This is a genomic window from Rhodococcus sp. RD6.2 (genome assembly GCF_001040705.1).
GTDB lineage: Bacteria > Actinomycetota > Actinomycetes > Mycobacteriales > Mycobacteriaceae > Rhodococcus_G.
The window spans coordinates 1-114191 of the sequence record NZ_CVQP01000009.1 but is presented as its reverse complement, the minus strand read 5'-3'; the positions used below and the strand labels follow the sequence as shown (position 1 = coordinate 114191).

The following is a 114191-nucleotide window of genomic DNA, read 5'->3' as shown; positions in this document are numbered from 1 at the left end:
GTCCGGTCATCGTGTGCTTCTCGTGAAGCACAACGGAGTTGGCTTCGTCCGGCCGAAACGCCCAGTCGACCGTCGTCGTCGCCTCGGCGCTCCCACCGGCATCGGTGGTGACGTCGAGCCAGACCTCGTTCTCGGGATTCGCGTAGGCCGGGTCCGACGACGGCGCCTCGTCGGACGCTGCCGGGTCCATCATGTTTTGGTAGTGCGGCCCGGAGTCGGCCGGATCCGACCCACAGCGTCGCGTATGGACGTGGACACCGAAGTCTCGATTCGGCGCGAGTCCCCGGGCGCTGAACGTCACCGTCGTGCGCTCGCCCTCCTCGTCCGCTGCAACGTTGACGGTGGCCCCCACCGGTACCGCCGTCTCGTCGTAGGTGAAGGCGTCGTCCTCCCCTGCCGCATCCGAGGGAGATCGGAACACATATCCGCTGGCTCCGGGAATCTCCGGAGGCAGCAGCGTCGTCGTCCCGTCGAGAATCGACGTCGGCGGCGCCTCCACAGTTTCCGGGCCGTCGGTCGATCCGTCGTCACTGCACCCGGCGGCAACGAGAACCAACAGGGACGCGCCCGCGATCAGATGTACGCGTCGTGAGTTCATGATCCGTCGGGTGCCCACGGGCCGGCGAGCCGAAACCCACCGGTCCGGGACACGGCGACGGACGCCTCAGGACGGGTTGACGGCGTCGACGAGCTGGTGCATGTGCTCGACGTCGCGGCAGGTGACTAGGAGCATCGTCACGCCTGCCGCCTCCCATTCCTTCACCTGATCGCGGACCTCGTCGCGGGTACCGATGATCATGGTGTCGGTGACCATCTGGTCCGGCACCATCGCTACGGCTTCCTCCTTGCGGCCCGACAGGAACAGCTTCTGGATCTCCTTGACCTCCTCGCCGTAGCCCATGCGGGTGTAGACCTGGGCGTGGAAGTTCAGTTCCGCGGCACCCATGCCACCGACGTAGAGCGCGGTGATGGGCTTGAGCCGGGCGATCTCCGCGGCGCGATCGTCGGTGATGACGACCTGGCAGGTGGCGGCGATCTCGAAGTCCTCGCGACTGCGGCGGGCACCGGGACGGGCGAAGCCCTCGTCGAGCCACTCGTTGTACATGTCGGCCAGGCGCGGCGTGTAGTAGATGGCGAGCCAGCCGTCGGCGATCTCGGCGGTCAGAGCCACGTTCTTCGGGCCTTCGGCGCCGAGCCAGATCGGCAGGTCAGCGCGCAGCGGGTGGGTGATCGGCTTGAGCGGCTTGCCCAGGCCCATCCCGTCCTCACCGCGGTAGGGCAGCGGATAGTGCGGGCCGTCGTTGGTCACGGCCCCCTCGCGGGCGAGCACCTTGCGGATGACCGACACATATTCGCGGGTGCGAGCGAGCGGCTTCGGGAACGGCTGGCCGTACCAGCCCTCGACGACCTGTGGCCCGGAGACACCGAGACCCAGGATCGCGCGGCCACCGGACAGGTGGTCGAGGGTCAGCGCATGCATCGCGGCATTGGTCGGCGTGCGGCCGGACAGCTGCGCGACGGAAGTGCCGAGTCGCACCCGCTCGGTGCTCGACCCCCACCAGGCGAGCGGGGTGAACGCGTCGTTGCCCCAGGATTCGGCGGAGAACACGGCATCGAAGCCACTGCGGTCGGCTTCTGTAACAAGTTCCTGCGCATTGGCCGGAGGCTGTGCGCCCCAGTATCCAAGTTGCAACCCCAGCTTCATTTGCGTGCCTCCGTGTTTTCCCATTTCCACCGCGCTGCAGCAGTGACTCTTGCCACAGTAATAAGAACCTGTTCTACTCGATTCCGTGACCCCTGAAAAGACCCAAGTGGCCGAGCAGCCCCTGAGGGCACCACTTAATCTCAAATTCGACTACACGCGGTCCGTGGGACCGACCATCGGCGCCTTCGTCACCGGCCTCCGCGACCGCAAGGTCGTAGGCGCCCGAGGCTCCGACGGTCGCGTCCACGTGCCGCCGCCGGAGTTCGATCCCACCACCCACGAGCCGATGACCGACTTCGTCGACGTCTCGGACACCGGCACGGTCGTCAGCTGGACGTGGATGCCCGACCCGATCGAGGGTCAGCCGCTGAGTCACCCGTTCGCGTGGGCGCTGGTCAAGTTGGACGGCGCCGACACGTCGATCCTGCACGCCGTCGACGCCGGATCGGCGGACGCGATGAGCACCGGTATGCGCGTGCGGGTCCGCTGGGCCGACGAGCGCACCGGGCACATCCGCGACATCGCGTGCTTCGAACCCGGCGAGAGCGAGTCGACCCCGGCGCCGGTCGCCGGCGAGCCCGTCACCGACATCATCACCCCGATCGACCTGCACTACACGCACACCGCCTCGTTCGAGGAGACCTACTACCTGCGTGGCCTCATGGAGGGCAAGATCATCGGCGGCCGCACCGACGCCAACGGCAAGGTGTACGTGCCTCCGCGCGGCGCGAACCCCACCGACGGCATACCGACGAAGGAGCAGGTCGAGGTGTCCGACAAGGGCACCATCACCACGTTCTGCATCGTGAACGTGCCCTTCATGGGCCAGCAGATCAAGCCGCCGTACGTCGCGGCCTACGTCCTGCTCGACGGCGCCGACATCCCGTTCCTGCACCTGATCCTCGAAGTCGACCCCGCCGAGGTGCGGATGGGTCTGCGGGTCGAGGCCGTCTGGCGGCCGAAGGAGGAGTGGGTGTACTCACTCCGGAACGTCTCCCACTTCCGCCCGAGCGGTGAGCCGGACGCGGACTACGACACCTACAAGCACCACCTCTAGGAGCCGAAAAGACCATGACAGACATTGCAGTCGTCGGCTTCGCACAGGCCCCCCATGTGCGCGAGACAACCGGCACCACCAACGGTGTCGAAATGCTCGTCCCCTGCTTCCAACAGTTGTACGCAGAGCTCGGAATCACGAAGTCCGACATCGGTTTCTGGTGCTCGGGTTCCTCCGACTACCTGGCCGGCCGCTCGTTCTCGTTCATCTCCGCGATCGACTCGATCGGGGCCGTGCCGCCGATCAACGAGTCGCACGTCGAGATGGACGCCGCCTGGGCGCTGTACGAGGCCTGGGTCAAGATCATGACCGGCGAGGTCGACACTGCCCTCGTGTACGGATTCGGCAAGTCGTCCGCGGGCAACCTCCGGCAGATCCTCGCGATGCAGACCGACCCGTACCTGGTTGCCCCGCTGTGGCCGGACTCCGTCTCGATGGCAGGCCTGCAGGCCCGGCTCGGACTCGACGCCGGCAAGTGGACCGCCGAGGACATGGCGAAGATCGCGCAGCGCAGCCGCGCCGCCGCGAAGGACAACCCGAACGCGCAGCTCTCCGGCGACGTCGACATCGACGCACTGCTGGCATCGGACTACATCGCCGACCCGCTGCGCGCGCACGACTGCGCGCCGATCACCGACGGTGCTGCCGCGATCATCCTGGCCCGCGGCGATCGTGCCCGCGAGTTGTGCGAGCGACCGGCGTGGATCACCGGGATCGAGCACCGGATCGACTCCCCCACCCTCGGGTCGCGCGACCTGACGGTGTCCCCGTCCACCGCCGCCGCCGCTCGCGCCGCGACCGGTGGTGACGTTTCGAACATCGACGTCGCCGAGCTGCATGCGCCGTTCACGCACCAGGAGATCATTCTCCGAGAGGCGATCGGCCTGACCGACGCCACCACCATCAACCCGTCGGGCGGCCCGCTCACCGGCAACCCGATGTTCTCCGGCGGTCTCGAGCGCATCGGTTACGCCGCACAGAAGATCATGAGCGGTGACGCACAGCGCGTTCTCGCCCACGCCACCAGTGGCCCTGTGCTGCAGCAGAACCTGGTCGCCGTCATGGAAGGACGCAACTGATATGGCCCCGCAACTCGCCGCGGTCCTCGGCACCGGCCAGACGTACTACGTCGCCAAGCGTCACGACGTGACGATGGCGGGCATGATCCGCGAGGCGGTCGACCGCGCGATGGCCGACGCCCGCGTCGGCTGGGACGACATCGACGCCATCGTCATCGGCAAGGCCCCCGACCTGTTCGAAGGGTCGATGATGCCGGAGCTCGCGATGTCGGATGCATTGGGCGCCAACGGCAAGCCGCTGCTGCGCGTCCACACCGCCGGCTCGGTCGGTGCCTCGACCGGCAACGTCGCGGCCAGCCTGGTGAAGTCCGGCGTGCACAAGCGGGTGCTCGCGGTCTCGTGGGAGAAGCAGTCCGAGTCGAACGCCATGTGGGCGCTGTCCACGCCGGTGCCGTTCACGATGCCGGTCGGCGCGGGTGCAGGCGGGTTCTTCGCCCCGCACGTGCGCTCGTACATCCGCCGCTCGGGCGCACCCGATCACATCGGCGCGATGGTGGCCGTCAAGGATCGCCGCAACGGTGCATTGAACCCGTACGCACACCTCAAGCAGGCCGACATCACCGTCGAGTCCGTGATGGAGTCCCAGATGCTGTGGGACCCCATCCGTTTCGACGAGACCTGCCCGTCCTCGGACGGCGCCTGCGCCATCGTGATCGGCAACGAGGACGCGGCGAAGGCTGTCGAGGCCGACGGCCGCAAGGTGGCGTGGATCCATGCGACCGCGATGCGCACCGAACCGCTGGCGTACGCCGGCCGCAACGTCGCAAACCCGCAGGCAGGCCGCGATGCCGCGGCCGCACTGTGGAAGGCCGCAGGCATCACCGATCCGCTCACCGAGATCGACGAGGCCGAGATCTACGTGCCGTTCTCGTGGTTCGAGCCGATGTGGCTGGAGAACCTCGGATTCGTGGCCGAGGGCGAGGGCTGGAAGTTCACCGAGGCAGGCGAGACCGCGATCGGCGGGCGGATGCCGGTCAACGCGTCGGGCGGTGTGCTCTCGTCGAATCCGATCGGTGCATCCGGCATGATCCGGTACGCCGAGTCGGCGATGCAGGTGATGGAACGCGCCGGTGACCATCAGGTCGACGGCGCGCGGAAGGCCTTCGGCCACGCGTACGGCGGTGGCTCGCAGTACTTCGCGATGTGGGTGGTCGGCTCCGACCGCCCGACCAACTAGGAGGCGCGCCGTGAAGTTCACCGTCGGAATCGCGATGAGTCCGCTCGAGCAGCTGGTGCCGCTCGCGCAGACCGCAGAGGAATGCGGATTCGCGAACATCGCCCTGCCGGACTCCCTGTTCTTCATGGAGACTGCGGCAGCTGACTACCCGTACACGCCGGACGGATCCCGGATGTGGAACGCCGAGACCCCGTGGGTGGACCCGCTGATCGCCGCCACGGCGATGGGCACGGCCACCTCGACGATCGGCTTCTACACCAACGTCCTCAAGCTGGGTTCCCGTAATCCGCTGCTGCTCGCCCGCCAGGTCGGGTCGGTTGCGAACCTGACGCAGGGCCGCTTCGGGTTCGGTGTCGGGATCGGCTGGGCACCCGAGGAATTCGAGTGGTGCGGCGTCCCCTTCAAGAAGCGGGGCGCCCGCGTCGACGAGATGATCGAGGTCATCAAGCTCGTTCTCGACGGCGGGATGGTCGAGTACCACGGCGATTTCTACGATTTCGACCGGCTTCAGATGAGCCCGGCACCGAAGTCTCCGGTGCCGTTCTACGTCGGTGGGCACACGGAGGTCGCGCTCAAGCGTGCGGCCCGGGTCGGCGACGGCTGGACGTCGGCGATGATGAAGTTCAAGGATCTGGCGGCGACGAAGCTCCGCCTGGACGAGCTCCGCGCCGAATACGGCAGGGAGAACGAGCCGTTCGAGATCCAGGCCGTGTGCATCGACCGGTTCGGCAAGGACGGCTACGCCGAACTCGCCGACGCGGGTGTCACCGACACCATCGTGGTGCCGTGGTTGTTCGACGGTGTCGCCTTCGACGGACCGCTCGAAGCCAAGCAGGACTCGCTGCGCAAGTTCGCCGCCGAGAACATCGGATAGGAGCGTCATGACCGAGACCACGACCAGCCAGACCGACCACCCGGCCCTAATCGCCTCGCGCGCATCACAGTCCGCGGCGAGCGGCAAGCGCAAGGAAGAGTGGCTGAACCTATTCGCCGAGGACGGCTGGGTCGAGGACCCGGTCGGCCCTTCGGGTTTCGATCCCGAGGGCAAGGGCCACCACGGCCGCGAGGCGATCTCGAAGTTCTACGACATGACGATCGCCAACACGGACTCGCTCGAGTTCATCATCGACGACCAGCTCCAGTGCGGGCAGGAGGTCGTGAACATCGGCCGGATCCGCACCGTGATGGCGGGTGCGCAGATCGACGCCGAGGGCGTGTTCGTGTACCGCGTCAACGACGAGGGCAAGCTGCAGTCGCTGCGCGCCTTCTGGGAGGTCGAACGGGCCATGAAGACACTCGTCAAGCTCTGACCCTGACAGCGAGAAGGGCCGCACCGAGAAATCGGTGCGGCCCTTCTCGTTTCGACTGTCTCAGTCGCCGTCGCGTACCCGGCTCGCATTCGGTGGAGATATCCGACAGCGCCGGCGGGAACCCTCACGATCCCGCCGGCGCCGCCTCGCGCACCGTGACGAACTCTCCCTCAGTGAGTCGTCAGTGCGCGACGGGGCAACCCCCACCGGTGCCCTGGGTCTGGTAGTCCACCTGGTACTCCTTGAGGCCGTTGAGCCATCCGGAACGCAGGCGGCGAGGGGAAGCAACCTCGACGAGGTTGGGGAGGTAGTCGGCGATCGCGTTGAAGATCAGTTCGATCTCCATGCGGGCCAGGTTCGCGCCGAGGCAGTAGTGCGCACCGGTGCCACCGAACGAGAGGTGCGGGTTCGGGTCGCGCAGGATGTCGAACTTGTGCGGCTCGTCGAACACCTCCTCGTCGAAGTTCGCCGACACGTAGTTCATCACCACGCGCTGGCCCTTCTTGATCGCGACGCCACCGATCTCGGTGTCCTCGAGCGCGGTGCGCTGGAACGCGGCGACCGGGGTGGCCCAGCGGATGATCTCGTCGGCGGTGGTCTTCGGGCGCTCCTTCTTGAACAACTCCCACTGTTCGGGATTGTCCATGAACGCCTTCATGCCGTGCGTGGTTGCATTGCGCGTGGTTTCGTTGCCCGCCACCGCGAGAACGATGACGAAGAAACCGAACTCCTCGGCGCTGAGCTCGTCGCCGTCGACGTCGGCCTCGATCAGCGTGGTGACGAGGTCGTCGCCCGGGTTCTGCTTGCGCTCCTCGGCGAGCTGGTATGCGTAGCCGAGGATTTCCATCGACGCGGCGGCCGGATCGATGTCGGCGAACTCGGGGTCGTCGTAGGAGGTCATCTGGTTGGACCACTCGAAGACCTTGCCGCGGTCCTCCTGCGGCACACCGATCAGCTCGGCGATGGCCTGCAGCGGCAGCTCGGCGGCAACCTGGGTGACGAAGTCGCCACTACCCTCTGCAGCGGCGGCCTTGACGATCGACTCGGCGCGCTCGCGCAGCTCGTCCTTCAGGCCGTTGATCGCGCGAGGGGTGAAGCCGCGGGAAACCAGCTTGCGGAGCTTCGTGTGCTCGGGGGCGTCCTTGTTCAGCAGGACGAAGCGCTGCAGTTCGATCTGCTCGCGCTGCATGTCGTCGGCGAAGCGCGGGATCGCGGTGTTCTCCCAGGTGGAGAACACGTCGCTGCGCATCGACACGTCACGGATGTCCTCGTGCCGGGTGACCAACCAGTAGCCACCGTCGTTGAAGCCGCCGACACCGTCGGGCTGCTCGACCCAGAGCACGGGCTGAGTCTTGCGAACCTCGGCCAACTCTTCGACCGGGAGTCGGTGTGCATAGATGTCCGGGTCCGTAAAGTCGAATCCCGCGGGAATGTTGGGCTGTGCCACTACTGTCTCCTGCCCTCGCGACGATGCCGCCAAGTGATCTGTAACACGTTCTATCGATATTGAATCACAACCCCTCCGTCTAGGAAAGATCTGAGTACAGAGTCCTTGCCGACCGGCGGAACCTGTTCTACTTTTTTGAGAGAATCGTGAAAGGAGCCCACTGTGGGCACACCAGTAATCGTCGAAGCCGTCCGCACCCCGATCGGCAAGCGCGGCGGATGGCTGTCCGGCCTGCACGCGGCAGAAACCCTCGGCGCCGTCCAGGTCGGCCTGCTCGANCGCGCCGGAGTCGATCCGGCCCTCGTCGAGCAGGTCATCGGCGGCTGCGTCACCCAGGCCGGCGCGCAATCCAACAACGTCACCCGCACCGCCTGGCTGGCAGCAGGCCTGCCCTGGCAGGTCGGCGCGACCACGATCGACTGCCAGTGCGGCTCCGCACAACAGGCCAACCACCTCATCGCGGGCCTCATCGCCACCGGCGCCATCGACATGGGCATCGCATGNGGCGTCGAACAGATGAGCCAGGTCCCGCTCGGCGCGAACGTCGGCACCGAAGCCGGACCCCGACGCCCCGCATCGTGGGACATCGACATGCCCGCACAGTTCGAAGCGGCCGAGCGCATCGCCAAGCGCCGCGGCATCACCCGCGAGGACATCGAAGCACTCGGCGTCCGCTCGCAGGCACTGGCCAAGCAGGCCTGGGAGGAAGGCCGCTTCGACCGCGAGGTACTGCCCGTNACCGCGCCCATCATCGGCGAGGACAAGCTCCCCACCGACGACAAGCACATCGTCTCCCGCGACCAGGGNCTGCGCGACACCACCGCCGAGTCCCTCGCCAAGCTCAAGCCCGTCATCGAGGGCGGCATCCACACNGCAGGCACCTCGTCGCAGATCTCCGACGGCGCCGCCGCCGTGCTGCTGATGGACTCCGACCGCGCCCTCGCACTCGGCCTCAAGCCCCGCGCGCGCATCGTCTCCCAGGTCCTCGTCGGCGCCGAGCCCGAGTTCCACCTCGACGGACCCGTCCAGGCCACCGCGAAGGTNCTCGAGAAGGCCGGCATGAAGATCGGCGACCTNGACCTGTTCGAGGTCAACGAGGCCTTCGCGTCCGTCGCACTGTCCTGGGCGCAGGTGCACGGCCCCGACATGGACAAGGTCAACGTCAACGGCGGCGCACTCGCNCTCGGCCACCCNGTCGGCAGCACCGGCTCACGCCTGATCACCACGGCCCTGCACGAACTCGAGCGCCGCGACGGCTCCACCGCGCTGATCTCGATGTGCGCGGGCGGCGCGCTCGCCACCGGCACCATCATCGAAAGGCTCTGACACCACGCAGCGCCGGCCACCGACCCGCCCCTCCTGCGATCGACACACCGCAGGACGGGGCGGTACACGTCGCTTCGCACCCCACGCGGGACGCCACCCCTGTCGTCCCGAAAGACACCTACACGGAAGAAGATTCATGCCGATCGCCACCCTCAACGGGATCCGACTGAACTACGACGTCACCGGCGAGGGTCCACTGGTGCTGCTGATCATGGGAACTGGCAGCCCCGGACGAGTGTGGCGCACCTATCAGGTGCCGGCCCTGGTCAAGGCCGGGTTCCGGGTCGCCACGGTCGACAATCGCGGGATCGCACCGTCGGACGAGTGCGCCGGCGGGATGAGCATCGACGACCTCGTCGCCGACACAGTGGCGCTCATCGAGCACCTCGGCGGCACCCCCACCCACGTGGTCGGCACATCGATGGGTTCCCGTGTGGTCGCCGAATTGGCCCTGGCGCGCCCGGACCTGGTTGCCAAGGCCGTCATGCTCGCCGCCACCGGTCGCCCTCACCCGATGGCCCACACCCTCAACCTCGGCGAACAGGCGCTTCACGACCAGGGCATGAAGCTGCCGGCGCCGTATGCCGCCGCGATCAAGGCGACGCTCAACCTCTCACCCCACACTCTCGAGGACCCGGACCGGGCGCAGGAGTGGCTCGACATCTTCGAGTTCTCTGCCGCGGCCACGCCGTCGGCGGGTGTCCGCGCACAACTCGGCATGGACCGCTCTCACGATCGGCTCGCCGACTATGCCCGCATCACCGTCCCGAGTCTGGTCATCGGATTCGCGGACGATCGGATGACTCCGGCCGTGTTCGGACGGGAGGTTGCTGACGCCATCCCGGGCGCCCGCTACGAGGAGATCGAACACTGTGGACACTTCGGCTACCTGGAGCGGCCCGACGAAGTCAACAGCGTGCTCATCGACTTCCTGACCGGGCGTACCACGGCGCCACGCTGATCCGTGCCCGCCCTCGGACGATGCCGACCGGACCGGTAGCCGGTCGGCATTTTCCATCAGGGACTGGAATATCCTGATCCGGTGGACCAGACCCTGCCTCCCTGCCCTGAATGCTCCAGCGAGTACACCTACGAGATGGGGTCGCTTCTCGTCTGCCCGGAGTGCGCGCACGAGTGGGCGCCGGCGTCCGCGGATGCTGCGGACGAGTCCGAGGTGATCACGGATGCAGTGGGTAACGTCCTCGCCGACGGCGACACCGTCACTGTGATCAAGACCCTCAAGGTGAAGGGCAGCCCCACCGGCATCAAGGCCGGCACCAAGGTGCGCAACATCCGCCTTGTCAACGGAGTCGGCGACCACGACATCGACTGCAAGATCGACGGAATCGGACCCATGCAACTCAAGTCGAGCGTCGTCAAGAAGGTCTGACCCGGCCCGCACCGAACCTCACTTCCAGTTCACTCTTCTCTCTCGTCTCTCCACGCCGCCTCAAGAGACCCGAGCTCACCGCGCAACGTGACGCTGCCATCGGCGGCTCGCATGACGAACACGAGTGCGGCCTACGCGGACGAATCAGCTGTCGGCGTCCCCGCTCGCTCCCCAGAGATGCGCTGCGTAGCGCGGGCATGTCTCTTCGTCGTCGAGGTCGTCGATCACTGCCGAGAGTTCCGAGTGGCCATTGAGCGCGGCGAGGGTCATGAGCACGTAGCGGAGGTCGCGCTCGTCCCGGTGTGGAAGCGCGGCAGTCTCGGCAGTGATCCTTCGCGCCTCGGCGAGCGCCTCTGCATGAGGATCAGGCCCCACGTCCCGAGACGAAACGGCGGCGATCGTCTCCTGCCACATGCTGGGCGTGGAGTCGCTCACGATGAGCCCGAGGACGGTGACGTACTCGAGTCGCTGCTCGACGCTCACGCGCCGAGCGATGCTGACCAGGTACGGAAAAGCAGCGACGGCGGCCGGCCAGGTGGTGCCTTCCGAAACGAGTGCGGGCCACTGCTCGGTGAAGCGCTCGCCGTCCACGGGATCCGCATTCATCGCGCGCAACCAGTCGGGCACCCACGTAGCATCGCCGTCCCTGGTCGACAGATCCTTCCAACGCGGGTCGTCCAGGGGAAGCGCCCTTGTCGTGGAGGCCTCCGGACGCCAGAGGGATTCGCTACTCGGCTGCATCACGAGTCCATCGTCGACGAAGACAGCGAGGATGTCGAAATCGATGGGGACTGGGTTGGTTTCGGTGAATCTGCGCATCTCGTGTCCCGAGTACTCGACGAACCGCGGCACAACGGCCGCGGACTCGGGACCGCTCGAGAGCACTGCGGCCGGGCGGCCGGTCCCCCGTCGAGAATCGTCGACTTCTCGTGAGCGCTCCGGAGCCACCGGAGACCCTCCCGCCGTCAGGCCTCCTGACCCGCGCCCGCGGCGACCCACGCTGTGATCTGCGCGCGTGTCGTGAAGCCCAGCTTGGTGAGGATGTTCTCCACGTGCCCCTCCGCGGTGCGCTGTGAGATCACCAGCTGCTGCGCAATGGCCTTGTTGGTCATCCCCTGTGCGACGAGTTCGGCGATCTCTCGCTGCCGTCGGGTGAGACGCATCGTCGGCGCGCTCGCACTCGGCTCGGCGGGCGTCTGGTCACCGAGTGCGTAGGCGATTGCCGCGTCCACGGAGAGGTCGCGCCCGCGCGCGAAGGCGGCCTCGAACGCTTTCTGGCCGATTGCATCCGTCGACTCGCGAACGACTCGATCGTGATGGCCGAACAGGTCGCGGACCACGATCGTGGGGCTGCCGGCCGCCTCCCCCACCCACGCTGATGCACCCATCAGTACCGCGGCCCGCTCGGGACGGTCCGCAGCGAGCCAGGCCAGGATCTCGAGACACATCGCGAGGCCGAGAGGATCGTCGACGAGACGGGTGAGCCGCACCCCCTCTTCGATCAGCTGTGCCGCGCGCTTGGTGTCGCCCTGCTCCCAGACCGCCAGTCCCAGCATGCCCAGCGAATAGGACCGGTACATGGACTCGCCGTACGACGCGGTGAGGGCGACCACCTCCTCGTGGCAGGCGATCGCGCGTCGAGAGTCCCCCGACAGCCCGCATGCCATGGCGAGTCCGACGAGGGTCCCGACGCGGGCCAGCGGGGCGCCCTCGGCGCGGAGTGTCGGCAGTGATTCCTCGAAACACTCTATTGCGCGGGCGAAGTCACCGGAGAAGGTCGCGAGGTAGCCGGTCGCGGAAACCGCGAACGCGAACACCGCGGGATCGTCTTCGGGGTGTGTCAGGGCGCACGCCGCATCGGTCCACTCCTGGGCCGCCGGAATATCCCCCTGCATCAACGCCAGCATGCTGCCGAGGCACAGCGCCGTCACCCGCGACCCGGCCGGAGCGCCGTCGGCACGTGCCAGCGCCCGATCGATCCAGTACCGCCCCTCGCTGTACAGACCGCGGGAAACCCAGTAGGGATAGATCGCGACGACCATGTGCAGCGCGGCGTCCGGTTCCGCCGCGGCAGTGACGCTGAATTCCAGCGCCGCGCGAAGATCGTCGCGTGTCCGGTCGAATCGAGCGAGCCACTCGAGTTGCCGGTTCCCGATCCACTCGGCCTCTGCCTGCAGCGTCAGCCGCTCACACCAGTCCTGGTGACGCTGCCGCAGGAGCGCCGACTCGCCGGCCTCCGCCAGCCTCTCCAGCCCGTACTCGCGAATCGTCTCGAGCATCCGGTACTGGGCGACCTCGCCCGTCTCCTCCCGGATCAGAATCGACTTGTCGACCAGCGAGCCGAGCACGTCGACCAGCTCGCTGTCGGCGAAGCCGCTGACCTCGGCTGCGGCGTCGAGCTCGAAGCCGCCGGCGAACACCGCCAGCTGGCGCCACAGCGTCCGCTCCCGGTCGCTCAGCAGGTCGTGACTCCAGTCGATGCACAGCTGCAACGTCTGCTGCCGCGACGGGGCGACGCGAGTGCCGGTGGTCAGCAACCGGTATCGGTCGGTGAGCCGAAGGAGGATCTGCTTCAGCGACAGCGCGCGCAGCCGGGCCGCGGCCAGTTCGATCGCCAACGGCAGGCCTTCGAGCCGCTGGCATATCTCCGCGACCATGCACTGGTTGTCCACGGTCAGACTGAACCCGGGAACCGCGGAGCGAGCCCGAGCTTCGAACATGACGACGCCCTCGTACCGGCCCAGACCCCGCAGCGACGCCGCTGTATCCGGATCCGGAACTGTCAGTGGCGGAACCCGCAGCACCGCCTCCTCCCCGGCGGCCAGCGCCTCCCTACTGGTCGCCAGGATCCGCACCTCGGGGCATGCGCTCAGTACGGCCTTCGTGAGCTCGGCGACCTCCGTCACCAGGTGCTCGCAGTTGTCGAGAACGATCAACGCGCGCCGGTCCGCGAGGAAGTCGATGAGAAGTGGAAGTGGCGAGCGGGCCACTCGTTCCCGGAGCCCGAGCGCGGCGACCACCGTGTCCGCGAGCAGGTGCGGTTCGGCGAGTGCCCCGAGCTCGACGAGCCAGACCCCGTCCTCGAAGTCTTCCTGAAGGTTCGCCGCGACCCGCAGCGCGAGCCGGGTCTTACCGACACCACCCATCCCGGTCAGTGTCACCAGGTGCGACTCGGACAACAGCCGACGAACCTCCGCCAGCTCACGGCGACGGCCGACGAAATTGGTGAGTTCGTGCGGGAGGTTGCCCACCCGCACCCGCACTGCCGACTGCATAGGGACATCCCTTCGGTGTCGCGGCGCCACTACCCTGCGCAGCTGAGGGAGCAAGGGTATCTCTACCCGGATCCGAGTGGGCGGAACGCACCCTGATCGAAACTCGAACGGGCGAAAAACGTTCTGCCGGGAGTGATCCCATACGACACGACCGAGGACTCGGTCGGCGTATCATTCGCATGGTTGCCGAAGGGCGGCAACGGTCTCGACGGGTGGGGAAGCACGATGGTCGAACGTCCTGAACAGCTTGGCGGCCGGTGGTCCGGCAACCGTGCACCCAAGCTTCTCGCAGCCTGCGTCCTCGTCACCGGGATCGCGCTGGGCAACATGGGAATGGGAGTCGCCGGGGCCGAAATCGATTCCGGTTCCTCGTCCCCCTCCGCGGTCGACCTGGAATGGGAGGCCTCATGGGCGGCCTATCGGCTCGAGTCGAGCCAGGCCGACTGGGCACTGACGACCGTGACCGTCGACCTGCCCGTCACCATTGACGCGCCCGCCGATCGGGTGTTCCCGGCGTACTCGAACCTCTACAACAGCCTCGGACGCCACCCGTTCCTGAAGGGCATCCTCGACCGCCGCAGCTACACCGACGGCGACGCCGACGTCTGGGAGTTCATCGCCCTCGAGGACATCCCGGCCGGCTCGGCGTCGATCCCCGGACGCACCGTCGGGCAGCAACGGATACACGCCGCGGATCGCTGGTACACCACCGATACCTGGGACGCGCCCGGCGTGATCACCAACCAGAAGGTCACCTTCACCGAGAACGGCGGCGCGACCACGGTCGTCGAGCACCTGACGTTCAGGGCACCCGCGGTGCTGATCGACTACACCGTGCAGAACGGCGTGTCCTCTCACATCGAGAACCAGCAGGCCATGAAACGCGACATCGAGAACGGCACGCTCTAGTGCTCCCGGCCATCAGGTTGTTGCCGGGCGGCTGACCGCGGATTGCGGTGTCGGGTGGACCAGGTGTCAGCGGGGGACGTCTATCCGCAATTCAACTGGTCACGCTGCGCAGCCGCCGTCCTGTGCATCTTGCACGATGGCTGCGGTCGGCGGGTGCGGAGCTGCACAAAGACCGTCCGAGTCACTGACGGGTCAGCCACTCCGACAACTGTGTCTGTGCGAGGTGCGCGCCCGCGCCGGGCAGTAGCTCGCGGTCCGGCGCCGCCCCGAAGTACCGCGCCTGCGGATCGGTGATCACCTCGCGCGGATCGTGACGTGCGGCCAGCACGGTGCGGACCCACTGGTCGAGGCCGAACGCCTCCGGGCCCGCCACCTCGACGGTGCCGTTCAGCGGGTCGCCCACCGCGGTGTCTCCGACGGCGGCCGCCACTTCTTCGGCCGCGATCGGCTGGACACCGGCACCGGGCAGCCGCACCTTGCCGTCGGCAGTCGCGGAATCAGCGATGCTCCCCGCAAATTCGAAGAACTGGGTGGCGTGCACGATCGAGTACGGCAGGCCCGACCCCTTGATCAGCTCCTCCTGCGCAACCTTCGCCCGGAGGTATCCGGACTCCGGTAGCCGGTCGGTGCCCACCACCGACAGCGCCACATAGTGGCCGACGCTTGCCTCGCGGGCGGCATCGAGCAGATTCGCGGTGGAGGTCCGGAAGAACGTCATGACGTCGTCGTCGGCGAACGACGGTGAATTGGAGACGTCGACCACGACATTCGCATCATGAAGCACCTCCTTCACGCCCTCACCGGTGAGCGTGTTCACGCCCGTACTGGGCGCAGCCGGAACCGCTTCATGGCCGCGCTCACCAAGCCGAGCGACGAGCGTCGAGCCGATCAGCCCGGTGCCGCCGATAACGACGATCTTCATGCCTTTCCTTCCATTCGATTCGATCCGGAGTCAACAGGATTCCCCGCCTTCGTTGAAAAATTCAGCGAGGCTTGCTATTTGACTGGAGCTACCGAGCACGGTGGCAGGCCGCAGATGGTGTTCGAGCCGCACAAGGCACGGACACCGACACGTCAGTTCACTCTTCTCGCGTCTGCGTGTTCTTTCCGGTCGCGCCGCCGTTGCGAGCTTCGATGGCCTCGACGGACTTCTTGAACTGCTTTCCCAGAACTCGGGTGCCGAAAAGTCCGAGCACCCCCGCGAGCAATCGTCCCCTGAGGTTCTTGCCATCGCGGACCACGACGGCATCCACGTCTGTCACACCCGAGGACTGCTGCGTAAGTGTGTAGGTGTGGCCTGAAGCACCGCCCCACAAATTGGAGTCGGTGGTCGTCATCACCACACGATGGGGGTCGGTCCAGTCGTAGTGCAGGGTTTCCCAGATGCCGCTCGAACCCTCCGTGACATCAGCGTCGTGGGGGCCTTCGTGATGCACCTTGAGGTAGCTGTCAGCACTGTTGCCGAAGAGTTCCTTGCGACCAGGCCCGAAATCGGTGAGACCGGCCAGGAACTGCTCGGGCGTCGCGGTGGTCGTCTGGTGAAGATGAATCGTGGTCATGGCGCCTTCCTTGCCACATGGATGTTCCGCTCGGCCCTGAGGACCGACGTCGGTGCCCATCCAGAACACCACTCACACGAGCGTCGCGGAAGGGGTCCGGCGCATGCTCCCTGAGTCCGCAGGACGGATCTTCGGTACGGCGCATCCACAGAGTGGTATGGCGCGAGCTCAGGAGATGGTGAACAGTGGCCCGGTGATGGTCAGCCCAAGATCGCCGGTGTGAGCGAAAAAGGCGAACAGCATCAATGCCGCGCCAGCCAACGCGATGTCCTTGTTGAACTGGACCATCTCCGTCTGTCTGGCCTGCGCATCGGATTCGGACCAGAAGTTGTGCATCAGCGCCGCGGTCGGGACAAGGAAGGCGACCAGCAGCAGAGCACCGAGGTCGGCCCAGACGCCGAGCAGCACGCTCAATGCACCGACAGCCAGGACCACACCCGAGACGACAACGGAGAGCTGCGGGACGGGCACGCCCTTGCTCGCGGCGTACTGGGCCATGGCCTCGGATTGCGTCAGGTGGCCGACAGCCGATGTCAGGAACAGGACCGAGAACAGGATTCGGCCGATGAGAACGAGGATGTCCATCGTCTACCTCCGCTGTGAACTCTCTTGGTATTCACCTTGCCGAGCTGAACTGCCGTGACCTGCTGGTCACCATGGATTGACACTCACTCAACAACATTCTCCTGCATCTGGACCAGTCGCGGATGCGTTGGGACTGACCCGCCAGGGAGTTCGGCCAGTCACCGCCACTCCGCCAAGATTGACAGTGGAGCTGACCAGCCGGAATCGACACCGGCTGCTCATTGTCCAACGACCAGCAGCTGAGTTGGGAATGAGAAGCGATATATCGGAGAAGCAGATCGCAGGGCAAATTGCCAGGAAACGGCAACCTGGCATTCATCGCTCGATGGTCGAATGCCGGTATGGGCAAGAAGAAGGACAACGCCGGCTCGAAAGAGACCGCGGCATTGAACGACATCGCGGCGGCGATCAAGAACGACTTTCCGCACTTGACCGACAATGACGTCGCCGCGATGATCGACCGCGCCCGAGAGGACTTCTACAACCGGCCCATCCGCGAATTCGTCCCACTGTTCGTTGAACGCCGGATCCGGTCTCAGCTCACCAACCAGAAGGAACAGAAGCCGTCCTGAGGGAGACTTCCTCATGTTGCCGAAGGAAGAACAGCACCTGATCGACCTCGATCCGGCGCCTCGCCACCACCTACCCGAAGAAATCCCTCGCCGAAGTCAGCGACGCCGTCACTCGCGCCCGAATCCACCTCGACGGCAAACCCATCCGCGATTTCGTTCCTCTGCTCGTCGCAGCGTCACGCAGACAAAGAACTGTGCATCACCCGGCCGACAATCTGACCGAACACCCCACTCCTCGCTGAAGGTCAACAACTTCGTTGTCGGATGCCCTGCAAGGACCGCGTGCCAGCCGCAACGGTCGCGATGCGATCCGGCCTTGGTAGCGCGTGCGATCATGTTGATGTGAGTGCTGGGGCTACTGCCGCGGCCTGGGCCGAGCAGCAGATCGCTTCTGTGCGCGACGATCCGGCAGGCCGGATCGCGCTCATGCAACGCTGCTACTACGGCCCGTACGGCAAGGCCCCGCGGCATCTCCCGTTCCAGCGGGCGGCGATGTCGTTCATGCGATGGCAACTCCGGCGAGGACTGCTCCAACCACTGTCCAGCGACCATCCCGGGAGCCCATGGTGGCGTGCGGTGAACGAGCGCATCCTTCGCGACGGGTGCGAGGCGGTGGCCCTGAGCGGGTACTTCACCGGGCCGACCTCCTCGCAGACGGTCGACTTCTGGATGTCCTTCGCCGACTACCCGACCGCCCGGTCCTGGTATCGGGCGCACAACGGGAGCGTGGTCGCCGCCTACCTCGAGCGCCGCGACGAGGCGGCGGCCGAGAACGAGGCCGAGCGCTTCTTCATGAACGTCGTACTCTGCCGTGTCCTGTTCAGCCACGCCCTCGTCGCGGCCCCCCGAATCTCGCTGGGATGGCTACGCCCTCTCGCCCCGTTCCTCGGCGACCCGAGACTGGGCATGACCGGGATCTTCCTACAGCTGTCTCGCGTGCTTCCGGACCAGTATCCGCTCGACGAGGGGGTTCGGTCCTACCTCGATGCCGAGCTCGGATTCGGCCGACTCCTGGACTACGGGGTGATCATCCCAAGGGTGCAGCAGCTCTACGAGTGGTCATCTCACGAGCTCGCCGCGCCAGGTCTGCTCGACTGCATCCGCGACGGAGCCCTGACCTACGCATGGCCATTCGAAGACCGCGACGTCTGGCGGCCCCCGAGTTCGTTCATCGTCCGGATGGCGCATGGGGCGCTCCGACCGGACCGACGCGACTGAGCGACCGCGGCATCGGCGCCCGCTCGGACGGGCCATCACCGACCTCCGGAACCCGGCCTCGGCGGTGAAATTTGTACGCCGATGCGAGCAGCTCCGATGGAAGTCTCGACGTCCACTTGGGGCGAGTTGCTGCGGATTCCCACGAAAGACTGCGCCACGGTGTCGACGCTCGGGTAGTTCAGCACCTCCACTGCAGCCGATATCTCACCTTCAGGGGATATCCGCAACGGGGAATTGCGGATATCCCGAGCGTCGCTCGATTCCACCCCAGTCAGGTCTTTCTGAAGTATGCACGTCCCTGAGATTGGAACAGTTGTGTCGATGCCTCGTTGAAGGGGAACTTGGACGAACCGCACAGTCCACCCAAGTGATCCGTTGCCACCGAGGTCGAAGACCACGGTGTCCCCACCCGCGCTTCTCGCTATCGAGACCGAATCCAGCGTAGGTCGAACCAATTCCGGTAGTTCTTGTCCAGGCGGGACAGGTATCAGAGCGGTTGCTACAGGTTGCGGATTGCCGACAACAACCTGCCCAGAGGACGACTCAAACTGTTGGCACGACATCGGGCGCGCAGCGTCGGCAGCAGGGTGGCCGGTGCTCGCTGGATGATCCTCACGGACTCCACATGCGGCTAGCAGTGCAGCGGCTGAAAGGAAGAGCGCCATGTCGCTGACCCAATTCCGGATCACGCGCACCGTGCAGCCTTTCGAGGTTGGCCCTGATCGGCTCTCTTCCACTGTCTTGCCATGTAGAAGACCTTCGACGGTCTGACATGGCCAGCGTGGTCTTTGGTAAGTCCCTCCGGGGCGGTGCGATTTAGGCGAGAGGCATGAACACTCTGCCCTCAGGCCCGAACTCGACACTCAAGGCGCCGGCGTTGGTGCCCGCGTTCGCCGAACTGATCCGCGAGGGGCGTCCATGAGTCCAGCCATTGCCGATCTGCAATCCACCGCGCCGACAGTTGTGGGGCCAGATTCCTCCGTCAGGTGGGGCCACTGACTGTTGACAGAGCCACATTGACTGACCTCAAAGCCACCATTTCGGTTGCAGTCCAGGTTGATCGGACACACGCCAATTCTCTTCCCTGCCCCGGTTGCGAACGACGCGACGGCCCGCCTGACGAATCCTGCCGACACATCGAACACAACAACCGCGAACGGAAGGTCCCACTCGGCCTGGACCACAACGGAACTCATCCGGATCTGTGCGATCAGGAGCCCCGTCAAGTGTGATCATCAATGGGTCAATTCTATTGCAGCCCAGAACTATCCGCCAGCGAAAACCCTTGGCACACATTCCATTCGATCCGTCAGCGACGGATCGAGCTGACGGCGCCACGCCCTGCGCAGCCCCACGTTTCTGTGGGCCTGCGCAGGGCGCTTCGTCGTAGATGACTTCGACTGGCACTACAGATTGACTACTCGCCGGCGCTCAGGGAGTCGGCGCTCGACCAGCCTGCCCCCTGACTCGAGGCTGTGTCCAACCCGAAGAGCGTCATCGTGGTCAGACCCGACGCGAGATTGACAAGACCTGTCCAGAAGTTTCCCCACACAGTTGATTCCTCCTACCTCTGTTGTCAGGAAAGCGCGATGAGGAACGTGGTGAAGTAGTTCCCCATCCCGAGCCAGCTGGTCCACGCCTGGTGGGCGAGGTCCGCAGAGAATGCCTGCATTTTTGTGTATCCCTTCTCTTCTAGATGACCTTGATTCCGAACACCAGCTGTGCCGGCACTACGATCAGCGCAATGAACAGCTGGGGCAGCATCTGCGTGGTTGTTTCCCCCAGCGAGCCGGTGGTTTCGGCAACATCAGATCCCATTTGCTCATCCCTCACTCGAGTAGGTCGACGACATGGTGTTCAAGCCGTCAATGGATCCGCCCAACGGGCCGGCGATGCCCATCACCAGGGGAAACATCGCCTTGAGTAGCTCTTGGAGCATTCCCGCTTCCTTTCTTCCTGTTCGCCGGATACTGGATCGTTGACATCGGTATGTCAGTCCTCCGGCGCGGTCCTCTGTTCGTCGAGAATCGGCTCCCGTATGTGGCGACGATGCCGACCACGAATGTCTCGTGCGAGTCGGGATCGGACATTGACAGGCGAGTGTCCGATCCCGACACAGTTCCCCCCGGGGACCTGAGCGACACAACAAGGGCTGCGCCGCACAGGTCCTTCGACTTCCGCTTTTCGAGCCGTCTCCCCGACGGCTGTCGAGATCCCGCCGTCAACTGCGAGATCATCCGGCCCACTGGTATCGCAGCCGACTACTGGCTAGTCACACTCGCCATCTTTGATCGAACCCTCAAGGAGCAGAACGCTTCACGGTCATTCCTGTCGTGCGGGTCGGGCTCAGCCCTTTTGCACCCCCGGTTCACCTGTTCGAATCGGGCGATGTCTGCAAACGCCTGACGAACGCACCGAACATAGACCAGGAGATTGGAAACGTCGCGCTTATACAGAAAGTTCTTGGCACCTCACGAGCCCAACCGAAAAAATACCGTCCAGTCGCCTTTTATTATTTCTGTTGCAGCAGAATGGATTTCATCACATTGAGCGATCTAAACGCCCATGTCCGATCTCCAAAAAAATACCGGCCAGATGGTTTCAGTCTCGGCCGATCCGTGCGATGGCCGCCTTGCAGGGGCCCTGGCCCTGACGGGGCGAGAAAGCACCTGCGTGTCCTCTCCGCTTTGGGTGCGGCAGGTGACAGCCTGGCGCCCACGGCGTGGGGCGGCCTAATCCCGACCGTCATGTCAGCGGGTGCACCCATGCCAGCGGGGGACAGCCTTGCGGCACCGTCGCCCGACTCGGCCTCCCAGTCGGGCGACGATGTCCCGGATACGTGGCAGGGAGCATGCGGCCGCAAGCGCCGCGAATGCACAACCCGGATGACACTCGCTCGACGCCACGCCACGTAGGGTGGCAGAACCGATGAAACCGTCGCCCTGAGTAACCGATGCGCGGGACGCCGGTGGGAGATGGCGTGCCGTCATCACGGTCGCTCGTGTGGGGGCCGGTCGGAACGTTCGTGAAGATGTCGGTTTCCTTGAACTGAGAGGGCTTGAGTCGGTGGCTAGGCAAGAGCGGGCGATCGCGACACGGCAGCAGATCATCCGTGCTGCCGCCGAGTGCTTCGATATCACGGGGTACGAACGCACAACCCTGGCCGACATTGTCGATCAGTCTGGCGTCACCAAAGGCGCCGTGTACTTCCACTTCAGATCCAAGGACGATCTCGGAACCGTCGTCATCGACGAGCAGCATGCAATCTCGATGGCCGCGGTTGCCCAGATCCGCACCACCGGCGCGCCAGCACTCGAGCAATTGGTCATGCAGGCGTACGAGATGGGGCGTCAGATGATCGACGATCCCGTGGTGCGAGCGGGCATCCGACTTACCCTTGAGCTCAGCGCCTCGGATGGCCCCCCGAAGCCGTACCTCGACTGGATCTCCGGCCTCGATCGCATCTTCCGTGATGCGGCCGCCGAAGGTGACCTCGCCGACACCATGGACCCTGCGCATCTCGCGCGGTACTTCGTGGCGGCGTTCACAGGGGTGCAGTTGGTCTCGAACGTCCTCACCCAGCGCCACGACCTCGAACTGCGAATCGCGCAGATGCTCGAGGTTTTTCTCCCTTCGATCATGGCCCCGCGGCGTCGGCGGCGGGCCGAGAGCTACTTGCGTGCGAGGTGGACTCCCCCGCAGACGTGATCCGAACATGCCCCCTTGGAGGGCGCCGCGACCACCTCGCGCGCGAGGCGATCGGGCCGCGAGCACGGCGCTGAGCTGGTACGCACCCCGAATCGGGTGGCAGTATGGGATTCCAGAACCTGCCGTGAGGTGAGTGCCGTGCCGTATCCACGAGGACGTCCTACGCGCGACGGATCGGCCTGACCGATGGCCGGGAGCGATCCGTTCGCGACTCAGCGTGGGGTGAACCCGTCTGTGGTGTCGGAGCTCGATGCCGCCGGGTTCACCGATGCGAGCGAGATCGGACGCGGCGGATTCGGCGTCGTGTACCGCTGCACGCAGGCGCCGCTGGACCGCACCGTGGCGGTGAAGGTGCTCACCGCCGATCTCGACGAGGAGAACCTGACCCGATTCCTCCGAGAGCAGCGGGCGATGGGTCGACTGACCGGGCACCCCAACATCGTCAACGTCCTACAGGTCGGTTCCACGGAGAGCGGCCGGCCCTACATCGTGATGCCCTACTACGCGCAGCGTTCGCTGGACGTGCGCATCCGAGACGACGGACCGCTGCCGCTCGAGCAGGCACTGCAGTTCGGGGTGAAACTCTCCGGTGCGGTGGAGTCCGCGCACCGGCTCGGCATCCTGCATCGCGACGTCAAACCAGCGAACGTGCTGCTCACCGACTACGGCGAACCTGCACTGACCGACTTCGGCATCGCACACATCTCCGGCGGGTTCGAGACCGCCATCGGCACGTTCACCGCAACCCCGGCCTTCACCGCACCCGAAGTTCTCGATGGCGGATCACCCAGTCCCGCCGCGGACGTGTACGGACTCGGCTCCACGCTGTTCTGCGCGCTCACCGGCCACGCGGCGTTCGAGCGTCGCAGTGGAGAGCAGGTCGTTGCGCAGTTCCTGCGCATCACCACCCAACCCGTCCCGGACCTTCGCGAACTGAACATTCCCGACGACGTCGCGGCCACCATAGAGCGCGCCATGTCCACCGACCCGGACGCCCGCCACACCGCCGCACAGCTCGGTGACGCACTGCGTGAAATCCAGTTCCGCCATGGTCTTCCCGTCGACGAGATGGCCCTGACGTCCACGCCGTCCCTGAGGCGGAGCGATCGTCGACCGCCGACCGGTGGTGGACGATCGCCGACGGTCACCTCCACGCGCAACAAGAAGGGGAACCTGCCCGCGGAGCTGACGAGTTTCGTCAACCGTCGCAACGAACTGGCGGAGGCCAAGGAGCTGATGTCGAGTTCCCGGCTGGTGACGCTCACCGGAATCGGTGGCGTCGGCAAGACCCGCCTTGCGCTGCGGATCGCGTCGAGCACCCAGCGCGCCTTCACCGACGGGGCGTGGCTGGTCGAGCTGGGCGACCTCCACGACGGGTCACTGCTTGTGAGCCTGGTGGCCTCGGCCCTCGAGCTCAAGTCGTTCTCGACCCAGCCGCTGCAGACGGTCCTCGCGGAGTTTCTCGAGTCGCGCCAGACCCTGCTGGTGCTCGACAACTGCGAGCAGGTGATCGACGCGGTGGCGGACCTGACCGGGACCCTCCTGCAACGGTGTCCCGACCTGCGGATTCTCGCCACCAGCCGGGAGTCCCTCGGCATCAGCGGGGAGAAGACGCTTCGCGTCCCGCCGATGACCGCACCGGAGCCCGACGGCACACTCGATCTCGGGGGCCTGCCCAGCTACGACGCGGTGACACTGTTCGCCGAACGCGCTGCCGCGGCACTGCCGGGATTCGAGCTCACCGAGGACAACATGGCCGCCGTAGTCGGGATCTGCCACCGGCTCGAGGGCCTGCCGCTGCCGATCGAACTGGCAGCGGGACGACTGCAGGCACTGTCGCCCGAGCAGATCCTGCAGCGTCTCACCGACCGATACACCCTGCTGAGCCGAGGCAAACGCGCCGCCCCGTCGCGGCAGCAGACGTTGCGACTGTGTATCGACTGGAGTCACGACCTGTGCACGCCCGAAGAGCAGAAGCTGTGGGCTCGACTGTCGGTCTTCGCGGGCAGCTTCGAACTCACGGCGGTCGAGCAGGTGTGCGGTGCCGACCTGACGCCGGACGCCCTGCTCGACCTGATTGCGTCGCTGGTGGAGAAGTCGATCCTGCTTCGCGAGGAATCGGCGACCGCGGGGAGGTACCGCCTCCTCGAGACCCTCCGCGAGTACGGCCTCGAGAAGCTCGAGGAGTCCGGCGAGCACGCGCGGATCCGGCGACGCCACCGGGACTGGTACGAACACCTGGCGCTGCAGGCCCAGGCCGACTGGATCGGACCGCGCCAGCTGGACTGGATCGCCCGCCTGAAACTGGACCAGCAGAACATCCGCGAGGCGTTGGACGCCAGCGTCGCGGAACCGGACGACGTGGCGGTCGGCCTGCGCATCACGGCGGCCCTGTACCCCTTCTGGCTCGCCACCGGACAGCTCAACGAGGGCGCCCGCTGGACCGAACGGATGCTGGCGGTCGAGAGTGTTCCGCGGGACGCGGATTGGGTGCGAGCCGCGAGCCTCGGCGGGGTGCTCAACGGTTTTCAGGGTGATGTCGAGGCCGGCACCCAGCGGGTCGAACGGGCACGCGCCGCAGCAGCGGACACCGACGACCCGGACGCCGACGCGACCGTGCTGTACGCGGCCGGAAACCTCGCCTTGATGACCAACGACCTACCCACCGCGGCAACGCATTTCGAAGCGGCGCTGGAGTTGTTTCCGCCCGAGGACCTCCTGCTCCGGGTCGTCACGCTGACCGGTGTCGAGGTCGCCCACGGGCTGCTCGGACACACGGCGAAGGCCGCCGACTGTCTCGAGCAGGTACTGACCATCACCGAACCGCGCGGCGAGCTCGTGTTCCGAGCCTGGGCGCTGCGGACACTCGGATTGACGGTGTGGTCGACCGAGCCGGCGCGAGCGGTCGCTCTGATCGAACAGGCCGTGCAACTATTCCGGTCCGTCGACGACTCGTTCGGCTCCGCGCCGTGCCTCGAATGCCTGGCCTGGATCGCCGCGGCCGGCGACGCCTACCCGCGGGCGGCGGTGTTGCTGGGCTCCGCGGAGGCCATGCGGCGGACGGGGGGTGTACCGAACATCGCGCTCCCGACGCTGCGCGAGTTCCACGACGAATGCGAGCAGCGGACGCGGCGCGCGCTCGGCCCGAAGTCCTTCGACGCGAACTACCGCAAGGGAGCATCCGCGAGCTTCGGCGAGGCCGTGGCGTACGTGCTGGCCGAGACCGCCGAGCCGGCCCGGCCGGCCGCCAAGGACAAGACCAAACCGACGTTGACCCGACGCGAGCAACAGGTCGCGGACCTCGTCGCCGAGGGCCTGACCAACAGCGCCATCGCCGCCCGACTGGTGATCTCGCAACGAACCGCCGAGGGACACGTCGAGCACATTCTCGCCAAGCTGGGATTCACCTCCCGAACACAGATCGCCGCGTGGGTCGTCGAACACCATCGAGGCTGACCGCTGCACGACCCACTCGGGCGGGTCCTGGCGGACCGAACAGACGCCGCGAGGCCGGTTCCCGCAGCGGAACCGGCCTCGCGGCGCTGACGAGCCGGATCAGGACTGGAAGAGGGACCCGAGCGATCCGAGATCCACCGAGCCGGCACCCGGATCGACGGGGTCGACCGGATCCACCGGGTCGACCGGTCCACCCGCGCCGATGGTGATGGTCGCCAGTGCCTGGCCGCCCGCGTTCACCGGCACATCGTTGGCCGGCCGCTTGCCGTCCTTCGGGGTGCAGAAGGTCGGTGCGTTCTGCTGGGAGCCGAGCGCGAACGCCCGTGCCAGGAAGGTGTCGTAGTTCGTCTCGCTGTTGTAGTTTGCGGCGTCGCCCGACACGCGCACCTTCGGGGTGACGACGCCCTCGGCAAGGGCCTTGACGGTGACCTCGACGGCGGGCAGCTGGAACTTCGTGGAGCCGTCCGCGGTCGGGTTGCCGTCCATGTCGGTCTTCGTCTTCTCCACCGCGATGCCACCCGGGGTGTTGAGGCTGGACTTCGGGCCGTTGCCGACGGTTTCGTTGTCTCCGGACAGGCGGAGGATGGTGCCGGCCGCGTCGGGCTCGCCCGCTTCGTTGACGCGGATGACCGAGGGTGCGACACCGACCAGGCCCTTGCTCGTGCCCGCCACGACCGTGGCGCCAACGAACTCGGTGTTCTCCGGGATCTCCCAGTCGATCTTGAGTCGCTGGATGTCGGTGGTGGTGGCGATGGACTCCTTGTCGGGCAGCGAACTGACCGTCGGCTGCAGCGTGTAGCTGAACTCTTCGCCGACCTTCGCGGTGTCCGGGGCCGTGATGCTCATGCCCAGCGGCTGCGACATGTGCTGGGTGAGGATCGCGCGGGCCTGGCACGCGCCCTGGAACTCGACAGTGTTACTCGCTGCGGACGCCGGTGATGCCATCAGCAGCGTGCCAGCGGCAACTGTGGCGGCCGCGGCGATGGGGCCTGCGGCACGGCGAACGTGGGTGAAGGACATTGCACTCCTTGGGTGGCGGGTAGCTACTTTACGAAGTAAAGAACTTCTGCGATCTGGACCATAGGCGAGAACTTGTTCGTTAGTGCCGGAAATCGTTGAAGCAACAAAGATCCAGTTCACGCCACAAAAGTGACTTGCCATTAGCTCATCTAATAAAATCTGTTCTATACAGGCTCTTTGCGATTCACTGGCGCAACGTTTACTCGGCGCGCGTGGTCGGCGATGGACTGCGCGCCGCCGGACGAGCACATCGATTGCCACCGCCGGGCGAAGCGTCTTCGTGGAACACGGCAGAGCAGCTAGCACTCGCGGCCTACGCTGGCACTACAGAAGGGTCGGGCGGATCCCACGTTGGAGGCCACGCCATGCGCCGTACAACGATTCATCACCTACTCATCGCCGGCGCCGTTGCGTCGGCAACCACACTGACGCCGTTCCTCGGCTCCCCGGCAGCAGCGGCGAACCCGCCGCCCGACCCAGCAGCGTCGACCACGCCGTTTCAGATCCCGGCCACGTTCCTCTCGGGTTGCGGGGTCGGATTCAGGTGCTATTTGCCGCCGCTGGTGCCCCTGACCCCGACCGCAACGACAGGAGCGCCGGGCGAAGTGACCTTTCAGCTTGCCCGTCCAACCACGTACCAGATCGACACGTACGACTGCATTGGCATGACCATGAACTGGCGAAACCTGACGACCGGCGCCACTGGCACAACCCAGGTCCTACGCGTCCCGATCGACTACAGTCGCACAACGCCGCAGGACTTTTGCGCGTACACCCCTTCGACGGTGGAAACCGGCAGCGGCATCGTCACCGCGACCGCAGACGCGCGGACCGCCGATCACCGCCCCGTCAGCATGGGCGTCGTGGTCCTCCAGGTCCCCTGAACCGCGGGCTCGACAGGCACTTTCGGATGACGTCGAAGTGATCGCGCTCCGTGACATGCAAGCCCCGTAGCGTGACGTCTCATGACGTCGAAATCGGCACCTGCGCGTGAAATGATCGCCAATTTCTCTCGGTGGAACGCTGATGCGCGCTTCTCCGCACTGCATTCGTTGGTTCCCGGCGTTGCCGACGGATCGCTGCTAGCCCCGTTTCTGCTCGCGGTTGCAGCAGATGTGTCGGAGGACGACCTGGTGAGGATCGAGGCGGTGAGGGTCTTCGAGATCCTTCCGCTCGATGACGGCTCGCTCGCCGAAGAATGCCGCGGGGCGCTGATCCACCTGGCCCGAACGGACGACGACTGGGATGTCCGCAACGCGGCCGGCTGCGCGGTGTTCGGCCTACCCGGCGCCGAGCGTGAGCTCGAGACGATGCGCTCCGTAATCGCAACGGAGCAGGAGGAATTCGTCCGCGACAATGTCGGAGCCGCGCTCAGGATGTTCCTCCGACGCCGCGACTCCGGGTAGTTCTGTCCGCCGGGCACCTGAAGGTCATCAACATCGAAGCCCGGACGCTTCCATCCGCGAGCATCGGGAAGGGGCCCCGCGTTGCGGGGCCCTTCCCGATGCCTGTCGAATACGTCTGCCAGTCGACCGGCTAGACGCCGGACAACTCCACATCCGGATCCCGTTCGTGTGTCGGTTGAGGAACCGTCGGCCACAGGGCCTTGTCGCCGAGTAGGCGCATGATCGCCGGGACGAGCAGGGGACGGACGACGAAGGTATCGAGCAGGATTCCGATGGCCATCGCCAACCCGAACTGGAACAGTTCTCGGATCGGTTGAGTGGTCAACACGGCGAAGGTGGCTGCCAGGATGACACCTGCGGACGAAATCACCCCACCGGTCCGGGTGAGTGCAACCCGCAGCGCTGCCCGTGATGGATGCGTCGACAGTTCCTGCCGGTAGCGGCTCATCAAGAAGATGGTGTAGTCGACACCCAGAGCGACCAGGAACACGAACACGTAGACCGCGACTCGATTCCCGATTCCGGCGTCTCCCAGCACGGTTACGGTGATGAAGGTCGTGAGCCCGAGCGTCGCAGTGAACGACAGTACGAGCGTTCCGACAAGATACAGGGGTGCGAGAACCGATCGCAGCAGCAACGCCAGCACTGCGGCAACGATCAAGAGCACCAGCGCGGCGACCACCCAGTTGTCACGATCGAGCGCCGAACGGATGTCGGCAGCGTGAGCGCTCTCGCCACCGACGAGAACCCGCGCATTGTCGATCCCTGCGGTGTCTGCGGCGGACTGCGCCACGGACGCCAGTGTTTCGATGCGGTCCAGTGCAGCAGGACTGTAGGGGTTGTCGGTGAAGGTGACCTCGAATGCTGCCGTCGTCCCGTCCGCGCTGACCGTGGGACTCCCGGTCAACCGGGCGACCCCGTCCACATCCGCCAGGTGACGGGTGATCTCGTTCCAGTCGGGCGATGGTGTCCCGACCGGTGCGGTGACGTAGACGGTCGACGGCGCGATCTCGCCGGCTCCGAATGCATCGGCGATCATGTTCTGGCCGGACTCGGACTGGGTGTCGATCCGGAATCCGCTGATGAAGTCGAAGCTCTCGCGATAGCCTGCCAGTCCCGCGGTCATCACGAGTAGACCGAGCAGTGTGGAGGCCAGCACCGCTTTCGGTGATCGGTCGACGAGGTTCGCGACCCGTTCCCAGACCTTGCCTCCTACGCGACCCGACGCCGCTTGGATTGTGGACGGCCAGAAGAGCTTTCCCCCGAAGAGCAACATGAGCGCAGGGGTGAAGGTGAAGGCGACCAGTCCCATCGAGGCGACGCCCAGCGCGAGATACGGTCCGAACCCGCGCAGTGCCGGCGAGACCGCCACCAGCAGAGCCAGCATGGCCAGAACGATCGTCGTAACACTCGACAGGATCGATTCGGAGACTCCCCGCAGGGCCCGCATCATCGCAGCCGAGCGCTCCGATTCCGCGGCGAGTGCCTCACGGTAGCGGGCGACGACGATCAGCGCGTAGTCGGTGCCGACACCGAACAGAAGTACGGTCATGATCGATGCGGTCTGCGAACTGATGTCGAACCAGCCCGCGTCGGCCATCATCGCGCCCACCGTTTCGGCGAGCCGCATCGCAACGCCGACACCGGCCAGCGCCACGACCACGAGGACGGGCGATCGATAGATCACCATCAGGATGATCGCGACCAGCAGAATCGTTCCGAGGAGCAGAATCTTGTCGCCGCTGCGGAACACCTCCACCGTGTCGGTGGCGATCCCGGCTGGTCCGGTGACAGCTGCATCAGCCGGCCCAGCAGCCTCGCCCACGAGATCGCGAAGGGTGCCGACCGTGTCCTGGAACGACTCGTCGGTCGGGTTGCCTGTCAGCGAGACGACGACCATCTCGCTGGTGCCGTCGGTGGTGCGCAGGCTGCCGCTGCCATCACGGTCGGCGGTCACCACCGCGGCGATCGAGGGGTTGTCGGCTTTCGCGCCGTTGATGCTCGCGGCAATCCGGTCCACTGCCGCCGAGGTCTCGGAACTGTCGGCGCCGCGGACGACGACGATCGCGGGAGTTCCCTCACTTCTCGGGAACTCGCGGGCTGCCAACTCGGCGGCTTGTACGGATTCCGAGGAAGCGGGCGGATCGTTTGCCCCCGCGTTGTTCTCGACCTCCTCCAGGGTGGGCGCAAGACTTGCGAGTGCACCCACGAGGACGATCCACAGCAAGACGAGGATGCCGGCCCGACGTCGGGATCCGAAGAGGGTTTTCATGAAGCGTGATCTCATATTGTTGCGTCCAATCCCGACTGGAATGCGTTCATCGCACCGGCGTCGGATAGCGAGCTGGGAAGTCGGAGTAGCGGTCCGCCCCCGGAACGAAGCGCCCGGTGCGGGCAGCCCACACCTCGAATGCGATCGTGGCGAAGGGTGGCAGCGAGGACACCAACGCGAGCAACAAGGTCCGCTGGCGCCAGCCCAGTCGGACGTACATTGCGATCGAGAGCACAACGAACGTCACGAACATCGCCCCGTGCAGGGGTCCGAAGATGCGGACGCCGAGATCGGTGCTCTTCGCGATCCATTTGAAGTACATGCCGATCAGCAACCCCAGCCAGGTCGCCGCTTCCAGCGACGCAACAACGCGGAAGGCACGCACCAGCATTCGAGCGTTCGACGACTCCCCTCGTCGCATCTGCCGTTCGCTCACGCGATCCCCTCCATGTTCCTTGGGGTGCTTGCCTTTTCGGCAACATCGGCCTTGGTCAGCAGTCGGTGATAAGGGCCTGCCACGGCGTACCCGAATGCGCAATTGACAAGTGTCTTCACGCCTTCCATCCGACCGAAATCCCGGCTCCGGCACATCGGAAGAACGGTCGGACTCATCTACGACTTTGGATAGAGGCGGCGCGCAGAACTGCCTGTCAGAGCCCTCCAGAACCGGCTGAGACGCCCGCCGGTCACCTCCGGCGACGGAGGATCCTCTCCGGCCACCCGCTGGTGGTTGGGCTAGGGCATGTCTGACAAACATCGGGCCCAGGCTATGACCGCGTTGAGGACGGCGGCTGCGCGGTAAACGATCGCGAGTTTGTCGTACCGAGTCGCCAGACCTCGCCACTGCTTCAGGTGACAGAACCGGCGCTCGATGACGTTGCGCCCGCGGTAGTCGACCTCGTCGAACGCTGGCGGTCGCCCGCCACGCGATCCACGTCGGCGTCGGTGCCCTGCCTGATCGGAGGGCTCTGCGATGACCGCACCGATCCCGCGGCGGCGCAGCAATTCCCGGTTCGCGCGAGACGAGTACGCCTTGTCGCCGCGGACCCGATCGGGTCGGGTCCGCGGCCGCCCGCCCCCGATCCTGGGAACGCGCAGGTGCTCAAGCAGGTGGGCGAATGCGGGGCTGTCACCAGATTGGCCGGGTGAGACGAGCACGACAAGCGGCAATCCGTGGCCGTCAACGAGGTGATGGATCTTCGTCGACAGGCCGCCGCGGGAGCGGCCGATCGCATGGTCAGGCGGCTCGATCGAAGGATTCGTGTAATTCGACAGACCCCCCTGTGTGGCGGGTGGTGTTCGTGGCGTGCTGATGCGCGCGGACGATGGTCGAGTCCACCGACACTGCCCAGTCGATGATCCCGGCCGCGTCGGCGCGAGCCAGTAGCCGTTGCAGGATCCGCTCCCAGGTGCCGTCGCCCGCGAGGCGGCGGTGCCAGGTCCAGATCGTCTGCCACGGCCCGAACACCTCCGGCACGTCCCGCCACGCGATTCCGCATCGGTACCGGTAGATGATGCCGCCGATCATCGCCCGCGCATCGGAGAACGGCCGGCCCCGACGACCGGTCCGTACCGGCAGCAAGTCCGAGATCAACTCCCACTGCTCATCTGACAACACTTGAAACCGCGTCACGCGAACAGGCTCACACGCACCGGTTCACATGTAGGTATGAGGGTCCCCGCGGTTCCCAGGCGGGAGTGTCGGTAATGTCCGTTGTGCTAAATCTGTCGACAGGGGGTTGGGCGTGGGGTCATCTGACTTGCTGGGTCTGACGATCTCGCTGACGTCGTCGACGATTGTCATTGCCTTCGTTGCTGGACTTATGCCGCGGATCACCGGTGATGAACCGAATCCCGTTGTGGGCATACGAACGAAGGCGACGATGTCGAGCCCCGCAGCGTGGCAGTTGGCCCATCAGGTTGCTCGGCCACTTCTACACCGGACGGTGTGGACAGCCATTGCTGGGCTATCCATCCAAGTCATGATCGGTGTCGTGGCGGGTTTCGGATCCGTGGCGTCGGCTGTCGCCGCACCCGCCGTGCTTCTGGCGGTGTTCATCGCCCTGATCTACGCGGCGATCAAGGGCAACGCCGCGGCGAAGTCGCTTCGGTGTTGATCAGATCCGGCTCTTCCTCCGAGATTCCTCGCTGAGCTGCGATCAGCCGCATGCCGTCCCACCACCAATTGTCGGACATGCCCTAGTCGACGTCGCCGCCGATAATCCCCCGCGCGCGTGCCTGCGCGACGGCCGCGGTCCGCGATCGCACGCCCAGTTTGCCGAACACGTTCGTCAGATGCGTCTTCACCGTGCCTTCGCTGAGGAACATCCGGCGAGCGATCTCCCGGTTGGAGTATCCGACCGCGACCGCCTCCAACACCTGAATTTCGCGCGGGGTCAGTGCCACCCCGGGATCACGCATCTGCGCCATCAGTTTCGAGGCCACCGCGGGAGACAACGCGCTCGCACCCGCCGCCGCCGCCACGATCGCCGTGAACAGTTCGGCTGGCGCGGTGTCCTTGAGCAGGTAGCCACTGGCACCGGCTTCGATCGCACGCAGAATTTCGGCGTCGGTGTCGTAGTTCGTCACCACCAGGACACGTGGTGCATTCGGCAGCGACCGGATCCGACTGGTCGCCTCCACACCGGTCAACCCGGCCCCGAACCGCAGATCCATGAGGACGAGATCGATCGCCTCATCACGGCACAACGCAACAGCTTCTTCGCCAGTGGCGGCCTCGGCGACGATCGTGATCTCCGCCGAGTGCCGTTCGAGCAATGCCCGCAGCCCAGCACGCACGATTGCGTGGTCGTCGGCAAGTACCAGTCGGATCATCGGTGCTCCTCCTGCTGCACGAGCGGAAAAGTCGCCGATACGGCGGTGTGCCCGGGTTCGGATTCGATGGACCATCGTCCGCTGAGCTGCTCGACACGGGTGCGCATGGCGTTGAGTCCGAAGTTGTGTGCGGCGGGATCGTCCAGAATCGTTGCGTCGAAACCGTGCCCGTCGTCGACCACGTCCAGGTGTACTTCGTCGGTCCCATAGGTGAGGGTGACGACGGCGTGGTGAGCACCGGCGTGGCGCACGACGTTCGACACCGCACCCTGGGCCAAGCGCACGAGAGCTGACGACACCGGCATCGGCAGGGAAACCGCCTGCCCCTCTACGAGAAGGCGAACATCGCAGCTGCCGGCTCCCGCGCGCTCACACACCCGGTTCAGCGCGTCGACAAGCGAGCTTCCCGCCAGGTCCGACGGCGAGAGGGCCGCGATGAGGCGCCGGGCATCCGCCAACCCTGCCGACGCAGTTCGCCGAGCCATCACGACCTTGTCCGCCGCGCTGGGGGGCAAGTCCTCGGCCTCGGCGGCGTGCAGCAGCATCTGAATGCTGCTCAGGCCCTGCGCAACGGTGTCGTGAATCTCTCTGGCCAGCCGCTCCCGTTCGGCCAGTTCGCCCGCGGAGCGCTCCTTCTCTGCCAACTCCGCACGGGTGCGATGCAGTTCCTCGATCAGTTGCTGTCGTCGTTCCGTTTCGTGGAACAAGACCCGGAAGCCGAGCCCGACAACGACACCGACAACGGCGCCGAGCAGCGACCCAACCACCGCCCCACCCCAACTGTCGTCAACGTTGATCCCGATCACCACGTTGACGATCGTGATCGCGATCACCGCTGCCACCGCCGGGATCAACGGCATCTCGGTCATGAACAGCAGAATGAGCCCGAACGACACATACGCTGCGTCGGCACCCAGGAGTGCCATCGCCGCCCAGACCGCACACAACGAGCCCAGCCAAGCGAATCGCGCAAAAGGAGCACGCTGTGAGGCGCCCACGATGTGAACAACAACGAACACGGCCGTCAACGCGCCGATCCACCCGGTATAGGGCTCGGAGAGCAGCACCGCCCGCAACAGCACGATCAACGCCAGAACCAGGACGAGAACGTGCAGGCCTAGACGGAGGCGCGAGTGTCGCATGAACGAGGATTCGTCAACCATCACCACACAAGGTAGCTGCAGCCGCGTCGACTCGTTCGTGATGTTGAGGGTGACGAGGGAAAACAGCGCACTCGGGCCGTCAGCTCAGGGTCATGGATCAGCTGACGAATGCGATGCCGACGCCGGGACCACCGCCCGGGAGCTCGACCAGCGGGCTGCTCAACCACTTCTGCGGAGTCACGTCGTAGGTGAACCGTTGGAAGATCGGGTTCTCGACGGGGCGCATATTGACCACGATGGAGTCACGACCCTGTCCGGGGATGACATAGAAGTGGTCGGGGGCGACCGCACCGACGGTGACGAACTTCGCCGCCGGGGTGTCCAGGGCATCGATCTCGTAGACGCGCCGGTACTCGGTTGCGTAGATCGCGCCCATCTTCGATGCCGAGACGACCACGACCTCACCGGCCTCGTAGATCGGGAATCCCGCATTGCGAGCGGCGATGAGGGCCTCGACGGTCAGCCCCTCCGGGGCGCCGATGCTGCCGTCTGAAGATGCGCTCGAAGTGGCCGCGGTGATCGGCGCAAGCGGATTCGAGTTCGGTGCCGCCGATGCGGGTACCGCCGCGCCTGCGACCACTGCCGCGGAAAGGGCTGTCGCAGCGAACAGTTGCTTCAACTTGCCTGCATTCATGGAGATCCCCCGGATTGTTGTGTGTCAGCTCTGGACCGGATTCAGTACCCAGAGTCGCGGAATGTATGCGTTGAGCGATGTCAGATCGTGCCGGTTGCCGGCGGGATCGAGCTGGTAACAGATGGTGGACTTGTAGGAGGCGCAGTAGATGTCGACTGTGCCGAAGGGGCTGGCGATGATCCACTTCGGTGCCGGTCTCCACGCGTCGGGATCGAGTGGTGTCACAAAGCTCTCGCTGGCCGGCTGAAATCCGGGTAGCGGAACATGAGCTTGCGCAGCCGCGACCGGAGCCAGCGCAACTCCCACGCCTACAGCCAAGGTCGTCGCTGCGAACAGCTGTCTGATCATCGATGAACCCCCGTGCACTGAACGGAAACCTACCGGTATGTCTGTAATGCCTCGCCGATCGTTACAGGGCGGTACGGCCGATGGCCGAACGCAAGCGGATTGTCCTGGTTGAGAATCCGGCGATCGCCGAACGGGAACTTCTTTCGCGAGCCACGAAGCCGTACGCCTCTACAGCCGCACACAGCCCCTAGAGCCCCCTGAGCCCGAGCAGTCGACTCACCAGGCCAGGCGGTCGATTCCCTCGCCCGCTCAGCCGATCCACGAGTTCAGGCGTGTCGGGTGGGAACGAGTCGAGGATCTCGGCGGGCCCGAATGCGATGGATTCGCCTCGTTTCGCGCGATCACGAGCATCCACCCAGCCCGTGACGAGGAGGTACCACCCCGCGACCACTGGCGGGTCCGAGGCCACGACCGCGTCGATCTCCACGACGCCGTCGCTTACCGAGGCGACATCCTCGACCGTCCGAGATACCACGACGATCTTCGTCGATGGGTCGCTGTTCCACACCGTCGCGTTGGCCCACCGCGTGTAGAGCTCGGTCTCCCTGCGTTCTCGAGCATCTCGACGCCACCAGAATGCGAGAAGCCCCGCCACGATCAGCCCGGTGGAGCCCCAGAGAACGACCTCGAACACGACCACATCCTAGGGATCGAGACGCCCGATCAGGCGGTCCGGGCGGCGATGGCTGGATCATCGACTGACCGGCACCGACAATCCGCTACACCACGCTCACGCGTCACGGCACCTGCAGACGCGTCGGATCGATCGGGCGATGGGGGCGATCGGGTTCCATGCGCAGTTCGACGGCGCCCGGGCCCGGATGGATCTCGGCGAACATCACCTGCGTGGCCGCCGACGGGATCATCAGGCCCGCCACCCGACCGTGCTCCACGCCGTTCGCACCGGTGTCCAGATTGCGCCAGTGAACGCTCACCCCGACACTGCAGTGCGCGGTGGTGCCGGAGATCCCGAGGAACCCGCCGGTCACCTGGATCGACGCCGTCCCGGGACCACGGGGCGAGGTCAACAGTGCAACGTGACCGCCGCACAGCGGACCATCCGCGACGGTGTAGAGGGGCCCGGACCACACCGCGGGAGACATCTGTTGCGCGCCCGCGATGGCCGGGAGCGCTGCGGTGAGCAAGCAGCCCAACGCGATCGCCGGTGGGCGGATCGCGCCGAGAAGCCGAGCTCTCGGCGTGCGGGTGGGCGACGTGGGAACCGTCGGAGTCGTCATGACCTCGCCTTTCCGGGGCGTGTCTGCGCCGCATCCATGTGAGCCTGACACCCGTCATATCGCGTCGGGGAGCGTGCCTCGTTACGTGCCGCTCCACCTGAGTCGAACTTGCGATGAGTTTCGCCGTCACTTCCTGTCTATATCGACGCACACCCGATACAACCGCACCGAGGAGAGCACCATGACCGCCACCTACACCTTCGACGTCTTCTCCAGCCTCGACGGCTACGGCGGCGTCAGCGGCGGCGACTGGGGTGGGTACTGGGGCAAGCAAGGTCCCGAATTTCTCGACCACCGCCTCGCCCTGTACGAGGTGGAGCAGCGGATGGTCTTCGGAGCCAACACCTATCGGGCGTTCACGCAGCTGTTGGCCTCGGGCGCCGAGGAGTCCGTGCGCGACCCATGGGTCACCCGGATGAGGAGCCTGCCGGCGACCGTGGTGTCGACCACCCTGCACGAGCCTCTCGACTGGCCGGACGCGACCGTCGCACGTGGTGATGCCGTCGATGTCGTCGCCCGGCTCAAGCGGGAGTCCGACGTGCCGTTGCGCTCCCATGGCAGCCTGTCGATGAACCGGGCGCTGATGGCCGCCGGCCTGATCGACCGCGTCCAGGTGACGCTCTTCCCCGTGATCACCGGTCAGACCGGTGATGACCCGATCTTCCAGGGCGCGGCAGACTTCGACCTCGAGCTGATCGAGAGCCGAACGCTCGACGGCAGCATCCAAGAGCTCATCTACCGGCCCTCCCTGCATGCATGAGTCTGTCGATGCTCTCCCCACCAGTTCGGTGACGGGTCAATGCTTCTGCGGACAATCAGTCGAGGACAGCAGGTCTCCTGATCCAGGATCTCGCTGCGATCACGTCGTCAGTCAAACAGCCACCAACTCGACGAGCGAAATATATGGTCCTCCACGGCGTCGATCGGCGCCGAAGAAGCACTAGCGCAGAGGATCCATCTTGAAGCGATCAATCATCGTTGCATTGGCCGGCGCAACCATCGCCCTCGGCACCGTGACTTCGGCATCTGCCGCACCCACCGGCATCGACGATCCGGCCCTCCCTGTCCCCTGGGCCGGAAGCAGTTCCGGCAGCGCCGACTTCTTCTACCCGCACGACGGCCAGAACGCCGGATCCACCGACCTCGCACAGGCCTCCGGATCCAACGACCTCGGCAACATTGTGTTCCTGGCACCGTTCAGGTTGCTGTGCTGGGCGCTCACCGGCCAGCCGCTACAAGCCTGCATCCCGGACAACCTGTGATCCCGTAGCGGAATCGACCCGAGGCCGTTCACCGGCCTTCTGACCTCGAACAATCACTGCGACACTGCATTACGCCGAGACCCCTGCATCGACAGATGCAGGGGTCTCGAGCGGTACGTGCCGTGCGATCCTCAGGCCACCGAAGCGCTGGCCTGAACGATGAGGTGTTCGACGAGGGTGATCAGCACGGACTTGCACGACTCGCGATCACGCGCGTCGCAGAGCACGACGGGGGTTCCGATGTCGAGATCGAGTGCATCGCGAACCTCGTCGGTTGTGTATCCCTGGGCGTTGTCGAAGCAGTTCACCGCGACCGTGAACAAGACTCCACGCCGTTCGAAGAAGTCGATGGCGGCGAACGAGTTCTCCAGACGACGTGTGTCTGCGAGAACGACTGCACCGAGCGCTCCGCGCACCAGTTCGTCCCAGAGGAACCAGAAGCGGTCCTGTCCGGGTGTGCCGAACAGGTACAGCACGAGACTCTCGTCGAGGGTGATGCGACCGAAGTCCAGGGCCACCGTCGTCGTGGTCTTGCTCTCCACACCCGACAAATCGTCTACGCCTGCGGATAGTTCGGTGATCGTTTCCTCGGTACGCAGCGGTGCGACCTCGCTGACGGAGGACACCATCGTGGTCTTCCCGACCCCGAAGCCGCCGGCTACGAGAATCTTGACCGAAGCAGCCAGGTCGGCTGAGGACGCATTGTCATGCATGGTTGTCTACAGCTTTCGGATTCCATCGAGTACTGCTTGCAGAATGTTAATGTCGCCGATCCCGGAGATGTCGTTGACGGAGTCGCTGTTCAGGGGAGACCGGAAGTTCAGCAGTCCGTCGGCGATGAGGTCACCGACCAGGATCTTGGTCACTGCCAGAGGCAGATTCAGGTGCGCCGAGACCTCCGCAACCGATTGGGCAGTGCGGCACAGCTGAATGATCTCCGCGTACTCGGATTCGACGTGCTGCAGCCGCGGAGCCGGAGACACGGTCACGACGAGCGTGAGCATGTCGAGATCGTGTCCGGCCCCAACCGTGCGGCCCCGTGTAACGGCATACGGACGGATCAAGGGACCGGCAGCATCGTCGAACCACGATTGGCCTATACGTGTCACGGCAACCTACGCTCCATGCTCGGCCGAGCCGTTGCGGGGATCGGTGGACAGGAAACTACCGACACGCTGCACGGTCAGGTTCATCTCGTACGCGACCATACCCAGATTCGCGGTATCAGTGGCGTGCAATGCGATACATGCATTGCTTCCGGCGGCCGTCACGAACAACACCGCCTTGTCGAGTTCGATGACGGCCTGGCGGACACCGCCGCCTTGAAAGCGAAGCCCCGCGCTGCGCGCCAGCCCGTACAGGGTGGCCGACATGGCGGCGAAGTGCTCCGCGTCCTCACGGCTGATGGACGTGGATCGGCTCAGGAGCAGCCCATCAGTGGAAAGCACCACTGCGTAGCGCACTCCGGCCAGACGATTGATCAGATCGTCGAGGAGCCAGTTCAGATCACCTGAGTTGGTGGTCGTCACCTTCACCTTCCTTCACCTTCCGTTTCGTCCGTGTTCGGGTACTCGACCGGGGGTTCCGCGTGCCGAGCTTGCTGGGTACCGTACGCGATGGCAGACATGAGATCTCGCGCTTGCTGCGCTGATCTCGACGGCTGCTGCTCTTCCGCCTCGGGTTGAAGGTCGTGCGCCAGTTCCGGCGCCAGACTGGCCTGCCTGCGACGGCGAGGAAGGCCCGGACGGCCGTCACCACCGTTGTCGGACACCGGCTGCGGGGTGAAGGGCTCCTGTTCGGCAGCCGGGGTCGGCAGCTCGTGCCACGACGTCGTCACAGCATCGTCCGTGTACTCGGTGTGTGGCTCGTCCTCGATGCGCTCGACGATCGCCCAGTCCTGCGACGGGGCCGCAAACTGCGCGGGCTCTTCGGTGGGCGGCGCCGACGTGGGGCGTGCCATTGTCGCGACACCCGACGCGGACGCCGAGTGTTCGGTCGACTCGAGTTCCGGCATGGCCCTGACCGGCCGCCTTTCGGCCTCGCCACCGGCGAACCGATCCGACTGACGGTCAGGCATCGGCGTCGAGTCGGGCGCGACCGCCGAGTTCGGCACCAGCACGATGGCGCGAATGCCGCCGTACACGGATTCGGTCAGCTGAACAGACATTCCGTGCCGCAGGCCCAGTTGCGAAACGATAAACAGGCCGAGGCGCGAGGTCGCCGAAAGGGTGTCGACGCCGAAATCCGGCGGATTGCGCAGCATCTCGTTGACGCGAACGATCTCCTCGCCGGGCATTCCCATGCCCTGGTCGGTGATCTCGATCGCGACGCCCTTGCCGACCACGTTGCCGGTGACTTCGACGCGTGACTGTGGCGGGGAGAACGCCGTCGCGTTGTCGACCAGTTCGGCGAGCAGGTGGATGAGGTCGGCGACGACGTTGCCGACGATGAACACCTGCGGCATGCGGTGGGTGTGCACCCGCTTGTAGTCGAGGCTCTCACCGATCGCGCTGCGCACGAGATCGGCCAGAGGCACCGGGGTCCGCCACTGACGGCCGGGCTCGCCGCCACCGAGAATGATGAGGTTCTCGGCGTTGCGGCGTTCGCGGGTCGCGAGGTGATCGAGGCGGAAGAATGTCTCCAGCATGGCGGGATCCTCCTGTCGTTGTTCGGCCTCGTCCAGGACCTCGAGCTGCCGATGCACCACCATCTGGCTTCGGTGGGCGATGTTGAGGAACACCGCGCGCACACCCTCGCGGGTGCGGGCCTCGGTGACCGCGGCGGAAACGGCGGCTTCGTGTGCGGTGTTGAAGGCCTTTGCCACCGAGCCGATTTCGTCGTCGCCGAAGTCCAGGTGCGCAGCTCCGGTATCGATCTTCTCACCGGCCCCCAGCTTGCGCATGGTCTCGGGCAGTTCGACCTCTGCCAGGTCCAGCGTTTCCTTGCGCAGGCGCTTGAGCCGCCCGATCAGCCGGTTGGCCAGCCACAGCGAGAGCAGGAACGCGAGGAGCGCAACCACGAGCACGGCGGCACCCGCCCACAGCGAGTTCGTCGCGGTCTGGCTGCCCTCGTCGGCCGCGATCTGGTTCGCCTCGTCGTTCACGTCCTTCCAGGCGTCGATCACGCCTTCGGCCATCTGCTGCTGCGCGGCGTTCCACGCGGCGAAGGTCATGGGAGGAGGCGGGACGTCACCGTCCTTGTCCGGCTCCGGCGGCGTGATGAGGTAGTCCTCCATCGCGGCCACCTGCTGCCAGCCGGGAGATGCCAGCGCTCCCTTGATCTTCTCGGCGGCCGGATCGGCGCCCAGGTCGGCGGCGAGTTGCGGCAGTGCGGTCCGGTACGACCCGACGAGGTTTCGATAGTCGTTGCGCAGCGGGCCGTTGCTGAGCAGTCCCTGCATCTCAGCAGCGGTGAGCGCGGCGGACCGCGACATTCCCTCCATCGCGTGTAGGAGGCGCACGCCGTTGACGAGCGCAACGCCGACCTCGGCGCTGGGCGCATTGGTGGTGATCAGGTTGGTACCGAGCGCAACGGCATCGAGAATCGTGTTGAAGAGGGCGTAGGTGTCGTTGATCGACATCCGTCCGGCGTCGATCTGACCGCGAATCTGCGGCAGGCTGGCGCCCAAGGTGTCGAATCCACCCGTGTCGGCTCCCATGGCGCCCTGCGAGGCGGACTGCATCTGCGCACCAAGGGGGGCCAGCTGCGCGAACGCGGTGTCGACCCTGCTCCGCGCTGCGGCGAGCTCGGCCGGATCGCTCCGCTCTCCGGCCAGCTGCCACAGCGACAGCATTCGCTCCTCTTCGACCCCGGCGACCACGTCGCGGGCATAGCCCATGGCGTCTCGGTTCGCGTCGGCCCACTGTTCCGACTGTCGACCCTCACGTATCAGGTAACCCGCTGTTCCTACACCGATTCCGAGCAACGCCAGGCTTGGCACCAAGGCGATGGCCAGGACCCGGGCTCGGATGCCGAGGCGCACTTTGAACATCGGTGGAATATAGCTGGACGAATGTCCGACGTGAACTCGGGTCTCACTATTCGACAGTTGCCGATTCAACTGAGCCACTTGGCGTTTAACTCTACGCCCGGTGACATTGGGATTTGCAGGGCTGACGAAGCGCGTGCTTCATGGTGTTCGAACGGACGATCGGACCCTGACGACGGGATTACGTCGGCGCTGTCCCGTGGCGCCGGAATCGCTCGTTGCGGCGTGTACGACGCCCGTTCCTCAGATCCTTCTGAGGCATGGATCTGCACGGGTCGCCCGCCAGGCCTGCCGGGCGACCCGATGGAAGTTGCCACCGAGCACTGCACGGATGTCGGAGGTGCTCCAACCTCGGCCGGCAAGGTGCTCACCGAGTGTCAGCAGCGTTTCCGGCGGCATCCACTCAATGGTGCCCCAGCGGGTGTAGTTGTCGTCGAACAGGTGAGGGTTGCGGGTGACTTCGTGGATGAAGTCGGCGTAGTCGAACGAATAGTCGGTACTGACTCCGACGTGGTCGATGCCGACGAGGTCGACGGCGTACTCGAGGTGCCGAGTCATCGAATCCAGCGTCGGGGTGTTCGGCCCAAGGAAGATGCCGACACCGGTGATGCCGATGACGCCGCCGGTTGCTGCAGACTCACGAGCCTGGTCGTCGGTGATGTTGCGCGGATGATCCCAGACCGACCGCATGCACGAGTGACTGTAAATGACAGGGCCGGTCGACTTCTCACACATCTGCAGGCCCGTTCTGGTGCTGCAGTGCGAGCCGTCGGGGACGATGCCGACCTGGTTCATCTCGGATACGAGCGACCGCCCCCACGATGTGAGTCCCCCGTCGGCGGTGTCGAGACATCCGCTCCCGGCACGGTTGGCGTGATTGTAGGTGGGTAGCAGTGTGCGCACCCCGAGGCCGGCCAGGATGTCGAGATTGTCGAGATCTCCGTCGAGCGGACGGGAGTCTTCGAGGTCGAACACGACGGCGATGCGACCGGCATCGGTGATCGCTTCGACCTCATCGAGGTCGGCTGCAAGGTCGAGCTCGGAGTGCGCCTCGATCTCGGTCCGGTAGTACTGCAGGAGCGCTACGGTTTCGGCGAATGCGTGCGGGGAGTAGCCGGCATTCACCGACACCAGCGCGCCCCCGGGACGCCGGTAGCGAGTCAACTGGTCGACGTCGGCGGTGATCTGCAACGGCAGGCAGGTGTGCTGGTCCCACAGGAATGAGGTCACGACTCCCGATACTCCCTCACCTATCCACGAGGGGCACCCGCAGAATCGGCACCAGGCCGGCGTTCGCGGGATCGGCGTACGGATCCGGTTGGAGCCAGCGGACACTCCCCTTGGCCCGTGCCTCAAGGTCCACGGGACGTGGTTGGCCGTCCGGGTCCCGCACGACGAGCGCACCGCCCTCCGTCCACTCCCCTCTGCCACCACCGCGTCCCCGGGCGACGGTCGCCGTCACCCGATCGACGGGGGTCCGGTCGTCCACCACCGCCAGACGCCGGTCATCGCCGAGGACGCGCACACGGTGCGCGTCACCCTCCACCCGGATCGGCCCGTACCGGCGGTCGACGCACATCCTCGGACCGGAAGACATCGTGACCGGACGTGATCCATCCGGTGGAGCGAGCGACCGGTCGTCGAATATCGCGCTGACGTGCCTCTATTGCGCCCAGGGCGGCGCGATCTGCTCCCCACCGCCGCGCATCGTCGCCGTCATCCCGACGAGGGTGGTGACCCATGCACTGGCGGGCTCCGCTGTCGCATTGGTGACGCGGAGGACGGCACCGGACGGAACGAGCACCGCATCTCCCGTTTCGGCGGTGCAGCTTTCACCGTCGATCTCGACGTCGAGGGCGCCACCGGTGACGTACAGGACCTCCTCCTGCGTCATCGTGTGGGCCCGCCCCGGGGTGTCGGGCTCGAAGTCGGCGCGCCACGCGGCCAGCGACCGAGCGCCGCTCGCGCTGGACGCGAACGAGGTGAAGGTGACCCCGTGCATGCGGAACACGCGGGCTTGCTCACCGACGAGATGGACCATGACTCCTCCTGACCAAGTAGACAACCACATTGACCATATACCGACAACCTGGTTGTCGGTAGAGTCGGAGGCATGGATCCTGTCGACGACGTGGCGATGCCGTTCCTGCTGATGCGCGCCTTCAGAGGACTCGTCGACTCCGTCCACGAGGACTTGGCCCAGCACGGATTTCCGGGAATCCGCGCCCACCACGGATTCGCATTGCAGGCCATCGGTGACGGCTGCACGAGCGTGACACTCGGCGAACGCCTCGGAGTCTCCAAGCAGGCGGCGGCGAAGACGGTGAAGTCACTCGAGGAGCTGGGCCTGGTCGAACGCCGACTGAACGAGGCCGACCGGAGGGAACGCACCCTGGTGATCACGCGACGCGGACGACGACTTCTGAGTCTGTCGGCGGCCGCCTTCCGACGCGAGGTGGCCACCTGGCGCACGCGGGTCGGGGACGAACGCGTCGACGCCACTCTCACCACGCTGCTGGCCGTGGGGAGCGGAGGCCGAAGCGACACGGACCTGTCTGATTGGCAGTGAACGTTGCCTCCGTCGATCGACGGCATCGTGGTCGGAACGGAGAGTCCGCGGCCGTGGCGTGGCCGGAGGTCGTCGTGCCACGGCCGCGGACGCGGACTCAGATCGCAGCGGTCGCGGTCAGCCGGTTCGCTCGCTGGAATGCCTCGACGTATTCGCGCTCGATCTGGTCGACGATCGCGCTCACCGGCTCGATGGCGCGGATGGAGGCGAGTCCCTGCCCCGCAGCCCAGACGTCCTTCCACCGCTTCATCGATTCGGCGCCCGCGGTGTAGTTCTTCTCCCCTGTGGGCGCTGTCAGGTTGTCGGGATCGAGGCCGCAGGCGGCGAGGCTGGGCTTGAGCCACGACGCCGGAGTGCCGGTGATCGCGGAGCTGACGACGAGGTCGTCGGCGCCGTGATCGACGACCATCTGCTTGTACTCGTCGACGGCCATGCTTTCCGCGGCGGCGAGGAACCGCGTGCCCATGTAGACCAGGTCGGCGCCTGCAGTGATCGCGCCCGCGACACCGTGGCCGTCGCTGATGCCACCGCCGACGATGATCATCCCGTCGAAGTACTCGCGTACGGCGGAGGTGAACGCGAACGGCGACAGGTGGCCGGTGTGTCCACCCGCGCCCGCCGACACGCACGCCATGCCGTCGACACCTGCGTCGGCGGCCTTGCGCGCGAGGCGCAGATTGACGACGTCGGCGATCACGGTGCCGCCGTACCCCTTGACGATGTCCATCACCGGCTTCGGCGATCCGAGGGCGGTGATGACGACCTGCGGCTTGTACTCGCCGATGAGGCGCAGGTCGTCCTCGAGCCGGGCGTTGCTGCTGTGGGTGATGACGTTCGCCGCCCACGGCGCGACCGGACCCGAGGCCGAGCGAAGCTGGTCGGTGATCGTGCCCATCCAGGTGTCGAGATCTGCTGCGGTGCGGCAGTTCTGCGTCGGGAAGGATCCGATGACACCGGAGGTGCAGGCGGCGGTGACGAGTTCGGGTCCGGACACCAGGAACATCGGTGCCGCGACGACGGGCAGCCGCAGAGGGGTCAGGAACGAGTCGGTCATGGTGTCCTCTTTCGAAGTCTGTCGCTGTAAGTGTTTGTGGGAGTTCACGATGCGGCTGCGACAAGGCCGTCGAGCAGCTCGGCGGCCGCGGCTCGATCGACCTTTCCGAGCGCGGTCAACGGGAGCCTGTCGACGCGGTGCACGGCCTTGGGACGCTTGTAGTCGGGCAGGCGCGTTCGGCTGTCCGCCAGCACGGCGGCGTCGGTGACGCCTGCGTCGGCCGAGGTGTACGCGGCGACGATGCGCTGCCCCCACAGCTCGTCGGGCAATCCGACGACGACGACGTCGTCGACACCGGGGATCGCGGAGATCGCCTCCTCCACCTCACGTGGATAGACGTTGTACCCGCCGGTGATGATCATGTCCTTGCTGCGTCCGGTCAGGTGGATGTACCCGCCGGCGTCCCGGTAACCGAGGTCTCCCGAGTAGAGGAACCCGTCGACGTGGCTCTTGCCGAGATCGGTTCGCGTGCCCGCATTGTGGTAGCCGGGACTGACGGCAGCACCCGACACCACCAGTTCGCCGATCTCCCCGTCGGGGCAGCAGACGTCGTCCGCGCGGAACTCGACGGCCGCCTCAGGACAGGCGCGTCCCACGGTGCCGAGCACGTCGGCGTCGTGGAGCACACCGCGACGGTGATCGTCCGCGGTCAGCACGGTCAGCGGCGGGATCGCCTCGACCATGCCGTAGTACTGAACGAGGTTGGGCGTGATGCGGTGGTAGGCCTGTCGAATGTGCTCGACGGGCATCGGCGCCCCCGCGTACGCGAGCATGCGCATGCGCCGCATCACGGACAGCCGGGCGTCATCGAAGTCGAGCAGTCGCGCGACGACGGTGGGCACGAGCGCGGTGTGGGTCACCGAATGCGCCGCAACGGCATCGATCAGACCGGCCGGACCGACGTGGTCGAGAAGGATCTGGCGCCCACCCGCCTCGAGGAACGGCAGCACGAACAGCCCGCTGGTGTGAATGACGGGCCCTGCGTGCAGAAACACCGCCGGGTCACCGCCGTCGAGGGTTCCGGCGAGCACGTGCTCCCGCATCGCCTGCAGCGATGCCAATCGGTTCGCGTGGGTTCGCCTGGCGCCCTTCGGGACTCCGGTGGTACCGGACGAATAGTGCAGTGCACACAGTGAATCCGCATCCGGCGTCGGCATCTTGGCATGCCGCGGGGTCCTGGCCGCCACCTCGTCGAGGGTCGGTCCGTTCGATGACGCCCCGTCGGCGGTGATCACCGTCGGCACGATCGTCCGTGCGGTGAACTCGGCCGCACCGTCGATCCCCGTGTCGACGATCAGTGCGCCCGGTGTGCAGTCGGCGACGATGCGTTCCCAGTCCGCCGGACCCACACGCGGATTGACGGCCACCCGGACGAGCCCACCGATCGCGAGTGCGAGGTCGACCTCCACTGCTGCGACGGAGTTGCCGAGCAGGACCACGACCGTTGTCCCTGCCGTGATGCCGAGGTTGTGCAGGCCTCCCGCCAGCGCGTGCGCCCGATCGGACAATTCCGTGAACGTCCGAGTCGCGTGATCGTCCGCGAGGGCGACCGCGGGCCCGTATCGATCTGCCGCGGTTCGGACGACGTCGGCGATGGACATGAGGCTCCCTTCATTCGCTACAGTTATTGAAGTAGACAACGGCGGGCGATTTTCCGCAAGGACCACGCCCCACCGCACAGGAGGAAGCCCATGTCCCGATCCCTGTCCCCGTCGGACCGACTCACCCCATGGGTGATCGACGCGGTCCGGACTCCGTTCGGCGCCGCCCGCGGTGCCCTCTCCCACGTTCGGGCCGACGACCTGGCCGCACTGCCGATCGCGGACCTGGTCCGCAGACACCCCACCCTCGACCCCGGCCGGATCGACGACGTCGTGTGGGGAAACGCCAACGGTGCAGGTGAGGACAACCGCAACGTGGCCAGGATGGCAGCACTGCTCGCCGGGCTCCCCCACACGATTCCGGGCGTATCGGTCAACCGGCTGTGCGGCTCCGGCGCCGAAGCGATGCTGTCCGCGGCCAGGCGGGTCGCCGTCGGCGACGCCGACATCGCGATCGCGGGCGGCTCGGAGTCGATGAGCCGCGCTCCCTACGTGCTACCGCCGGTGGACTCGGCGTTTCCCCGGTCGATGGAGCTGATCTCCACGACGGTCGGCTGGCGCATGCCGAACCCCCAGTTCCCCGCCGCCTGGACCGAGACCCTCGGCCGGTCGGCGGAACTGGTGGCGCAGCAGGTGGGCGTCGGCCGCGTAGAGCAGGACGAATGGGCGCTGCGGTCGCACGAGCTCGCGGGCCGGGCCTGGGCGTCGGGGGTGCACGACGGGTTCGTCACCGCGCACCCGAACCTCGACCGCGACGAACCGATCCGCGAGACCACCCTCGCGACCCTGTCAGCCCTGCGTCCGGCCTTCTCCCGCGACGGCAGCGTCACCGCGGGGAATGCGTCGCCTATCAGCGACGGAGCGGTTGCGGCGCTGGTCGGTACCGCGTCCGTCGCCGACGAACTGGGTGTCGAACCGCTCGGCCGGATCCTGGCGTCCGCTGTCGTCGGAACCGAGCCCGACAAGTTCGCGCTGGCACCGGTGCCCGCCGTTGCGAAGGCGCTGGACCGTGCGGGTCTCGGGCTCGCGGACGTCCGAGTGCTCGAACTGAACGAGGCATTCGCCGCGGTGGTGCTGTCCTGCCTTCGCGAAATGCCCGGCATCCCGGTCGACCGGGTCAATCCCTTCGGCGGCGCGATCGCCCTGGGTCATCCGCTGGGCGCGTCGGCGGCTCGGATGGTGGTGGACTGCCTGCGCCATCTGCGCCGGCTCGGCGGCGGAATCGGAGTCGCGGCGGCGTGCATCGGCGTCGGCCAGGGCATCGCTATTGTGTTGGAGGCCTGACAAACGATCCGAATGACACGATCGTCGCGGGCAGTGCCGGGAGGTGGGTGACGTGGCCGTAACCGGGGCCGCCGCACCTCAGGGCCCGGTCGCGCAAACCATCGACCTGCTGGGTGACCGACTGACCCTTGCCATCCTGCGCGAGGCGTTCGTCGATCACGTGCGCCGGTTCAGCCAGTGGATCGACCGAACGGGCGCTCCCCCGGCGATGCTGACGGCACGACTGAACGCACTGGTCGAGGCAGGCGTGCTCGAGCGCCAGCCGCAGCACAGTGGCCACGATCGGTACGACTACCTCATGACCGAGCTCGGCATCGCGACCTGGGAGATCCTGGCCAGTATCTGGACCTGGCAGCGCGAGTGGTCCCCGGAAGGGCGGCTGCAACCCGAGTTGATCCACGTCGACTGCGGGCACCGCGGACCGCCCGCGCTGATGTGCCTGCACTGCGGCGCCGTTGTCGGCCCGCGCGACGCGCACCTCGAACTGGACCGCGAGTCACTGGCGCTCGCCACGGGGAGCGGGCGGCGGCGATCGACCCGCAATTCCCCGTCCGTGAGCCGGGCCGATCTGCAGTTCACGGAGGTCATGGAGGCGATCGGCGACCGCTGGAGCGCGCTGGTCACCGGCGTGGCACTGACGGGGGTCCGCCGATTCGGCGAGTTCCAGGCGATCCTGAAGATCTCGCCGACGACCCTCACCGAACGACTGGGGCGGCTCTCCGAGATGCAGATCCTCACCCGGAGCGAACACGGCAACGGCCGCGAGTACGTGTTGACGCCGCGCGGTCGGGCCCTGTTCCCGATCTTCGCGTTCCTGCTGTCCTGGACGCAGGTCGCGCACCCCGATGCGCTCCCCCTCGGCCCGCAGATCCGCCACCGCGCCTGCGACTCCTGGCTGCTCCCGGCGCTGCGCTGCCGCGGATGCGACGCCAGGCTCGAGCGCACCTCCGTGCACTTCGAGCCGCTCCCGTTCCGCACGTAACCTCCGCGCCCGCCGCAGCAATTACCGCCCGCGACCGGTCCGACACAGTCGACCGTTGACAACCCGCATGTGTGCTGCTTCACTTCATTAACAGTAGTTGTTTCGGTCAAAGCGGACGAGCATCCCTCACCCCGGCGTCTCCCCCGCCGGCCGACCTACTCGCCACAGATCTGCTCACACAGGAACGAGCGCGAATGTTCTTCGAATCCCATCTCGAACTTCTCCAGGCCGCGGCCGAAGCCAACCGCACCCGCGCAGCGTGGACCGGGTACGCATCGATCACCCCACCCGACGCCGCACAGTCCGACGCCATCGTCGGCGCCTACGACGGTGCCACCCTGCGGCTTTCGTCTCCCACGGAATCGGTCGTCACCGCCGACGAGGTCTCCCCGTACACCGGGAAGGCACTGAACGTCAGCTATGGCGCCCCGTCCGTGGACGAGGCTCTGGTGGGCGCGGCGGCCGCCGCCACCGCGCTCCGGGATGCGGACATCGACCGTCGGATCGGCGTGTGCCTCGAGGCGCTGCACCGAATCCACCTCCGCGGCCAGGAATTTGCTGCCGTCACCGCGCACACCACCGGGCAGAGCCTGAACATGGCGTGCAGCGGCAGCGGGACGAACGCGCTCGACCGCGGCCTGGAGGCCGTCGCGATGGCCTGGTCCGCGATGAGACGGGTGCCCGAGAACGTCACCTGGCAGCAGAGATTCGGCAAGTCGGACGTGACGCTGCGCAAGCGGTTCCGTACCCGGCCGATCGGCACCGCGCTCGTCGTGGCCTGCGCCTCGTTCCCCGCGTGGAACGCCTACCCGGCGATCCTCGCGAACCTCGCGACCGGGAACCCGGTCCTCGTCAAGCCGCACCCCCGATCGGTGCTCGCCACCGCACTCGCGGTGGAGGTGATCCGCGAGGTGCTGGCCGAGGCGCAGCTGCCCGCCGATGCCGTCCAGCTCGTGGTCGACACCGTCGACGCCCCCATCGCCGGTGAGCTCGCCACCAGCCCCGAGGTGCGGATCGTCGACTTCACCGGCAGCCCCACATTCGGATCGTGGCTCGAACGCAACGTCCCGAACACCCTGGTGTTCACCGAAACCGCGGGCGTCAACACCGTCATCGTCGATTCCGTGTCGGACCTGTCTGCGGCGATGCGCACACTGGCAGGCGGGCTCTCGCTCTTCAGCGGACAGATGTGCACGACACCCCAGAACATCTACATCCCGGATGCGGGCGTGGACACGGACGACGGCGTGGTCTCCCGAGACGACGTCGTCGCGGCCCTGCTGTCGGCGATCGACGATCTCGCCGGAGCCCCCCGCCGGGCCGGAGCGGTGTGCGGCGCACTGCAATCCGAGGCGACGCTGCAGTCGATCACCGCCCTCGCCGACGCTGCCGAGGCGGACGGGACCCTGGTCCGCGGGCCGGCACCGTACGCCCATCCGGACTACCCCCAGGCCCGGGCCGTGACCCCGCTGGTCGTTCGGGTCGATCCGCGTCGAGGTTCGACGCCGCCCGACGGTGAACAGTTCGGCCCGGTCGCGTTCCTGATCGATTGCGCCGACGTCACGTCCGCGGTGAAGCACGCGACGGCGAGCATCCGCAGCCACGGCGCCATCAGTTCGTACTTCTACTGCACCGACGACGCGGTCGTCGACAAGGTCGCCGACGCCTACGCCGATGCCGGGGCGTCCCTGTCCGCGAACCTCGTGTCCTCGATGCCGATGCAGTTCGCCGCCGCCTACAGCGACTACCACGTCACCGGCCTCAACCCGGCAGGCAACGCAACCCTGACGGACGAGTCCTTCGTCGCCGGACGCTTCCGGATCGTGCAGGACCGCCGCCAGATCGAAGGGAAGTGACCATGTCCCAGTTCTCGTCCCGCGTCTACGTCTACGACGCCGTCCGCACTCCGAAGGCCCGTGTCCGGCGTCAGGGCGGCACGCTCGCCGACCTTCCCTCGCACGAACTGCTGGCCCAACTGCTCACCGCCCTGCAGGAACGCGGACTCCCCACCGACGCGGTCGACGACGTCATCGTCGGGACCAGTACCGCCTTCGGCGAACAGGGCGGAAACGTCGCCCGTGCCGGCGTGCTGTGGGCGGGCTGGCCGGACCACGTCGGCGCCGGGGTGGTCTCGCGACTGTGCTGTTCCGGACTGGAAGCCATCGAGTCCGCCACGGCGAAGGTGGCATCCGGTATCGCCGACATCGTCGCCGCCGGCGGTGTCGAGTCGATGTCACGGGTCCCGATGCTGGCGGACCGCCCGGCGTTCACCTCCGACGAGGAGCTCGGCGACCGCACCGGCTACGTCACGATCGGCGTCTCCGCGGACCTCCTGGCGGCGCAATACGGCTTGACCCGAACGGATCTCGACGCCTACGCGGTCACCTCACACCAGCGCGCCACCGCTGCACAGCCGTCGGCGGCGATGATCCCGGTCCGCGTCGACGGCACCACCGTCCTCGCATCGGACGAGGGAGCCCGCCCGGGTGTCACCCTCGAATCGCTCGCCGAGCTCGCCCCGCTCTTCGGCGAGGATCCGTCCTGGGACAGGGTGGCAAGACGTCTGCCCACCATCGGACGTCCGGACGGCGGCCTGCACACCGCGGCCACGGCCCCGCAGATGGCGGACGGCGCTTCGATGGCGGTCTTCGGTTCTTCCGCTGCACGCAACGTGATCGGCCGCGAGCCTATTGCCGAGGTCGTGGGTGTTGCGCAGACGGCCGTGCGTTCGCCCCTGCTCACCGCGGGTGTCGACGCGTCCAGGCGCGCCCTCGCGAACGCGGGAATCACCACAGGACAGCTCGACGTGATCGAGGCGAACGAATCGTTCGCCGCCTCCGCCCTGGTGATGACCCGCGAGTTGGACCTCGATCCGGCGAAGGTCAACCCTCTCGGCGGGTCGCTCGCCACCGGCCACCCGCTCGGCGCGAGCGGCGGCGTCCTCCTCGTCAACGCCCTCGATCGACTTTCCCAGGTGGACGGCGAATACGCCCTCGTCACCATCCCGGCGGCGCTCGGGCTCGGCGCCGCTGTCGTCGTCCGCCGACTCCGCTGACATCCCCACTGAACGTAAGGACGCCATGACCACCATCACGGACGGCCACGCCGCCAACCGTTTACGCCAGTGCCATCCCACCGACCGCGTCGACTTCTTCCTCGAGAACGAGTGGTGGTCGCCGCTGACCGTGCTCGACCTCCTCGACACCCAGGTCCGGACCCGGCCCGACGCCCCGGCGATCACCGATCCCCCGAACCTGCCGGCGCTGTGCGAGCGCGAACCGGAGGCATTCACGTGGCGGGAACTCGACGCCCGCGTCGACGAGCTCGCCGCCACCCTCCACAAGTCGGGAATCGGCCCGGGCGACGTCGTCGCGGTGCTGATGCCGAACTCGGCCGCCCTGAGCGCGATCTACTTCGCGCTGTGGCGTCTCGGGGCGATCGCGTCCCCGATGCCCGCCTCGTACCGACGGCACGAACTGACCCGGATCGTCGAATCCTCCTCGGCTGTCGCGATTGTCACCGTCAACACCATGGGCGACCGCACGCCGTCCGAGGAGGCACTCGGCCTGATCGGTGAGGTGCCGTCGCTGCGCACCGTCTTCACCTTCGGCCCCTCCATCGGCAACGACGGGGTGCCGCTGGACTCGGCACCCGCCACCGCCGACGAACTCGACGACGTCCGTCGCGCCTACACCGCCCTGCCCCGCTCGGTGAACGACTGCATCACCGTCTGCTGGACCAGCGGCACCGAGGCTGCACCGAAGGGTGTTCCGCGCTGCCACGGTGACTGGATCGCGGTCGGGCAGGCCGTGCAGGACGGCTTGGAGACGACCGAGGCGTCTGTCATGCTCAACCCGTTCCCGATGGTCAACATGGCCGGATTCGCGACGTCGCTGCTGCCGTGGCTGCTCGGCGGTGGTCACCTGATCCACCACCATCCGCTGGACATGGCCGTCTACCTCGATCAGCTCCAGCGTCACCGCGTCACGCACACGTCCATGCCGCCCGCGATCCTCACGATGCTGTTGCAGCGCGAGGACATCCGGAACGCACACGACCTGTCCGCGCTGCGTCGCGTCGGTTCGGGCGGTGCGCCGCTGCCTCCCGGCGTGGTGCGCGACTGGCAGTACAAGCTCGGCGTGGAGGTGCTCAACTTCTTCGGCTCCAACGAGGGCGTGTGTCTGCTCGGCGCGCCGTCGGATACTCCCGACCCGTTGGTGCGTGCCGAGTACCTGCCGAACTATGGGGCACGGTCCCGGACGTGGGCGACCACCGTGGCCGAACGGACCTCGGTGCGCCTGGTGGACCTGGCCACCGGCCTGGAGGTCACCGAGGTCGGCGGACGCGGCGAACTCCGCCTCAAGGGTCCGACGATCTTCGCCGGCTACCTCGAGGGGACCGCGGAGTCCAGCTCGTTCGACGAGGACGGATACCTGTGCAGCGGTGACATCTTCGAGCTGTGCGGGGAGGACGGCGAATACCTCAAGTTCGTCGACCGGAGCAAGGAGATCATCATCCGCGGCGGCATGAACATCGCACCGGCCGAGATCGAGGGCATCCTCATCGATCACCCGGCCGTCGCCGATGTGGCCGTCGTCGGCTACGACGACGAGGTCCTCGGCGAGAAGTGCTGTGCGGTGGTTGTTCCCGCGAACGGAGGCGACATCGCACTCGACGACCTCGTCGAGTACCTGCGCGCCAAGGAGGTCGCGTCGTTCAAGCTGCCCGAACGACTCGTCACGGTCGAGAACCTTCCTCGTAACCCGGTCGGCAAGCTGCAGCGTCGCGAGATCCGCGGCGAGGTCGCGAAGGTCGACTGACCATGGGAACAGCCGAAGCCGCCGGGTCGCCGGTCGGCAAGCCCCGCGAGACACCCACCGGGTCCGGTGGTGAGCTCGCCGACGAGTTGACCGCGATGTTCGAGGGCCGCTTCCCCGGCCTGGTCGGGATGCGCGTCCTGGAGGCATCCGGGACGGCCGTCACCGGCGAGCTGACGGTGCGTGAAGAGCTGCAGGCTCCGAACGGATACCTGCACGCGGCGACGGTCGTCGCGCTGGCCGACACGATGTGCGGTGTCGGTGCCCGACTCTCCCTGCCCTCCGGGGCATCCGGGTTCACGACACTCGAGGTCAAGACCAACTATCTCGGCACCGCGCGGTCCGGAACGGTCACCGCGGCGGCCACGCTCGTCCACGGCGGACGCCGCACCCAGGTGTGGGATGCCATCGTCCGCGACGGGGCCGGCGCGGCGATCGCACTCTTCCGGTGCACCCAGATGATCCTCTACCCCTCGCCGCCGCACCAGCATTCATCCACTCCACCCAACCTCAACACCTTCGAAGCGGAGTAGCCATGACATCCACTCAGTCCGGTGCGAACGGCGACCTCGTCGCCGTCGCGCGCCCGGTCGACGCCACCGACGAGAATCCCTACACCCTCGGGGTGTTCGCGCCGATCGCCGACGAACTGACCCTGGACGACCTCACCGTCATCGGTGAGATCCCCAAGGATCTCAACGGCGTGTACCTCCGTAACGGCCCGAACCGCCAGTTCGAGGCCCCGGGCCGCTACCACATGTTCGACGGCGACGGCATGATCCACGCGGCCCACTTCGAGAACGGGAAGGTGCGCTACACCAACCGGTACGTCCGGACCAAGGCCTTCCAGGAGGAGTCCGAGGCCGGCCGGGCCCTGTGGACGGGACTCATGGAGAACCCCGCGGGCAATCCGTGGGGCAACGGCCACGGCCTGGGAATCAAGGATTCCGGCAACACCGACGTCATCTACCACCGCGGTGAGATCCTGGCGACGTGGTACCTGTGCGGCACGCCGTACAGCATCGACCCGCTGTCGCTGGAAACGCTGGGCGCGCAGGACTTCCTGGGCACCTTCGCCGGTGACATGATGGCCCACCCGAAGGTCGACGAGGCCACCGGCGAACTGATCTGGTTCGACTACGGCCCCGACCAGGACTACCTGGGCTACGGCATCATCGGCGCCGACGGCACGCAGACGCACCGCACGCAGATCGACCTGCCGGGTCCGCGACTCCCGCACGACATCGGGATCACCGAGAACTACTCGATTCTCATGGACCTGCCGCTGGTGCAGGACCACGACGCGCGCCGGGCCGGCAAGTACCGGATCTTCTACGACCAGGAGCTCTCCGCTCGTTTCGCGGTCGTCCCCCGCCACGGCAGCGGCAGCGACGTGCGGTGGTTCGAGGTGAAGCCCTGCTACATCTACCACGTCGTCAATTCGTGGGAAGAGGGCGACGAGATCGTCATGGACGTGTGCCGGGTCAAGAACCCCCAGCACCAGACGACGTTCGCCTCGCCGCTGTCGAACATGCTCGCGTACATGCGACTCGACGCACAGCTCTACCGGTACCGCCTCAACCTGCGCACCGGGGCGACCGTCGAGTCCGCGCTCGACGACGCCAACATCGAGTTCCCGAGCGTGGATTCGCGGATCATGGGTCGATCGCACCGGTACTCGTACAACATGAGCCTCGCCAACGAGCCGACACTGCTCTTCGACGGCATCGTGCGGTTCGACTCGCAGTCCGGCACGAAGGAAGAGCACAAGTTCGGGTCCGGGCGTTGGGGTTCGGAGGCGCCGTTCGCCCCCCGCGACGGATCGACGGGTGAGACCGACGGCTACCTCGTGTGCTTCGTCAACGACGAGGCCGAGGACCGCGGCGAGATCAACATCTTCGACGCCGCGGATGTCGCCGCCGGACCCGTCGCCCGGGTCCTGCTGCCGCGGCGCGTGCCGTCCGGCTTCCACGCCACGTGGGTGCGCGCCGAGCAGCTGGCCGAGGCCCGCGGCTAGAAACCGAAGGAGCTTCCGGGCGATGCGGTCCGAGAACCGCGTCGCCCGGGAGCCTTTCGTGGTGTCTGCCTACCTCCCCAAACCCGTCACATCAAGGAGAAAACAGATGACGAACCCCGTCTACGTCCTCGGCGGAGCGCAGACAGACTTCGCCAGGAACTGGGCGAAGGAGGGACTGGGGCTGGTCGACATGATCGCCGAGACCGTGCCCGCCGCCCTCTCGAACGCACAGGTCGACGATCACGAGATCGGTGTCATTCACGTCAGCAACCTCGCGGGCGAACTCTTCGCGGGACAGGCCCAGCTCGGCGGCATGGTCGTTGCGGCCGTACCCGGACTCGACGGCCTGCCCAGCACGCGGCACGAGGCGGCCTGCGCCTCCGGCAGCACGGCGATCCTCGCCGCCTGCGCCGACATCGAATCCGGCCGCTACGACGTCGCGCTGGTGGTCGGCGTCGAGTTGATGCGCAACGTGTCCGCGAAGACGGCCGCGGAGTACCTGGGCACCGCAGCGTGGGCCGGACGGGAGGCGCTCGACGTCACCTACCCGTGGCCCGCACTCTTCGCCGACATCGCGCAGGAGTACGAGCGGCGTTACGGACTCGACCACGCGCACCTCGGACGTTTCGCGGAGATTGCGTTCGACAACGGGTCCCGCCACAACCTTGCGCAGACCCGGGACTGGGAGTTCCCGGCGGGTTCCTTCGACGAGGACGACGAGGTGAACCCCGTCGTGGAGGGGATGCTCCGCAAGACCGATTGCGGCCGGATCACCGACGGTGCCGCGGTCGTGGTCCTGGCCGGTCCGAAGTTCGCTCGGGAATGGGCGCAGCGGACCGGTGCCGATCTCGATCAGGAGGCGACCGTCGCCGGGTTCGGTCACCGCACCGCGACCCTGCTGCTCGCGGACAAGATCGCCCAGAGCGCAGACGACGACTTCCTGTTCCCGCACCTGCGCGGCGCTGTCGAGGACGCCTATCGGCGCGCGGGGATCGCCGGGGTGGACGACCTCGACGTCGCCGAGATCCACGACTGCTTCACCATCAACGGTCTGGTGACGCTCGAGCACATCGGGTTGGCAGACCCGGGTAAGGGCGGCGAGGTCGTCATGGACGGCTCTATCGAGCGCGGTGGACGCCTCCCGGTGAACCCCAGCGGCGGACTGATGTCGCACGGACATCCGGTGGGCGCCACCGGTATCCGGATGGTGCTGGATGCCGCACGGCAGGTCACCGGGCGAGCCGGGGACCAGCAGGTCGAGGGCGCCCGGCGCGCCCTCACCGTGAACATCGGTGGTTCGTTCACGACCGCGGTCGCCACGGTCGTCGTCCGAGGCGACCGGTAGCCGCAGATACGGGGACCCGTCGACGAAGGCGGGCCGGTGGCCCGGATAGTGACCTCGACCGTGGACATCGCCACGGTCGAGGGGCCCGGGCCACGGCGGCGCCGGGGTTCGACCCGACGTCGCCGCCCGCGACGCGACGCCGGACTACTCGGATGCCACCGACGTCGCCCACCGATAGTCGGCCTTGCCTGCCGGGGTCCGCTTGACCTCGTCCACGACCACGACCGAGCGCGGAATCTTGTATCCGGCGAGGGACTTTCGGCAGTGCTCCTGAACCTCGTCGAGGGTGAGCTCGTCGGTGCCGGGGTAGGTCGCGACGACCGCCGCGACCTGCTGGCCCATGCGGGGGTCGGGAATCGGCACGACGAGCGCGTCGGAGATCGACGGGTGCGCGTGCAGGGCGGCCTCGACTTCCTCGGCGAAGACCTTCTCGCCACCGGTGTTGATGCACTGCGAGCCGCGCCCGAGGAACACGATGGTGCCGTCCGCTTCGACTCGGCCCATGTCGCCGAGCACCGAGATCCGGACTCCGTCGGCGCGCGTCGGGAAGGTGCGCGCCGTCTTCTCCTCGTCCTTGTAGTAGCCGAGCGGGATGTTGCCGATCCGGGCGATGTAGCCGATGTCGTCGGAGCCTGCGGGAATCTGCTCGAACTGCTCGTCGACGACGATCATGTTCGCCGAGGGCGGCATTCGCAGGTTGCCTGCCTCGTCGACGGTGAATGCGCCGTCGTTGCCCGATTCGGACGCACCGAAGTTGTCGCGCAGCAACAGGTCCGGCTTCACCGCGAGCATTCGGTCCCGGACACTGGTCGACCAGATCGCGCCGCCGGACGTGATCGAGAACAGCGAGCTCATGTCGACATCGCCCTGACGGCGTTCCATCTCGTCGACCAGGGGCAGACCCATGCCGTCACCGACGATGAGGATCACCTGCACCCGGTCCTGCTCGATCGACTCGACGACCTTGGCCGGGTTGAAGTCCCGGCGCAGCACGACGCGCGCGCCGAGCGTGAAGAAGGTGAACAGCGAGTAGAGCGCGGCGCCGTGCATGAGCGGTGCCGCGATGAGGAAGGCGAAGTCGGGGAACTCCTTCGCGGCGGCGGCGACCTCGGCGAGGTCCTGTCGGGGCTCGTCGCCGTAGGGGTTGCCTCCGGACAGCGGCTTGCGGAAGAAGTCGTCCTGACGCCACATGACGCCCTTCGGGTACCCGGTCGTGCCGCCGGTGTACAGGACGTACAGGTCGTCGCCGGAGCGTGCCTCGAACTCGCGGGTCGCAGGCTGGTTGCGGGTGTCGGCGAAATCGACGAGGGCGACGCCGCGGCCGGCGGCGGCGCTGCGCAGTTCGTCGGCGACGTCGCCGACCACGAAGACGGTCCGGATCAGCGGGCAGGCCTCGAGCAGTCCGGCGAGTGTCACCTGGTGCTCGGTCAGCTCGACGACGACGGCGACGGAGTCGGAGTTGGTGAAGATGTACTCCAGTTCCGCGGGCGTGTACCGGTAGTTGACGTTGATCGGCACGGCACGGATCTTGATCAGCCCGAGGATGCTCGTGACGTGCTCGAGGCTGTTCTTCAGGAACAGGGCGACGTGGTCGCCGGTGGTGACGCCCGACTCCGCCAGCAGCGACGCCGTCCGGTTCGCCTCGGCGTCCAGCGCGGCGTACGAGAAGTTCTCCCCCTCGTAGCTGAGCGCGATGCGATCGGGCACCGCGGAGGCGACCGTTTCGAAGACGTCCGCAAGGTTGAACTGCATCGGATTCCTTTCGTCGGCCCAACTCGTACGAGGAGGTCCGTACAACCTAGAACAGGTTCCATCAGCGGACAAGCAAAACGAACCAACTAGTTTGATTAGCGCTCTGCGGCGCCACCGTCGAGCACCAGCGCGTGATTCCCGGCACCCGCCGAAGCTCGCCGCGGGCGGCTCGCCGATCAACCTGTTCGGTTCCGGCCGGCCTTCCGGTTCGACGACAGTGCCCCGCTGACGTGCTCAGCGGGGCACTCCGATGCGCTGGTCGAGGAATGGCGTGACAATCCACCATCGCTGCGACCACCACCGGCTATGCGTACAGAGCCTCGAAAACGTCACCGTACTTCTCGTGAACGGCACGCCTCTTGATCTTCAGACTCGCGGTGAGTTCGCCGCTTTCGGGGGTCCATTCCGTCGGAAGCACCCGGTAGCGCTTCACCTGTTCGACCCGCGCGAGGTCGTCGTTGGCCGACTCGACGGCCCGGTCGATCTCCGCGATCACGTCCGGATGTGTGGCCAGGTCCGAGTGGGCCTCGACGTCGATTCCGCGGGAGGTCGCCCACGCCGTTGCCGCCGCCTGGTCGAGAACGATGAGAGCGACGACGTACGGACGCCGGTCGCCGTAGGCAAGCGACTGGCCGACCAGTGGGTGCCTCGTCAGCAGGGCCTCGACCGCGGCAGGGGCGATGTTCTTCCCGCCTGCAGTGATGATCAGGTCCTTCTTCCGGTCGATGATGTAGAGGTGTCCGTCCTCGTCGATCCGCCCGACGTCACCCGAGTGCATCCAGCCCTCGTCGTCGGTCACGGGAACCAGGGATCCGTCCTGCTGGAGGTAGCCCGGGGACACGATGGGTCCGCGCACGAGGATCTCGCCGTCGTCGAGCAGCTTGATCTCGGTTCCTGGAATCGGGAGACCGACGGACCCGAACCGGAAATCGTCGGCACTTGTCGACGTGACCACGCCGGTTGCCTCGGTCATGCCCCATGCTTCGACGACGGCGAGGCCCTTCTCCCGCAGGTACTCCTGCACGTCCACGGACAGCGGCGCGGCAGCGCTGCAGGCCCAGATCACCTCGTCGAGTCCGATGTCCGCGAGCGACGAATCCGGGCGCGCCCGCAGTGCCGCGGCCAACTTCTCCCAGATTCGGGGAACTCCGAAGAGACTGGTCGGCCGCGTCTGGCGGAGCACCCCGACGAGCTGACTCGCGTCGGGACAGAACGTCACGTGGCCGGCCTTGTGAATGATCATGTAGACCGACACCATGCGTTCGGCGATGTGCGCCAGCGGCAGGTAGCAGACACTGCGGAAGTGATCGGGGGTCGGTGCGGCCGCGTCCCTGGCTTCGGCGTTGGCGATCACGTTGCGGTGGGTGAGCAGAACACCTTTCGGAACCCCCGTGGTGCCAGAGGTGTAGATCAGTGCGACCGGGTCGTCTTCGGTGATGCCCCGCCGGGTCGTCTCGAAGGCGTCGAGATCCGCCTCGTCCGTCACGACATCCGACCACGTGACGAAACGTTCGTCGTCGGCCGGGCGCGCCCCCGGATCCATGACCACGATGCGCTCGAGTTCTGGGAGCTGGTCGAGCACCGGCAGCCAGCGCTCGACTTCCGCGGCACCCTCGAGCACCGCCACGCGAGCCCGGCTGTGCTGCCCCAGATAGGCGATCTGCGAGGACGGCATCGTGCCGTAGACCGTTGCCGGGAGCGCCCCGAGATGCACGACCGCCTGATCCGTCAGCCAGTGTTCCGGACGGCTGGACATCATGATCGCGACGCGATCACCTGCCCGAACACCCAATCGGGACAGCGCCGCCGCGATCCGCGCGATGTTCATCCGGGTTTCACTCCAGGTGAGGACCTGGCCGTCGTGGGACAGCGCCGGCATGTCGCCGTACAGTTCGGCGTTGCGGTGGACCAACTCGGGAATCGTGGACATTGCAGATGCCTTTCACTGAGTGCGGCTTGAGCCCGCTCGGGTCGGATCGAACAACAACGCATATGTGCGTCAGCCGGCCGTCACAGCCGGCCGGGTGGATCGGGCGTACTCGCTCCGCAGGTAGTCGGAGCGGCGAAGCAATCGGGTGCGGAACCAGTAGGACAGAGTCGATTTCGGCCACAGCAGCGTGTTCCGTCCGGTAGCAGGGTCCTGATACCAGCTCGTGCATCCGCCCGCCTGCCAGACGGTCGCGGCGAGCCGGCCCTGCAGGTACTCGTTGAACCGGTCCTGGGCATCGCGCCGCACCTCGAGCGCACCGTCACGGCCCGCGTACCGCAGGCACCTGCTCATGTACCTGGCCTGGGCCTCGATCATGAACACCTGCGAGTTGTGTCCGAGGCCCGTGTTCGGACCGCACAGCAGGAAGAGGTTCGGAAAGCCCGCCACTGTCGTCCCCAGGTACGCCTCCGGTCCCGAATCCCATTGCGAACCGAGGGTCACCCCGCCACGGCCCCGAATCGGCACCCGGGTGAGTCCGTTCTGTGCGTCGAATCCGGTGCCGAAGATCAGGACGTCGGCATCGTGCATCTTTCCGTCCATGTCGATCACGGAACTCGCACGGACTTCCTTGACGCCCGCGGTGACAACGTCGACGTGCGGCTTGGTGAGGGCCGGATAGTAGTCGCTGGAGATGAGCAGACGTTTGCAGCCGATCTCGTAGTCCGGCGTGAGTTTCGCCCTCAGCTCGGGATCGGTGATCTGTTTTCGCAGGTGCCCCGAGGCCAGCGCCTTCGTGGGCCCCATCCTCGAGGTGTCCGAGACAAATCCCTTCGCCCGCTTCTCGTGGGTCCAGAACAGACTCGCGCGCCGCTTCCATCGTTTGATCGGGTTGCGGCGCATCTCCTCTCGCTCTTCCTCGCTGAAGGTGCGGTTCACCTTGGGGACGATCCAGGGAGCGGTCCGCTGGAAGAGCGTGAGTCCGGCGGTCTCGTCGACGATGGCGGGCACGAACTGGATTGCGCTCGCACCGGTCCCGACGACCGCCACCCGCTTGCCGGAGAGGTCGCACGTGTGATCCCAGTGCGCCGAGTGGAACACCGGGCCGTCGAAGTCGTCGAGTCCGGGTATCTGCGGGTACGAGGCATGGTGCAGGATTCCCATCGCGGACACCAGGAATCGCGCACGGAATGTCGAGCCGTCCTCCACGGCGACCGTCCAGGACCCGTCCTGTTCGTTCCAGTCCGCACCGACAACCTTGGTGCCGAAGCGAATTCGCTCGGCAATCCGGAGTTCTGTGCTGGTGTCGCGGAGGTACTGCAGGATCTCTTGTTGAGGAGCGAACAGGTGGCGCCAGTCCGGGTTCTGTCGGAATGAGAAGGAGTAGAGCGGTGACGGGATGTCGCAGGCACACCCGGGGTAGGTGTTCTCGCGCCAGGTTCCGCCCACGTCGTCACCCTGTTCGAGGATCAGGTAGTCGAGTTCACCTGCGCGGGCGATGGTTGCGGCAGCTGCAAGCCCGGAGAAGCCCGCACCCAGGACGAGTACGTCCGTCCATGTCGAATCGTCTTGCGGATTACTGGAGTTCATCGTCGATCCTGTTCCGTTCGTGGCAGCTACGAGCACATCAGCGGTAGAGGCCCTGCGTGTTGATCCCCGCGCCCCCGTCGACCCGGAGCGACTGGCCGGTGATCGCCCCGGCTCCGGACGACATCAGGAACAGCACCGACGCGACCACCTCGTCCACCTCGACCAGGCGTTTCATCGCAACGGTCCGCAGCACCCGCTCACGGGTCTCCGCCGGCATCGCGAGCACCTTGGGCGTGGCCACCAACCCCGGGACGATCGCGTTGACGCGAATCCCGGAGTCGGCCCATTCGGCGGCAAGGGTGCGGACGAGTCCGAGCACTCCTGCCTTGGCAGCGCCGTACGACACCTGGCCGGGCAACCCGTCCAATGCTCCCGTCGACGAGAACAGGACGAGGTTCGCGTTGCTGCTCGCGACCAGGGCTGGATAGGCCGCCTGCGCGGTCCAGAACTGGGACAACAGATTCGACTCGATGTCGTGACGAAAAACCGACGGCGAGAACGAGCCGGCGCGGTGAACGCTCGCCACGCTGGCGGCGGCACCGATCAGGCAGTCCAGCCCTCCGAGCAGGGACACGGCGCGTTCGACGGCGGCCGCCGCCGCCGCGTCGTCCGCGAGGTCCGCTTCGAGAAGCGGGATGGACACGACTCCGTCCGGCAGCGACGTTCCCGGACGGTCGATTCCGACGACCTCACATCCGAGTGCGACCAGGGCACCGACCAGCGCCGCCCCGATGCCTCCCGCCGCGCCCGTCACGACGACCTTCGTCCCGTGCCTCGGCCCCGTTGCGGGACCGACCGAGGATGAATTCATGACCCATGATCTCCTTCACGTACATAGGAGCTAGCCGAATATGGTTTGCGCCCAACAGAACTGGGCAGAGCAAGCAGCCGAACCGCTCGATTGCGGATCAAGCTACCCACGCCTTCCCGATTCCGTCAATGGGTGGACAACCGCGGAGATCCATAGCTAAAGTGAATTCAGTTTACCAACGAGAGGTGGAAAATGTACGAGACTTTGATCTACTCCGTCGCAGGTCCGGTCGCCACGATCACGTTCAACCGCCCCGACCGACTGAACACCATCGTTCCGCCGATGCCCGACGAGTTCCAGGACGCGATGACGACGGCGAACCGCGACCCGGAGGTCAAGGTTGTCGTCGTCCGCGGAGCTGGCCGATCCTTCTGTGCCGGATACGATTTCGGTGGAGGGTTCCAGCACTGGGGCGAGCAGATGAACACCGACGGCAAGTGGGACGCCGGCAAGGACTTCGTCATGGCGACCGCCCCGTCCGAAGCTCCGACCCAGAAGTTCATGAGCATGTGGCGCAGCCCCAAGCCGGTGATCGCCCAGATCCACGGCTGGTGCCTCGGAGGGGGTAGCGAAATGGCGCTCGGCGCCGACTTCGTGATCGCCTCCGAGGACGCGCGGATCGGCACCCCGTACGCGCGCATGTGGGGTTGTCACCTCTCCGGCATGTGGATCTACCGACTCGGGCTGGCGAAGGCCAAGGAGTATGCTCTGACCGGAAAACCTGTCTCCGGCGTCGAGGCTGCGGAGATCGGACTCATCAACAAGGCGGTGCCGTTTGCAGAGCTCGAGGACGAGGTCTCACGACTGGCCGAGCAGCTGTCCAGCATCCCGGTCTCCCAGCTCTCCGCGATGAAGCTCATCGTCAACCAGGCGTACGAGAACATGGGGCTGGCCAGCACGCAGACCCTCGGTCCGGTCCTCGACGGGCTGATGCGGAACACCCCCGAAGCGCTGGAATTCATCGAACTGGCAGAGCAGCAGGGCGTTTCCGCGATGGTGAAGGTGCGGGACAAGCCGTTCGGTGACTACAGCACCGCACCCAAGGAAGAGCAGCCGGACCCGAACAATGTCATCATCCCCTGACAGATCCCCCCAGGCGCTGACGGCCCGAGGAGACGCAACTCGGTTGCGTCTCATCGAGGCCGCCCGCGCTGAACTGCTGGATACCGGTGGCACCCTGGAGGTGGCCAAGGTCGCGGCTCGCGCCGAGACTTCTCCGGGGTTGCTCTATCGGTACTTCGGCGCAAAGGACGGCCTGGTCGCGGCCGTCGTCCACGCCTTCTACGACGCATACGACGACGCGGTGTTCGCCGTCACGGTGTCCTCGGATCTGGGCTGGATCGAAAGGGAACGGTTGCGTCTGTCGCGGGAGATCGACTTTCTGCGCGACGAACCACTCGCCCCGATCGTCGTGGGACGCCGGCTGCGTGAGCCGTCGGCGTCCCAGGCCGACGCGGAGCGCCTCGCGACACAGATCGACATGGCCGCTCGAAACATCTCTCACGCACAGCGGGGCGGTGAGGTCGATCCCGCGGTCGACGCACGACTGGCCGCAGCCGCCTTTCTCGGAGCGTTCCGCGAGCTCATGGCCGAGGCGATGAGCCGCGAGGTCCCACCGTCACGGGACGAGTTGCTGGACACCATCTGGCGCCTCGGTACAAGCATCATCCCCAGCACCTGACGATGCCGAAGCCTCTCGTGCACGGTCGGTTCCACGAAGGTCCCGACCGTGCACGAGAGCGGCAAGTGGCTCACGCCAGGAGACAGGGTTCACCGACCGCACGAGTCAGTGCCGCGCGCCGTCAACGGCGGGTTGCACCTGATCAGTGCTCCGACGACGAATGTTCCTGCCCGGCAACGGCATCGTCGCCCCGGTCCAGACCGAGGGCTCCGATGCACATCTGGTCCAGTGTGTCGAGCAGACCTTCCTCGTCCGCTTCGTCGCCTTGAACCAGCCACAGGTAGAGGGTGTGGTCGGTCATCGCGGCCATGGCCCGCGCGGCCATCACCGGATCGAGGGACGCCCTCGCCTGGCCCTGTTCCTGCCAGCGCGCGATGGCCTTGGATGTCCGCTCGATCAGTTGCCGACGGTGCTCATGACGGAGTTCGCGGAACTCGGCATTGAAGGTCGCGACCTGCTCGACGATGGCCATCATCTTCGCGTTGCGCCGGTACGCCTGGTAGTACGACCGATTCGTCGCGACCAGCCTGGCGGCGGGCGTCAGGTCGGGGTCGAGGGGTTCGCGACGGTGCACATCGTCGAACAGGCGCGTGCTCAACTCCTTGAACACGTCTTCCTTCGACTCGAAGTAGCGGTAGAAGGTTCCGTACGAGACGGACGCTTCCTGCGCGATCTGCTCCACCCGGGTGTCGAGGAATCCGACCTCCTCGAAGACAGTGCGCGCCGCGTCCAGCAGGCTGTCCCGAGTCTTTCGACCCCGTGCGGTCAGGGCGTCGACGGGCGGCGTCGCGGAGGGCGTACTGGCCGGTGGCTTGCTCACCATGAAAGTGTGAGCCAACATGACATGACTGTCAAGTCAGGTTAATGCTTCCCGTGAAACACACGTCCCCTCCAGCCTAGACAACGCTGGAGGGGACGAGGCCGAACGGAAACTCAGTGGCGCGACGCCGGGAGCAGATGCCGGGGATTCGCCACACCCAGTCGCGCGAGCACCGCAGTCGAGATCGGCCGACTCACGGCCGGGTCGGTGTACGCGACGGAGCCGGCGCGGATCTTCCCCGCAAGCTCGGCTTCGGACACGCAGCCGACGGCTGCGAGCAGATCCTGCAGGTCGCGCGTGCGGTCCTCGGCACCGAGTTCCCGCCCCGCCATGCCCAGCAGGTTGACGCAGATCCGGAGCAGGTACCGCTCGCGGTCGTGCGCGCCGTCGAGTACGGGCGCGACGTCGTCGCGCAGCGTGCCGGCGACAAGGTCGAGGATCTCCGACAGACTCGGGCGATCATGCAACGACGGACCGGGCGTTGTCTCGCCCGGCGGCACTTCGGTGCCGTCGAGCAGTCCCAGGATCAGCAGCAGGTCGTACTCGGACTCGCACACGCGACGCCCGATCGCGGCCAACTCGATCGAGTTCTCGGAACCGCCCAGGTGCCGCTGCGCCTGGAACCGGCTCAGCACCAGCCACCGCAGCGTTCCGTAGGTCTCCCACCAGTGCAGTTCGGCGTCGGACGGCCGGGTTCCCGTGGCACGTTCGTAGCCGTCGAGCAACTGTTCCCGGGTACCGATGCCAGCGACCGGCGGCTGCGCACCGAACCGCCAGGCTCGGACGCAGAGCCAGCCGAGGTCCTCGATCGGATCACCCAGGTGCGCGAGTTCCCAGTCCAGGACTCCGCGAATCCCGGCTCCGTCGACGAGGACATTGCCGAGCCGGAAGTCTCCGTGCACCAACGCGTCCGGGCGCTTGACGGGCCGGTTCTCCCTGAGCCATCGCAGCCCGACCTCGACCGCGGGACGGGGATCGTCGAGGTCCCGATACACGGACTCGAGCGCGTCGAGGGGGTCGCCTACGTCGAGCATTCCGAGGGTGTCCACGTCGGCGCGGTGGATCGTCCCCAGCACGAAACCCATGTCCTCTGCGAGATGCGTTCGTACCTCGGCGAGTTCGGGGTCCCGCTGCAGTTTGCGCGGGATCGACTCGCCCTGGACCATGTCCATCACCAGGTACGGGGCGTCGATGCCCGGTGCGGTGTCCCCGGACGCGAGCAGCGCGGGCACCGGAACCCCGACTGCGGCGGCGGCGCGCAGACAGGCCGCCTCGGCGCGCATCCGCTCGGCGTCGCCGTGCCCGGGCGGATCCCGACGCAGCACGACCGCGAGCGACTGCCCGTCCGCGTAGTGGGCCTCCGCTGCCCACACCTGACGGCTCGCCCCACCGGTCAGCTGCCGAGGCTCGGAGACGGTCATCGCGGTGCCGCGAGACTCGCTGAGCACCAATCCGATTCCGTCACCGAGGCTGACGGCGCCGTCGTTCACAGCCACGGCGCGGCACCCGGGTCACGCAGCAGCCGGCGCGCGGTCGACATGCGGTGCACCTCGTCCGGACCGTCGTAGATGCGCGCGTACCGCGCCTGCCGGTACATCCGCTCGAGCGGGGTGTCCGAGGTCAGGCCCAGCGCACCGTGCACCTGAATGGCGCGGTCGACGACGTCGTGCAGCATCCGCGCACCCCAGAACTTCACCAGCCCGATCTGGATTCGGGCGTCCGCGCCGGAATCCATCGTGCGCGCGGCATCGAGGGTCATCAGCCGGGCCGCGTGGATCTGCGCCGCGGATTCCGCGATGTACCGGTGGATCTCGCCCTTCTCGGCGAGCAGGGACCCGTGGACGTACCGGGTGTTCGCGCGCTCGCACATCAGCTCGTACGCGCGCTGCGCCTGACCGAGCCAGCGCATGCCGTGGAAGATGCGGCCCGGCCCGAGCCGGTCCTGCGCGACGACGAAGCCCTTGCCGCGCTCGCCGAGAAGGTTCGCGGCGGGCACCCGGACGTCGGTGAGGAGGACCTCGTAGTGGTCGCTGGGGTCGTGTCCCATGGTCGGAATCGACCGAACGATCTCGAAACCGGGCGTGTCGGTCGGCACGATGATCGCGCTGATCCGGGAGTGCCGAGGCGTCGACTCCGGCTCGGTGCGGGCGAACACCGTGCAGTAGCCGGCGTGAGCGACACCCGTGGTGAACCACTTGTGCCCGTTGATGACCCAGGTGTCACCGTCGAGTTCAGCGCGGGTCTCGATGAGCGTGGGATCGGAACCCGCCGCGTCCGGTTCGGTCAGACCGACCGAGGGCAGGAACTCGCCCGAGAGGATCGGCGGGATCCAGCGCCGCTTCTGCTCGTCGGTACCGTGCTTGTGCAGCATGATGGTGTCCTGCATGGACACCGAACCGACTGCCAGCTGGCCGAATTCGGATCGGCCGATGACCTCGTTGAGGTAGACGAAGTCCAGGAACGGCACTCCGCCGCCACCCACGTCGGCGGGGTGCCCGAGCGCCCACAGTCCGAGTTCCTTCGCCCGGGAACGCAGTTGTCCGAGCAGTTCGTGGGCGGCCGCGTCCTCCTTCGCGAGGACGGGTTCTGCCGGAATCACCTCGTCGTCGATGAACGCGCGCATCCGGGCGCACAGGTCGGCGATGGCGTCTTCGGGGTGGTTCACGGTCATGGGTGCCTCCTTGTGGCAGCAAGTTGCAGGGGCCGGGTGGCGGCCGAGTCGACGTACTCGTCGATGCGGGCGATCGACCCGTTCTCGACGCGCACGAACAGACTCGCAGGCACCTCGATCGGACCGTGGCCCGGAAGGCTCGCGCGCAGGACGTGCTGTTGCGCGAATCCGTCGGGGAGCAGGTAACGCCGGATGTCCTCATATCGGAAGTCCTCGAGGGTTCGGCCGAGCCAGCGGAGGGTGCGGAGGTTCTCCGCGACCGTCTGCTCCCGCCCGTCGTCGTTGTGCCAGATGCGCGCGTCCGGTGAGTACAGCTCGGTGAGTGCCGCCTCGTCTCCGCTGCACACGGCAGCGAAGAAGCGATCTGCGAGGTCGCCGAAGCCGGTATTGACAGATGACGTGGTCACAGTGAGACTATCCAAGAACATGACATGACTGTCAAGTCACGTAATGGCCCCTCACTCGGGCAGTCGTCCACGAAAGGTTCGCCATGAACACCACCAACCCGAAGTTCGAGTTCCGCGGCATCAACCACCTCGCGCTCGTGTGCTCGGACATGCAGCGCACCATCGACTTCTACTCGGGCACCCTCGGAATGCCGCTGGTCAAGACCCTCGATCTGCCCGACAACCTCGGCCAGCACTTCTTCTTCGACTGCGGCGGCGGAAACACGCTGGCGTTCTTCTGGCTGGCCGACGCACCGGACGGGGTTCCCGGAATCTCCGCGCCCGCGGGACTGCCCGGCCGCGACGAGCTCACCAGCGCGGTCGGCTCGATGAATCACGTCGCGCTTGCCGTCCCGCCGGAGAAGTTCGACGAGTACCGCAAGGCACTCAAGACCGAGGGCGTACCGCTGAGCATCGTCCTCAACCACGACGACAGCCCGGAGGGCGCGTCACGGGAGGTTCACGCAGGCACCTTCGTCCGGTCGTTCTACTTCCAGGACCCCGACGGCGTCCTTCTTGAATTCGCCTGCTGGACGCGCGATTTCACCGACGCCGACGTGTCGCACCAGCCGAAGACTGCTGCCGACCGCAACGTTCCCAGCGCTTCCTGACAGCCCGAAAGGACCAGCAATGCCCCGACTTCGTGAGGTCCCCCGCGCCGAGGTGACCGACGAGAAGATCCTCTTCTTCTACGACCGGCTCTTCGGCCCCGACAAGGACCCCGCCGTCGATCACGGCACCATCCACGCCACCCCCGGCGACTGGTGGACGGTGTTCGCCCAGTCCTCCGACGTGTTCCGCCACGCCGTACGAGGATTCGCCCTCTACCGCAACGCCGACCTCGACCCGCTTCTGCGCGAACTCGGCCAGGGCCGCGCGGGGTACGCGCGCGGTAGCCAGTTCGTCTTCTCCCAACACTGCAAGCAGATGCGTTCGCTCGGCATGAGCGAGGAGAAGATCGCCGCCGTCCCGCACTGGCAGGTCAGCGACCAGTTCTCGGAACTCGAACGCGCCGTCCTCGCCTACACGGACGGACTCGTCTACGACGGCGGCCGAGTTCCCGACGCGGTGTTCGCCGTCCTGCAGGAGAACCTGTCGGACAAGCAGATCATGGAACTGACGTACATCACGTGCATGTACGACATGCACGCCACCATCTGCCGCGCACTGAAGCTCGAGTTCGACGATCGTCCCGAACTCATCGAAGAGGTCCAGGTTCCCGAGGGCGTCGTCGTCGCCGACCTGTCCGCGGACCTGTCCGGCGAGTAGCGGTCGTGTTTCCTGGCACCCACAGCGTCGTCACCCCGGACAAGGCCGCTGTCGTCATGGCATCGACCGGGGCGACCATCACCTACGCCGAATTGGAGGAACGATCCGCGCGTTTCGCGCGCTGGCTGTTCGAGGCCGGACTGCGGCGCGGTGACCACATTGCCGTGCTGTGCAACAACGATCCGACGCTCTTCGAATTGTACTGGGGCGCCATGCGTTGCGGCCTCTACGTCACGACCGCCAACCATCACGGCACCGTCGACGACATCGCCTACGTGGTTGCAGACTCCGACGCGAAGGTGCTCGTGGTGTCGGCGGCGTTGACCGAGCTCGCCGCCGACCTGGCCGGGCACCTCTCCGCGGACTGCCTGCGGCTGGCCTTCGGTGGCCCGGTCAGCGGATACGACTCCTACGCGGACGCGGTGGGCTCGGTGTCGGCGGAGCCGCTGCCGGATCAGCCTGCCGGGGCGGACATGGTGTACTCGTCCGGGACCACGGGCCGGCCGAAGGGCATCAAGTCACCGCTCCCCGACCGGCAGATCCACGAGGCACCCGGACTCCCGGCTACCGCCATCGTCGAGAAGTACTACGGATTCGACGCCGACACCGTCTACCTCTCACCGGCACCGATCTACCACGCCGCGCCGCTGCGTTACAGCACGGCGACCCAGTCGCTCGGCGGCACCGTGGTGCTGATGGACCGGTTCGACGCGGGCGACGCCCTCGCGGCGATCGAGCGGTACTCGGTAACTCACTCGCAGTGGGTGCCCACCCACTTCATCCGGATGCTCAAGCTTCCGGAGGAGGAGCGTGGCCGGTACGACCTGAATTCACTGCGGGTCGCCGTCCACGCCGCTGCTCCCTGCCCGGTCGAGGTCAAGGAAGCGATGCTCGACTGGTGGGGCGACGTGCTCTACGAGTACTACAGCTGCTCGGAGACCAACGGCTCCACACTGATCGACAGCGCAGAGTGGCGTCGCAAGCCGGGTAGCGTCGGCCGCAGCGCACAGGGCATCGCCCACATCTGCGGGGACGACGGCAGCGAGCTGGGGCCGGGTGAGGTCGGGTTGCTCTACTTCGAACGCGACGACTGGAGCTTCGAGTACCACAATGATCCCGTCAAGACCGCCGACACCCGGCATCCCGACCATCCGACATGGACGACGGTCGGCGACGTCGGCTACCTCGACGGGGACGGCTACCTGTTCCTCACCGACCGGGCGACGTTCATGATCATCTCGGGTGGCGTCAACATCTACCCGCAACAGATCGAGAACTGTCTCAGCGTGCACCCCGCGATCCTGGACGTCGCGGTGATCGGCGTCCCGGATCCGGAGATGGGGCAGTCCGTGCACGCGGTCGTGCAACTGGTCCCGGGCACCGATCCGTCGGACGACCTCGCACAGGACATCATCGACTTCGCGCGTAGTCGACTCGCCCGCTACACGTGCCCGCGGTCGGTGCAGTTCGTCGACGCACTCCCCCGCACCGAGACCGGCAAGCTGGCCAAGCACCGGCTGTAACGCCGGCCGCACGCGAGAACGAACCCCGGTCGCGCCGATCCCCAGTTATCTGGAGGATCGGCGCGGCCGCTGTCCGGTAGGGCGGCCCAACAAGAACGACCAAGGTCTCCCGTCGTGATGTCACGACGGGAGACCTTGGTGGCGGGTCGATCAGGACGCGGCGACCATCTCCCGAGGGTCCTCTTCCGCTGCGGAAGCGATCCGGGAATCCTTGCGCCGACCGGGGATTCGCGCGACGACAGGGCCGAGACCCCACCGGACGAGGCTGATCAGCCCGTACGGAAGCACAAAGATGAACAGGATCAGCGCGGCGCCGTAGGTGATCCCTGCCGCCGACTGGTTGATGTCGGCCGTGAACTGCGGCACGTACACCACGAAGAAGGCACCGAACACGACACCGGGCACGGTGCCGAGGCCGCCGACGACGATCAGCGTGATGAACGCGATCGCCAGCGGAAGGCCGAACGCCTCCGGACCCACGTACTGGACCACGAGGCTGTAGAGCACACCGCCGACACCCGCGAGCGCCGCACTGAGAGCGAACACCGTCGTCTTCGTGCGGGTGGCGGGGACACCGAGCGTGGTCGCGACCGCCTCGTAGTCGCGAATCGCGATGAGCGAACGCCCGATTCGCCCGGTCGAGAGCCGGCGCACCACCACGTACGCCACGACGGCGGTCGCCAGGCACAGGTAGTACACCCACTGGTCACGCTCGAGCCCGGTGAACTCCGGTGCCTGCGCACCGGTGACGTTGATACCGGCCTGCCCGTCGGTGACGTGCTCGAACCGTTTGATCACCGCGGGCGTCACGAGCGCGAGACCCAGTGTGGCGAGCGCCAACTGGAGTCCGTGGAGTCGCAGCGCGGGCAGCCCGAACAGGTAGCCGACGCCGTAACAGACGACGAAGGCGATCGGGAACAGCAGCAGGTAGGGCACGCCGTGGTTCTCGATCAGCACGGCACTCAGGTAGGCCCCGACCGCGAAGAAGAAGCCGTGCCCGAGCGAGATCTGCCCGGTGTTGCCGGTAAGCAGGTTCAACCCCAGCCCGACGACGACGTACACGAGCACCATGGACCGGTCGAAGTTGACGTACGGCGCAGACACCAGCGGCGCCGCCGCCGCGACGAGCAGCACGACGGCCACCGTGGTCCGGGACAGCCAGCGCGGCGCGTCGAGCTCCGCGCGGGGTTGGCGCAGAAGTTCCAGGATTCTCATACCCTCACGACCTTTCGTGCACCGAAGAGGCCCTCGGGCTTGAAGAGCAGGACGCCGAGGATCAGGGCCAGCGCCACCGCCTGTTTGAAGTCGTGCCCGATCCACGAGATGTACGTGCCCGCCAAGTTTTCCGCGATGCCGACGATCAGACCACCGATGAGTGCCCCGACCGGGCTGTCCAGCCCGCCGAGCACTGCCGCCGCGAACGCGTAGATCAGCGACGCGACGAGCATGTTCGGCTGGAGGAGCAACTGCGGAGCCGCGAGCGATGCCGCGAGTGCCCCGATCGCGGCGGCCAGTCCCCACCCGATGGTGAGCATCCGTCCGACCGGGATACCGATCAGCTGTGCCGAGTCCGGATTGCCTGCCGCCGCTCGCATCGCGAGTCCGGTCCTGGTCCGTTGGAACAGCCAGAAGAGCAGGACCGCCACGACCACGACCGCGGCCACGATCACCAGTGACTGTCGGGAGATCGCCACCGGTCCGAGGGTGACGACGGATCCCGACACCGCAGTCGGGAAGGGCTTGCTCTGCACGCCCCAGATCCATCCGGCCGCACTATTGAGCACGAGCATCAGACCGAGGGTGATGATGACCAGCGGCATGTGGTTCGGGGACGACGCCAACGGTCGGATCAGCACGCGTTCGGTCACCGCGCCACCGGCGAACGCCACGACCATCGCACCGAGGATGGCGAGGTACAGCGGCGCACCCCACTGGTGGAACTGCCACGCGAAGAACGCCGAGAACATCGCCATCTCGCCCTGGGCGAAGTTCACGATCCCGGACGCCCGGTAGACGAGGACGATGCTCAGCGCGAACGCGCCGTACAGCGCGCCCCAGGTCAGCCCGTCCACCAACTGTTGAAGAAATACCTGCATTGCCTGACTCCTGTGCTCAGTATCCGAGGTAGGCGCGTCGCACCGACTCGTCGTGGGCGAGGTCGACCGCGGGACGCTGGGACACGATCCGGCCCGAGTCGACGAGCACCGCCGACGTACCGATCTCGAGGGCCAGATGCGCGTTCTGCTCGACGACGAGAATCGTTGTCCCGGTGTCCTGTTTGATGCGGCCGAGCGCGGCGAACACCTCCTGGGTGATGCGCGGCGCGAGCCCGAGCGACGGCTCGTCGAGCAGGAGCAGCCGCGGCTGGGCGACCAGTGCGCGGGCGATGGCGAGCATCTGCTGCTCGCCGCCGCTGAGCCCCGACGCCAACTGGCGTCGGCGTTCCCGTAGCCGCGGGAAGAAGTCGTACCACTGCTCGACCGCCCGCCCGGTGGCCGCGGACGTGGTGGCGTAGCCACCGATCAGCAGGTTCTCCTCCACACTGAGATCCCCGAACGTGCCGCGCCCCTGCGGGACGTGCGCCACGCCGAGTCGGGCGATCCGGTCGGTGCGCATTCCCGTGATGTCACGGCCGTCGAACGTGATCCGCCCGCTCGTCCGTACCATCCCGCAGATCGACCGCAGGATCGTCGTCTTGCCTGCGCCGTTCGCGCCGAGGACCACGGTCACCTCGCCGTCGGGCACCTGGAAGTCGATGCCGTGCAGCACTTCCGCGCTGCCGTAGCGGGCGTGAACCCCCTCGAGTGTCAGCAGGTTCATGCGGCACCTCCCAGGTACGCCTCGACGACCTCCGGATGGACCGCGACCTCCGCGGGAACACCCTCGGTGACCTTCTCGCCGAAGTTCAGGACGACGACCCGGTCGGAAATCGACATCACCATCGCCATGTGATGCTCGACCAGCAGGACCGAGAACCCACGCTCGTCGCGCAGTCGCCGGACGGTCTCCGCGAGTTCGAGAACCTCCTCGTGGATCAACCCGTTCGCCGGCTCGTCGAGCATCAGCAGACGCGGACGCTGCATCAGGGCCCGCGCCAGCTCGATTCGTTTGAGGGTCCCGTAGGGCAGGGTGCCCGCGGGGTCGCGTCCTACCGACGCGAGGTTCATCGAGTCGAGCAGCGCCCAGGCGTCCTCCCGCTCCTGCCGTTCCTCCCGCGAGGTCCGGGGCAGACCGAGGGCACTGCCCAGGAACCCCGACCGGGTGCGCGAGTACGCGCCGGTGAGCACGTTGTCGACCACCGTCATCGTGGGGAACAGGCCGATGTTCTGGAAGGTCCGGGCGATTCCGACATCGGCGACACCGTCCGCCGACAGGGCCAGAAGATCGATGTCCCCGAAGGTGATCCGCCCCGAGTCCGGCTGATACAGCCTGCTGATGCAGTTGAACATCGTCGTCTTGCCCGCGCCGTTCGGTCCGATCAGCCCAACGATCTGCCCGGGCTCGATCGTGAACGACGGCCCGTTCAGCGCGACGACGCCACCGAACCGGAGCGTGATGTCCTGCACTCGCAGGGTGGGTACCTCACCGGTACCGGCCGCGCTCGCCTCCCGCACCGCACTCACCCCTCGGTGCTGCGGTTGACCACAGCGTCGTAGTGCCAGCTGCCGCCGCGGAAGGTCATCGGTGCCATCGACGTGATCGCGTACGGGTAATCCGGGGTGGTGTCGAACGTGACGCCCTCGATGGAGAGGTCCGTGGTCACGTCGTGCATGTTCCGGACCGAGTCGAGGAGGTCGGCGCGGGTGCAGCCCTTCATCTGTTCGAGCGCGGTGACCAGCAACTGCGCGGTGTTGTAGCCCGTTGCCGCGATGGTGTCGGTGGTCTTGACGGTGCCTGCGTTCCGGTCGGCGAACGCGCGCCACTCCTGCACACCGGGCTGACCGTCGTGATCCCGGCTGCTGACGTCGTAGATCCAGTAGAAGGAGTGGACACCCTCGGCGGCCTCGAGTCCTGCCGGGGCGAGCACGAAGTTCGTGTCCGTGGCGCCCGAGTAGATGTACGTGTCCGGCTTCCAACTCAATTCGTGAGCCTTCTTGAGGGACTGCGTCACGAAGCTCGCGGTCGCGAAGTTGACGAACACGTCGGCACCGGAGTTCGCGAGGTTGACGATCTGAGAGTCCACCGACGGCGTGGTCTGCTCGTACGACTGCTGTGCGACGATCTGCGTCCCGCTTCCCTCGAGCGCGGACTTCAGCGCGTCGAGGCTGCCGTTGCCGAGGCTGTCGTTCGGGTACAGCACGGCGATCTTCGCCTGCGGGTGGTCGCGGAGGATCTGCTTCGCCCGCTCCGACACCTCCCATCCGGTCTGCGGATTCACCGCGCCTGCGACGATCGGGCGCTTGTCGATAGTGGCAAGCAGTTCGTCGGTGCCGGTCATCGGGAAGACGAGCGGCACCTCCTTCTGCGCCAGGTAGTCGACGACCGCGAGGGTCGAGGCGGTACCGACCAGGTTCTGGATCGCGAAGACCTGCTCCTGCTCCACCAGCGAGCGAACATTGCCGACCGTGCGGGCGGGGTCGTATCCGTCGTCCAGCGCGGTGTACAAGATCTTGCGAGTCTTGCCGTCCCCCATGGCAACCCCGCCTGCCGCGTTGATCTCCTCGAACAGCGCGGTCGCCGCGGCGGCCTGAGGTCCAGCCACCGACTGCATGAGGCTGGTACCGAACCGGATCTCGGAGTCGGTGATACCGGGATCGCAGTCGCCTGCGGCCGTCGCGCTCTCGCGGCCGGAGCAGGCGGTCAGGGTTGCTGTGGCGCACAGGGCGGTCAGGCCAACGGCGATGGTGCGTTTCATGGTCGCTCCGTTTGTCGAGGGGGGGTGGCCCCGGAGGTGGTGGGTGTCGACTCCGGGAAGGGTGTTGCCGGTTGCCACGGCGGCGCCGCAGCAGGAGTGAGGGTGATGTGACAGTCATGTCACCATTCGCCCAAATTGTGATCGTCGACACGGAGCATGTCAACCCCGTCGCAGCCGCATGGTCGCTCCAGACCCCTTCCACCCCAATGGAATACGACGCACCACCAGACGAAACCGTCGGACAACGCAAACAGGCCCCACACCATTCGTGTGTGGGGCCGCATTGCGCCGATACTTGTCAGCGCGGCAGATCCCGGACGCCGTCAACGGCGTCCGGGACCAGATGTCAGCTGTTGTCCTGCATGGCAATTCCCGAGGACTGCAGGTCGGCCCAGCGGGCCTCGTCGACGCCTGCCAGCGCGGTCAGCACTTCACGTGTGTGCTCACCGAGACCCGGACCGGGAACCGGTTGCGCCGGTGCGGACCGAGAGAACTTGGGCACGACGCCTGCGGCGGGCACGGCAACACCGAACTGGTTGACCAAGCGCACCACCATGTCCCGCGCCTCATAGTGCGGATCGGCCAACATGTCCGGGGCGGTGTAGATCCGGCCGGCGGGAACGCCGCCGTCCTCCATCTCCTTCAGCAGTTGGTCGGCGGTCATCGTTGATGCCCAGGCACCGATGATGGCGTCGATCTCGGCCATGTTGTCGCCACGTGGTCCGTGTTCGGCGAACCTCGGGTCCTCGGCAAGTTCCACTCGACCCATGGCAGTGCAGAGCCGGCGGAAGACGGTGTCGGCGTTCGCGGCAATGATCACCTCGGCTCCGTCCGACGTGGGGTAGACGTTCGAGGGCGCCACCCGAGGCAGCACGGATCCGGTTCGCCCGCGGGTGATTCCACCGATTTCATGGTCCGCCATGGTCGATTCCATGAGCGCGGCCACCGCCTCGTAGATCGCGACGTCCACCTCCTGACCCCGGCCGCTGACCGACCGTTCGTGGACCGCCGCGAGGGTGCCGATCACGGCGAACAGGGCCGCCAGCGAGTCACCGAGGCTGATGCCGGTACGGGTCGGAGGCAGTTCCGGGTTGCCCGTCGTGTGCCGGATGCCGCCCATCGCCTCGCCGACACTGCCGAATCCGGCGTCCGTCGATCGCGGCCCGTCCTGACCGAACCCGGAGACGTGGACGACGATGATTCGCGGGTTGATCTCTGAGAGCGCCGCGTAGTCCAGCCCCCACTTGGCGAGCGTGCCGGGCCGGAAGTTCTCGAGGACGATGTCGGCCTCGGCGACCAGCGCACGGATCAGATCGCGGCCGTCGGACTGCCTCAGGTCGATGGCGACCGACTTCTTGTTGCGCGCGATGGACGGCCACCACAGGCTCTCGCCGTCGACCGTCACGCCCCACCGACGCATCGAGTCACCGGAACCGGGCGCCTCGACCTTGAGGACCTCGGCTCCGTAGTCGCCGAGCAACTGTCCGGCGAAGGGACCGGCGATGAAGCTTCCCAGTTCGAGTACACGCAGGCCACTCAGAGGACCAACAGTCGCAGTCATGCGGTCGATTGTACACAATTTATGGCGATTGTCCCCCGCTGAACCGGAAACACCCCCAGTATGTATACAAACAAGGGTGGTCGGTCGGGATAGGCTTGCCGCGACGCGATCACCCGACACAACGAAGAGGAACCGTGGCAACCACACCGCAGGCACCGGGACAGGCGGCCTATGCGCACATTCGCCGGGAGATCGTCGAAGGGCGGTACCGGCCGGGTCAGCGTCTGATCGAGCAGCGCATCGCCGAGCAGTTCTCGCTGTCTCGCACACCCGTCCGTGAGGCGCTGCGACGGCTCGAGGCCGAAGGACTCGTTCTCAGCGAACCCAACCGGGGAGCCGTCGTGCGCACCTTGTCGACGGCCGACGTGTCGGACCTGTATGGTCTCCGCGCGCGACTCGAGGCATACGCGGCCGAGCTGGCAGCGGAGCGTATCGATGCCACCAACCTCGACGAACTCGACGCGGGCATCGACGCGTTCGCGCTCGCACTGTCCGCGACGTCGTTGGACGCGGTGGACCGGGTCCGAGCGGTCGACACCGCGAACAGCCGGATCCACGGGGCGATCATGGCCGCCGCGAAGCACGAACGCCTGAGCCGGCTCCTCGAACGCACCACGGACGTCCCCCTCGTCTTCCAGGCGTTCCGGCAGTACGACCGGGCCCAGACCGAGCGGTCACACCTGTTCCACCAGCTCATCCGGGACGCGATCGTCGGCGGCGACGGTGGCCGGGCATCGGCCCTCATGCACGAGCACGTCCTCCAGGGTCGCGATGTGCTGCTCGCCCACCTCGCCGCCACCGACGGCGGGGAGGTGGCCGACCTGTTCGAGGGGTCAGCCCGGGAAGGCACCGGCGCGGGCAAGCTGTCCGGGAACCGTGGCGCCGAGAACCCCGCCGAGCCAGTCTGAGGCGTCGATCAGGTCGGGAAGCCGCGCACCCGAATCGATTCCGCTTCGGTCCAGGAGATAGACGAGGTCTTCCGTCGCGATGTTGCCGGTGGCGTCCGGCGCGAAGGGGCACCCGCCGATCCCGCCGATCGAGGAGTCCAGCACCGTCACTCCCGCGTCGAGTGCCGCGATCGCGTTGGCGTAGCCGGTGTTACGAGTGTTGTGGAAGTGGCAGCGCAACCGGACGTCGGGAGCGACTGCCGCGGTCCCCGCGACCAGGCGGGTGACCTGGGCGGGCACCCCGACCCCGATGGTGTCGGCCAACGCGATCTCGTCCACACCGAGCTCGGCCACCTGCGCTGCAAGTCCGAGGACAGCCGACTCCGGAACCTCACCCTCGAACGGGCACCCGAATGCGGTGGCGATGGTGACCGACACCGCGATGCCGGCCGCCCGCGCGTCCCCGACGAGATCGCGCACCGTGTCCACCGAGTCGGCGACCGACATGCGCTGGTTGCGCGCACTGAACGTCTCGGACGCCACGACGACGCAGTTCACCTCGTCGACGCCCGCCGCAACCGCGCGATCGAATCCGCGACGGTTGAGGACGAGGCCGCTGTAGGAGACGTCGGCGCGGCGTGGCACTCCTGCCATGACGGCCTCGGCATCGGCCATCTGCGGTACCGCGGCCGGGTGCACGAAGCTGGTCGCCTCGATACGACGCAGGCCGGACGCGATCGCACGCTCGATCAGCGCGATCTTGTCCGCGGTCGACACGTGCACCTTCTCGTTCTGCAGCCCGTCACGGGGGCTCACCTCGACGATCTCCACGGCCAACACCTTCCGTCGCAGCCTCGCTTGCAGCTATCCCTCAGGACGCCTCAACATTGTATACAAACAACGTAGCCTCACGAAGGGATGCAATCCCGACGCACCCCCGGCTCGACACCCCTGCTCACCGACCCACACAGCCGATCTCGCTCAGAGTTCCCAGATTCCTACACCCGGGCGCGCATTCGTTCCGCATCCCCGGACAACCGGGGCGTTATCGACAACCCCTTGTGACCTGTCGCACTTCCACGCTAGATTGTGTGCAATCCTTAGTCGAACCGGCCTCGTTTCCCTTGGAGCCCACATGCTGTACAGCGACCTTCTGCGGCGGAACGCCGCCCGCTTCCCCCATCGGACCGCGCTCGCCATGGACGACGGTTCCGACGCGCGGACCTACGCCGAACTCCACCAGCGCGGGATGCGCCTGGCCAACGGCCTGAGCGGGCTGGCCTCCCCCGGGGACCGCGTCGCCCTGTTGTCCGAGAACAACCTCGAGTACGTCGAGGCCTACTACGGCGTCCCGTCCGCAGGCATGGTCCTGACCCTGCTCAACTACCGGCTCCACCCCATGGAGTGGGTCTGGATCCTCAACGACTCCGGCGCACGCGTGCTGATGGTCGAGGCCAAGTACCTCGAGGCCATCGCCGACCATCGATCCGAGCTCACGAGCGTCGAGCACATTATCGTGATCGGTGAGGCTGCAACGGGATTCACCACCTACGAGAACGTCCTGACGTCGTCGGCGACGACCGTCCCGCAATTGAGGATCAGCGACGACGACGACGCGTGGATCCTCTACACCAGCGGGACGACGGGCAAACCCAAGGGCGCCCGGCTGAGCCATCGCAACCTCAACACCGCACTGATCCAGTCGGCGATCGAGTACGACCCCACGCCGGACACGTGCTTCCTCAACGCCATGCCGCTGTGCCACATCGCCGGCTACCTGACGCCGCTGCACCAGTTTCACGGCGGCTCGGTCCTGATGATGTCGGGCTGGGATCCCGAGCGGTGGATGCAGTTGGTGCAGGACAACCGCGTGACCAGCGGCGGCTTCGCACCGACCATGATGCAGATGCTGCTCGCACACCCCAAGATCAACGACTACGACCTCAGCAGCCTGGAATGGATGGGCTACGGAGCGTCGAAGATCCCCGCCGACGTGCTGCGCCAGACCATCGAGCGGTTCGGTCCGGTCGTCTACGCCGGGATGGGCATGACGGAACTGGGCGGCAACATGCTCACCCTGGACAAGGCGGCCCACGTCCGAGCGGCTCAGGGCGAGGAGCACCTGCTCGACGCCGTCGGCAAGCCGATGTCGCTGGTCGACGTCCGCGTGGTCGACCCGTCCGGAAACGAGTGCGCCACCGGCGAAATCGGTGAGATCGTCGTCCAGGGCGACCAGGTCACCAACGGATACTTCGGCAACCCCGCGGCGGATACGGAGGCCTTCGAGGGCGGCTGGTTCCACACCGGAGACCTGGCGCGCCAGGACGAGGAGGGCTTCCTCTACATCGTCGACCGGGCCAAGGACATGATCATCACCGGTGGCGAGAACGTGTACTCCAGCGAGGTCGAGAACGCGATCTACACACACCCCGACGTTCTCGGTGCCGCCGTCATCGGAACACCCGACGAGAAGTGGGGCGAACTCGTCACCGCGGTCGTGGTGCGCAAGCCGGGCACGCAGCTGACGGCCGACGAGGTCGTCGGCAGCTGCAAGGCGCAACTCGCCGCGTTCAAGCAGCCCCGCAAGGTCATCTTCATCGACGAGATGCCCCAGACCGTCAGCGGCAAGATCCGCAAGAACGTCCTGCGCGATCAGTTCACCACCAACTGACGCCCCTTCAACGACCCACGAACACAGGAGAACCCGATGTCATTCACCGTCCTCACCACCGGGCTGAAGTTCCCTGAAGGCCCGGTGTCACTGCCGAACGGCGATGTGCTGGTCGTCGAAATTCACCGGGGCACCCTCACCCGCGTGACCCCCGACGGCACCACCACCGTCGTCGCGGAGGTCGGCGGTGGCCCCAACGGCGCTGCGATCGGCCCCGACGGGCGCTGCTACATCGCGAACAGCGGCGGAATGATCGCCACCGAGGCGTACGGCTACGTCTTCTCCGGGGGCACCCCGGCGGACTACACCAGCGGCAGCATCCAGGCCGTCGACCTCGAGACCGGCGAGGTCGAAACGCTGTACACCGAGTGCGACGGAACCCCACTGCGCGGCCCCAACGACATCGTCTTCGACGCGCACGGTGGCTTCTACTTCACCGACCACGGCAAGAGCAACGAGAAGACGACCGACCACGGCCGCCTCTTCTACGGCACCGTCGACGGCTCGTCCATCCGTCAGATTGCATCGGACATGAACGGCCCCAACGGAGTCGGGATCTCCCCTGACGGCACCCGGCTCTACGTCAGCGAGACCTTCACCGCCCGCGTCTGGTGGTGGGAGATCACCGGGCCCGGTGAGATCGTGGGCGGTTTGACCCTCGCCGGCTCCGGCGGCGGCAACTTCCTCTACGGGTCGCCCGACTTCCGCTACTTCGACTCGCTCGGCGTCGAGGCCAACGGAAACATCTGCGTCGCGTCGCTGGCCACGCCCGGCATCTGCGTGATCAGCCCGGAGGGCACACTGGTCGAGATCGTCGCCATCGACACCGACGGCGACCCCGGCATCACGAACATCTGCTGGGGTGGACCGGACATGCGCACGGCGTACATCACGGCGTCGAGCACCGGCAAGGTCCTCCGATTCGACTGGCCCCGAGCGGGTCTGGTTCTCAACAACCAGGCGGTCCCGGTCTGACCCGATCGGTGCGCCCTGCGCAGCGTCCAGCAGCCCGATACGCTCGTCGGAGCCGGTAGCGACGGCACGAAGATCGTCGACAACGTCGTCGACGACGGTGGCACCGGCTCCGCGAGGGGAGCAATGCACATGCAGATCGATCTCACCGGGCGCACCGCGCTTGTCACCGGATCGACCCAGGGCATCGGCCTCGCCATCGCCGTAGGTCTCGCCCGCTCGGGTGCCCGTGTCGTGGTCAACGGTCGAGGCGCGGACCGAGTTGAGGAGGCAGCCCGAGCGGTGCGAGCCGAATCCGACGGCGCCGACGTCCTCGGCGCCGTCGGCGACCTGTCCACAGAGGCGGGCACCGCGGCCGTACTGAACGCAGTGCCCGCCGTCGACATCCTCGTCAACAACCTCGGCATCTTCGGCTCCGCTCCCCCACTGGAGATCGACGATGCCGAGTGGCGCCGCTACTTCGAGGTCAACGTCCTCTCCGCCATCCGTCTCATCCGCGCCTACCTGCCCGGCATGACCGACCGCCGCTGGGGTCGCGTCCTCAACCTGGCCAGCGACTCGGCCGTCGTAATACCGGCTGAGATGATCCACTACGGCATGACGAAGACGTCACTGCTCGCCGTCAGCCGCGGCTTCGCGAAGGCCGCCGCCGGCACCGGAGTCACCGTGAACTCTGTGATAGCCGGGCCGACACACACCGGTGGTGTCGAGGAGTTCGTCCGCGAACTGGTCGGCGACGAATTGCCCTGGGATGAAGCGCAACACGAGTTCATGGTGACGTACCGGCCCCAGTCGCTACTACAGCGTCTCATCGAGCCCGAGGAGATCGCGAACCTCGTCGTGTACCTCGCCTCTCCCCTCGCGTCGGCCACCACCGGCGGTGCGATCCGGGTCGACGGCGGCTACGTCGATTCGATACTGCCCTGAGCTGTGCCGACGGTGCCGATTCGAGGATTACTGTGGCCCTCGCCGGCGGACCGTTAACGTGTGCCTATGCACACGGGGGTGGGGGATCACCGGAAGCTCGTCATACTCGGTTCGATCATGGTGGTGGTCGCGGCGCTCGGGGTGCTCGTGACCGTCCTTCGCCAGGACGAGTCCCCGACCGGCGGCGAACCATCCGCCGAGGCCGACCGCCACGTGGTGACCACCTCGCTCGAGACTGCGCCGGCGCAGGCGTGGACCCTCGACGTCGGACGCCTCACCGACAATCCCGGTGACGTCCTCCTGCCGATGCCGTACCAGCTCGAGTCCTACTACGGCTACGGCGGGATTCTCGACGCCGGCGACCTCATGATCGCTGCCGTGGCACACCCCCTTCCCGAAGTCGCGGGGCAGTCCGGTCGTCCCGTCGGTGACGTGACCCTCGTCGGGATTCGTCCCACCGATGGGTCGCCGGCATGGAAGACACGGATCGGAAGGGTGACTCAGTGCAGTCCCGAGGTCGAGGCCGCGGTCCTCGCGTGCTGGGAGAGGCGTCGGATAGCGTTCGTCGACACCACATCCGGGACGCTCCTGGCCGAACTCGGCACCGACTTCGACATCAACGGCGCGCAGATCAGCGGAAGCACCGTGTACGTGTCGGGTTCCGGAACGGACGGCGGGACCCAGGCGCCGGTTCTCACCAGCGGAACCGTCACCGATCTCACCGCGAACTTCCGACGCACCTTCGGCACCCTCGACGGCGGCGCGCCCGTCCATACGGTGCCGGACAGCAACGCCGTCATCGCCGTGGTGCGCGGCCCGGGCGATCCGCAGTACGTGTACACCGTCTTCGATCTCGACTCCGGGGCCACGCGGTTCACCTTCGAGGGCGACTCGCTTCAACCGGTTGGGGACGGCCTGTTCCTCGTCAGCCGCGGCTCGCGGTCGGGAACGGTCGGAACTCAGGACCTCCTCGCCGCGGACGGTTCGACCATCCGCTCGATCCCCATCCCCTCGTACCGCTCACCAACCTTCCCCAGCAAGCCGTCCTCGCCGCCGCCGATGTTTCTCGGCGACGGCGCCTACGATCCCGCGTCCGGTGACGAACTCTGGCGCAGCCCGGCACTCGTGAAGGACGAATCATCCGGCAGGAGCAGCGCTCTGGTGGCAGTGGTCGGAAGCACCGCCCTGGTCACCTCACCGGACTCGAAGACCATCACCGGTCTCGACCTACGCTCGGGCAGGCAGCTGTGGCAGACGCCGTGGGAGGACGCGTACTGGGTGCGCGGCGGAGCCACCGACGGCGAGCACTTCGCGTTCGGCGACTACACCGGCACCCATGCGATCCGGGCGAGCGATGGAGAGATCGTGTGGTCGGTGCCGTGGCCGGGCGACACCGACCCTCGCCAGATCCAGGTGTCCAGCGCAGGCGGCAGCCTCATGGTGTCGTGGCTCGATCACGTGGCCGTCTCGAGATAGCCGCCTCGTCTGATCGACGTCGCGGGCGGCGGCGTGCACGTCGGCCTGTTGGTCGAGCCTCGCACCGACATCGTCGACTACACCAACGAGGCGATCATGTCTCCCGAGGAACAGGCCTGGAAGGTCGACCCGTACTTCAGCACGCCGGTGATCCTCGGGCACAAGGTCGCGCTGTGGACGCCGACGGCGCCGGGTGAGCATTCGCTGATGGCGTATCAGACTTCCGCCGGCGGCCCCGTCCGGACGGTCACCGTCAATCCCGCCACTCCCCTCGGTCCCGTGTGCCTCGTCACGCCCTGACGATGCCGGGAACCACCGCACCCCACCACGAAGATAGTTACCGTGCGATTAATTCGTGCACGATATAGTTCCTGGTAGGTTCACCGGCGAGGGAGACCGTTCGTCGACGACCGAGGTGGAGCCCAGTGGCATTCGTGCAGGTACCGGCGCCCGTGGCGGGCGAACTCGGACTGTCGGCAGTCGTCGCCGCACTGCCGCTCGTCTCCATGTTCGTGATGCTTGCGGTGCTGAGAATCAAGGCGCACTGGGCGGCGCTGGTGTCGCTGGCCGTCGCCCTGGTGATCGCGATCGGGGTCTACCGGATGCCCGCGGGCCAGGCACTGAGCGCGGGCGCCGAGGGCGCGAGCTTCGCGTTGCTGTCGATCATGTGGACCGTCGTCAACGCGGTGTGGATCTACAACATGACCGTCGAGAGCGGCCACTTCGACGCGCTGCGGCGCTCGTTCGCCGGCATTTCCGCAGACCGCCGTATCCAGGCGATCATCGTCGCGTTCTGCTTCGGCGCCCTGCTCGAGTCGGTGGCAGGGTTCGGCACCCCGATCGTGATCTCGTCGGTCATGTTGGTGGCACTCGGTTTTCGTCCGATGAAGGCGGCGATGGTCGCGCTCGTCGCCAACACCGTCGCGACACCGTTCGGGGTGCTGGGAACGCCGACCCTGACCATGTCGCGGGTGACGGGACTGCCCGTCGACGAGATCGGAGCCGTCGTCGGACGGCAGGTTCCGGTTGTGGCCGTCGTCGTGCCACTCGTGCTGGTGGTCCTGATCGACGGTCGACGCGGCCTGCGGGAGACCTGGCCCGCCGCGGTGGTCGCTGGAATTTCCTTCGCGGCAGCCCAGTTCGTGTGCTCGAACTACATCGCGGTCGGGCTGGTCGACACGGTCGCCGCAACGGTGAGCGCGCTCGCGCTGGTCGCCCTCCTGCGGGTCTGGACACCCGGCGCCGGGACCCGCGCGGGTGCCGCGGAGTCCGACCGACCCGGGCACGCCGACGAGCCGAACCGCGCCCGAACCGCGCAGGCGTACGCGCCGTACGTGCTGATCGTGGCGGTGTTCGCGGCCAGCCAACTCGGACCGGTGAAGGCGCTTCTCGCCCGGACAACGCGGGTGTTCGACTGGCCCGGACTCGACGTCGTGACAGCCGCCGGGCTCGAACCCACTGCGGTCGCCTTCACCTTCCACACCCTCGCCGCCCCGGGGACACTGGTCCTGGTCGCAGGCCTGCTGTGCATCCCGATCCTGCGGCTGCGGCCGGCAGACGCGTTCCGCAGTTACGTCGCGGCACTGAACCGTCTGAAGTGGCCGATCGTCACGGTGATGTCGGTGCTCGCCCTTGCGTACGTGATGAGCCTGTCCGGGCAGACGATGACGATCGGACAGTGGATGGCCACGGCAGGCGGCGCGTTCGCGTTGCTGTCCCCCGCCCTGGGGTGGCTCGGCGTCGCGGCGACCGGGTCCAACACCTCCTCCAACGCACTGTTCGGGGCCCTTCAGGTTGCGGCCGCCGGTCAGGCCGGATTGGACCCACGAGTGCTGGCTGCCGCGAACATGTCCGGTGGCGCACTGGGAACGGTGCTGTCTCCTCAGAACCTCGCGCTGGTCGCGGCCGTCGGGGGCCTTGCGGGCCGGGAGGGCGCACTGCTGCGCAGGCTGCTGCCGTGGAGCCTGGGCGGCCTGGCGGTGATGTCTGCTCTGATCTGGCTGCAGACCACCGGCGCGGCAGCGTGGATGCTGCCGTGACGCCGAGGACGCCCGATCATCCGACAGCGGTCGGCGCGTCCTCGACCCGAGGGCGAAACACGCGGTGGCCCGGTCGGAATCCGCGGACGGAATCGACCGAGCCACCGGTGGTCCACGGCGGCTAGCCGCGCGATACGCGCACGATGCCGTTGAGCGTTCCCTGAATCAGGTCACCTTCGGAGGTGATGAGGCCGGACATCTGGATGGTGTCGTTGAGGGTGCTGCCCGGCATGTCCGCGGTCGCCATGACCGCACCGGTGGCCGGGTTGATCGCGGCGTAGGCGAACCCGTCCGTAGCACCGCCCGTACCCTTCCGGAGCACCGTGTAGATGGTGTCGTCGGCGGTCGACAGGTGCGGAACCGCAGAGCTCTTCACGTCGGTGTCCCAGAGCACGGTGCATCCGCCGGAGCCGACCTCGACACGCGTCATCCCGCCTGCGAACGGCGCCGAGGCGGGCACGGACGGTCCGGCGCTCTCCGGGACGGCGGGGTACGGGTAGCCGTACGTTCCGGCGACGATCACCGTCGATCCGATCGCGATCGGCGAGTTCTCGCTGCCCGGTCCACCGTTCGCCAGCACCGGGGTGTGGCACACCTGCTGACCGTCCGACACCCGGTACACCAGCAGCGACACCGTGGTGTCGGCGCTGTCCACGATCGTCACGTACTCGTGCCCGGTCACGGGCCCGAAGTAGGTGGGAGTCGACCCGGTTCCCCAGCTGAGTTGTCCTGGCTTTCGGGCACTTCCGCGGTCGTACGCGGCCCGCCACTGCACCTGAGGCGCCTGACCCGGTGCGGCGGACAGCTCGTACAGGGCGTGCGTGGTCGCCACCGAGGTCCCGGTGGGCGACGTGGAGATGCTGTTCTCGACGCGCTCGCCCGCGGGCAGATCGACCGTACGCGCAACCCCGGCGGCGTCGACGTACCCGACCCGGCCCGCGCCCGTCGCGAACCACACGTTCCCGGCCCAGTCGGGAGCCAGACCGGTGACACTGTCGTCGGCGGCGATCACACCGGACAGGTCGACGGACTCGTCGACGGACAGGGACCACCGTCCGCCACTGTTGTGGTGCCCGACCCGGACGAGCCTGCGCTCCCCGTCGACGGCGACGAGCCTGTCGTTGTTGTCGAGGTAGGCGTACACGCCACCGAGGAGGCTGCCCTTGGGCAGTTCGAGTTCCGCGAGCGAGGCGCCCGCCGAGTTGCCGCCCGTGGACCCGGCAGCGACGGAGCCGAGGTCCGACGATCCGAGCCCGCTCGCCGATCCCGACGAACCGGAGCCGTCGGTGTCGATCAGGTGCACGGTCGGATTGCGCCCGATCATGGTGGTGCACAGCGCAACGACGAAGGAATCGGACCCCTGCAGCAGTGTCGGGCAGGCGGAGACGAGACTCGTCGCCCCGACCGTGACCTTCCCCGTACCGGGACCGGCGAGGGGTGTGACGTCCGAGGAACCGGCGTCGCCGTGCATGGTCGACGTCCCGGCCGGGCCCAGGTACGGATTCGGTGGCGCGAGTGGGCCCCACGGCTCAGCCGCGGCGGCGCTACCGCTGCCTAGCACGACGGACAGCGCGACCGCGGTCGCGGCAACACCGGCACGTGTAGACCTGTTCTGTGCGGCTCCGTCGTCACCGGAGGTACGACGACATCGCGCCGACGTGGCCCGGGTGGTCCTGGTGTTCTTCACGAAGTCTCGTCTCGTCGTAGGGATACGGTGGGATTTCGGACCAGTATCAGGTCCCGTTCAGGGGGCGCCGACCGTCGGCGTCGAACAGTTTGTGCTGCAACAGAAGTCAGACGTCCCACTCGACGGCCAGCGCGTTCGGGCCGCGTAGCGCCACACCGACCTGGCTGGTCACCCTCGCGTCCGCCTCGGCGCCGGCGCGCAGACGCAGCCCGGGCAGTCGTCGGAGGAGTGCCGTCAGTGCCGTCTCGAGTTCGGCGATGGCCAGCCAGTTTCCGGCGCAGCTGTGCGGGCCCCGGCCGAACGAGAGCATCGCCTGCTTGCGCCGGGTGATGTCGAAGTCGTGCGGATCCGGGTACACGTCGGGGTCCCGGTTCGCGGCATTGATGGAGAAGACCATCGGCGTCAGCGCCGGGATGTCGATCCCGTTCCAGCTGACCGCCTCCGGGCACGCCCGTGGCAGCAGTCCCACCGGTGGCTCCCAGCGCAGCCCCTCCCACACCGCCCAGATCGCGTGCTCGGCGAGGTCGGACCGCAGCAGTTCCATCTGATCGGGATGGGTGAGCAACGCGGACAGGGTGTTGCCCAGCGCGAGCATCGTGGTGTCCGCGCCCGCGGGGAACAGCAGTCGCAGGAACGAGAGCACCTCGTCGTCGGCGAGGGTCTCACCCTCCTGATTCTCGGTGACCAGGACCGAGATCAGATCGTCGCCGGGATTGCTGCGACGGTCGGCGATGATAGGCGTGGCGAAGTCGGTGAAGTCCTGCGATGCGCGCATCGCGGCCTCGGGGTCGAACGGGAAGTAGAACAGGTCGTGCGCCCACCTGTGAATAGTCGCCTCGTCCTGCTCCGGAAGGCCCATCAGCCGGCTGATCAGGAGCACCGGGTACCGGGTCGTGAACTCCGCCACGAGATCCACCGAACCCCGATCGGCGAACCGGTCGATGAGCTCGTGCGCGAGCGGTTCGAGGAGCGGTTCGATGAACTCGGCGACCCGCTTGCGCTGGAACGACGGCGACACCAGCGCCCGGTTCTTGCGATGCTCGTCGCCTGCCATGCACTGCAGGGTCTTTCCGAGGACGGGCCCGGTGGTCATCGGGTAGATGGCCGAGGCGGGGAAGACCTCCTCGTCCTTGAAGGCGGCGGCGACGAGGTCGTTGGTGAGCAGCAGCACCGCCTTCACCCCCGCGAAGGGCACGATGGCGTGCGACTTGAGCTCACGCAGCCCCTCGAGCACCTCGTGAATGTCGGGGCGATCCTCGAACGCGAAGTCGACTCCCTCGATGTCGACGTCCCCGAGATCGGTGGCCACGGTCATGAAACTCCCCAATCGATGATGCGAATATTCGTATCGTGTGATACAAGTATTTGAACTACCGCGAGAGTAGGAGCATCTGATGACAGTTGGCAAGAGTGGCTCCGTGCCATCTCCCCCAACCGACCGGGTCGTGTCGATCATCGGAATGCTCGCCGCACGCAACACCCCCGCGACGTCCGCGGACCTCGCCGACGCCCTCGACCTGAGCAGATCCACCACCGGCTCCATCCTCGCCACCCTCGAGCAGCGAGGCTGGGTGCTGCGCCTGCCGGACCTGCGCTACCAACTCGGCCCGGCACTGGCGACGATCGCCGCGCGGGCGCGCGAGGCGCTCAGCCTGCCGGACAACGCGATGGGCCACCTTGAAGGCCTCGCTTCTCGGGTTCGCTGCGGGGCTGCCCTCAGCCTGATCGACGGCACCCAGATGGTGTTCGTCGCGATGACCGACAGGCTCGGACACATTCCACGTGGCATCGAAGTGGGGGTCCGCCTGCCACTGGAGGCGCCTGGCGGCATCTCCGTCGTCGCATCCTCCGGCCCCGCCGTGCAACAGCGATGGCTCGACACCGCACCCCCCGATCGCCGCGACCAGCTCGCCCACCTCCTGACGCAGACCGCGTCGACCGGGGTCGCGGTCTGGGGCGCCGATGCAGCCGACATCGACCGCATCGACGTGCTGGCCCAGGTGGTCACGCACCTCTCCTCGAATGCGGCCAGTCAGCGGCTACGCGACCAGGTGCGGGCGCTCATCGACGACACCAGCGGCTACCCGTACACGGTGGAGGCACTCGAATCGGAGCTGCCTCTGCCGATCAGCTACATGACCGCCGCGGTGTTCGACGCCGGAGGAACGCCGCGATGGGAACTGCAGATCGGACCCCTCCGCTCCGCAGTCAGCCCGGACGAACGGCGCACGTACATAGCGGAACTGACCGCAACGGCACGAGCCATGTCGCAGGCCTGACTCACCCGCGCGCGGATGCTCACACATCCACCCACCGCGTGCCCGCGGGCACGAGATCGGCTGCACCGGAGGTGACTTCGGCCACCACATCGGCGACGCGCGCGGGGTCCCGAGTGGCCAGGGTGAGGGTGACGACCGAACCGTAGACGGTGTCGACGATGGCGACTCCGCGACCGCGGAGTTCGGCCTCCACCCGGCCGGCGGTGTCGTGACCGACCTCGAGTGCCAGCAGGTCGAGACGTTCCCGGCCGACCAGTCGCGCCGCATCGACCACCGCGGCCACCGCCCCGGAATATGCGCGCACGAGACCGCCCGCGCCGAGTTTGACGCCGCCGAAGTACCGCGTCACCACCACCGCCACGTCGACCAGGTCTCGGGCACGGAGCACCTGCAGCATCGGCACCCCGGCCGTTCCTCCCGGTTCCCCGTCGTCACCAGAGCGTTCGGCCCGCTCCGACGGCTCGTTACCCGTCACGTACGCCCAACAGTGGTGCCGCGCATCGGGATATCGCCGTCGCTGCTCGTCCAGAAAACCCTGCGCCGCCACCGGCCCGTCGACACGACGCAACACCGCGATGAACCGCGAGTGCTTCACCTCGGTCTCCACCTCGACGTCGGCGCCTGCGGGCAGTGTGAACGGCATGCCTCATCCTCCCCCGAGGCGTGGAGGCGTCACCGAGGAGGGACGGGATCACTCGAAGGAGGACCGATGGTCGCTGTAGGGAACCTGACCGGTGGGAGTCGCCCTGACGGCGTCGGCGACCGCCGGAGGAATGGGCGCCCAGTACGCGGGCATCGCGGCGGCGAGGGACGGCTTCAACACATACAGCAGGGCGAAGTTCACGGTCCACAGCGGCGGGGCCATCGACATGCCGACCGTCGCGCTCACCCCGCCCTCGGTGTTGGTAACCAGTTGCGCAGCACCCGAAATCTGCTGCGCAGCATACCCGTACACGGCCTGCACCGTGTAGGCCGATCGGTACAGTGCGATCAGGGAGTGGGTCGCACCGTTGTCCCTGAGCCAGGTGCCCACGAATCCTCCGGGCGCGATCAGCGAATTCACCTGCCTCGTCGGCGCGTCCGCGTTGGCCGGACTCTGCAGCAGTCCGTCGGTGTTCACGTACAACCCGTAGCTGGCCAGGACGGTCGGCGTCGGGCGGCCGTCGACGTCGGACAGGAGGGGGCGGCCGTTCGTGTTGGTGAGGATCCGGACGCACGCGTCGATCACCTCCGCGGCATCGCGATCTCCGCCGACTCCCCCGCCCTTGACGAGTTCGCGATACTGCTGGTCGGTCAGCGCATCGTCCCTGGCGAGCCCGATCCGGGCTGCGATCTCGTCCGCCTTCTGCTCACCGAGCGGCTGATTGAGTTGCTCCGGATCGGACACCTGGGTCGGCGCCAGCTGCTCGTAGCCGGGCGCCCCGGAGAACGGGACCGCGAATCCGGTCTCCGGCAGAGGTTCGCCCCCCGCCATCGGGCCCGGCGCCAGGACCAGAAGGCACGCTCCGACCACAGCCATGATCGAGGAGGCCCCGCGCCGAGTCGCCGGGCGGGCCACACCAGTTCCGCGCATACGTCAACCTCCCGAACAGGTGGGCGGGTCGGCACGTGGTGCTCAGTCAATCGCCGGAACCGTCGCAGTGTCAAGACTCCCGAACCGCACCGCTGCATCGGCGACGAAACCGCGCGCGATCGCCTCCGCGTGCGTAGCATTTGACCCAATCTCGTTTCGATTCCCACTGGGAGGCCGACGTGAGCGGACTCGGTATCGATCTCGGAACAGCGAACACGGTCGTCGGGACCCCCGAGGACGGAATCGTTCTGAACGAACCGTCTTTCATGCTGGTTCGCACCAAGGAACCACATCGTGCGCTTGCAATCGGCCAGGAGGCGCGCAGTCTCGTCGGACGCACGCCCATAGGCATCACACAGGTGCGCCCGATGCGGGCCGGTGTCATCGTGGACCTGGAATCCGCGAAGGCGTTCGTCTCTGCCGTCATCAAACAGGCCTCGCCGTACGGACACTTCGGCCGTCGACCCACAGCAGTCATCTCGGTACCGGAAGGCGCGACACCGCTCGAACGCCGCGCACTGCTCGAAGTCGGCCACGAAGCCGGCCTGCGGAAGGTCGGATTGATACCCGAACCCGTCGCGGGCGCCGTCGGGTGCGGTATCAATCCGATGGAACCCCGTGCGCATCTCGTCGTGAACATCGGCGGCGGCACCTCCGAGGTCACCGCCGTCTGCTTCGGTGGCGTGATCTCGCACCGAAGCTGCCGGATCGCCGGTGACGAACTCACCACCGCGCTGCACCACTACCTGCGCGAGGAACACCAGATCATCGTCGGCGACCTCACCGCCGAACGCGCGAAGATGGGCACGCCGGACACCGAGAAGGGTCAGTCCGTCGTGGTGGAGGGCCTCGACGCCGTCACCGGCCGGGCCCGCCTGCTCTCCCTCGACGTCGACGAGATCGTCGAGGCGCTACGACCGACCACGGCGAGCATCGTGCAGACCCTGACGTCCTGCCTGGAAGACCTTCCGCCGCAGGCCATCGGCGACGTGATGTCCGAGGGGGTCCTCGCGATCGGCGGTGGCTCGATGCTCCGTGGGCTGTCGCAACTGCTCGAGGATGCGTTCGGGCTGCCGGTGAAGACCGCGGAACGTCCACTCACGTGTGTGGCCGAAGGTGCGACGGCGTGCCTCGCCCACCCCGAAGTTGTTGCCGCCTACAGCAACAACTGACCTGTCGGCCTCTCCCAGTCACCGCGGCGGTGCCGCGCCCCCCTCATCCCGGCGGTGCCGCGGTTGCTGCGGGTGCCGCCGGTGCCGGGGCTCCGAAGTACCGCGCGAGGATCGCCTTCACCACGGGACCCGATGTCGCCGAGCCGAACCCGCCGCCCCGCACCATGGCAGTCACGACGATCTCGGGATTCTCGAAGGGCGCCACCGCGGAGAACCACGCGTCGAGCCCCTTGCCCGGCGCCGACGGATCCTCTGCCGTGCCGGTCTTGGTGCCGGCGGTCACCGGCAGATCGGCGAGCTGGCCACCCGTACCCACCGTCGCCGAGGCCCGCATCCCGGCCCGGACCGGACCGAGCAGGTCCGCGAACGGAAGCCGTCGCGGCTGCTCCGTGTCGACGGGGACGATGGTTCCGGCGTCGTAGCCCGCGGCCAGTTGCGGTGTCACCATCGCGCCGGTGCCGACGCCGACCGTCCACCTCGCCACCTGTATCGGCGTGGCGGTCACGGTGCCCTGCCCGATGCCCATGAGCAGGGTGGACCCCGGATACCAGGTGGACCCGATCTCGCCGACCGACGTGGGGGTGCCGAGGAACCCGGTGGCCTCGCCGGGCAGGTCGATTCCGGATGCCCGACCCACACCGAGCTGGTCGGCGACCTCGGCGATCCGCTCGGGCCCGAGAAGTTCTGCCAGCTTGTAGAAGTAGACGTTGTCGGACGTCTGGATGGCCTGCAGCATGTTGTGCGGGCCCATCGGTTGCCAGTTGTTGAAGGTGTGGCCGCCGTACGTGTACGACGCGCCGGTCGCGATGACCTGGTCGGGTGACAGCACGGGGTGAACCATGTCGACCGACGCGGTGACGATCTTGAAGGTCGAGCCGGGCGGCGCCGCCGTCTGAAATGCGTGGTTGAGCATCCGGCCGGGCCCGGGTCCCCCGGTCTGCGACGCGAGGGCGACGAGGTCGACGGGCGGACCGTAGACGTTGTTGTCGAAACCGGGCACGCTGGCCAGCGCCAGCACCGCGCCGGTGCGCGCATTCATCACGACCACGGCACCCAGGTCACCGCCACTGCTGCGCACCGCCTGCGTCAACCCGTCCGTCGCCAGGTTCTGCAATCCCATGTCGAGGTGCAGCCGCAGGTCGTGCCCGCGGATGGGGTCGACCCGCTCACCCGCGGCGACCGGACGCCCGGACGGGTCGACGTACATGCACTGTTTGCCGTCGCTGCCGCGCAGCAGCGCGTCGTACTGCTTCTCGAGGCCCGCCTTGCCGACTCGCGACCCGAGCGCCAGATGGTTCCAACGCTCCATGTCCTCGGGGTCGCCGACACCGACGTAGCCGAGGATCGATGCGAGCGTCGTACCGAACGGGTAGTGCCGCTTTCCGGACGGCGCCACCAGCACGCCCGGTATGTGTGCGTCGATGACGGCCCGCGCCTGATCGGGAGTGGCCCTGCCGAGGACGGCCTGCACCTCCCCCTCACGCAGCTCGTCGAGGGGGGCGTCCACCTCCGCGGGTGGGAGCCCGAGCAGCGCCGCGAGTTGCCCCCGCGCACCGAGGTTCGACTCGTCGAACAGTCGGGCGACGACCGACACCGTGTACTCGGGCACGTTCGTCGCGAGCGGCACCCCGGTCCGGTCGAGAATGAGTCCCCGCTCGGCCGGCAGCCGGATGCACCGTTGCATCTGCTGGTCGCCGAGCGCGCGCAACTCCGGACCGCGTTCGGTCTGCAACTGCCATGCGAACACCGACATCGCGACGAGCGCGGCGGTGACCGCGAGCGACCCGACCGTCATTCCTCGCGGGCGCCCACGGCGCTTGGACGGCGGCGCCCACAACGGTCGCGCGACGCCGTCCCGCCGTACCGCGAGCACCAGCCCGATCGCGACGAACCCGACGATGGCGACCGTGCCGCCGTAGCTGAACAGCGGGATCGGCATTCCGGTGTGTGGCAACACGGACAGGCTCGCCCCGACCGACAGGATCGCGTGCATCCCGAACAGGACACCGACACCGGCTGCGACGAGTGCGCCCTGCCTCGTCCGGGCGCGCCGGGCGGCGAGCGCCGACCGCCACGCGATCACGAGGGACGCCGCCACGACCGCGAGCCCGGCGATCAGTCCCCACCCGTACACGACGCTCGCGAACGCGAGGTCGTGTTCCGACTCCGGGAGGTATTGCGCGCGCAGGGCGTACATGGGGTCGCGTGCCAGACCCCACAGCCCACCGCTGCCGACCGCGATGTCCGCCTGCAGTGATGCCCAACCCGGACCGCTCGGGTCGGCCTCGCTCGACAGGAACACGTGGATCCGTTCGAGCTGGTACGGGCGTAGGAACAGGACGGCGAGGGGCATGGCGGCGACCCCGAGCGTGAACAGTGGAACCAGGGGAAGCAGTGGGACCCTGGCGAGCACGAGCATCAACGCGGCGGTCGCCGCCATCACCACGGCCGTCGACAGGTCGGGTTGCATCGCCACCAACGCGACCACCGTCGCGGCGATCGCGAGCGTCGCCAGCAGCCGGAGCGTCGAGTAGCCGCGGGCGAGCACCGTCGCCGCCACCAGGACCAACGCGAGTTTCGCGATCTCCGACGGCTGAACGGTGAACAGGCCGAAGTCGAGCCAGCGCTGCGCGCCCTTGACCGAGACCCCCACGAACGGCACGGCCGCCAGCATCACGACGGACGCCCCGAGCATCCACCAACCGAGCCGGCTCAGCTTGTCCACCCGCATCCGGGAGACCACCCACATCGCGCCGACCCCGACGACCGCGAAGCCCAGTTGCCTGACGGCGAACGAGGTGAGCCCGATGGAGACCAGGTTCAGCAGGCCGAGGACGACGAGGACGAGCGCTGCCGTGACGATCCACGGATCGGATTCGCGGTCGTTTCCCCGCATGGCATTCCCCGCGCCTCAGCAGGTCGCGTTCTCGGCGGGCACGAACAACGGCTCCGAGGCGGCGACGGCGGGGGCGCTGGTCTCGGCGACGATCGCAATCGCGGGACCGGCCGGCAGGTCGGTCTTGCCGAGGCCGTACACCTGCTCGCGCCCCGGCTCCGTCGGCATCGTGACGTCGGCACTGCTGCGCACCTCCCCTGAACACCGGTCGTGGACGACCAGCTTCCAGGTCACCGCGGCGACTGCCTTCGCCGGGTCGTAGTTCACGTCCACCCGCACCAGGCACGGCTGCCCGGCCGCGCACGCCCCCTCGGCGAAGGTCGCGGTGACGGCGGTGATCGGACCGGCACTGCCCGGAGGACCGGAGGGGACGGGCGCAGGCGCGACACCGCCCGCTGGGGGTGACGGCTCGGGTGGCGGTGACACCGGGTCGATCGCGTTCGGGTCCGGTGGATCGTCCGGACTCAGGACGGCGTTCCAGCCACGGCCCATTTCGGACCAGACACGGGGAACGGCCACCGCCGCTCCGGCGAGGATCGCGATCGCGAGCAGCGAGAACATCACGACGCGCCGGGACGGGCGCCTCCGACGCTCGTCCCACACCTTGTGGACGGGCGGAATCCAGCTTTTCGACGCGAGGGATCCGGCGTCGGTGAAATGCAGGTCCTGCGCGGTCGGCGCCTCGGTGACGAGCCGGCCGTCCGGAAGCGGGTGTCCACTCGCCACGGTGACGAGCTCGCCGATCTGACGACGCCGCCGTTCCTCCGCGTCCGGGTCGAGGTCGGGCGCGACTGCCACCCGAACCATCCGCACCAGGTCCTGCAGATCCTTTGCCGCCGAAATGGATTCGGTGAGCCTGTCGACGAACTCCGCCTTACGGCAGTTGGTGGCGATGCTCCGAACGACACCCGCGACCGCGTCCGTGACGTCCGGTGCGGGTCCGGTCCGGCGGGTCATCCGCTCGAGTGTCAGCCGACCGGACTCGGCCACCGTGACGGCCGTGCCCCGGACGGAGGACGGCTGCCTGCCGAGTCCACGCGCCGACTCGACCTGATCGATCACGTCCGTCACGAGCAGCGCGGCCTGGGGCGGTGTCAACTGTGCCACCGCGAGGAGGTGGCGCAGCGGAACCGCGTCGTCCCCCATCCTGTCTGCCGTGTGTTCGTGCGGTTCGGGCGCGACCGCATGTTCTCGCCTGCCCGTGTGAAGTCCCGACACTGCTTCGATCATCGCGCTTCCCGAAGACGATGCGCCGCCCGTGCTTCACTACCTGACAGCTGCGGGTGGCCGGCTGACTTGGGCTGTACTTTCTACTGTCGAATTCTCGTGGGTTGGTTGGAACCATTTAACTCCGATCCGGTGCGGGGGGCACCGGAATCTCGACGCTCGAAGGTCTCGCTTCGGTGACTGTCAGTCGGCGTCGTCATCGATCCGTATCCTTTGCGACTCAACACCTCTGACGCACGGCGACCACGGTGTCATCCGCCCGGATCGGCCGGGTAGCTCGGACGGCCGTTCGGCCGATGGACCTGGATCGTGACACCCTTCGAATCGACACGCGAATCGACCAGGTCGAGCGCGATGTCGGGCCCGTTGTCGGGGAACAATCGGGTGCCCTGGCCGAGGATCACCGGGACGACGATCAGGGTCATCTCGTCGACGAGGTCCCGTGCGAGCAGCCATCGGACGAGGGTGCCACTGCCGTGCACCTGCAACTCCCCCTCGGATGTCGCCTTCAGTTCGGCGATCGCCGCGGCAAGGTCACCGGTGAGAAGGGTGGTGTTCTCCCAACGCACCTCGGTGAGCGTCCTCGAGGCGACGTACTTGGGCGTCTCGTTCAATGCCACACCGATGGGGTGGGCGCGCATCTCCGGGACCGTCCCCCAGTACCCGGCGAAGAGTTCGTAGGTCCGCCGACCGAACAGGAACGCATCGGCCCGCTGGTACGTCGAGGTGATCAGCCCCATGGTCTCCGCGTCGCCCGCCCCGAGCGCCCAGCCGCCGCGTACGAATCCGTTCCGGCGGTCCTCGTCCGAGGCGCCGCCGTTCCCCTGCACCACACCGTCGACGGTCACCTGCGTCATGGTCGTCAGCTTCATGTCCGTGCTTCCCCACTCCTGCCGGACGTCCCGATCCGCGCACGAGACCTGTGGCGAGACGTCATCGAGGTCCGTTCGTGTTGAGGAACAACACCGGAGCGTCACGGCTCGATCGGCCGCCCTCGTCGAGGTCGAGCAACGCTGCCATCGCCTTGCCGGTGTACACCGGTTCCAGGGCGAGATTCTCACCTTCCCGCGCCAGGGCGAGCGCAGCCAGCGCCGCAGGGGTTGGGTGTCCGTAGCCGGGGCCCAACCAGTCGCGGGTGACAACCAGCGGGGCCGGCTGCACGTCCGGCAACGCGGCGCCGCGGTCGGTGAGCAACGTCGCGGTGCGACGGGCCATCCGGTCGAGTGTGCGCCGGTCCAGGCGCAACGTGTCGTTGACGACGACGGCGGTGACCGTGACGTCCGACAGCCCGGCCAACCCCAGGCCGAGGGACAGGCCGGCGGCGGTGCCTCCGGAGCCGACGGGAACCACGACGCTGCCCGGCTTGGGCAATGCCCCCTCGCGGATCTGCTCGGCCAGTTCGAATGCCGTCTCGACATACCCGAGAGCACCGATGGCGTTGGATCCGCCGGGTGGGATGAAGCAGGCACGACGGTGTCGGGCCAGCAGCCACGGCACTGTGGCGACTGTCCGCGCCTTGGTGTGGGTGAAGTACAGCCGCGCGCCACTGTCGCGCAGTCGCTGCAGCTGATCCCGGACGTGGTCGTCCATGGGCTGGTCGACCAGCGCCAGCGCGGTGTTCACCCCGTGCTCCCGGCAGTAGCGGGCGGTGGCCAGCCCCCAGTTGGTACCCAACCCTCCGACGGTGATCACCGTCCTGCGATCGCGGCGCAGGATGTCGGCCAGCAGCCATTCCAGTTTCCGAACCTTGTTTCCGCCCCAGCCGCCGTCTCCGTACGCACCGTCGTCCTTGAGCCAGACCGAACCGGACGCCGTGGGCAGGTGGGTCAGTTCACGCACCGGACTCGGCCCCGTACCCAGGGGCAATCGGGGAAGACTCGCCTTCAGTGCGGGAAAGCGTCGATACAGATGCGCCTCGGTCATGGCTCCATCATGGGCCCCGACGCATCCTCGGGGGCGGTTAGTCGACCTCGAATCCGTCTACGGACCCAGTCCGCGTGGTCAGGGAGCGGTATCCGGTTTCCCACGTGCCATCACGGAGGTCCACCACTCGTCGAGCGGACTGGGATCGGGCCAGCGAATCGGTTCGTCGGTCGAGGGTGTGGGCTCACGGTCCACTCCGGAGGTCCGCTCGAGCGGCTGACGGCCTGCCTTGACGCGATGCACAGTTCGGGGCTCCCCTCGTGCAGGTGGACCCGCCCAACACGAGCGCCACCACCGACCACGGTAGGAGCATGCCCCGAAGCGCCTCTGTTCACACCTGTGGCGCGTCGCATTTCGGTTCGAGAACGATTGCTCAGCAGTCGAACACCGACCAGCAGATGTCGTTGCGCAACCGCTGGTCGTCGAGGACCAGCTCGCGGATCGTGTCCGGCAGTTGGTCTCGCTGCCATCGGCATTCGCGCCGCCCCGCAGCTTCGGCGTCGGCGGCAGGCGCAGCCGCTCGTGCGGCCTTGATCGCATAGGCGGCCGCACCGAGGTCGTGAGCGGCGACGTGCGCGACGGCCCCGGCCTGCCCCGCCGCGTAGGCGGCATGACGGGCCGCTCCTCGAAGGTCTCGGGCGGCCCCCATCGCATGGCCTCCCGCCGCACGTGCCTGCATCATCGGGACCTCCCCGCGCACCCAGGCGCGGGCATGCTCGATCGCCTCCCGCGGCCGCAGGTCGTCAGGCCGCTCCAATTCGAAGAGGGGCAGGACGTGTTCCGCGCACGACGCCGCCCACAGTGCGAGCAGGTGGTGATCCTCATCGGTGAGGGTCCCGCCGCGGCGGATCGTGATGAAACGCGGATCTCGGACCTTGGGGAGTATCACCGTTGCCTCTCGTCGGCCGTCGTTCACCCGCCGCCGACGCGGTGCAGTGTCGCGACGTCGTCGCGAGCGAAGGCGTCCCGCAACTGTGCCAGAGCGACGTCGTCGGGCCTGACAATCGACTGCCCGCCGAAGGTGGTGTCGATGCCGGACGTGGGGATGGTGACGTAGTGGTGCTGGCCGCGGGCACCGTAGAGGCTGTAGCCGAGCGACATCGCCGTCCGCCAGTCGAGTTCGCTGTCCACGGTCACGTACGGGGCGAGTTCGTCGACGACGTTGTCGAGGTGCGACGGGTCGGTCACGGCGTCGCCGGAGAAGACGCGGTCGGTGATGCCGCGGGCCACTGCCTGCTGATTCTTCACTCGCGCGAAGTCCGCGTCCGGGAATGCCTCCCGCTCACGCAGGAAACGCATCGCCTCCGCGCCGTCGAGATGATTGGCGCCGCGCACGAACTCGAACCCGGCGCTCGTGAAGGCGCGGTCGCTGCGGACGTCGATTCCGTTGACCACATCGACAACCGAGGCGAGGCCTGCGAGGTCCACGATCGCGAGGTGGTCGATTCTGGCGCGCAACAGGTTCTCGACGGTCTCGACGGCCAGGGGCGCTCCGCCGAGTACGACTGCCGCGTCGATCTTGTCGAATCCGTGGCCAGGGATGGGCACCCACAGGTTCCGCATGATCGACACGACGTGAACGGTCGATCGATCGGCGGGCAGGTGCACGAGCATCATGGAGTCCGTCTGGCCGGCCTGCGGCGCGAGCGGTGTCCCGCCCGCAGCACACGCCTTGTCGACACCGATCAGCAGGATGTTCGTCGCCTGCGTCTGCGCCGGACGTCCCTCCTCGTCGGGGAACGCATCCTGCGTGGACGTGATACCGCTGCTGTACGAGTGGGCCACACGAATCGTCAGGTAGCCCGCGTAGCCGAACACTCCCACGGCGACGACCACGCCGGAGAACAGGACCGCGCCGACTCCTCGGGCCGCGCGGCTCCGCATGCGCGCCGACCCCGCACTGCTCGGGGGTGCGTCGTGATCCGTGTCGTCCTCGTCCATGTCGTCCTGCCGTCGGAGCGTGAAGTGTCCGAGCCTGTCTCGCTGAGCAGCAGGATTCTGCTACGCGAGTCTAACGACCATAATCGAACGCACAGTGGACGGCGACGTGACGCGCTCAGCGCGGCTGCTTCAGACCCGCCAACCTGCTTTCGATCGGCGCCCGCCACTCCTCCAGATCCTCGGGACCGTTCTCCGCCCACAGCTCGAACAGTTCGGAGGTGTCGGCGTCCGCGATGGTGCGCTCGAGCGTGACGACGATCCACGCGCGCTGCTCCGGTGTCAGCGACGCGGCGTAGCGGGCCGCGTCGATGCCGTCGAGCTGCCCTGGCGCCGGAAGCAGTCCATCGGCCACGGCGACGACCTCCGCGAGTGCGATCGCGGCCTGCGCGTCGTCGGCCTCGAGATAGTCCCCGCCGACATGGCCTGCGTAGTCGTCGATGTCGAATTCGCCTGCGCGAAGCGCTGCGAGCAGATCACACGCGCCGTCGTTCTCGAACGGCCCCGAACCCCAAGTTCCCATGCCCACGACGATACGAGTGGCTACCGACAGCTGGACCCGCCGGGCTCCCGAGCCGGCGCACACTCGTCACGCTCCCGCCACATTCCGCGCCTCCGGGGGTGGTGTGACGTCGCCCCGGATCAGGACGGCGCGACGAGGGTGGTCGCCGCCCACGAGGTGAGCAGCTTGAGACCGTCGTCGGACAGAGACCCGGGCACCGCCGTGTACACGTTGAGTTGCAGGCCGGAATCCACGGGCAGCAGCAGCGCCTCGTAGTCGAGTTCGAGTCGACCCACCGCCGGGTGGTGGAACACCTTCGTGCCCGTGCGGTGCAGGCGGACGTCGTGGGACGCCCACATGCGACGAAAGTCCTCACTACGCGTCGACAACTCGCCGACAAGGGCGATCAGTTCCCGGTCGTGTGGGTTCCGTCCCGCCTCCGACCGCAGGATCGAGACGGCATCGTGCGCGACCTTCTCCCAGCGGTCCCCCCAGAACCGTTGCGCCGCCCCGGTGTCGAGGAAGTGGAATCTGGCGGTGTTCACCGGCTGCTTCGCCACCCGCTCGGGTGAGTCGTACATCGGCGCATACAGTGCGCGGCCGAGCAGATTCGCACCCAGCACGTCCAGTCGGCCGTTGCGCACCAGGGCGGGCACTGTCTCCATCGAATCGAGGATGCGCTGTACCACCGGACGTAGCCTGCCCGGCGCCCTCCGCCGTGCCCGTGACCGAGCGGCACCCGACGCGTTCGCGGACCGGGACAGATCGAACAGGTGACTGCGTTCCGCGTCGTCGAGTTGCAGTGCCTCCGCCAGCGACTCGAGCACTCCCTCGGACACCCCACGAAGATTGCCGCGTTCGAGACGCGTGTAGTAGTCGACGCTCACTCCCGCGAGCATCGCCACCTCCTCGCGGCGCAGTCCCGGCACCCGCCGATTGCCGCCGTACGCGGGCAGACCGGCCTTGTCGGGGGTGATCCGCGCACGCCGCGACGCGAGGAACTCGGCAGTCTCCGCCTTCAGATCCATGCCCTCGACGGTACGACCGGAACACCCCTCGTGGGAGGTACCGCCAGTACCCGGCACGCCCGGAACGGGGTAACACCAGGCCCTCCCTGAATCCGCGGCTCCTTCCTACCGTGAAAGCCATGACCGTGAAACCCGTTCCGACCCTCACCCTGAACAACGGCGTCACCCTGCCCGCGCTCGGCTTCGGTGTCTTCCAGACGCCACCGGACGAGACGATCGCAGCCGTCGAAGTGGCCCTGCGCACCGGCTACCGGCACATCGACACCGCTGCCGCGTACGGCAACGAGCGTGAGGTGGGTGAGGCGATCCGTCGCTCCGGCATCGACCGCGCGGAGATCTTCGTCGAGACGAAGGTGTGGATCAGCGACTACGGCTACGACGCCACGCTGCACGCCTTCGACAAGTCGGCGGGAAAGCTGGGCCTCGACCGGCTCGACATGCTGATCCTGCATCAGCCGCTGCCCACCCGTTTCGACCTGACGCAGGGCGCGTACCGAGCGCTCGAGACGCTGCTCGCCGACGGGAAGGTTCGCTCGATCGGCGTCAGCAACTTCATGCCCGACCACCTCGATCGGCTCACCGCATCGGCAAACGTGGTGCCCGCCGTCAACCAGATCGAGATGCACCCGTACTTCCGGCAGCCGGGAGTGCTCGCCGCCGACGCGGTACACGGCATCCTCACCCAGGCCTGGTCGCCGATCGGCGGGATCACCTTCTCCCGCGACGGCCGCAACAGCAGCACCCTCGACGATCCGACGATCCGCGCGATCGGCGAGAAGCACGGCAAGTCCGCAGCACAGGTGATGCTGCGATGGCACCTGCAGCAGGGCCGGTCAGCCATCCCCAAGTCCGTGACACCGCAACGTATCTCGGAGAACTTAGCCGTCACCGACTTCACCCTCACCGACAGCGAGCTCGCGGCGATCGATGCACTCGACACCGGAATCCGCGGCGGCCCCGAACCCGCCTCGCTGACCCTCGAGAAGTTCGGCATCGCCATCCCCGAAGCCTGACCACCCTCACGAACAGGAATCCGTCATCATGCGAGCAACATTCATGTACGGCCCCGGCGACGTCCGGGTCCAGGACGTGCCCACCCCGACGATCCAGGAACCGACCGACGCCGTCGTCCGCGTCACCCTGGCCTGCGTGTGCGGGTCCGACCTGCACCCGTACCACTCGATGACGCCGAACGAGCGCGGCTCCGCGATGGGCCACGAGTTCATCGGTGTGGTCGAGGACGTCGGTTCCGCGGTGACCACGCTGAGGCCGGGCGACCTCGTCATCTCCCCGTTCGCCTACTCCGACAACACCTGCCCCTATTGCCTGGACGGATTTCACACCTCGTGCCGGCACGGCGGCTTCTACGGTTCGAACGGGGTCGGCGGCGCCCAGGCCGAACTGGTCCGCGTTCCGCAGGCGGCGGGCACCCTCGTGAAGGTTCCCTCCGACGTCGACGACAAGCTGCTGCCGTCCCTGCTCACTCTGTCCGACGTCTACCTCACCGGGTATCACGCCGCGCACGTGGGACGCGTGACACCGGGTAGCACCGTGACCGTGATCGGCGACGGGGCCGTCGGACTGTCCGCCGTCCTTGCCGCGAAACAGCTGGGCGCCGAACGGATCATCCTGATGGGCCGGCACACCGTCCGCACCGACCTCGGACGCGACTTCGGCGCCACCGACGTGGTCGCCGACCGCGGCGCCGACGGGATCGCACAGGTCCTCGACCTCACCGGCGGCGAGGGATCGCACATCGTTCTCGAGGCGGTTGGCCACATGCCCGCGTACGAACAGGCGTACGGCATCGTCCGGCCCGGCGGCGTCATCTCCCGGGTCGGGGTCCCACAGTACGAGTCCGCCCCAGTCGGATTCGGGTCGCTGTTCGGCAAGAACATCACCCTGACCGGCGGACCCGCCCCGGTCCGCGCGTACATCGAGGCCGCGATTCCCCAGGTGCTCGGCGGGGAGATCGAGCCGGGTCGCGTGTTCGATGCCGAGACCTCGCTCGACGACGTGGCCGAGGCCTACCGACTCATGGACTCCCGCGAAGCACTCAAGGTGCTCGTCCGGCCGTAGATCCGTCCGCTCACACACGGGTGCGGTGCGGGGCCTGAGGTCGACGACCTCAGGCCCCGCACCGCAGGCGCGCCGTCAGGCCAGGAACGCGTCGATCTGATTGATCGCCAGCGTGGACCCCTCGACCACGCCCATGTCCAGCACCGTCTGCAGCCCTTCGGCGGAGGCATAGGTGCTCACGTACGTGGCCCGGGTTCCGGTCTCGGTTGCTGCGAAGGAGTAGACGTTCTTCGACACCGGCAGTTCGGGATTCGGGTTGAACTCCTCGTCGGCGAAGCCGTCCTCGAACGCGAAGCTCGTCGGCTCGTCGACGGCCGTGATCTGCCAGTAGCCGGCGTACTTCTCTCCCTCCGGACCGGTCATGAAGTACGTGACGCGGCCACCGGGCGTGAGGTCGTGGTCGACGAACGTTGCCGGGAAGGTCGGTGGGCCCCATACCTTTTCCAGCTGACGCGGGTCGGCGTAGATCTGCCAGACTCGCTCCACCGGAGCTGCGAACTCGGCGGTGATGGTCAGGGTCAGGTTGTCGAGGTCGGGCTTGACGTCGATAACAGGCATCGTTCAGTCCTCCTGCGTTGATCCGGATACGACGGGTGAATCGAATGCGATGAGTTCGTCGATACGGGCGATGCGACCGCGCCACACCTGTTCGAACTCGGCGAGCATGGACGCCACCGACCGCACGGCCGCGACGTCGCCACTGGCCAACTGCTCCCGGCCGTTTCGCCGCTTGGTGAGCAATCCGGCCTTCTCCAGTACGGAGACGTGTTTCTGCACTGCAGCGAAGCTCATGTCGTACTGCTGCGCGAGCGACGACACCGAGTGCTCTCCGGCGAGGACACGGCGCATGATGTCGCGGCGGGTCCGGTCGGCGAGCGCGTGGAACAGGGCGTCTGCCCGGTCCTCGTCATCTCCGCTCACCCCTCCAACATACAACCGATTGGTTGTATGTCAAGGCCGAGTGGAGCATCAACCGTCCAGCGCCACGCACGTCCACCAGAATGGGCCCGTGACCAACCTCGACGAAGTTGCCCCCGACGTCTTCCGCGTCCTCGGCACACACGTGAACATGGTGCTCCTCCGGGACGGCGACGCGCTGACCCTGATCGACGGCGGCTACCCCGGTGACGTCGGTGCCGCGGAGTCCGCGATCCGCTCACTCGGGCGTCGCCCCGAGGACATCCACGGCATGCTGCTCACCCACGCCCACATCGACCACATGGGCACCATCGTCGACTTCCACCGGCGCTACGGCATTCCCGTGTTCACCGATCCGGTCGAGGTCGCGCACCTGCGCCGCGACTACCTCGAGCAGGCGACCGCGAAGGACTTCGTTCCGATGCTGCACCGCCACGGTGTGGCGCGGTGGCTGGTGAGCATTGCCCGGGCCGGAGCCACGAAGCAGCTCTCCGTCAGCGACGGCCTGGCGTTTCCGGCAGCGGGAGCCCTCGACCTGCCGGGCGCGCCCGTCCCCGTCGCCACCCACGGCCACACGTCCGGACACACGGCCTACCACCTGCCGCAGCACGGCGTCATCGTCACCGGCGACGCCCTGGTCACCGCCCATCCCCTGTCGAAAGTGTCCGGCCCGCAACTACTCCCACCCGTGTTCGACCACGGTCACGGCGACACGGCGGCCGCGCTCGACCACTTGGCGGCGCTCGACGCCGACACGATCCTTCCCGGGCACGGACCCGCACTGGCGATGCCAATCGCGGAGGCCGTCGCGGAGGCGCGGGCCCGCTGACCGACCGTGACGACAGTGGCCCCGACGGCGAATCCGGCGGGGCCACTTCGCACCTGATCACATGCCGTAATCGGCTCCGTACCCACCTGTTTCGGCACTGATCTCCGTGTGGGAGTAGCCCGCGTCGGTGTGGAGTTCGCTCTCGGCGGCGTAGTCGACACCCACGCCTGCATCGAACGCGGGAAGGCCGCCGTCCGGGTTTCCGTACACGTCGAAATCGAACTCCGCGCCCGCCACGACGCTGCCGCCGCCCGCAAATGCCCGCATCGACGGAGTCGATGGTCACCTCCGTCGTACCCCCTTCGGAGGAAAGGTCGACCGAGTCGTAGCTTCCGCCCGCCTGGAACCCACCCTCGGCCGCCACCTGCCCGCCGCCCTCGACACTGAGCTGCGGCACACCACCCGGAGCACCGAACTCCACCTCGATACCCGCGCCGGCCGACGTGCCCGCCGCCGCATCGAAGCCGACGGTCACGGACTCGGTCGAGACGTTCACGGTGGCGGCGGGGTCGCTCAGCACTTCCGAGAGATCGATGCCCAGGTCCGTGAGTGCGTGGCTCTCCGTCATTCCAGTTCCTTTCCGAATCGGGACCGAACGTCCCGGCGTGCCTTCTCGGATAGGTAGATGCGGGCCGCCGCAGGAAAGTTCCCGCCCGTCCGAGAACGACTCCCCCGACGACGGTTCTGTAACGAATTCCGGTTCCGCACCGACAATGTGGCGTGTGGGGCAGAGCTCCATTCTCGCGTCGTCGATCAAGGGGAGGATTCATGGGTAACCGGAGGATTCGTCGTGCGGCCGCTGCAGTTCTCGGGGCGGCAGCCCTCAGCACGTCGATCATGGTCGGGGGCGGTGCGGTCGCGAACGCGGAATCGTCCACGACGACCATGACCTGTTCGAGCAACAACCCGCTGTTCTGGGCGCCGCCGTTCACCTGGACCGTCACCGCGTCCTCGGGCGCGTCGCTTCGTCCCGGCGGTGCCGCACTGGAGCCGTCACTGCTCCTCAGCGGCGGCAACGAACTGCCCGCACCCCCGTCCGGGCTGATCCCGAGCATCGGGCCCAACTGGTACGGCAACCGCGTACTCGTCGACTGGACGAACCGCGACACCAAGGAGTCGGGTCGCAGCGTCAGCGACGAATCCGCCTGGCTGCAGAAGCCGAGCATCCCGATCAACCGGACGTGGACCGGCACCGGCGTCGTCGACTTCACCGTCACCGTCCAGACCGGTGGCGCCTGGTGGTTCGTGAACCCGCAGAACGCGGTCTGCAAGGGCACCGTCAGCATCCTGCCCGCGTAGAACCTCCTCGGCTCACCGGGTCGGTGTCGACATCGGCGCCGGTGAGCCGAGGTCCAGGCCCTCGTACACCTGATCCAGGACGACGGGCAGCAACGCGTTCGCCGTGGTTGCACCGTCAGGTGACAGTGTGAGGTTAGTCCAGATCACGATCGTGACGTCGTTGTCGGGGTCGTGGCCGATGAACGAATTGAATCCCGGCAGTTCACCGCCGTGGTAGTACATCGCGACCCCCGGCCCGAACTGCTGATGGCTGATGCCGTATCCGTACTGCTGCCCGTCCGGGGTGCCGGGATCTTCGGCCCGCCTGCTGTCATACCACTGCTGCTGCATGTCGGCGTCGAACACCTCTCCCGAGACCAGCGCGTCGATCCACGTCGCCAGGTCGTTCGCGGTGGAGATCGCGCCGCCCGCCGCGGTCGCGTACGACGGGTTCTGGTGGGTGTAGTCGAGAGGCGCGACGGTCCCCGCGCGGGCCGCTGCCGCCAGGTCGTCCGGATACGGTTCGTCGACCAGTGCGTACTTCGATTCGCCGTACATGTATCCGTGCGAGAGCGGGCGCGGGATCGACACGTCGTCGGCGGCAGGCATCGATGTCTCGTTCAGTCCGAACGGACGGAACAGGCGCTCGGCGAACAACTCCGAGAGCGGACGCCCACCAGCCTTCTCCGCGACGAGACCCAGCAGCGCGTAGTTGGTGTTGCTGTACTCGTACTCGGCGCCCGGCGGGAAGTTCGGTGGCTGCGCGAACGCGATATCGAGAACCTCTTGTGGCGTCCACGCCTTCGCCGGGTCGGCGTCCATCGTGGCGGCAAGCTCCGGCGCCTCGGTGTAGTTGTACAGGCCACTTCGCATGTCCAGAAGCTGTGCGATGGTGATGTTCTCACCGTTCGGCACGCCGGGAACGAACTCGGAAACCGGGGCATCGAACGCGAGCAGTCCGTCCTGAACCAACAGCACGATCAGCGCCGACGTCAGCGTCTTGGTGTTCGACGCGATCCGGAAGTGCGTGCCGGCATCGGGTTCGAATCCCGTCCCCAGTTCGGTGGCACCCACGGCCGCGTCCACCGTGCCCTGTGGAGTACGTACCCGCACGAAGGCTCCGGGCACCCGCATCTGCATTGCCGCCACTTCGACCGCGGCCTGCAACGCGTCCTGGTCCACGGACTTGACCGCGCCCGACGCCGTGGACGGGGCGGTCTCCTCCGACGGCTCGGAGGTCGTCGAACACCCCGCGACCAGAACGAAGGCCGTGACGCACAGCGTCGCGAAACGAAGAACCGTCATCGAGCATCACCGCCGTGGTAGCCGGAGCCCTGCATGGTCGATCCCATCGTAGGACCCGGTCGGGCAGGCGGTCACCGCCTCATGAGCCCGAACAGGTGTCCCGCAACCTTGCGGACGAGCATCATTCGAGATTCGTAGTGCCCGCTACTGAGTGACCGGGGCGTCGTCGTGCGTCGGTGCGACCAGGTCCTCCTCGGCCAACGCCTGCTGGAAGTAGGTTTCGAGCGCCCACCGTAGTGCGCTGCGTGACCGGTGGGTGGCGTTCTCGTAGCCGACGAGCAGGTACATCGCGACGGTCGCGTATCGGTCGGCACGGTCGCGGTCACCGATGGCGTCGAAGTAGGCGTCCGAGATGAACCGCCTCCGCTCCTCGTCGGCATCGATCTGGATGGCCCGGACGGCGGAGTCGTGGGAGGCCCATACGCGAATCGCGGCCTCCGATTCGTGCGGGAGCTGCAGGGCGACATCGATGAGGAATCGCAGCCGCTGCACCGGGTCGGTGACGTCACGGGCGCTGCGAATGAAGCGGTCACTCTTCTCCTCGCGCCAGTAGCGGATCAGCGCCGAGGTGTAGTCGCCCCAGTTCGGAAACGCGTGGTAGAAGGAGCCGGTCGTGGCCCCTACCGTCTCGCACACCGTTGCGAGCTTGAGGCCCGCGTGCCCGTGGTTCGCCAGCACGCGAAGTCCCGCCTCGAGATAGCGCAGTTGCGCACCACGTGTCGGCGTCCGCTTCCTGTCGTCGTCCACCACGGCCACGCTCCCTTCTGTCGACGTTCCGCCTGGTACAGCCTGCGGAACCTGAACCAGTGTGACCCCTTGCACAAAACCATAACTCGACTTACGCTCACTGAACGAACGCTAAAGGAGAGTCGACGTGAGCAAGCGAAACCCGAATATCGGCCTCGATCCCGAGACGCGATACGTGGAGATCTACCGAAACCTCTCGACCTACGAGTTCCCCTGGGACATCAACCAGTCCCTGAGCTTCGCCCTCTTCCGCACGTACGCCGTCCCCAGCATCGGCAAGCTGCTCGACGAGACCGGCGCCTTCACGAACGACACCCAGAAGCGCTACGACGACACCTCGATCCTGCTCGAACTGCCCCTCCTCGACGGCTTCGACAGCAGGAACGGCAAGGCCGCGTTGCGTCGCATCAACCAGATGCACCACATGTACGACATCTCCAACGCCGACTTCCTGTACGTCCTGTCGACCTTCGTCGTCGTGCCTGCGCGCTGGATCGAGAAGTTCGGATGGCGCCAACTGACTGCTGCCGAACTCCGCGCCTCGGTCCGCTACTACCAGACCCTCGGCAAGCACATGGGCATCAAGGACATCCCCGACACCTTCGAGGACTTCGCGACCTTCATGGACTCCTACGAGGCCGAGCACTTCGCCTTCGACCCGGGTGCGCGGCGCGTAGCGGACTCCACCCTCGACCTTCTCGCGTCGTTCTACCCGAGCTTCGCGAAGCCGATCATCGACGTCTTCAGCCGTTCGCTCATGGACAAGTCACTGCTCGCCGCATTCCACTACCGAGACCCCGGAACGTTCGCACGACGCGCCTCCGAGGGCGCGCTCAAGATCCGCGCCCGGATCGTTGCCGTCCTACCCTCGCGGAGCACGCCTCTCCACGTCCACGACATGCCTCGAATCAAGAGCTACCCCAACGGGTTCGACATCCCGAAGATGGGAACCTTCACCCCGGGCTGCCCCGTGCGCCACACCGCCGCCACCGATTCGGCCGGCGCGGACGAGCCCGCACCGGAAAGCAGCCCCGCGAACTGATCCCACTTTCCGGGCGGGGCGCCCCCTCCGCCCCGCCCGGAATCCAATCCGAAAGGCAGAAGACGTGCCCACACATGTCTCCGACCAACCGCACCTCGCCAGGCGCAATCACTGGATGAACCAGGTGCAGCGGCATGCCACTGCACTCGGCGACCGCTCCGCCATCCGATTCACCGGGACGACCACCACCTGGTCCGAACTGAATGACCGTGTCCACGCCCTCGCCTCCGCGTTCGCAGCACGCGGCGTCGGGTTCGGCGACCGGGTTGCGCTGGTCACCGGCAACCGACCCGAGTTCATCGAGACGGTCCTCGCCGCCAACCTTCTCGGCGCCATCGCCGTACCGATCAACTTCCGGCTCACCGGCCCCGAAGCCGGCTACATCCTGAACGACTGCGGCGCCAAGATCGTCGTCGTGGACGACATCGGACTCCCGATCGTCACCGCCGCACTGCCCGGGCTGACGAACCCACCCCGGGTCGCCGTCGTCGCTCCCGACCCGGCGGGTTTCGAGCTGTATGCCGACCTGCTCGCTGCCGCGCCGTCGACGGCCGAACTGCCGGACGTGCCCGAGGATTCTCCCGCGCTGATCATGTACACCTCCGGAACGACGGGGAGGCCGAAGGGCGCGGTCCTCACCCACCTGAACCTGCAGTCGCAGGGGACCACCGTGATGCGCGCCTTCCAGTACGTGGACGAGGACGAGGTCAACCTCGTCGCGTCACCGCTGTTCCACATCGGCGCGGTCGGCTCGGTTATCCCCACGATCTACGTCGGCGGCACGCTGGTCATCCACCCGACCCGCGCATTCGTCGCGACCGAGATCCTCGACACGATCGAGTCCGAGGGCGTCACCAGCGTCTTCCTCGTCCCCACGCAGTGGCAGGCCGTGTGCGCGGAACCGACTGTGCCGCAGCGGGATCTCGCCCGGCTGCGCACCCTGGGCTGGGGCGCCGCCCCCGCATCCGACACGCTGTTGCGGACCATGTCGGACACCTTCCCCGGCTCGATGAGCATCGCGCTCTTCGGGCAGACGGAGATGTCGCCGGTGACGTGCGTACTGCACGGCAGGGACGCCCTCCGCAAGCTGGGGTCGGTCGGCCGTCCCATCGCATCGGTGTCGGCACGGGTCGTGACGCCTGACATGCGGGACGTGGCACCTGGCGAGGTCGGCGAGATCGTCTACCGCGGACCGGGAATGATGCTCGGCTACTGGAACAAGCCGGAGGCCACCGCCGATGCGTTCCACGGCGGCTGGTTTCATTCCGGAGACCTCGTCCGCGTCGACGAGGACGGCTTCGTGTACGTCGTCGACCGCGCGAAGGACATGATCATCTCCGGTGGCGAGAACATCTACTGCTCCGAGGTGGAGAACGTGCTGGCCGGTCACCCCGACATCGTCGAGGTCAGCATCGTGGGCCGTTCCCACCCGGTGTGGGGCGAGACGCCCGTCGCGTATGTGGCGCTGCGCGATTCCGCCGTTCTCGGCATCGAGTCGCTGCGCGAGTGGGCGTCGAGCTCCCTCGCCCGCTACAAGCTGCCGACCGCACTCGAACTGATCGACACCCTGCCCCGCAACGCGTCCGGCAAGGTACTCAAGAACGTCCTGCGCGAGCAGGTTCAGTCGGCGTGACGCCGGTCCGGCCGGTCAGTGCGCCATTCTCCTGACCGGCCGGCCGTCGCGGTACCGTTCCGATTCCGACGTTCCACCCCAGATCCCGTACTGCTCACCGATGTCCACGGCGTGCTGCCGACACTGCTCGATGACCGGGCACTGCGCGCACAGCGCCTTCGCGGTGCGAATGCGCCACGCTCGAGTCGGGCCGCGTTCGCCTTCCGGATGGAAGAACATCGCGCTGTCCATACCGCGGCATCGCGCCCGCAGCTGCCATTCCCAGGACTCCGCCGTTGCGGTGGGAAGTGTTGCTGCCGCGCCGATTCGAGCCATCGCCATAGGTAGACGGTCCTTCCGTGTCGAACGACGGGGCAATCAGGCGAGTGCGCGCAGCCGCGGCGCCAAATCCCGCTCGAACAACTCCAAAAACCGCCGCTGATCATGACCCGGCGCATGAAACACCAAATGATTCAACCCAGCATCCACATACGCCTTCACCTGCTCCACCGCATCATCCGGATCCGACGCCACAATCCACCGCTTCGCCACCTGCTCGATCGGCAACGCATCCGCCGCCGCCTCCATCTCGATCGGATCCTCGATCGAATGCTTCTGCTCCGGCGACAACGACAACGGCGCCCAGAACCGCGTATTCTCCAACGCCAAC

108 protein-coding genes and 2 pseudogenes (1 of these 110 running past the window's edge) are annotated in these 114191 nt (G+C 67.0%); 48 read left to right on the top strand and 62 right to left on the bottom strand.

The genetic code is table 11. The annotated features are described in order from the left end of the window. Positions 1 to 598: the 5' portion of a superoxide dismutase family protein gene (locus tag RHCRD62_RS19345; protein ID WP_050066661.1), read on the bottom strand. It extends 56 nt beyond the left edge of the window; the window shows 598 of its 654 coding nt (coding positions 1-598); the start codon lies at positions 596 to 598; the stop codon falls past the left edge of the window. Positions 599 to 664: 66 nt separating this feature from the next. After that, a complete protein-coding gene (locus RHCRD62_RS19340; protein WP_050066386.1) occupies positions 665 to 1705 on the bottom strand; it encodes an LLM class F420-dependent oxidoreductase in 1041 nt (346 codons plus the stop codon). 85 nt (positions 1706 to 1790) lie between these two features. On the opposite strand from RHCRD62_RS19340, the gene RHCRD62_RS19335 reads away from it, so the two are divergent. From RHCRD62_RS19335 to RHCRD62_RS19315, 5 genes are read left to right on the top strand one after another with little or no spacing between them, the layout of a single operon-like run. Further along, positions 1791 to 2762 carry a Zn-ribbon domain-containing OB-fold protein gene (locus RHCRD62_RS19335; protein ID WP_084734381.1) on the top strand — a complete coding sequence of 324 codons (972 nt, stop codon included), beginning with the start codon at positions 1791 to 1793 and terminating at the stop codon, positions 2760 to 2762. Between the two features lie 14 nt (positions 2763 to 2776). Further along, the gene (locus RHCRD62_RS19330) at positions 2777 to 3841 is read left to right on the top strand and encodes a thiolase domain-containing protein (RefSeq protein WP_050066384.1); all 1065 of its coding nucleotides are present in this window, start codon (positions 2777 to 2779) and stop codon (positions 3839 to 3841) included. Position 3842: 1 nt separating this feature from the next. Then, entirely contained in the window at positions 3843 to 5018 is a 1176-nt protein-coding gene (locus RHCRD62_RS19325; RefSeq protein WP_050066383.1) for a thiolase domain-containing protein, read from the top strand. A gap of 10 nt (positions 5019 to 5028) precedes the next feature. Continuing rightward, complete coding sequence (locus RHCRD62_RS19320; RefSeq protein ID WP_050066382.1) at positions 5029 to 5892, top strand: TIGR03619 family F420-dependent LLM class oxidoreductase; 864 nt, start codon at positions 5029 to 5031, stop codon at positions 5890 to 5892. 7 nt (positions 5893 to 5899) lie between these two features. Continuing rightward, positions 5900 to 6328: a nuclear transport factor 2 family protein gene (locus tag RHCRD62_RS19315; protein WP_050066381.1), complete on the top strand. Its 429-nt coding sequence runs from the start codon at positions 5900 to 5902 to the stop codon at positions 6326 to 6328. Positions 6329 to 6509: 181 nt separating this feature from the next. On the opposite strand, the gene RHCRD62_RS19310 is transcribed toward RHCRD62_RS19315, so the two are convergent. Beyond that, positions 6510 to 7775: a cytochrome P450 gene (locus RHCRD62_RS19310; protein WP_050066380.1), complete on the bottom strand. Its 1266-nt coding sequence runs from the start codon at positions 7773 to 7775 to the stop codon at positions 6510 to 6512. 162 nt (positions 7776 to 7937) lie between these two features. Here RHCRD62_RS19310 and RHCRD62_RS19305 point away from each other — a divergent pair, with 162 nt between their 5' ends. The 3 genes from RHCRD62_RS19305 (at position 7938) to RHCRD62_RS19295 (ending at position 10491) form a co-directional block, all read left to right on the top strand. Further along, positions 7938 to 9101: a steroid 3-ketoacyl-CoA thiolase gene (locus RHCRD62_RS19305; RefSeq protein WP_050066379.1), complete on the top strand. Its 1164-nt coding sequence runs from the start codon at positions 7938 to 7940 to the stop codon at positions 9099 to 9101. Positions 9102 to 9237: 136 nt separating this feature from the next. After that, a complete protein-coding gene (locus RHCRD62_RS19300) occupies positions 9238 to 10062 on the top strand; it encodes an alpha/beta fold hydrolase (RefSeq protein WP_050066378.1) in 825 nt (274 codons plus the stop codon). Between the two features lie 81 nt (positions 10063 to 10143). Continuing rightward, complete coding sequence (locus RHCRD62_RS19295) at positions 10144 to 10491, top strand: zinc ribbon domain-containing protein YjdM (protein WP_050066377.1); 348 nt, start codon at positions 10144 to 10146, stop codon at positions 10489 to 10491. A gap of 144 nt (positions 10492 to 10635) precedes the next feature. On the opposite strand, the gene RHCRD62_RS19290 is transcribed toward RHCRD62_RS19295, so the two are convergent. Both RHCRD62_RS19290 and RHCRD62_RS19285 read right to left on the bottom strand, forming a co-directional pair. Then, positions 10636 to 11310 carry a hypothetical protein gene (locus tag RHCRD62_RS19290; protein ID WP_157050996.1) on the bottom strand — a complete coding sequence of 225 codons (675 nt, stop codon included), beginning with the start codon at positions 11308 to 11310 and terminating at the stop codon, positions 10636 to 10638. A 146-nt stretch (positions 11311 to 11456) separates the two neighbouring features. Next, complete coding sequence (locus RHCRD62_RS19285; protein ID WP_084734380.1) at positions 11457 to 13766, bottom strand: ATP-binding protein; 2310 nt, start codon at positions 13764 to 13766, stop codon at positions 11457 to 11459. Between the two features lie 225 nt (positions 13767 to 13991). Here RHCRD62_RS19285 and RHCRD62_RS19280 point away from each other — a divergent pair, with 225 nt between their 5' ends. Beyond that, the gene (locus RHCRD62_RS19280) at positions 13992 to 14675 is read left to right on the top strand and encodes a hypothetical protein (RefSeq protein ID WP_084734406.1); all 684 of its coding nucleotides are present in this window, start codon (positions 13992 to 13994) and stop codon (positions 14673 to 14675) included. Positions 14676 to 14856: 181 nt separating this feature from the next. On the opposite strand, the gene RHCRD62_RS19275 is transcribed toward RHCRD62_RS19280, so the two are convergent. The 3 genes from RHCRD62_RS19275 to RHCRD62_RS19265 form a co-directional block, all read right to left on the bottom strand. After that, complete coding sequence (locus tag RHCRD62_RS19275; protein ID WP_050066374.1) at positions 14857 to 15597, bottom strand: SDR family oxidoreductase; 741 nt, start codon at positions 15595 to 15597, stop codon at positions 14857 to 14859. A gap of 157 nt (positions 15598 to 15754) precedes the next feature. Next, positions 15755 to 16234, bottom strand: a complete 480-nt coding sequence (locus RHCRD62_RS19270) for a hypothetical protein (protein WP_050066373.1) — start codon at positions 16232 to 16234, stop codon at positions 15755 to 15757. Positions 16235 to 16402: 168 nt separating this feature from the next. Then, complete coding sequence (locus tag RHCRD62_RS19265; RefSeq protein WP_050066372.1) at positions 16403 to 16819, bottom strand: DoxX family protein; 417 nt, start codon at positions 16817 to 16819, stop codon at positions 16403 to 16405. A gap of 341 nt (positions 16820 to 17160) precedes the next feature. On the opposite strand from RHCRD62_RS19265, the gene RHCRD62_RS19260 reads away from it, so the two are divergent. From RHCRD62_RS19260 to RHCRD62_RS19255, 3 genes are all read left to right on the top strand, one after another. Beyond that, complete coding sequence (locus RHCRD62_RS19260; RefSeq protein WP_050066371.1) at positions 17161 to 17391, top strand: three-helix bundle dimerization domain-containing protein; 231 nt, start codon at positions 17161 to 17163, stop codon at positions 17389 to 17391. 50 nt (positions 17392 to 17441) lie between these two features. Next, positions 17442 to 17633 carry a three-helix bundle dimerization domain-containing protein gene (locus tag RHCRD62_RS26750; protein WP_367379654.1) on the top strand — a complete coding sequence of 64 codons (192 nt, stop codon included), beginning with the start codon at positions 17442 to 17444 and terminating at the stop codon, positions 17631 to 17633. Positions 17634 to 17733: 100 nt separating this feature from the next. Beyond that, positions 17734 to 18609, top strand: coding sequence for a hypothetical protein (locus RHCRD62_RS19255; protein ID WP_216596648.1), 876 nt, complete (start codon positions 17734 to 17736; stop codon positions 18607 to 18609). Positions 18610 to 20301: 1692 nt separating this feature from the next. Here RHCRD62_RS19255 and RHCRD62_RS26645 read toward each other — a convergent pair. Then, on the bottom strand, positions 20302 to 20427 hold the full coding sequence (locus tag RHCRD62_RS26645) for a hypothetical protein (protein WP_301280731.1): 126 nt from the start codon (positions 20425 to 20427) through the stop codon (positions 20302 to 20304). A 1185-nt stretch (positions 20428 to 21612) separates the two neighbouring features. On the opposite strand from RHCRD62_RS26645, the gene RHCRD62_RS19250 reads away from it, so the two are divergent. Further along, complete coding sequence (locus tag RHCRD62_RS19250; protein ID WP_253277391.1) at positions 21613 to 22317, top strand: ScbR family autoregulator-binding transcription factor; 705 nt, start codon at positions 21613 to 21615, stop codon at positions 22315 to 22317. Between the two features lie 186 nt (positions 22318 to 22503). Then, the gene (locus RHCRD62_RS19245; protein WP_050066369.1) at positions 22504 to 25773 is read left to right on the top strand and encodes a protein kinase domain-containing protein; all 3270 of its coding nucleotides are present in this window, start codon (positions 22504 to 22506) and stop codon (positions 25771 to 25773) included. Between the two features lie 99 nt (positions 25774 to 25872). On the opposite strand, the gene RHCRD62_RS19240 is transcribed toward RHCRD62_RS19245, so the two are convergent. After that, a complete protein-coding gene (locus tag RHCRD62_RS19240; RefSeq protein WP_050066368.1) occupies positions 25873 to 26793 on the bottom strand; it encodes a hypothetical protein in 921 nt (306 codons plus the stop codon). Positions 26794 to 27398: 605 nt separating this feature from the next. On the opposite strand from RHCRD62_RS19240, the gene RHCRD62_RS19235 reads away from it, so the two are divergent. Together RHCRD62_RS19235 and RHCRD62_RS19230 are read left to right on the top strand one after the other, a co-directional pair. Then, the gene (locus tag RHCRD62_RS19235) at positions 27399 to 27677 is read left to right on the top strand and encodes a hypothetical protein (protein WP_050066367.1); all 279 of its coding nucleotides are present in this window, start codon (positions 27399 to 27401) and stop codon (positions 27675 to 27677) included. Between the two features lie 81 nt (positions 27678 to 27758). Beyond that, on the top strand, positions 27759 to 28199 hold the full coding sequence (locus RHCRD62_RS19230) for a HEAT repeat domain-containing protein (RefSeq protein WP_157050995.1): 441 nt from the start codon (positions 27759 to 27761) through the stop codon (positions 28197 to 28199). A 130-nt stretch (positions 28200 to 28329) separates the two neighbouring features. On the opposite strand, the gene RHCRD62_RS19225 is transcribed toward RHCRD62_RS19230, so the two are convergent. The 3 genes and pseudogenes from RHCRD62_RS19225 to RHCRD62_RS25940 all read right to left on the bottom strand — a co-directional run bounded on the left by RHCRD62_RS19225 (position 28330) and on the right by RHCRD62_RS25940 (position 32089). Continuing rightward, the gene (locus RHCRD62_RS19225) at positions 28330 to 30408 is read right to left on the bottom strand and encodes an MMPL family transporter (RefSeq protein WP_253277390.1); all 2079 of its coding nucleotides are present in this window, start codon (positions 30406 to 30408) and stop codon (positions 28330 to 28332) included. A 109-nt stretch (positions 30409 to 30517) separates the two neighbouring features. Continuing rightward, complete coding sequence (locus tag RHCRD62_RS19220) at positions 30518 to 30892, bottom strand: DUF3817 domain-containing protein (RefSeq protein ID WP_216596655.1); 375 nt, start codon at positions 30890 to 30892, stop codon at positions 30518 to 30520. Between the two features lie 314 nt (positions 30893 to 31206). Beyond that, a pseudogene (locus RHCRD62_RS25940) lies at positions 31207 to 32089 on the bottom strand (IS5 family transposase). A gap of 205 nt (positions 32090 to 32294) precedes the next feature. Between RHCRD62_RS25940 and RHCRD62_RS26480 the strand changes: the two are divergent. Next, entirely contained in the window at positions 32295 to 32588 is a 294-nt protein-coding gene (locus tag RHCRD62_RS26480; protein WP_084734377.1) for an SdpI family protein, read from the top strand. 82 nt (positions 32589 to 32670) lie between these two features. Here the strand turns inward: RHCRD62_RS26480 and RHCRD62_RS19205 are convergent, their stop codons facing one another. The 6 genes from RHCRD62_RS19205 to RHCRD62_RS19180 form a co-directional block, all read right to left on the bottom strand. Continuing rightward, positions 32671 to 33306, bottom strand: a complete 636-nt coding sequence (locus RHCRD62_RS19205; protein WP_050066361.1) for a response regulator transcription factor — start codon at positions 33304 to 33306, stop codon at positions 32671 to 32673. Then, positions 33303 to 34469 carry a sensor histidine kinase gene (locus tag RHCRD62_RS19200; RefSeq protein ID WP_050066360.1) on the bottom strand — a complete coding sequence of 389 codons (1167 nt, stop codon included), beginning with the start codon at positions 34467 to 34469 and terminating at the stop codon, positions 33303 to 33305. The genes RHCRD62_RS19205 and RHCRD62_RS19200 overlap by 4 nt, the downstream gene beginning before the upstream one ends. A 97-nt stretch (positions 34470 to 34566) precedes the next feature. Next, a complete protein-coding gene (locus RHCRD62_RS19195) occupies positions 34567 to 35103 on the bottom strand; it encodes a hypothetical protein (RefSeq protein ID WP_050066359.1) in 537 nt (178 codons plus the stop codon). 24 nt (positions 35104 to 35127) lie between these two features. Continuing rightward, entirely contained in the window at positions 35128 to 35451 is a 324-nt protein-coding gene (locus RHCRD62_RS25935) for a hypothetical protein (protein ID WP_157050992.1), read from the bottom strand. A gap of 187 nt (positions 35452 to 35638) precedes the next feature. After that, positions 35639 to 36085 carry a hypothetical protein gene (locus RHCRD62_RS19185; protein WP_157050991.1) on the bottom strand — a complete coding sequence of 149 codons (447 nt, stop codon included), beginning with the start codon at positions 36083 to 36085 and terminating at the stop codon, positions 35639 to 35641. Positions 36086 to 36188: 103 nt separating this feature from the next. After that, entirely contained in the window at positions 36189 to 36689 is a 501-nt protein-coding gene (locus RHCRD62_RS19180; RefSeq protein WP_050066356.1) for a hypothetical protein, read from the bottom strand. A 181-nt stretch (positions 36690 to 36870) separates the two neighbouring features. On the opposite strand from RHCRD62_RS19180, the gene RHCRD62_RS19175 reads away from it, so the two are divergent. After that, positions 36871 to 37449, top strand: coding sequence for a dihydrofolate reductase family protein (locus tag RHCRD62_RS19175; RefSeq protein WP_157050990.1), 579 nt, complete (start codon positions 36871 to 36873; stop codon positions 37447 to 37449). A gap of 199 nt (positions 37450 to 37648) precedes the next feature. Further along, positions 37649 to 37951, top strand: a complete 303-nt coding sequence (locus tag RHCRD62_RS19170; RefSeq protein WP_157050989.1) for a hypothetical protein — start codon at positions 37649 to 37651, stop codon at positions 37949 to 37951. A 131-nt stretch (positions 37952 to 38082) separates the two neighbouring features. On the opposite strand, the gene RHCRD62_RS19165 is transcribed toward RHCRD62_RS19170, so the two are convergent. The 7 genes from RHCRD62_RS19165 to RHCRD62_RS19135 all read right to left on the bottom strand — a co-directional run bounded on the left by RHCRD62_RS19165 (position 38083) and on the right by RHCRD62_RS19135 (position 43980). Further along, the gene (locus tag RHCRD62_RS19165; protein WP_050066353.1) at positions 38083 to 38664 is read right to left on the bottom strand and encodes a GTP-binding protein; all 582 of its coding nucleotides are present in this window, start codon (positions 38662 to 38664) and stop codon (positions 38083 to 38085) included. A gap of 6 nt (positions 38665 to 38670) precedes the next feature. Continuing rightward, the gene (locus tag RHCRD62_RS19160) at positions 38671 to 39060 is read right to left on the bottom strand and encodes a DUF742 domain-containing protein (protein WP_050066352.1); all 390 of its coding nucleotides are present in this window, start codon (positions 39058 to 39060) and stop codon (positions 38671 to 38673) included. A gap of 6 nt (positions 39061 to 39066) precedes the next feature. After that, positions 39067 to 39480, bottom strand: coding sequence for a roadblock/LC7 domain-containing protein (locus RHCRD62_RS19155; protein ID WP_050066658.1), 414 nt, complete (start codon positions 39478 to 39480; stop codon positions 39067 to 39069). 2 nt (positions 39481 to 39482) lie between these two features. Beyond that, on the bottom strand, positions 39483 to 41942 hold the full coding sequence (locus tag RHCRD62_RS19150; protein WP_050066351.1) for a sensor histidine kinase: 2460 nt from the start codon (positions 41940 to 41942) through the stop codon (positions 39483 to 39485). Positions 41943 to 42182: 240 nt separating this feature from the next. Next, complete coding sequence (locus RHCRD62_RS19145) at positions 42183 to 43169, bottom strand: dipeptidase (RefSeq protein WP_050066350.1); 987 nt, start codon at positions 43167 to 43169, stop codon at positions 42183 to 42185. Positions 43170 to 43185: 16 nt separating this feature from the next. After that, on the bottom strand, positions 43186 to 43518 hold the full coding sequence (locus tag RHCRD62_RS19140) for a hypothetical protein (RefSeq protein ID WP_050066349.1): 333 nt from the start codon (positions 43516 to 43518) through the stop codon (positions 43186 to 43188). Positions 43519 to 43602: 84 nt separating this feature from the next. Beyond that, a complete protein-coding gene (locus tag RHCRD62_RS19135) occupies positions 43603 to 43980 on the bottom strand; it encodes a cupin domain-containing protein (protein WP_050066348.1) in 378 nt (125 codons plus the stop codon). Positions 43981 to 44052: 72 nt separating this feature from the next. On the opposite strand from RHCRD62_RS19135, the gene RHCRD62_RS19130 reads away from it, so the two are divergent. Next, on the top strand, positions 44053 to 44508 hold the full coding sequence (locus RHCRD62_RS19130; RefSeq protein WP_050066347.1) for a MarR family winged helix-turn-helix transcriptional regulator: 456 nt from the start codon (positions 44053 to 44055) through the stop codon (positions 44506 to 44508). Positions 44509 to 44605: 97 nt separating this feature from the next. Here RHCRD62_RS19130 and RHCRD62_RS19125 read toward each other — a convergent pair whose 3' ends face one another. Next, positions 44606 to 45562 (bottom strand): NAD(P)H-dependent flavin oxidoreductase, encoded by a 957-nt coding sequence (locus RHCRD62_RS19125; protein WP_050066346.1) that lies wholly within the window; start codon positions 45560 to 45562, stop codon positions 44606 to 44608. A 44-nt stretch (positions 45563 to 45606) separates the two neighbouring features. Next, complete coding sequence (locus RHCRD62_RS19120; RefSeq protein WP_050066345.1) at positions 45607 to 47163, bottom strand: class I adenylate-forming enzyme family protein; 1557 nt, start codon at positions 47161 to 47163, stop codon at positions 45607 to 45609. Between the two features lie 90 nt (positions 47164 to 47253). On the opposite strand from RHCRD62_RS19120, the gene RHCRD62_RS19115 reads away from it, so the two are divergent. From RHCRD62_RS19115 to RHCRD62_RS19080, 8 genes are all read left to right on the top strand, one after another. Continuing rightward, positions 47254 to 48447: a thiolase family protein gene (locus RHCRD62_RS19115; protein ID WP_050066344.1), complete on the top strand. Its 1194-nt coding sequence runs from the start codon at positions 47254 to 47256 to the stop codon at positions 48445 to 48447. Between the two features lie 52 nt (positions 48448 to 48499). Next, positions 48500 to 49429 carry a winged helix-turn-helix transcriptional regulator gene (locus RHCRD62_RS19110; RefSeq protein ID WP_050066657.1) on the top strand — a complete coding sequence of 310 codons (930 nt, stop codon included), beginning with the start codon at positions 48500 to 48502 and terminating at the stop codon, positions 49427 to 49429. 194 nt (positions 49430 to 49623) lie between these two features. Further along, on the top strand, positions 49624 to 51285 hold the full coding sequence (locus RHCRD62_RS19105; RefSeq protein ID WP_050066343.1) for an aldehyde dehydrogenase family protein: 1662 nt from the start codon (positions 49624 to 49626) through the stop codon (positions 51283 to 51285). Positions 51286 to 51287: 2 nt separating this feature from the next. Further along, positions 51288 to 52484 carry a thiolase family protein gene (locus tag RHCRD62_RS19100; protein ID WP_050066342.1) on the top strand — a complete coding sequence of 399 codons (1197 nt, stop codon included), beginning with the start codon at positions 51288 to 51290 and terminating at the stop codon, positions 52482 to 52484. 25 nt (positions 52485 to 52509) lie between these two features. Then, complete coding sequence (locus tag RHCRD62_RS19095) at positions 52510 to 54249, top strand: class I adenylate-forming enzyme family protein (protein ID WP_084734376.1); 1740 nt, start codon at positions 52510 to 52512, stop codon at positions 54247 to 54249. Between the two features lie 2 nt (positions 54250 to 54251). Further along, on the top strand, positions 54252 to 54779 hold the full coding sequence (locus RHCRD62_RS19090) for a PaaI family thioesterase (RefSeq protein WP_084734375.1): 528 nt from the start codon (positions 54252 to 54254) through the stop codon (positions 54777 to 54779). A 2-nt stretch (positions 54780 to 54781) separates the two neighbouring features. Further along, positions 54782 to 56263 carry a carotenoid oxygenase family protein gene (locus RHCRD62_RS19085; RefSeq protein WP_050066341.1) on the top strand — a complete coding sequence of 494 codons (1482 nt, stop codon included), beginning with the start codon at positions 54782 to 54784 and terminating at the stop codon, positions 56261 to 56263. Positions 56264 to 56369: 106 nt separating this feature from the next. After that, a complete protein-coding gene (locus RHCRD62_RS19080; RefSeq protein ID WP_050066340.1) occupies positions 56370 to 57608 on the top strand; it encodes an acetyl-CoA acetyltransferase in 1239 nt (412 codons plus the stop codon). Between the two features lie 144 nt (positions 57609 to 57752). On the opposite strand, the gene RHCRD62_RS19075 is transcribed toward RHCRD62_RS19080, so the two are convergent. The 4 genes from RHCRD62_RS19075 to RHCRD62_RS19060 form a co-directional block, all read right to left on the bottom strand. Further along, the gene (locus RHCRD62_RS19075; RefSeq protein ID WP_050066339.1) at positions 57753 to 59360 is read right to left on the bottom strand and encodes an AMP-binding protein; all 1608 of its coding nucleotides are present in this window, start codon (positions 59358 to 59360) and stop codon (positions 57753 to 57755) included. A gap of 304 nt (positions 59361 to 59664) precedes the next feature. Beyond that, on the bottom strand, positions 59665 to 61290 hold the full coding sequence (locus RHCRD62_RS19070; protein WP_050066338.1) for an AMP-dependent synthetase/ligase: 1626 nt from the start codon (positions 61288 to 61290) through the stop codon (positions 59665 to 59667). A gap of 69 nt (positions 61291 to 61359) precedes the next feature. Then, entirely contained in the window at positions 61360 to 62877 is a 1518-nt protein-coding gene (locus RHCRD62_RS19065) for a flavin-containing monooxygenase (RefSeq protein WP_050066337.1), read from the bottom strand. Between the two features lie 37 nt (positions 62878 to 62914). Further along, the gene (locus tag RHCRD62_RS19060; protein ID WP_050066336.1) at positions 62915 to 63688 is read right to left on the bottom strand and encodes an SDR family NAD(P)-dependent oxidoreductase; all 774 of its coding nucleotides are present in this window, start codon (positions 63686 to 63688) and stop codon (positions 62915 to 62917) included. Between the two features lie 192 nt (positions 63689 to 63880). Between RHCRD62_RS19060 and RHCRD62_RS19055 the strand changes: the two genes are divergently transcribed. Together RHCRD62_RS19055 and RHCRD62_RS19050 are read left to right on the top strand one after the other, a co-directional pair. Further along, entirely contained in the window at positions 63881 to 64771 is an 891-nt protein-coding gene (locus RHCRD62_RS19055) for a crotonase/enoyl-CoA hydratase family protein (protein WP_050066335.1), read from the top strand. Positions 64772 to 64814: 43 nt separating this feature from the next. After that, the gene (locus RHCRD62_RS19050; protein ID WP_050066334.1) at positions 64815 to 65369 is read left to right on the top strand and encodes a TetR/AcrR family transcriptional regulator; all 555 of its coding nucleotides are present in this window, start codon (positions 64815 to 64817) and stop codon (positions 65367 to 65369) included. A 142-nt stretch (positions 65370 to 65511) separates the two neighbouring features. Here the strand turns inward: RHCRD62_RS19050 and RHCRD62_RS19045 are convergent, their stop codons facing one another. From RHCRD62_RS19045 to RHCRD62_RS19030, 4 genes are all read right to left on the bottom strand, one after another. Continuing rightward, positions 65512 to 66210, bottom strand: coding sequence for a TetR/AcrR family transcriptional regulator (locus RHCRD62_RS19045; protein WP_157050988.1), 699 nt, complete (start codon positions 66208 to 66210; stop codon positions 65512 to 65514). 92 nt (positions 66211 to 66302) lie between these two features. After that, on the bottom strand, positions 66303 to 67685 hold the full coding sequence (locus tag RHCRD62_RS19040) for a phosphotransferase family protein (RefSeq protein WP_367379653.1): 1383 nt from the start codon (positions 67683 to 67685) through the stop codon (positions 66303 to 66305). Then, on the bottom strand, positions 67676 to 68860 hold the full coding sequence (locus tag RHCRD62_RS19035; protein ID WP_172671102.1) for an acyl-CoA dehydrogenase family protein: 1185 nt from the start codon (positions 68858 to 68860) through the stop codon (positions 67676 to 67678). Before RHCRD62_RS19035 ends, RHCRD62_RS19040 begins: the two co-directional genes overlap by 10 nt. Continuing rightward, complete coding sequence (locus tag RHCRD62_RS19030) at positions 68857 to 69267, bottom strand: nuclear transport factor 2 family protein (RefSeq protein ID WP_253277389.1); 411 nt, start codon at positions 69265 to 69267, stop codon at positions 68857 to 68859. The genes RHCRD62_RS19035 and RHCRD62_RS19030 overlap by 4 nt, the downstream gene beginning before the upstream one ends. A gap of 83 nt (positions 69268 to 69350) precedes the next feature. Here RHCRD62_RS19030 and RHCRD62_RS19025 point away from each other — a divergent pair, with 83 nt between their 5' ends. From RHCRD62_RS19025 to RHCRD62_RS19015, 3 genes are read left to right on the top strand one after another with little or no spacing between them, the layout of a single operon-like run. Further along, positions 69351 to 69917 (top strand): VOC family protein, encoded by a 567-nt coding sequence (locus tag RHCRD62_RS19025; RefSeq protein ID WP_050066331.1) that lies wholly within the window; start codon positions 69351 to 69353, stop codon positions 69915 to 69917. Between the two features lie 19 nt (positions 69918 to 69936). Continuing rightward, a complete protein-coding gene (locus RHCRD62_RS19020; protein WP_050066330.1) occupies positions 69937 to 70575 on the top strand; it encodes a carboxymuconolactone decarboxylase family protein in 639 nt (212 codons plus the stop codon). Positions 70576 to 70580: 5 nt separating this feature from the next. Then, a complete protein-coding gene (locus tag RHCRD62_RS19015; RefSeq protein ID WP_050066329.1) occupies positions 70581 to 72098 on the top strand; it encodes an acyl-CoA synthetase in 1518 nt (505 codons plus the stop codon). Between the two features lie 150 nt (positions 72099 to 72248). Here RHCRD62_RS19015 and RHCRD62_RS19010 read toward each other — a convergent pair whose 3' ends face one another. The 6 genes from RHCRD62_RS19010 to RHCRD62_RS18985 form a co-directional block, all read right to left on the bottom strand. Further along, positions 72249 to 73313 carry a branched-chain amino acid ABC transporter permease gene (locus RHCRD62_RS19010; protein WP_050066328.1) on the bottom strand — a complete coding sequence of 355 codons (1065 nt, stop codon included), beginning with the start codon at positions 73311 to 73313 and terminating at the stop codon, positions 72249 to 72251. After that, entirely contained in the window at positions 73310 to 74194 is an 885-nt protein-coding gene (locus RHCRD62_RS19005; protein ID WP_050066327.1) for a branched-chain amino acid ABC transporter permease, read from the bottom strand. The genes RHCRD62_RS19010 and RHCRD62_RS19005 overlap by 4 nt, the downstream gene beginning before the upstream one ends. 16 nt (positions 74195 to 74210) lie before the next feature. Continuing rightward, complete coding sequence (locus RHCRD62_RS19000; RefSeq protein WP_050066326.1) at positions 74211 to 74918, bottom strand: ABC transporter ATP-binding protein; 708 nt, start codon at positions 74916 to 74918, stop codon at positions 74211 to 74213. Further along, positions 74915 to 75712 (bottom strand): ABC transporter ATP-binding protein, encoded by a 798-nt coding sequence (locus RHCRD62_RS18995; RefSeq protein ID WP_050066652.1) that lies wholly within the window; start codon positions 75710 to 75712, stop codon positions 74915 to 74917. Before RHCRD62_RS18995 ends, RHCRD62_RS19000 begins: the two co-directional genes overlap by 4 nt. Positions 75713 to 75717: 5 nt before the next feature. Next, complete coding sequence (locus RHCRD62_RS18990; RefSeq protein ID WP_050066325.1) at positions 75718 to 76953, bottom strand: ABC transporter substrate-binding protein; 1236 nt, start codon at positions 76951 to 76953, stop codon at positions 75718 to 75720. A 346-nt stretch (positions 76954 to 77299) separates the two neighbouring features. Then, positions 77300 to 78514, bottom strand: coding sequence for a CaiB/BaiF CoA transferase family protein (locus RHCRD62_RS18985; protein ID WP_050066324.1), 1215 nt, complete (start codon positions 78512 to 78514; stop codon positions 77300 to 77302). Positions 78515 to 78648: 134 nt separating this feature from the next. Here RHCRD62_RS18985 and RHCRD62_RS18980 point away from each other — a divergent pair, with 134 nt between their 5' ends. Further along, positions 78649 to 79422 carry a GntR family transcriptional regulator gene (locus RHCRD62_RS18980; RefSeq protein WP_050066323.1) on the top strand — a complete coding sequence of 258 codons (774 nt, stop codon included), beginning with the start codon at positions 78649 to 78651 and terminating at the stop codon, positions 79420 to 79422. Here RHCRD62_RS18980 and RHCRD62_RS18975 read toward each other — a convergent pair. Then, complete coding sequence (locus RHCRD62_RS18975; protein WP_050066322.1) at positions 79348 to 80241, bottom strand: hydroxymethylglutaryl-CoA lyase; 894 nt, start codon at positions 80239 to 80241, stop codon at positions 79348 to 79350. The two genes, RHCRD62_RS18980 and RHCRD62_RS18975, sit on opposite strands and share 75 nt — an antisense overlap. Before the next feature lie 295 nt (positions 80242 to 80536). Between RHCRD62_RS18975 and RHCRD62_RS18970 the strand changes: the two genes are divergently transcribed. From RHCRD62_RS18970 to RHCRD62_RS18945, 6 genes are all read left to right on the top strand, one after another. Continuing rightward, on the top strand, positions 80537 to 82072 hold the full coding sequence (locus RHCRD62_RS18970; protein WP_050066321.1) for a class I adenylate-forming enzyme family protein: 1536 nt from the start codon (positions 80537 to 80539) through the stop codon (positions 82070 to 82072). Positions 82073 to 82108: 36 nt separating this feature from the next. Next, on the top strand, positions 82109 to 83047 hold the full coding sequence (locus RHCRD62_RS18965) for an SMP-30/gluconolactonase/LRE family protein (protein ID WP_050066320.1): 939 nt from the start codon (positions 82109 to 82111) through the stop codon (positions 83045 to 83047). Positions 83048 to 83176: 129 nt separating this feature from the next. Continuing rightward, on the top strand, positions 83177 to 83971 hold the full coding sequence (locus tag RHCRD62_RS18960; protein WP_050066651.1) for an SDR family NAD(P)-dependent oxidoreductase: 795 nt from the start codon (positions 83177 to 83179) through the stop codon (positions 83969 to 83971). A 66-nt stretch (positions 83972 to 84037) separates the two neighbouring features. After that, complete coding sequence (locus RHCRD62_RS18955) at positions 84038 to 85447, top strand: outer membrane protein assembly factor BamB family protein (RefSeq protein ID WP_050066319.1); 1410 nt, start codon at positions 84038 to 84040, stop codon at positions 85445 to 85447. A 33-nt stretch (positions 85448 to 85480) separates the two neighbouring features. After that, a complete protein-coding gene (locus RHCRD62_RS18950) occupies positions 85481 to 85747 on the top strand; it encodes a hypothetical protein (RefSeq protein ID WP_157050986.1) in 267 nt (88 codons plus the stop codon). A gap of 125 nt (positions 85748 to 85872) precedes the next feature. Further along, the gene (locus RHCRD62_RS18945; protein WP_050066318.1) at positions 85873 to 87486 is read left to right on the top strand and encodes an L-lactate permease; all 1614 of its coding nucleotides are present in this window, start codon (positions 85873 to 85875) and stop codon (positions 87484 to 87486) included. A gap of 121 nt (positions 87487 to 87607) precedes the next feature. On the opposite strand, the gene RHCRD62_RS18940 is transcribed toward RHCRD62_RS18945, so the two are convergent. Beyond that, the gene (locus tag RHCRD62_RS18940) at positions 87608 to 89047 is read right to left on the bottom strand and encodes a hypothetical protein (protein WP_253277413.1); all 1440 of its coding nucleotides are present in this window, start codon (positions 89045 to 89047) and stop codon (positions 87608 to 87610) included. 232 nt (positions 89048 to 89279) lie between these two features. Beyond that, positions 89280 to 90488, bottom strand: coding sequence for a cytochrome P450 (locus RHCRD62_RS18935; protein WP_050066317.1), 1209 nt, complete (start codon positions 90486 to 90488; stop codon positions 89280 to 89282). A 103-nt stretch (positions 90489 to 90591) separates the two neighbouring features. On the opposite strand from RHCRD62_RS18935, the gene RHCRD62_RS18930 reads away from it, so the two are divergent. Further along, positions 90592 to 91452, top strand: a complete 861-nt coding sequence (locus tag RHCRD62_RS18930) for a helix-turn-helix domain-containing protein (protein WP_172671101.1) — start codon at positions 90592 to 90594, stop codon at positions 91450 to 91452. 19 nt (positions 91453 to 91471) lie between these two features. Here the strand turns inward: RHCRD62_RS18930 and RHCRD62_RS18925 are convergent, their stop codons facing one another. Together RHCRD62_RS18925 and RHCRD62_RS18920 are read right to left on the bottom strand one after the other, a co-directional pair. After that, complete coding sequence (locus tag RHCRD62_RS18925; RefSeq protein WP_050066315.1) at positions 91472 to 92095, bottom strand: IMPACT family protein; 624 nt, start codon at positions 92093 to 92095, stop codon at positions 91472 to 91474. Between the two features lie 48 nt (positions 92096 to 92143). Next, on the bottom strand, positions 92144 to 93025 hold the full coding sequence (locus tag RHCRD62_RS18920) for a hypothetical protein (RefSeq protein WP_050066314.1): 882 nt from the start codon (positions 93023 to 93025) through the stop codon (positions 92144 to 92146). A gap of 179 nt (positions 93026 to 93204) precedes the next feature. Here RHCRD62_RS18920 and RHCRD62_RS18915 point away from each other — a divergent pair, with 179 nt between their 5' ends. Next, positions 93205 to 94197, top strand: coding sequence for a rod shape-determining protein (locus tag RHCRD62_RS18915; protein WP_050066313.1), 993 nt, complete (start codon positions 93205 to 93207; stop codon positions 94195 to 94197). 43 nt (positions 94198 to 94240) lie between these two features. On the opposite strand, the gene RHCRD62_RS18910 is transcribed toward RHCRD62_RS18915, so the two are convergent. The 8 genes from RHCRD62_RS18910 to RHCRD62_RS18875 all read right to left on the bottom strand — a co-directional run bounded on the left by RHCRD62_RS18910 (position 94241) and on the right by RHCRD62_RS18875 (position 103711). Next, positions 94241 to 97093 (bottom strand): FtsW/RodA/SpoVE family cell cycle protein, encoded by a 2853-nt coding sequence (locus tag RHCRD62_RS18910; RefSeq protein WP_050066312.1) that lies wholly within the window; start codon positions 97091 to 97093, stop codon positions 94241 to 94243. 15 nt (positions 97094 to 97108) lie between these two features. Beyond that, positions 97109 to 98239: a hypothetical protein gene (locus RHCRD62_RS18905; protein WP_253277388.1), complete on the bottom strand. Its 1131-nt coding sequence runs from the start codon at positions 98237 to 98239 to the stop codon at positions 97109 to 97111. A 332-nt stretch (positions 98240 to 98571) separates the two neighbouring features. Continuing rightward, on the bottom strand, positions 98572 to 99192 hold the full coding sequence (locus RHCRD62_RS18900) for a dihydrofolate reductase family protein (RefSeq protein WP_050066310.1): 621 nt from the start codon (positions 99190 to 99192) through the stop codon (positions 98572 to 98574). A 61-nt stretch (positions 99193 to 99253) separates the two neighbouring features. Next, entirely contained in the window at positions 99254 to 100243 is a 990-nt protein-coding gene (locus RHCRD62_RS18895; RefSeq protein ID WP_050066309.1) for a 1-aminocyclopropane-1-carboxylate deaminase/D-cysteine desulfhydrase, read from the bottom strand. A gap of 373 nt (positions 100244 to 100616) precedes the next feature. Beyond that, positions 100617 to 101132, bottom strand: coding sequence for a putative immunity protein (locus tag RHCRD62_RS18890; protein WP_050066649.1), 516 nt, complete (start codon positions 101130 to 101132; stop codon positions 100617 to 100619). A gap of 23 nt (positions 101133 to 101155) precedes the next feature. After that, on the bottom strand, positions 101156 to 102184 hold the full coding sequence (locus RHCRD62_RS18885; protein ID WP_050066308.1) for an LCP family protein: 1029 nt from the start codon (positions 102182 to 102184) through the stop codon (positions 101156 to 101158). 115 nt (positions 102185 to 102299) lie between these two features. Further along, positions 102300 to 102704: a DUF4259 domain-containing protein gene (locus RHCRD62_RS18880; protein WP_050066307.1), complete on the bottom strand. Its 405-nt coding sequence runs from the start codon at positions 102702 to 102704 to the stop codon at positions 102300 to 102302. Between the two features lie 119 nt (positions 102705 to 102823). Next, entirely contained in the window at positions 102824 to 103711 is an 888-nt protein-coding gene (locus RHCRD62_RS18875) for a helix-turn-helix transcriptional regulator (protein ID WP_050066306.1), read from the bottom strand. 119 nt (positions 103712 to 103830) lie between these two features. Here RHCRD62_RS18875 and RHCRD62_RS18870 point away from each other — a divergent pair, with 119 nt between their 5' ends. Together RHCRD62_RS18870 and RHCRD62_RS18865 are read left to right on the top strand one after the other, a co-directional pair. After that, entirely contained in the window at positions 103831 to 104724 is an 894-nt protein-coding gene (locus RHCRD62_RS18870; protein WP_050066305.1) for an aldo/keto reductase, read from the top strand. A 28-nt stretch (positions 104725 to 104752) separates the two neighbouring features. Continuing rightward, the gene (locus RHCRD62_RS18865) at positions 104753 to 105790 is read left to right on the top strand and encodes a zinc-dependent alcohol dehydrogenase family protein (RefSeq protein ID WP_172671100.1); all 1038 of its coding nucleotides are present in this window, start codon (positions 104753 to 104755) and stop codon (positions 105788 to 105790) included. 75 nt (positions 105791 to 105865) lie between these two features. On the opposite strand, the gene RHCRD62_RS18860 is transcribed toward RHCRD62_RS18865, so the two are convergent. Next, positions 105866 to 106348 (bottom strand): SRPBCC family protein, encoded by a 483-nt coding sequence (locus RHCRD62_RS18860; RefSeq protein WP_050066303.1) that lies wholly within the window; start codon positions 106346 to 106348, stop codon positions 105866 to 105868. Positions 106349 to 106351: 3 nt separating this feature from the next. After that, positions 106352 to 106711 (bottom strand): ArsR/SmtB family transcription factor, encoded by a 360-nt coding sequence (locus tag RHCRD62_RS18855; RefSeq protein ID WP_050066302.1) that lies wholly within the window; start codon positions 106709 to 106711, stop codon positions 106352 to 106354. A gap of 88 nt (positions 106712 to 106799) precedes the next feature. On the opposite strand from RHCRD62_RS18855, the gene RHCRD62_RS18850 reads away from it, so the two are divergent. Continuing rightward, positions 106800 to 107537, top strand: coding sequence for an MBL fold metallo-hydrolase (locus tag RHCRD62_RS18850; protein WP_050066301.1), 738 nt, complete (start codon positions 106800 to 106802; stop codon positions 107535 to 107537). A gap of 57 nt (positions 107538 to 107594) precedes the next feature. Here the strand turns inward: RHCRD62_RS18850 and RHCRD62_RS18845 are convergent, their stop codons facing one another. After that, entirely contained in the window at positions 107595 to 107804 is a 210-nt protein-coding gene (locus RHCRD62_RS18845; protein ID WP_050066300.1) for a hypothetical protein, read from the bottom strand. A gap of 501 nt (positions 107805 to 108305) precedes the next feature. Here RHCRD62_RS18845 and RHCRD62_RS18840 point away from each other — a divergent pair. Continuing rightward, positions 108306 to 108836, top strand: a complete 531-nt coding sequence (locus RHCRD62_RS18840; RefSeq protein WP_050066299.1) for a hypothetical protein — start codon at positions 108306 to 108308, stop codon at positions 108834 to 108836. A 12-nt stretch (positions 108837 to 108848) separates the two neighbouring features. On the opposite strand, the gene RHCRD62_RS18835 is transcribed toward RHCRD62_RS18840, so the two are convergent. Further along, positions 108849 to 110120: a serine hydrolase domain-containing protein gene (locus RHCRD62_RS18835; protein WP_050066298.1), complete on the bottom strand. Its 1272-nt coding sequence runs from the start codon at positions 110118 to 110120 to the stop codon at positions 108849 to 108851. Positions 110121 to 110264: 144 nt separating this feature from the next. Continuing rightward, a complete protein-coding gene (locus RHCRD62_RS18830) occupies positions 110265 to 110867 on the bottom strand; it encodes a TetR/AcrR family transcriptional regulator (protein ID WP_050066648.1) in 603 nt (200 codons plus the stop codon). Between the two features lie 127 nt (positions 110868 to 110994). Here RHCRD62_RS18830 and RHCRD62_RS18825 point away from each other — a divergent pair, with 127 nt between their 5' ends. Together RHCRD62_RS18825 and RHCRD62_RS18820 are read left to right on the top strand one after the other, a co-directional pair. Next, positions 110995 to 111909, top strand: a complete 915-nt coding sequence (locus RHCRD62_RS18825; RefSeq protein WP_050066297.1) for an oxygenase MpaB family protein — start codon at positions 110995 to 110997, stop codon at positions 111907 to 111909. 115 nt (positions 111910 to 112024) lie between these two features. After that, positions 112025 to 113542: a long-chain-fatty-acid--CoA ligase gene (locus tag RHCRD62_RS18820; RefSeq protein WP_050066296.1), complete on the top strand. Its 1518-nt coding sequence runs from the start codon at positions 112025 to 112027 to the stop codon at positions 113540 to 113542. A gap of 15 nt (positions 113543 to 113557) precedes the next feature. Here RHCRD62_RS18820 and RHCRD62_RS18815 read toward each other — a convergent pair whose 3' ends face one another. After that, the gene (locus RHCRD62_RS18815; RefSeq protein ID WP_084734371.1) at positions 113558 to 113863 is read right to left on the bottom strand and encodes a WhiB family transcriptional regulator; all 306 of its coding nucleotides are present in this window, start codon (positions 113861 to 113863) and stop codon (positions 113558 to 113560) included. 36 nt (positions 113864 to 113899) lie between these two features. Next, a pseudogene (locus RHCRD62_RS18810) lies at positions 113900 to 114191 on the bottom strand (glucose-6-phosphate dehydrogenase (coenzyme-F420)); the annotation flags it as partial.

Excerpts from the sequence above, each read along its gene's own strand:
- RHCRD62_RS19135 (WP_050066348.1), bottom strand. The coding sequence starts at position 43,980 with ATGGTCCATCTCGTCGGTGAGCAAGCCCGCGTGTTCCGCATGCACGGG.
- RHCRD62_RS19000 (WP_050066326.1), bottom strand. The coding sequence starts at position 74,918 with ATGAACCTGCTGACACTCGAGGGGGTTCACGCCCGCTACGGCAGCGCG.
- RHCRD62_RS19120 (WP_050066345.1), bottom strand. The coding sequence starts at position 47,163 with ATGTCCATCGCCGACGTCGTCCGAACCGCGGCAGATCGATACGGGCCC.
- RHCRD62_RS18880 (WP_050066307.1), bottom strand. The coding sequence starts at position 102,704 with ATGGGAACTTGGGGTTCGGGGCCGTTCGAGAACGACGGCGCGTGTGAT.
- RHCRD62_RS18990 (WP_050066325.1), bottom strand. The coding sequence starts at position 76,953 with ATGAAACGCACCATCGCCGTTGGCCTGACCGCCCTGTGCGCCACAGCA.
- RHCRD62_RS19205 (WP_050066361.1), bottom strand. The coding sequence starts at position 33,306 with ATGATCCGACTGGTACTTGCCGACGACCACGCAATCGTGCGTGCTGGG.
- RHCRD62_RS19275 (WP_050066374.1), bottom strand. The coding sequence starts at position 15,597 with ATGAAGATCGTCGTTATCGGCGGCACCGGGCTGATCGGCTCGACGCTC.
- RHCRD62_RS18840 (WP_050066299.1), top strand. The coding sequence starts at position 108,306 with ATGGGTAACCGGAGGATTCGTCGTGCGGCCGCTGCAGTTCTCGGGGCG.
- RHCRD62_RS18920 (WP_050066314.1), bottom strand. The coding sequence starts at position 93,025 with ATGCGCGGAACTGGTGTGGCCCGCCCGGCGACTCGGCGCGGGGCCTCC.
- RHCRD62_RS19175 (WP_157050990.1), top strand. The coding sequence starts at position 36,871 with ATGACCGCCACCTACACCTTCGACGTCTTCTCCAGCCTCGACGGCTAC.
- RHCRD62_RS19010 (WP_050066328.1), bottom strand. The coding sequence starts at position 73,313 with ATGAGAATCCTGGAACTTCTGCGCCAACCCCGCGCGGAGCTCGACGCG.
- RHCRD62_RS18865 (WP_172671100.1), top strand. The coding sequence starts at position 104,753 with ATGCGAGCAACATTCATGTACGGCCCCGGCGACGTCCGGGTCCAGGAC.
- RHCRD62_RS19130 (WP_050066347.1), top strand. The coding sequence starts at position 44,053 with ATGGATCCTGTCGACGACGTGGCGATGCCGTTCCTGCTGATGCGCGCC.
- RHCRD62_RS19280 (WP_084734406.1), top strand. The coding sequence starts at position 13,992 with ATGGTCGAACGTCCTGAACAGCTTGGCGGCCGGTGGTCCGGCAACCGT.
- RHCRD62_RS19265 (WP_050066372.1), bottom strand. The coding sequence starts at position 16,819 with ATGGACATCCTCGTTCTCATCGGCCGAATCCTGTTCTCGGTCCTGTTC.
- RHCRD62_RS19125 (WP_050066346.1), bottom strand. The coding sequence starts at position 45,562 with ATGACCGACTCGTTCCTGACCCCTCTGCGGCTGCCCGTCGTCGCGGCA.
- RHCRD62_RS18835 (WP_050066298.1), bottom strand. The coding sequence starts at position 110,120 with ATGACGGTTCTTCGTTTCGCGACGCTGTGCGTCACGGCCTTCGTTCTG.
- RHCRD62_RS18815 (WP_084734371.1), bottom strand. The coding sequence starts at position 113,863 with ATGGCGATGGCTCGAATCGGCGCGGCAGCAACACTTCCCACCGCAACG.
- RHCRD62_RS19270 (WP_050066373.1), bottom strand. The coding sequence starts at position 16,234 with ATGACCACGATTCATCTTCACCAGACGACCACCGCGACGCCCGAGCAG.
- RHCRD62_RS19115 (WP_050066344.1), top strand. The coding sequence starts at position 47,254 with ATGTCCCGATCCCTGTCCCCGTCGGACCGACTCACCCCATGGGTGATC.
- RHCRD62_RS19230 (WP_157050995.1), top strand. The coding sequence starts at position 27,759 with ATGACGTCGAAATCGGCACCTGCGCGTGAAATGATCGCCAATTTCTCT.
- RHCRD62_RS18895 (WP_050066309.1), bottom strand. The coding sequence starts at position 100,243 with ATGACCGAGGCGCATCTGTATCGACGCTTTCCCGCACTGAAGGCGAGT.
- RHCRD62_RS19195 (WP_050066359.1), bottom strand. The coding sequence starts at position 35,103 with ATGAATGCAGGCAAGTTGAAGCAACTGTTCGCTGCGACAGCCCTTTCC.
- RHCRD62_RS19285 (WP_084734380.1), bottom strand. The coding sequence starts at position 13,766 with ATGCAGTCGGCAGTGCGGGTGCGGGTGGGCAACCTCCCGCACGAACTC.
- RHCRD62_RS19025 (WP_050066331.1), top strand. The coding sequence starts at position 69,351 with ATGAACACCACCAACCCGAAGTTCGAGTTCCGCGGCATCAACCACCTC.
- RHCRD62_RS19165 (WP_050066353.1), bottom strand. The coding sequence starts at position 38,664 with ATGCATGACAATGCGTCCTCAGCCGACCTGGCTGCTTCGGTCAAGATT.
- RHCRD62_RS19180 (WP_050066356.1), bottom strand. The coding sequence starts at position 36,689 with ATGACGACTCCGACGGTTCCCACGTCGCCCACCCGCACGCCGAGAGCT.
- RHCRD62_RS18925 (WP_050066315.1), bottom strand. The coding sequence starts at position 92,095 with ATGCCGTTCACACTGCCCGCAGGCGCCGACGTCGAGGTGGAGACCGAG.
- RHCRD62_RS18910 (WP_050066312.1), bottom strand. The coding sequence starts at position 97,093 with ATGCGGGGAAACGACCGCGAATCCGATCCGTGGATCGTCACGGCAGCG.
- RHCRD62_RS19065 (WP_050066337.1), bottom strand. The coding sequence starts at position 62,877 with ATGAACTCCAGTAATCCGCAAGACGATTCGACATGGACGGACGTACTC.
- RHCRD62_RS18955 (WP_050066319.1), top strand. The coding sequence starts at position 84,038 with ATGCACACGGGGGTGGGGGATCACCGGAAGCTCGTCATACTCGGTTCG.
- RHCRD62_RS18970 (WP_050066321.1), top strand. The coding sequence starts at position 80,537 with ATGCTGTACAGCGACCTTCTGCGGCGGAACGCCGCCCGCTTCCCCCAT.
- RHCRD62_RS19245 (WP_050066369.1), top strand. The coding sequence starts at position 22,504 with ATGGCCGGGAGCGATCCGTTCGCGACTCAGCGTGGGGTGAACCCGTCT.
- RHCRD62_RS19325 (WP_050066383.1), top strand. The coding sequence starts at position 3,843 with ATGGCCCCGCAACTCGCCGCGGTCCTCGGCACCGGCCAGACGTACTAC.
- RHCRD62_RS19260 (WP_050066371.1), top strand. The coding sequence starts at position 17,161 with ATGGGCAAGAAGAAGGACAACGCCGGCTCGAAAGAGACCGCGGCATTG.
- RHCRD62_RS25935 (WP_157050992.1), bottom strand. The coding sequence starts at position 35,451 with ATGATCAGACAGCTGTTCGCAGCGACGACCTTGGCTGTAGGCGTGGGA.
- RHCRD62_RS19035 (WP_172671102.1), bottom strand. The coding sequence starts at position 68,860 with ATGACCGTGAACCACCCCGAAGACGCCATCGCCGACCTGTGCGCCCGG.
- RHCRD62_RS18870 (WP_050066305.1), top strand. The coding sequence starts at position 103,831 with ATGACCGTGAAACCCGTTCCGACCCTCACCCTGAACAACGGCGTCACC.
- RHCRD62_RS19095 (WP_084734376.1), top strand. The coding sequence starts at position 52,510 with ATGACCACCATCACGGACGGCCACGCCGCCAACCGTTTACGCCAGTGC.
- RHCRD62_RS19340 (WP_050066386.1), bottom strand. The coding sequence starts at position 1,705 with ATGAAGCTGGGGTTGCAACTTGGATACTGGGGCGCACAGCCTCCGGCC.
- RHCRD62_RS19220 (WP_216596655.1), bottom strand. The coding sequence starts at position 30,892 with ATGCGACGAGGGGAGTCGTCGAACGCTCGAATGCTGGTGCGTGCCTTC.
- RHCRD62_RS19100 (WP_050066342.1), top strand. The coding sequence starts at position 51,288 with ATGTCCCAGTTCTCGTCCCGCGTCTACGTCTACGACGCCGTCCGCACT.
- RHCRD62_RS26645 (WP_301280731.1), bottom strand. The coding sequence starts at position 20,427 with ATGGGATCTGATGTTGCCGAAACCACCGGCTCGCTGGGGGAAACAACC.
- RHCRD62_RS19330 (WP_050066384.1), top strand. The coding sequence starts at position 2,777 with ATGACAGACATTGCAGTCGTCGGCTTCGCACAGGCCCCCCATGTGCGC.
- RHCRD62_RS18845 (WP_050066300.1), bottom strand. The coding sequence starts at position 107,804 with ATGCGGGCATTTGCGGGCGGCGGCAGCGTCGTGGCGGGCGCGGAGTTC.
- RHCRD62_RS19045 (WP_157050988.1), bottom strand. The coding sequence starts at position 66,210 with ATGTTGGCTCACACTTTCATGGTGAGCAAGCCACCGGCCAGTACGCCC.
- RHCRD62_RS18960 (WP_050066651.1), top strand. The coding sequence starts at position 83,177 with ATGCAGATCGATCTCACCGGGCGCACCGCGCTTGTCACCGGATCGACC.
- RHCRD62_RS19020 (WP_050066330.1), top strand. The coding sequence starts at position 69,937 with ATGCCCCGACTTCGTGAGGTCCCCCGCGCCGAGGTGACCGACGAGAAG.
- RHCRD62_RS19140 (WP_050066349.1), bottom strand. The coding sequence starts at position 43,518 with ATGTGCGTCGACCGCCGGTACGGGCCGATCCGGGTGGAGGGTGACGCG.
- RHCRD62_RS18885 (WP_050066308.1), bottom strand. The coding sequence starts at position 102,184 with ATGGACGAGGACGACACGGATCACGACGCACCCCCGAGCAGTGCGGGG.
- RHCRD62_RS19105 (WP_050066343.1), top strand. The coding sequence starts at position 49,624 with ATGTTCTTCGAATCCCATCTCGAACTTCTCCAGGCCGCGGCCGAAGCC.
- RHCRD62_RS26480 (WP_084734377.1), top strand. The coding sequence starts at position 32,295 with ATGCCGCGGATCACCGGTGATGAACCGAATCCCGTTGTGGGCATACGA.
- RHCRD62_RS19240 (WP_050066368.1), bottom strand. The coding sequence starts at position 26,793 with ATGTCCTTCACCCACGTTCGCCGTGCCGCAGGCCCCATCGCCGCGGCC.
- RHCRD62_RS18860 (WP_050066303.1), bottom strand. The coding sequence starts at position 106,348 with ATGCCTGTTATCGACGTCAAGCCCGACCTCGACAACCTGACCCTGACC.
- RHCRD62_RS19085 (WP_050066341.1), top strand. The coding sequence starts at position 54,782 with ATGACATCCACTCAGTCCGGTGCGAACGGCGACCTCGTCGCCGTCGCG.
- RHCRD62_RS18820 (WP_050066296.1), top strand. The coding sequence starts at position 112,025 with ATGAACCAGGTGCAGCGGCATGCCACTGCACTCGGCGACCGCTCCGCC.
- RHCRD62_RS18965 (WP_050066320.1), top strand. The coding sequence starts at position 82,109 with ATGTCATTCACCGTCCTCACCACCGGGCTGAAGTTCCCTGAAGGCCCG.
- RHCRD62_RS19005 (WP_050066327.1), bottom strand. The coding sequence starts at position 74,194 with ATGCAGGTATTTCTTCAACAGTTGGTGGACGGGCTGACCTGGGGCGCG.
- RHCRD62_RS19150 (WP_050066351.1), bottom strand. The coding sequence starts at position 41,942 with ATGTTCAAAGTGCGCCTCGGCATCCGAGCCCGGGTCCTGGCCATCGCC.
- RHCRD62_RS19315 (WP_050066381.1), top strand. The coding sequence starts at position 5,900 with ATGACCGAGACCACGACCAGCCAGACCGACCACCCGGCCCTAATCGCC.
- RHCRD62_RS18905 (WP_253277388.1), bottom strand. The coding sequence starts at position 98,239 with ATGGGGGACGACGCGGTTCCGCTGCGCCACCTCCTCGCGGTGGCACAG.
- RHCRD62_RS19200 (WP_050066360.1), bottom strand. The coding sequence starts at position 34,469 with ATGGTTGACGAATCCTCGTTCATGCGACACTCGCGCCTCCGTCTAGGC.
- RHCRD62_RS19300 (WP_050066378.1), top strand. The coding sequence starts at position 9,238 with ATGCCGATCGCCACCCTCAACGGGATCCGACTGAACTACGACGTCACC.
- RHCRD62_RS19075 (WP_050066339.1), bottom strand. The coding sequence starts at position 59,360 with ATGCAGTTCAACCTTGCGGACGTCTTCGAAACGGTCGCCTCCGCGGTG.
- RHCRD62_RS18900 (WP_050066310.1), bottom strand. The coding sequence starts at position 99,192 with ATGAAGCTGACGACCATGACGCAGGTGACCGTCGACGGTGTGGTGCAG.
- RHCRD62_RS18935 (WP_050066317.1), bottom strand. The coding sequence starts at position 90,488 with ATGACCGTGGCCACCGATCTCGGGGACGTCGACATCGAGGGAGTCGAC.
- RHCRD62_RS19060 (WP_050066336.1), bottom strand. The coding sequence starts at position 63,688 with ATGAATTCATCCTCGGTCGGTCCCGCAACGGGGCCGAGGCACGGGACG.
- RHCRD62_RS19055 (WP_050066335.1), top strand. The coding sequence starts at position 63,881 with ATGTACGAGACTTTGATCTACTCCGTCGCAGGTCCGGTCGCCACGATC.
- RHCRD62_RS18985 (WP_050066324.1), bottom strand. The coding sequence starts at position 78,514 with ATGACTGCGACTGTTGGTCCTCTGAGTGGCCTGCGTGTACTCGAACTG.
- RHCRD62_RS19090 (WP_084734375.1), top strand. The coding sequence starts at position 54,252 with ATGGGAACAGCCGAAGCCGCCGGGTCGCCGGTCGGCAAGCCCCGCGAG.
- RHCRD62_RS18875 (WP_050066306.1), bottom strand. The coding sequence starts at position 103,711 with ATGGATCTGAAGGCGGAGACTGCCGAGTTCCTCGCGTCGCGGCGTGCG.
- RHCRD62_RS19070 (WP_050066338.1), bottom strand. The coding sequence starts at position 61,290 with ATGTCCACGATTCCCGAGTTGGTCCACCGCAACGCCGAACTGTACGGC.
- RHCRD62_RS19290 (WP_157050996.1), bottom strand. The coding sequence starts at position 11,310 with ATGCGCAGATTCACCGAAACCAACCCAGTCCCCATCGATTTCGACATC.
- RHCRD62_RS19080 (WP_050066340.1), top strand. The coding sequence starts at position 56,370 with ATGACGAACCCCGTCTACGTCCTCGGCGGAGCGCAGACAGACTTCGCC.